Raw genomic sequence first — 108,692 nt, 5'->3', positions numbered from 1 at the left:
GGGTTGTGGAGTTTATTCAATATTTTCGATGAATTATTGAATGAAAATTAACCGTCAGGGGCAAGCAAAAGTATTAACTGAGCAGGAACTGCATGACCTATTCACCGTTGGCTTGCTCACTCCCCGTGATCGCCTTCTATTCGGGATCTGTCTTTACACTGGTTGCCGCATTGGGGAAGCCTGTTCTTTGGCTTGGGCTGATGTCACCAGCGATGCCATGACTTTCCGCATTGAAAAAACCAAGACTAAATCCAGTCGCACTGTGGCAATTTCCCCAGCATTACAAGTTTTGTTTGATCAGTACCGGCAACAACAATGCTTTAGGTTTTCATCTGCCTATGTTTTTCGGGGAAAACGGGTGGGGTCGCATCTACATCCTTCCATGGCCCACAAGATTTTGAAAGCGGCAACGGATAGGATTGGAGTGAGGGGAGTATCGACCCATTCTTTCCGTCGCACTGCGTTAACCATGATGTGTCGCAAGGGCATCAATCTACGGGTGATTCAGAAAATTAGTGGTCACAAGAATTTGAATGTGTTGTCCCATTATCTGGAGGTTTCTGAACAGGAGAAGGAGCAAGCTTTATCTACTATTTCATTCTGAGTCGGGGCTAGGGTTTTTCCTAGGGGTTAACGACGATAACTATGATTCATTTATTGGTTGGTATGGATGGGGAAGAAATTTATTTGCCGGAATCTCTCTATCAAGTGCTGAGACAGGTTACCCCCTTATTAGCTCAGGGAAAAGGGATTACACTCATTCCCCAGAAACATTATTTAACTACTCAAGAAGCGGCCAATTTACTGAATATTTCCCGTCCTTATCTCTACAAACTTTTAGATCAAGAAAAAATTCCTTTTACTAAAATTGGTTCCCATCGCAGAATCAAAGCGGAGGATATTCTTGATTATCGACAAAAACGAGACGGCGATCGCCAGATTGCTTTAACAGAATTAATTGCTACTAGCCAGGAACTCGGTTTTTATCAGGCTGAGAAAATTTAGGATTTTCAATGGTTCTTTTCCCAGTGGTGCTAGATTCTTGTGTACTGTACCCAATGTACCTGCGGGATACTCTGCTTTGTGCAGCTGAAGCAGGTTTGTATCAGGTGCGCTGGACTGACGAAATATTGGCTGGTGCTTTCCAAAATCTGGTTAAAGATGGTCGTATGAATAGGATTCAGGCAGATGGATTAAATCAGGTAATGAATCGGGCTTTTCCCAAAGCTTTGATCGATATGACGGATGATTTGCTTCCCTGCATGGACAATGATAAGGGCGATCGCCACCCGTATTTTGGCGGCGGCCTGGGGGTTTAGTTGGTTAAACCAGGACTGAAATGGACTAGAACCATTAACTGTGAGATATTCTTGGACATTCATTGTTCAAGATTGCTTAGTGACCTAAATGTTACCACAGAGTTAAAATTGAAGGCCTTTTTTCGTGAGCAAGTATGCTGTATCTATTTGCTCCACCAAAGAACAAAATTATTTTTTGCTGAATCCAGTTACGTTTTGTAAACCCCTGCTCCACTCCCACGGAGATATGTCTTAATAGTAGATATATCCCTGGTGACTATCATACCTACAGCCAAGAAGCTCACTCCCCGTGCGGAAGCCCAGTCGGAAACCACTAGCCCAGAGCGTCTGCGGGAACTGGCCCAAGACCCAAAGTTGGCCAAGCTAGTAGCGGCCAATTATATGGCGCCACCGGATTTGTTGGAGGAGCTGAGCCACACCAGCGATAAGCCCCTGCTCAAAGCTCTGGTCAGTAATCCCAATACGCCGACGGAGGTGTTACTGAAACTGGGTTCCCTGTTCCCGGAGCAATTGTTGGACAATCCGGTGTTCGATATTTTGTTGATCGAAAATCCCAATCTGTTGTCGGAGTTTCCCAAGTCTTCCCTCAATAGTTTGCTCAAGAGGGAAGTGGCTCCGGTTAGTTTTTTGCGTTGGGCGGCGGCCAATAGGGATGAGAAAACGTTGCAGTCGTTGTTGATTAATCCGAATGTGCCGGTGGATGTGTTGCAGGGGTTGAGCCAGCCTGGGGATTGGGATGTGGCTATGGCAGCGAAGCTCCATGTTAATAGTGGGGTGGAGGTCGAACCAATCTGGGAAGAGCAAGGGTTAAAGCGGCGGGTCCCGTGGCAAGAAAATGAACTGGTAACAGATTTTTTTAGGTATGTCTGGCCGAAATTAAAGGATTTAGCTTTGTTGGACCGGTGGGTACGCTTTAATGTAGCCTCAAATCCGAATTGTTCAGGATTCAGTACTAACTCAACTCGCTACTGATAAAGATGGGAATATACACTGTGCTGTAGCAGATAATCTCTATTGTCCACCGACAGATTTAATCGTGGATTCCTATTTAGAAAAGTTCACCAAAAGTTCTATCCCCACCTACCCTCGTCTCATTGCTTTCCGTTCCCCCCATTGTCCCACCGGTGCCCTTGCCAAAAACTACCGCAGTCGAGATTGGCTAGAATGGTGTGCGATCGCCGAACACCCCAAAACTTCCGATGCCACCCTGCACAAATTATTCGATGGTAATTGTCTCGTACGATAAAAAGCCAAAACTAACCTCAATCAACGCAAAGTTACTGCCCCAGAGGACTAAAATTATGGGAGAACTATTCAAATTTATGTTCTGGCTTATCTTTGGACTAATATTTGCCCTCATTTGGATTCTAGCCAAAATCCTCGGTGGCGCTTAGCCCTACTATCTGTTTAATAATTTAGTTTAATTTTAAGTACAATTTATTATGACAATTCAAGTTAACGAACACAACTTGCGCGGTATATTTTCCCCTAAAGACTATCAGTTCAAAATTCCAGAATACCAACGTCCTTACGCTTGGACAACTGACCAAGTGGGAGATCTTTGGAATGATCTTCTTAATGCATTAGACCAAAAAGATGAAGAAGAACCAGAATACTTTTTAGGTAGTATGGTTTTAGTGAAGCCAGAGCGTAAACCGGAAGCCGAGGTCGTTGATGGGCAACAAAGACTCACTACGCTAACAATATTATTTGCTGCTATTCGTCATCATCTTCCTCCTTTAAGTGTGCCTTCCTTGGAAATAGAAAAACTGTTTTTTGCCAAGGATATGCGTGGCAATAAAAAACCCAGTCTTACAATAAGAAAACAAGACAATAAATTTTTTAATGAGAGTATATATTCTTTAAATGGCATAGAGACCTTGATCAAGCAAGATTCAGGATTTGAGTCTGATAGTCAGATACGTATAAGAGATAATGCTCTGTTTTTAGACAAGCAGTTGAAAATAAAGTTTAAAGACAGTAATCAGAAGGAAAAAGATGAGTGGCTTACCGATTTTGTTGAAAAAATCCTCGAGCACTGCTATCTCGTAGTTGTAAGTACAAAGGATTTTGAAAAAGCATATCGTATATTTTCTACCATCAATAGTCGTGGATTAAACTTAACTCATAACGATATTCTTAAGGCAGAAATTATATCCAAGATGGATGATGGAGAAAAACGCAAAGAATATACGGAAATTTGGGATAGTATGGAGGCAGATTTAGGGCGGAGTCAATTTGAATCTCTTTTTGCATATATTTTTAGGATTGAATATCAAGAAAGGCCAAGCAAGAGTGTCTTAACCGAGTATAGGAAAAGAGTTTTGCCAAAATATGCGGCACAATATCCCAAAGACTATGTCTTTAAGTTCGTTGATGAGCTATTGCTTCCCTCCTCAAAAGTTTTAGAAATTATCAATGCTCAAAATTATGAATGCGAAGATCAAGAAGTACAAAACTTTATTAATGATTATCTACGCTGGCTTGACTTAATGGATAATGATGACTGGAAAGCTCCTTTAATATCATTCATGATCAGATACAAAAATGAATCTAGTAAACTTTTGCGGTTCCTGATAGAGCTAGAAAGATTCGCCGCCGCAATCATGCTTTTAAGATTCGATATCAATGCCCGTGCCCGTGCTTACCGACCCATTATTCTCGCAACTCAAAAGAGTTCAGCAGAGGCAATTGATACTATTTCTAAATCTCTAGGTGCGGAAGAACAAGACAAATTAATTCGAGAATATCTCGAAGGTGAAGTGTATAAAGATAAAACAAGAAGAAAGTACATCCTTTTGCGCTTAGATTCAGCCCTAGCAGAGAATGGTAAAAGTGAAAGTTTTAACAGTAAAACCCTGACTATAGAACACGTTTTACCTCAAACTTTAACTCCAGAATGGAAAGAACTAGGCTGGAATCAGGAAAATCACGAGCGCTGGGTCAACCGTCTAGGAAACTTGGCTTTACTCTCCCGCAAGAAAAACTCTTCTGGTAGTAACTACAGCTTTGAAAAAAAGAAAAATGAATATTTTCAAAAAGGAGGAAGTGTAACTTTTCCTATAACTACTAGGATTTTGAGCTTCCCAGCATGGACACCTTCAATAGTCGAAGATAATCATAACCTTTACATCAAAACCTTGAAAGAAATCTGGAGACTGAATCTAATGTAAAAATATCATAGATAAATATAAACATAGAGCCTACGAAGAATTAGCAGAAAAGCTAGGAATTAAAAAAGAAGCCCCAGCAATACCAAGCCTTTTAGCACTAGAGAAGGGACTGGAAAACCTTTTCCCCGACATTAACATCAGTCATCAATTCACACAATTACTTCCCTCCAAAAACAATGAATAACAACTCACCCAAATTTAATCCCCTCACCCTATTCGGCTTTGGCGGTGGGCTAGTAATTATGGTCGGAGGTCTCGTCACCGGCAACACAGCCCTCACAGCCCTTGGACTTTTAGGGGGAGGAAGCATGGGAGCCACTGGCATAGTGCTCCAAAACAAATCCCAAGAACAGACAACTACCCCTCTAGCACCCCTGAGTCAAGCTACCATTTCAGCACCACCTCCATCCCCACCGGTATCAATGCAACCAGACCCCATAGCAACAGACAAGGTTAAAGCACCAACCGCAACTCCACAACCAGCAGTGGTATCAAAGGAAAATGAGGCGGGGGAATTCTTTGATTACTTTTTGCCGCCCACCGATGATAAAGCTGAAATAATTAATCGGCTCAACATATTTTTTAGTAAACAAGACTTAATGGCCCAATTTTGGGACAGCTCTGACATATTTGAAGAGACAGTAACAGTTACTCTACCAGATGGAAAAAAGCGGTTAGTAGCCGATGTTGTGACGGAGTATAAAGGTCGTCCCAAACCACCATTATTCTTTGACTCTAACTACCGCATTAGATTCGTCAATAAACCCGGTAATATTGCTGCTGACTTCACCAGTCCCCTGATTTTAATGGTGGAAGGCATACTGCTCAAATTGCCCAACAAAGAAGAATTTCAATATTTTGATTGGGAAGGATTCCAGGATATTTATATGGTTCTTGATGGCGATACTCCTGTCATGGATTTTCATTTTTATCCAGATGAATCTAGTCCAGATGGAGCGCATCTTTGCATGGACATTGTGACTAACCAGGAAAATCATATCACAAGAGATGCCACATCTCTATTCTGTTATCTACTTGCCAGAAGATTTTGGGAAATAGAACTGAATTCACCAAAAGAATCCTTCGATATGGGAGGGAAAATAGTTACAGCAGTTCGTTTTGACGAGAACACATTTACAACAATTGATAAGCAGGAAATCGAAAAACTGATCGTATCAATTTTAGCTGATGATAGCCTTAATGAAGAAGCATTTGAAGAACTTATGAGTCAGATTGAGATCAAAGCTTCTCCCTTTGCTTTTGAACTTAAAACTGTTGCTTACCTAGAAAATGATCAGCCGATATACTTAGATATGATGACCTATTTTTCAGAGGACAAACAAACAAGAATAAATGCGATGAAATCTATGCATACGTTAACTAAAATGAGTCCGTTGCCAGAAGATGAAAAAATAGCTCTTTTTATTGATTCTTCTGATGAGTTTACTAAATCTGCTTTTGTATTAGTGCCCGAATCAGGTATATCTTCGGTAGCGAATATAATTGCAAATTATACTCAAAATAAATACGCTCCTTTTTATTATGATTCTCATTTCAAGATCTTTCTAAAAGAAGAAAGTAATAATATTCGGATTTTTAATAGCTTTGTCATTATGACTCTGGAATCATTAATTATTAATGATAATGGTAATATTAACATATTTTCGTGGCTCGAATTTGATAAACCAGAGATGACCCAAGAAAATGGTAGAGAAATAATAATTTTTAAGGCGCAAGATGGTTCATATCTGGGTTTGACTAATTTAATCGAAGAAGCTGATATTGAAGAATGCAAAATAAAAATATATTTTGTTTATTTTACATTAATTAAATTGTGGAAATTATTTGAAAATTGTAAAGAATTTCATTATGACATTACCGCAGTTTCTGATAGAATAAATCCTTGGTATAAAGAGAATTTGAGTGAATATTTGATAAATTTAGATAATTTTGTTATCGATAGTATGCTGCTTAACGATTCATTTTTTTCATCAGATTGTGAAAGTATAGAATACGTTCCTTTTCCTTTTTCCAGCGCCACTAGTGCGCCTAACAATTTAGATGAGTTAATCAAAACATTAGAGCTTAATGCCCAAAAACAAGATGGCCAATATATTCTCATTATCAGCACTGAAGACTATGTTGACCAGGATGGAGATCAAGAAATAATCATGGTTATTTCCCAGGATGTCAATGCAGAAGTGATTACCATTAATTGCCCCAGGTTATACACTGTCCCCGCCCACCAACAGGAGTTGTTTGCCCAAGCGGCCATGGCAGTCCAGTTCCGAACTAAGTTTCTACGCTATGAATTGGATGAAAGTGATGGTGAAGTGCGGGGATCTATAGAGTTACCCTACAGTGACGATCGCCCGGTAACCCCCCAGCAGTTAATGCGAGCCATAAGGGGTATAGTCGGTCTAATTGACCAATACGACAACTTCCTGCGCTCGGTGGTCAACGACAACGAAATTAACTACAACTATATTTTTACTGATTAAATCATCATGGAGATTAAGCACCATGGCTATGACCATTAGCAACATTACTAAAGCACTGGATCAGGAAAATTTACGCTATATCAAAAAGGATGATTCCTGTTTATTAATTTATGGCAGTGAACACTATTGTAATCCAGAAGGAAAAAAGGAGTTGGTTGTCTGTTGTGCCCTCGATGAAGATGGCGATCGCCTGGTTATTTTTATTCCTAAAGCCTTTTCTTTGCCAGAGGAAACTGCTATTCGGGGTCAGGTGCTCAAAACAATGATGGCTAGGCAATACAAAAAACGCTATGTGCGCTATGAGTTTGATCCCCGAGATGGAGAAGTAAGACTAGGCATTGATCTAATTTTGGAAGATAATAGTCTCTCTAGCAATGATCTACTCATGCACTTGAACATTGCGCTAGAGGAAACAGAGGCAATTTATCAACAAATTCAGCCCCTGTTGCACATTGAATCCCAGGTTAGTAAGTTAGAAGCTCTTTACCAACACGGTATAGACCATGAGCGGGAGATAAATCATGCGTTCGTTCCTAATGCTGGTCAGGAAAAGGGTCAAGATAAGGATGCCTCCTCTTCTAATCAATTCCAGGAAACTAAAGACGAACTACTAGAAGATTTTTTTGAGGCTAATCTTAAGCCTGAACAAAAGCAATTTTTAAGGCGTTTAACTGAAGCTGGTTTTAAGATTAAATATACTGGACCCAAGAAACAAACTATTCGTATTCGTAAAGATGGTTATGACTATGGCTACATCAACAAAAGCACCATAAGCAAAGGTTTCTTTGGCTATAAATTTAATATTTCTCCTCTTCTTAGTAATCGTAGGGCTTCGGATCATTGTCCCTCAAGTCTAGTGGGGGAAGGAAATGAAAAAAATCTAGAAGCCGCTTTAGAAAAATACTTTACTGAAAAATATGGCTTCTATGATGGTTGGTATCTTGATCAGAATAAAGGCACCGGCAAATTCTATGTCATCATCTCAGATCTTGAATCAGCGACAAGAATTTTTGACCTTGATGAGGTATAGATAAACTGTCATACTCAAAAGAGCTTGGCAATGGTCTGCATTGGCAAATATAACTTCATTGGCTCTTGCTGAAAAGTCATGAAACCATACTTAACGCAAAGGCTTTTAGCCTGTTCATGAAGTGCTTCTACAACGACAGCAAGGGATGCAACATTGACAGGACTTACGCAGAGAGGAAAGAGGTAAAGTGGTGAAATGAGATCTTTTAGTCGTTTGGATTACTGCCAGTATCTACTGAGCAGTCCAGTAAATTACACCCTAACGAATCTGGCAGAGCACCTTGAAGGTATCAGCCATGACCGGATTAAACGTTACTTGCAAGGGGTAAAACTCACCCCCCGTCTTCTGTGGCAACAAGTAAAATCAGAGCTGATTGAATCATCAAAAGGATATATAGTTTTCGACGATACGGTCCTCGACAAAAGTTATAACGAGAAAATCGAATCGAGCTACTGGCAGTACAGTGGTAACGCCGGCGGGTTAGTCAAGGGCATCGGCTTGGTCAGTTGTGTTTATGTAAACCCAGGAATAGGGCGATACTGGGTGATTGATTACCGTCTGTACGACAAAAAAGCAGATAGGAAAAGCAAACTAGACCACGTTAAAGAGATGCTCCAGCATGGAGTGGAGCAAAAACAACTGAGCTTCTCCACTGTCCTAATGGATAGCTAGTATGCCACGCAAAAGTTGATGGCTTTTATCGATGAGGAATTGAACAAGATTTATTATTGGGGTCACAACAGAAAAGGGAAAAAAACGTACGCTAAGCAATAAGAAAGCTTATAAATAGGGGATTTGAGCATTTAGCCACGCTTCTAAATATAGGGGTAGCAGACCTAGGCTAAGAAAGAGAAGAAGCTGGAATCCAACGATAGAAGGTAGGAATAGAGACCCCAAGATCCTTAGCAACATCCCTGGGAGGAAGACCAAGGGCGAGAAGAGCTTTGCCCGATTCAATCTTGCTATCAGTCATTTTACATTTACGTCCACTCTTATGACCCAATTGACGTGCAATGAGAAGACCGGCTCGAGTACGTTCAATCATCAAATCACGCTCCATTTCAGCCAGACTAGCCATAATACGGAAGAAAAAACGCCCAGAAGGAGAACTGGTATCAATAGAATCAGTCAGACTCTTAAAATGAATTCCTTGACCATCTAAAGTAGTAATCAAATCAATTAAATGCCGGGTACTGCGACCAAGACGATCTAAGAGCCCATTTATAAAGTGGTAGAAGTAGCAGAAAGACGACGCAACATAATGCGAGTCATCACGGCATAAATAGCCGCTTCGCTCATTTCTGGTAGATGCTCATAATCCTTACTCAAACGACGATACCAGTTCAACCAACCGAGCGTCCTCTCGATAATCCATCTTTTTGGTAAGACCTCAAAAGACTTCCCTGAACGACTAATCACCTGGACTTTGGCTTGAATTAAGAGCCAGATGGCTAACCCAAAGGTATCACCTCGATAACCCTGGTCTACTAACATGCTCTTGACAGACTCGAGGAGTTGAGTTCCTTCTTCAAGCAAACTCATCAGAGCATAAGCTGTGACGATGCGTTCACTTGCATTTGCTTCGGTCACTATCACTCTTAGAGCGTGTTTGAAAAGTAGGGTGAAGAATGGAAAATGGTGAAAAGAATAAAATTTTCACCATAATTAATGATAATCCGAGAATTTTACAGCACGGACATCACAGATAGCCAGTGGCAATTGGTAGAACCTCATTTACCCAAAGCAAAAACTGGGGGAAGAAAACGGAAAACTAGTCTGAGGGAGATACTCAATGCTATTTTTACATGCTCAGAACGGGGTGTGCCTGGCGACTTCTGCCCCATGATTTTCCTAAATGGCGAACGGTCTATGGTTATTTCCAGCAATGGCACGAAGATGGTACCTGGAAAAAATTAAACCGTATCTTCCGTGAGAAAGTTCGGCTCAAAGCTGGAAGAAATACTCACCCTAGTGCCGGTTGTTTAGATTCACAGTCACTTAAAAAGGCTGGAACTGGGCAAGAAACTGGCTATGACGGTGGAAAAAAGGTCAATGGTCGTAAACGCACAATCCTCGTGGATACCATGGGATTACTTCTCGATGTTGTCGTCCATGGTGCCCATCGCTCTGACCATCAGGGTCTGATTCTACTTGGCACCTGGTTTGCTCCCCTTTGGCAGTGTCTGCAAGTTATATGGACTGACAGCACCTTTGGCGGAAAGGATTTTATTTACTGGGTGGAGCATACTTTTGGTTGGACCTTGAATGTGGTCAGCAAAAAGCAGGGACAAAAAGGCTTTGAAGTCCTACCCCGCCGTTGGGTAGTCGAGCGCACTTTTGCTTGGTTTGGTCGCTATCGTCGTTTAAGCAAGGATTATGAATATTTACCTACCACCAGTGAGACAATGCTCTATGTTGCCATGGTTCATCTCATGCTTCAAAGGCTTGCTTAAAACTTTTCAAACACTTTCTTATATCTTGATAATCATAGCTACTCTTATCAAAATTCGGAAAAGCTTCGGAAACGTCACCATCTTGACAAAGTATTTTTAATTGCTCAATAGCAAACTCAGCAGTCAGGGGTTGAGCAGTCATTGTTATACCTCTAAGTGTTTATCAATTGAAGAAACGAACAAAAATAGTATGCTTTGTGGTTCCAAGGCCGTGTCGACAACAGTGATGTCAGCCTTGGTGATCGCCGTTTTCTGCCCAATTGCGATAATGCTATCCCAGTTTTTAAAATACGGATCAAGTTGGCGAACCCCTGTTAACATTTCGTAAAATTTGACTTTAAAATTTTTTTACTAAAGTTGATCTGGAAACGGCAAAGCCATTATAGGGACTCGTTATTAGATTAATAATTTCCCGATATTGAGTTAGTGACCATATTTTTAATAACGGAAAATTTAAGATAACTTGATTACTAATTTTATTGATGAACTGTAACTGTATCTCGACTCATTTCAATTAAAGAATAATCCTCAAATAATTTAGTTATTTTTTCTAAGTTTTTTATAAAAATGTCCTCCAATTCTTTATTTTTAATATTCCCTGTCGTAACCAATAAAAGTTTATAAGGTTGTTGTCGAATATAAAATGAATCCCAAAAATCTGAATCTTTGGTAATCACAATCCCTTGTTCAGAAATTGAAATCAGATTAATTTCTGTGTCTGGTGTAGCATTTCTTAAAGCTAACTCTTTTGTGTGAACTGAATCATAACCCATGGATTTAAGAAGATAAGATAAACGAACAGGCAATTGAGCATCAACAAGGAATTTCATACGATAACTTTATGGATGCTTTTTACTTGGGTCAACTTGGTGGCATAGGCTAACACTGCAAAAATATCATCCCGCTCTAAGTCTTCATAGTCTTCAAGAATTTCTTCAATGGTCATACCAGAACTGAGGAGTTCCAATATAGTTTCCACAGGATAACGGAGACCACGGATACAAGGTTTTCCATGGCATATAGCTGGGTCAATTGTGATACGCTGTAGCAACAGATTAGGTTTGTTCATTTTCGGTAATTAATATTTTAAAATTGCAAAAGAGACAAAAAACTTTAACTGACTGAAATAACTTAATCATAGCTTGACTACTTATTAGGAATAGCCCAGAGTACATCACCAAGCCACCACCCGTTGAAATGCCTCTTGGTAATACTGCAAAGTTGTCTTATCGGCACAAACAAAAGCCACCGAACCGATCGCCATATTGGAGAGAAGAAAATTACTAACGGTTTCAAGGGCAATGCGGGCCGCTATTTCCGAGGGAAAACCCATGGCTCCACAGGCGATCGCCGGAAAAGCCAGACTACGAATACCGTGGGACACCGCTAACTGCAAACAGTTTTGGTAACAACTGATTAATAGCTCTTCCTCACCGTGGTTCCCCCCTTTCCACTTTGGAGCCACAGTATGAATTACCCAATTGGCACGGAGATTAAAGCCAGGGGTTAATTTGGCTCCCCCCACGGTACAACCCTGTAAATCCCGGCAAGCCTGCAACAATTCGGGCCCCGCCCCCCGATGAATGACCCGGGATAAAGCACCACTATCGGACAAATTACGATCTGTGGAATTGACAATGGCTTCTACTTTTTCCTTGGTAATATCCCCCAGCCGGGGGACCTTTTGGAAAGCATAAAGTAAGTCAGAATGCCCCGCAGAGCGATTATAATTGCGTCGATAATTTTGGGCACTGGACATTTTGCGGTAGGACTTGAACTGCCGCTCATTCAACTTTTCTTCCAAATCTTCCAATGCCGCCGCTTCCGGGGCCGACATCGGCAAATTAGCCCCCATAATCTCCTGTCGGGCTGACTGTAACACCTGCCCAGCTCCACCATAATCGCCCCGATCAACCCTCTCCATGGCTTCCTTTTTGGCCCGGGTCGACATCATCAATGCCACCTGTTGTTGTACTTCTTGGTTAAGGGGTAGGGCTTCAAATTCCGCTTTAGTCAGCACCGGCAATTGGAAGCTAGCGGTTACAGTCTGTTCCTGCCTCTCTCCATTTATCCAACTAAGCACCACTGTCCCCAGGGGCTGTTCCTCTTTCAGAGCCGGGACTTTTAGCCGCACTACCACATCAATGGGGTTGCCATAAATGAGATTGGGAAGCTGGGAACGACCTTGGTTATCCAACTCAAAATCATTCAACAGATCCAACACCTGCACACCGGCCTGGGAAGTGGCCGCCAACGTCACCCTATTGCCATAGGTGGAAGCCAGACCCTGCAATTCCCGTTCAAAAATAGTCGGTAATTGTTCCGCATCAGCAACATAGTAATAATTGCCGTCCCCACTGCGGGCCATGGCTTCGAGCAAATCTTCGTTGTAGTCATCCCCCAATCCCAAGGTGGTGGTACTGGCTCCCCGTTGAGCTAAATCATGGGCATCGGTGGCAATGACATCAGGATTAGTTTCCCCTTGATTAGCTAAACCATCGGACAACAAAATAATCCGGTTCAATTCAGTATTGAGATTTTGGCTTACTTGGATACCTCCCTGGAGCCAACCACCATGCAAGTCAGTACAACCTCCAGGTCTCACCCCCTGCACTAGCTGTTTTAATTGGGCTTTATCCTTTGCTAGCGTACTAGGAATAAGGGTTTGCACCTGGTCATCAAAGATGGTCACACTCAGGCGATCGCCGGGGGAAAGTTGGTCAATGGCGTAGCACACTGCTTGGCGGGCATAGGTGATTTTATTATGACCTTCCATAGAACCAGAACGATCAATAACAAACCCCAAGTTCAAGCTTGGCCGGGGCTGATCCATTGCTGGTGGAGAAAGGGGAGTAATCCGAATAATTAAATCTAGGGTGACGGCCCGTTCAGAACAGACAGCATTTTTGAGGGGAATAAAAGTAACTTGGGGCGTATTCATTGGTTAAACCTTTTTTTCTTGATTGAGGAAAGACTTTGTAAAATCCGTTGCCAAAGATTCTGTTGCTCTTGATGGGTACTGGGTAACAAAAAATCATTGCGGACATGGACTTCTAAACCAGGCAGAATCACTAACCTTGTCCAAATGGAAGGGGTTGGCAATGCAGTTTTTTCTAAATTAGAATCATCAGCTTTCCCAACTTTCCTGGACTGGGATGGAGCAGGGGCAGATTTAGCCGACCTTTGTTGAATTTCTTGCAGGAAATTCAGGGCTGGATTAGCAGGGGTTAGGGTTAGTACCACCCCGCCCTGGAGTAATGCTTCTAGTTCTTGATTGGTTTTTGATTTGGCTAAATTGTCGATGGCACTAGCTCCGTAACCCTCCACCAATAAACGCCGCACCAATAGGGCTTGTAAAAGATGGCGGTAGAGGTAACGGGCTTCTCGGCCCTCCTTGAGAGGTTCATCCAACAATCCCATGCCGGTGTAATGCCTCACCAACCGGGAAGTCATCTCCTCCCGCACCCTGGTATGGGACTTTTCTTCCGGTAGAAATTGGGGCAATAATCCGTTGACTATTTCCACAAATTCGTCGAGGGACCAAGGTTTCGGGGCTTGGCTGAATTGTTGCAATGTGCTCATGGAACTATCCTAAACACACAGTCCAAAAATGTCAATGACAACTTTAATTGTCATTATTAGATTAGGCAAGAAAACTTCAACCTCAACTGCCCCGGTGTGACGTTCCCCTGTTGCCTGCGGTGATAGTGAAGATGACAGGGGGAGCAAAGAGCCTTCAAATTACTGGGGGAGTTATTACCTGGATCATAATCACAGTGATGCACTGCCATCATAAGCCTATACCCTTCTTCCTTGGACAATCCTTTCCCTCTCCAGGTTTGAGGCATTGCACCCCGCACCACTCACAGGTCCAATTAACAGATTGCTTTTTCTGTAGAGCCAACTGAGACCAGTCGGAGGGATAACGGTCATCTTTCATAGTGAACCCGTAGTAATTAAAGCTTGTCAATAAAGACTTAAGCAGTCTCGCAATTATTTGAAATGACTATAAGCCTCCATCCTGATGAAGTACAAGGATTAATAACTTAAGGAAATTTTCATCCCCTTTTACGACATTTAGAGCTTCCCTAGAATGCTCTCTGCAGTCATAGTCAGTGAAAATTGTTCAACCCTTTTATTAATGAGATTATTGTAGCTATTATCTGCGCGATACCACTCATCTAAGATATTCTGTACCTGTTCTATTCTAAGGCTTAATAGAAAATCTAATTGCTCTTGACTGAATCTTTTTCCTCGAACATTGAGGGTACGTTTTAAACTTAATCTGAGCATATTTCTTGCTTCTTCAGCACTCTCTGTAATCCGGTTTGACTGGTTTCCCGTGTAAGGAAATCTTAGGGAACGCGCAATGAAATAATTCAAGCCCGGACTAACATATCGTAGGTTACGAGGATCATTATTTTGTTGGTTTCCGTCCAGGTGATGGATTTCTACCTCTCCTTTACGTGCGTAGTAACCTCTACCATAAAGCTCATAGCCCGTGGCCAAGAATTTGCTAACTTGATGTTGATAAACACTATCCTTACTTATCTTGGTTTCGTGAAACTCGAAAAATCCACTATTTTCAAGCAGTTTAAACAATTCTGACCTCTTCCCAGGGGTTAGGAAGAGATAGCCATCTTTATTGATTTTCCAAGAAGTAAAGTCAAGGTATCCCAATGACTTTACCTTAGCAACACTTTCACGCAAGGCTTGCATTGAACCATGCCTAAAAATAGCTCTTGCTGTTTCGGCCACTAATCGGGGGATTTTGATTATGGGACCCCTTGCTCCCCATAAAAAGCAAAAACTTAGAAGGTGTGATAACAAAGATTAGTCGGGTTTCGATGGAAATATTGATGGGTCAGTGTGCTCTTTCCAAGTCGAGTACTTATCGTTACCTCAATAGCTCCATGTGGGTTACGCCATTAAGCATTAAGTAGCTACGATGGTTCGGGTGGTTTTTATCTTTTCGGAGGAACTTGGTGAAGATAGTCGTATTTAATGGCAAGGGAGGAGTTGGGAAAAGTACCATCGCCGCCAATTTAGCCGTCATTTCTGCCAGTCCCCTGCTTGATGCAGATCCCCAGGCAACTTGTTGTTACTGGGCCGATCGCCGTGGGTCTAATAATCCCGAAGTTGTGGATGTGTCTTTGGGCCGGGTGGCAATTCGGTTGAAAGCGCTAGAAAAAGCGATTGTTGATTTACCCGGTGCCTCTGTCCCCGGAGTACATGACGCATTGTCTGTTGCTGATGTGGTTTTGGTTCCAGTGGTGTATGACCAAGCAACGCTAGATGCTTTGCCAGCCACTTTGGAGTTAGTGCGCAATGCCCATCGACCTACAACAATGTTACTTAATCGACTTCATCCCCGTGCCCATGCAGGTGGAATTGTAACTTCCTTAGCTCCCTTAAATGTCTCCATTTGCTTGACCCCAGTGCGAGAACGAGCCAGTCATCGAGATTGGTGGTCCCAGGGGTTAGTGGCTGCTGATTTTCCCGACACCGACGCTGGGGGCGATATTCTGCAAATATGGCAGTGGTTGCAAACACAGAATTATGCCTAAAAAACTATCAGTTCCTGAAATTCGGGTTACGTCGGCAGAACAGCAAGGTCTGTTTGCCCAAGCGGCTGACCCTATCACTCCATTGAAAGAAATTGATATGAACGGCGCCACCCTAGTGGAGCTGGAGGATATTGTTAAAGCTGCTCACCAGTCTTTCCAATCCCATTTAGGGGATGCACTCCAAGCTGGCTTAATTGCCGGTAAAGCGTTGTTAACGGCGAAACAACAGTTTACTTATGATCGCCAAACTGGGGGCTTTCGAGGCTGGCTGGAACGGATTGAAGTAAGCAAATCCACCGCCTATCGATATATTGAACTTGCAACAAACGAACCAATTGTGTCCCAGGCTGGGACACTTTCGGAAGCGATGGAACGATTAGCCCAACATCGGGCAGAACAGCGGGCCCTGAAGGCAGGGCAAGAACAAGTAGAGGTCAGGAAACGTCGGGTAACTCTCAAGTTGAGTAATGAGCGGGATCAAAAGCTGGAAAGCATTGCCCAAAGTCGGGGGGTGGATGTGTCAGCTTTGATAAAGGAAATTGTTGAGCAATGGTTGGCTAATGAGCAGGATAGCTAAATTCCTCAGCATTTCTAAAAAGAACAGTTCCCATGGGCACCACCGCTAGATATACGGTCAGCATTGCTAGGTCTGGGCTCCGTCTGCGGGAGTCTCGTATTATTGCCGACTTACTCCTACAGAAAATTAGTGATGGGGATTGGCAAAGGAAAATTCTGGAGGAAAATGTTCTTCAAATTGGCAATGTTGAATCGATAAAAAGAATTGCAGGGCTACTCCGTTACCGCATAGAGGCCCTAGGGGAGTCATTATGGTTACTGATTCGGGATGGCGATCGCCAGCAAGCTACCCAAACAGTTTTTGCAGGAGCAGTTAAGGAGAGCCCACTTTTGGGGGACTTTATGGATGTAGTTATCCGTGAGCAGAGAGGTTTGTTTGCCCCTAAGCTCGAAAACTGGATGTGGAGTGAGTACATTGAAGTTTGTCGGGGCAGAGACCCATTTATGCCCTCTTGGGGGCCGTCAACGGTTAAACGGTTACGTTCCAGCGTTTTTCGTATTTTGTCCGAAGTAGGTTACCTCAAAGATAGTCGTAGCCTAATGTTGCAAAATGTATTTATTGATGATCAGCTACGGCACTATCTTAGAGAAAAAGACGAAAAATATGCTCTACGTTGTCTGGAGGCAATGGAGTGACTGCTGATCTAACTCACCGCTGGAATCAAATTCTCTCCCGCATCACCAGCCAAGAATTTTTGGCTAATCGAGGCATTGGTAATGAGATTGCCTGCTATGTGTTTGATTACGATGCTAGTGAAGAATTACACATGCGGGAATATCTAGGGTTAATGTTAGAAAGGCTTCACAATTACCATAGTCAGCTTCAGGTACTGCATTTAAATCTATTGGACCTGGTTGTGGCTTATCTCAACCAGCGGAGTTTGCTAGATAAGGCGATCGCGCTGGAGCAATCAAAGGGAGACGGGGGTTTACTCAAAGCTCTGAAGGGTCCGTTAACAGCGGAAAAAATTAGAGATTTTATTGGAGCAGAATATCAACCAGAGGAATATGACCTATTGCTAATATCCGGGGTGGGGAGTGTCTGGCCCCTATTGCGAGCCCATAGCTTACTGAACTGTCTCCATCCCATTCTGGGCCACACGCCATTGGTAATGTTCTATCCGGGGCGTTTTGATGGCAAAACCCTGCGCTTATTTGGCGGCATAGCTTCTGAGTCTGCCAAACCGGGAACCGAGCCTTATTACCGAGCTTTTTCTTTAGTGCCCAGGGAGACCTCAAAATGCTGATTCAAGACCTATTTGATCGCTCCATTGATCGCAATATCAATGGAGTAGTTAAAGCTGACCAACTGGATTCAGTCTCCGTTTGGCAAGAGTTAGAGGAGTTTGTGGTTACCCAGGAATTGAGAGGGCATTTTAGTGCTCTTATTGCTGTCCTGTTGGAGGCAATGGAATCGGGGGTAGGAGCGGCAGATAAAAATGGCATTTGGGTATCCGGCTTTTTTGGTTGCGGCAAATCTCACTTGATTAAAGTGCTGTCCTACCTGCTGGAAAATGCCGAGCATAGCGTCAATGGACAAACCCGTCGGGCAGTGGATTTTTTCACGGATAAGTTTGCGGACCCCATGCTATTTGCCGACCTGAAACGGGTCATGGCCATCCCCACTGATACTATTTTGTTCAATATTGATAGCAAAGCTGACCATGGCAAGGGAAGAGATACCCTGTTACAGGTATTTCTGCGGGTATTGAATGAGAAACAAGGTTATAGTGGCGACCATCCCCACATTGCCCACTTAGAAAGGCATTTGGACGAAAAAGGTAAGTTGGCTACTTTCCATCAAGCTTTTGAGCAAGCTGCCGGCAGTTCTTGGCTAGAAGAACGGGATGCCTGGGAATTTTACCGAGATCAAGTTGTCAGTGCGCTGACAGAGGCCCTGGGACAGAGCACAGAATCAGTAGAAAAATGGGTTGATCAAGGGGGGGATAACTTTAGTCTGACGGTGGAAAACTTTGCTCGCTGGGCAAAACGCTATTTGGATCGTCAGGGCTCCAACCACCGGCTCATGTTTTTGGTGGATGAGGTGGGGCAGTTTATTGGTAACGATACCCATCTAATGCTGAATCTTCAGACAATTACCGAACAACTAGGGACAATTTGCCAAGGCCGGGTTTGGGTGGTGGTAACTTCCCAGGAAGACTTGGATTCGGTACTCGGAGATTTGAAAAGCACTAAATCCCACGATTTTTCTAAGATTCAAGGACGATTTAAAACCCGTTTATCCCTCTCCAGTAACAACGTCGATGAAGTCATTCAGAAACGTCTCTTGCTAAAAAATTCAACGGCCCGATCGCCATTGAGTGAAGCCTATGAAGGCAAACAGGACATTTTGCGCAATCAGCTTTCCTTTGTGAATGCTGGAACAACCTTCAAAACCTATGCCGATGTTAATGAATTTATTGATTGCTATCCTTTTGCCGCCTACCAATTTATATTGGTACAAAAAGTGTTTGTGTCAATTCGTAAGGCGGGGGCTACGGGCTTACATCTTTCAGAGGGGGAACGCTCAACCCTAGATGCATTCCAAAGTGCGGCGAAGCAATTGGGGCGGGAACCCATTGGTAAGCTGGTGCCCTTCTATTCCTTTTATCCGGCAGTGGAAAGCTTCCTCGACACCACTGTTAAACGCACTATTGACCAGGCCGCTGAAAATTATGTCCTGCAACCCTTCGACATCAAAATTCTCCAGGTTCTGTTCTTAATTCGCTATGTGGAAGAGTTGCCGGGAACAGTGGACAACCTAGTAACTCTCTGTGTAGATGAAATTGATGCTGATCGCCTGTCGCTACGGAAAACCATTGAGAGATGTTTAGCCCGTTTGGAAGGACAAACCCTCATTGCCCGCAATGGGGACCTGTATTTCTTCCTGACCAATGAGGAACGGGACATTGGCCGGGAAATTAAGAACACCCCCATTGCCTCTGGCGCAGAAGAGCGGGAACTGGGAAACCTGTTATTTCTCGATATTTTGGGGGATGAGAATAAACATAAATATAAAAAGACGGGCAAGGATTTTAGCTTTAACCGTATTTGCGACGATCAAGTCATTGGTTCCCGCACAGAAGGCAGTTTAGAGGTGATTTTTGCTAGTCCCCTAGGGGAATCCTACGAAACCCTATCGGGCAATGAAGCCTGCCTAATGCAAACGAGCCATGAACGACACCAGGTCTTAATTCGCCTGCCTGACGATGTCAGCCTAGGGCGGGAGTTACGGACTTACATTCAAACCGAGTCCTATCTGAGAAGCAAACAGAGTGGTACTTTACCGGACACCACTAAGCGTATTTTGGGCGATCGCCATGGGGAAAATCGTGGGCGACGGGCCCGATTATTGGCAATTATCAAAACCATGTTGGAATCTGCTTGCTATTTTGCCAGCGGTTATCAGCTCGATATTCGCAGTTCTGATCCCAAATCAGCCCTGGGGGAAGCCTTGGAGTATGTCATTGTCAATGCTTATCCTAAAATGGGGCATATCCAACACCAGCATCCTAATCCTAAGCAGGAAATCCAAACGCTGTTGCGGGCGAATGACGTTGAGCAAACATCGTTAGGGCTAAATACGCCGGAGGCAAACCCCGAAGCGTTAAATGATTTGCGGGAGTATCTACAACTTGCCGCCTTGAAAAATCAGCAAGTAGTTGTCTATGACTTAATCAATAAACGTTTTGGCGATCGCCCCTATGGTTGGCCGGAGTTGGAGGTGGCCCTATTATTGGCCCGACTGATGGTACTCAAGGAAGTCGAACTGTTGGAGATCAGTAAAGTCCCCATCCCCCTAGAGCAGGCCTATGACTACCTCACCCTACCGGGAAAGCAACGAAAAGCTCTGCTCCAACGACGGGAAATTGCCGATGTCCAATTAATCAAGCAGGCCCAAACCCTCGGTAAGGAACTCTGGGGACAAATTTTCCCGGAGGAAGAGGATAAACTTTTTCAGACCCTCCAAGCTCAGTTACGGGATTGGGATGATGCTCTGAATGAGTTTGCCACCCTGGCCCATGCGGGCTATCCCGGCGCAGAAGAAATTGACCGTTGTCGTCAGACCCTGCGACCGTTGATGGGGGAAAACAATTCCCTCCGTTTCCTAAAGCGATTTCTAACCAGCAAAAACGATTTACTAGATTTGGAGGAGGATTACCAAGAGCTAAGCAATTTTTACACCCATCAGCGTCATAGTTGGGAGCAATTACGGGCCACCGTCCAAGAACTAAGCCAAAATCGCCTCCAATTGGAATCCCATACGGAAGCAGGGAAGGCCTTGGATCGAATGGAGAAAATTCTTCAGGAAAAACGCCCCTACGGTTTTCTTGCCCAAGCCTCAGCCTTAAAGGAGAAGGCCAGCACCTATAACAACCAGTTGGTCAGTGATGCCCGTCAGCAAGCAATGGTTACTCTTCAGTCCTACCTTGGCCAAATTGACACGGAGATTGGTAATTGTGGGGGAGATGCCGCTTTACTCTCTCAGGCGATCGCCCCTTTGGAGCGGTTAATTAAAGAGGTGGAGCATTCGGGCAGTATTGCCCATATTCGTCATGCCCAGGAAGAAGGGGAATCGGCTTTTGAGCAAGGAATGCGGTTAATTGAACAAGCAATCCTAGCATCACAAATAGAAATTTCGGGGGGAGGCAGTCCACCCCAGCCTAAGCTCAAACCTCGCCGGGTGTTAGAAGTGAAACGTCTTTGCCAGGATAGTTTTCTTGAAACCCAAGCGGATATTGATGATTTTTTAAGCCGCCTTCGTCAGGAACTCGAAAAGGCGATCGCCACTGGGGAACGGATACAAATTAAGTAGCTGATTTAGAAAATTATGATTGATCACGATCGCCTATTTAAGGAACTGCTAACCACCTTTTTTGTGGAATTCCTAGAGTTATTCTTCCCGCAGGTGTTGGACTATCTAGACCAAAATTCCCTAATTTTTCTCGACAAGGAAATTTTTACTGATGTCACCGCTGGGGAAAAATATGAAAGTGATCTGGTGGTACAAGCCAAATTTCAGGGGCAAGATGCCTATTTTTTAATCCATGTGGAAGCCCAAGCCAGTGCTAAGGGGAATTTCAACCAGCGGATGTTTCACTATTTTGCTCGCCTCCATGCCAAATTTGACCTGCCCGTGTATCCCATCGTCCTTTTTTCCTATGATCGCCCCCTGAAACCTGCCCTGCAGGGGTATTGCGTCAATTTTCCTGATTTTCCCGTCTTAACATTTAACTATCGAGTTATTCAACTCAACCAGCTTAATTGGCGCGATTTTTTAAGCCAACCTAATCCCATCGCATCGGCATTGATGGCTAAAATGCAGATAGCACCCACAGATCGTCCGAAAGTGAAAGCGGAATGCCTTCGGTTACTGGTTACCCTCAAGCTCGATCCCGCTAGAATGCAATTAATCTCAGGCTTTGTGGATACCTATCTGACCCTCAACCCAGAAGAAGAGTCGGTTTTTAGATCCACCATCGCCGAATTGGATTCCCCAGACCAGGAGCAAGTGATGCAATTAACTACCAGTTGGATGCGCCAAGGTATTGAACAAGGACAAAAATCTTTATTACACAAGTTGATCAAGCATCGTTTTGGGGAATTAGATGATGAAATTTTGGCAAAGGTTGAACAACTAACAGTGCCGCAGTTGGAGGAATTGGGGGAGGTACTATTGGATTGTGCTGATGTTACAGACTTGGAGCAATGGTTACAAAAATCTACTGAAAATTTGTAATCGGCGATCGCCACCGGGGAACGGGTACAAATTAAGTGATCTTTCAACTTACTAGTAGAGGTACATCATACTGGCTGAATTTACTGTCCTGGGAAATTAAAATTAACCCTTCTGTCTGGGCTTGAACAATGAGCATCCGATCAAAGGGATCTTTGTGATGTTTGGGTAAATCAGCGATTGCCAAACCATGTTCTGCGGCAATGCCTAATACCTGAAAGTTGTTTTCCTTGAGGACTATTAGTAAGTTGTCAGGGGTTGATAATTTCCCTAACGATTTTTTGATCGACATTTCCCAAATGCTAGCGGCGCTAACAAAGATTAAGTGTTCAGGATTGGTAATCACTGCTCGCTCATTAGAAGTTAGACGATTATCATTGCCGAGCCACCACAGCAAAATATGGGTATCTAGCAAAAATTTCATTCTTCATCCCCGTAAAACATAGCGTTGATCTCTGGGGATTCTTCGTTGAAGTCGTCCGCCATGATGATCTGTCCTTCCCAGGCTCCGGGTTGGCGAGGTTTGGAGACTCCTTCGTAGGGAACTAAGCGCACTAGGGGTTTTCCGGCCCTGCTAATGATGACATCTTCCCCGGCTAACACGGATTCTATGAGTTGGGATAGATGGGTCTTGGCTTCGTGAATATTGGCGTTACGCATAGTTATTAATATTAGCTAAGCTTAGTCTAGTTTATCCTGATCAAGATAAAAACCAACTCGGACAAGTTGCAGTACTGTTGAAAGTAAGTCCTCCAATGCTCCAAAAATGAATACCAGTCAACTAAAAAGCTATGCCCCAGCAGCCAGACAGGCCTTTATGGCGGCGGTAACAGCCCAGGCTAATCGGCTAGGCATTACTGCTAGTGGTTGTGAGGCGGCCACGGTGCAAGGGGATGTGTTGTTGATTAGTGGCCAACCCTTTCCAGCTAGTATTGCGGAAGCTAGGGATCGCTTGGTAAAGCGAGTCAAGGATCAGGGCTTTGAGGCGACCATGGAGGCCATGGCCTATACCTGGTTTAATCGGCTCATTGCCATTCGGTTTATGGAGATCCAGGGCTATTTGGATCATGGTTATCGGGTATTGAGCCATCCAGAGGGGCGGGCGTTACCGGAAATTTTGGACTATGCGGTGGAGATCGAGTTGCCGGGGTTGGATCGGGAGCAAGTAATCGCCCTCAAATTAGACGGGACAAAGGATGAGGAGTTGTATCGGTTGGTGTTGATTGCCCAATGTAATGCCCTCCATGGGGCGATGCCGTTTTTGTTTGAGCGCATTGGGGATGAGACGGAGTTGTTGTTGCCGGGCAATTTGCTGAATACGGATTCGTTGATCCGGCAGTTGGTGGAAAGCATTGACGAGTCAGCCTGGGCAGAGATTGAGGTGGTGGGCTGGCTCTATCAGTTTTATATTTCGGAGCGCAAGGATCAGGTCATTGGCAAGGTGGTGCAGTCGGCGGATATCCCAGCGGCCACCCAGTTGTTTACGCCCAATTGGATTGTGAAGTACATGGTGCAAAATTCTTTGGGGGCACAGTGGTTGGCGACGTACCCGGATTCTCCTTTGCGGGAGCAGATGGAGTTTTACATTACTCCGGCGGAACAGTCTCCAGAGGTGCAGGCCCAGTTACAGCAGATCACTCCTAGCAGTCTTGACCCGGAGCAGTTGACGTTGATTGATCCGGCCTGTGGGTCGGGGCATATTTTGGTGGAGGCCTATGATCTGTTGAAGGCGATCTATCTGGAGCGGGGTTATCGTCTGCGGGATGTGCCGAAGTTAATCCTAGAAAAAAATCTGTTTGGGTCGGATATTTGTCCCAGGGCGGGGCAGTTGGCGGGGTTTGCGTTGATGATGAAGGGTCGTGCCGATGATCGCCGGTTGTTTACTCGCCAGGTTAGGTTAAATGTGGTGGTGTTTGAGGATAGTACGGATTTTGATCCGAAAGTGTTGGTGCAGGGGTTAAGGTTGGCGGATTATGGGATGGAGCCGTTTGATTTGGCGGAGGTGAAGCGGTTATTTGAGTCTGCAACGACCTTTGGTTCTTTGATGCATATTCCAGCAAGTCTCATCAAGAAGTTACCTGCATTAAAACAGTTATGTGATACAGAAAATAAATTGCTCTCTTGGAAAGATCAGGACATTCTACGGTTATTGGTACGGCAGGCTGAGTTGTTGGCGGGGCAATATGATGTGGTGGTGGCGAATCCTCCTTATATGGGTAGTAAGTTTCACATTCCGATCATTAAGAAGTTTCTAAAAGAGAATTATGACGGCTACGAAAAGGATTCTTTCTCAGCTTTTATTGATCGTGATATAGCCTTTAGTAAGAGCCACGGTCATTTGGGTTTTATGACTCCATTCGTGTGGATGTTTATTTCTAGTTATGAAAATCTGCGAACTCGATTAATTAACAATGAAACAATAACTTCTCTGATCCAACTTGAATATTCTGGATTTGAAGGAGCAACAGTTCCGATCTGTACTTTTACTCTGCGAAAAGGTCATGTCAAAAGTGAAAAGGGTTGTTATATTCGCTTATCTGACTTTCGTGGTTCTGATAATCAAGCACCCAAGACCCTTGAAGCAATCCAAAATCGTAATTGTGGCTGGTTTTTTGAGGCTTCCCAAGATGAGTTTAAGAAGATTCCAGGGTCGGCGATCGGTTATTGGATGAACGCCAAATTACGAAATACTTTTGTCAAATACAGTAAATTTTCTGAATACTTTTTTAGTGATGGTTTAACAAAAACTGGCAATAATGAAAATTATATTAGATTTCACTGGGAAGTTTGTAGAGAATTTTCTTGTAATGAGGAGAAATATCGAATATGTGTAAAAGGAGGTGATGCGAGAAGTTATTTTGGCAATATTCACAACTTGGTTAATTGGAGCTTAGAAGCAAGGCAACATTACAAAAAAGATCTCGTTGCCCGTATTACGCCAGAATATTTATGGCAAAGTTCGGGTATTTCATGGACAAAAATAAGCTCTAAGGGAGCAACTTTTAGATGGTTTGGTGATGGAATGATTGCGGAAACAGGCGGGCCAGCAATTTTTTTAAAACCATCTATTCCAAAAGAAGCATTGTGGCAAGGCTTGGGTTTTTTATGTTCCAAAGTTTGCTGGCAAATTTTGACTATAATGAATCCTACACTAAATGTTCAAACTAATGATGTTTTAAATCTACCTTTAAGTGTAGATAATACTCAAAAAACATCAACAATAACTCAAGCTTTGGTTGAAATAACAAAATCTGATTGGAACTTCTACGAAACCTCCTGGGATTTTCAAACCTTTCCCCTCCTCGATTATCCTGCCCTCACCATTGAAACCAGTTATCAACAATGGATCGCCAAAAATCGGGAGACTATTGCTGAAATGAAGCGGTTAGAAGAAGAAAACAATCGCCTTTTCATCGAAGCCTACGGACTCCAAGACGAACTCACCCCCGACGTACCCATCCAGCAAATTACCCTCACCGTTAACCCCGCCTACCGCTACAGCAAAGCCCTCAACGATGATGAATGGTCAGTGGCCAATGGCTTTAGCGAAGACCTCGAAACCCGCTTTTGTCAGGACACCAGCAAAGAATTGATCTCCTACGCCCTGGGGTGCATGATGGGCCGCTATAGCCTGGATAAACCCGGTTTAATCTACGCCCACAGCGAAAACAAAGACTTTGACCCCAGCCAATATACCGCCTTTCCCGCCGATGAAGATGGCATCATTCCCCTCACCGATAGCGAATGGTTTACCGACGATGCCGTGAACCGCCTAGTCGAATTTGTGGCTACAGCCTGGGATAAAGACCACCTAGAAACTAACCTCAAATTTCTTGCTGAAAACCTCAGCTCCAAAAAAGGCGAAACTAGCCGGGAAACCCTGCGTCGCTACCTCTGCGATAGCTTTTATAAAGACCACCTGCAAACCTACAAAAAACGCCCCATCTATTGGCTCTTCAGCAGTGGCAAACAAAAAGCCTTTCAATGCTTAGTCTATTTGCACCGTTATAATCAAGGCACCCTCTCCCGAATGCGGACTGAATACGTTATTCCCCTGCAAGGTAAACTGGCCGCCCGCCTGGAAACCCTGCAAGGAGACATCCAAGCCGCCGATTCCACTGCCCACCGTAAACGCCTAGAAAAAGAACAGGCTAAACTGCAAAAACAAAACAGCGAGCTACTTGCTTTTGATGAAAAGCTGCGCTACCAAGCCGATTTGCGGATTAACCTCGACCTAGACGACGGTGTGAAGGTCAACTACGGCAAATTTGGCGATCTCCTGGCGGAAGTCAAGGCCATTTGCGGTAAAAAAGACGACTAAAAATCTATCCCCTGAATCACTAAACCTATGGAAACCATCACCATTCCCGTCTCCCCCGAAGTTGCCCAAGCCTATCAACAAGCAAATCCCGAACAACAAAGAGCTTTGCAAACTATGCTCAAGCTTTTTTTAGACGCCAACTTTATGGAGAAAAGTTTAAGTCAAGTCATGGAAGACATCGCCACTAAAGCCGAACAGCGGGGCCTAACCCCTGAAATCCTAGAAGCGATCTTGAATGATGATGCAGAATAAACGTTTTGTTGCTGACACAAATATTCTCGTCAGTGCGGGCTTAATTCGGCATTCTCTCCCGTGACAAGCCATCAACCAGATGGAGCAGATGGGAAAAATTCTCTATTCAGAAGCCACCCTATTAGAACTGAAAACCGTCCTTAATCGTAAGAAATTCGATAAATATTTAACCTTAGAAGAAAAACAACAATTTATCTTTAAATTTATCGAGAAAGCAGAGCTAGTTCACATCACAGAAACTATCACCGATTGCCGAGATCCAAAGGATAACAAGTTTCTTGAATTAGCTGTTAGTGGACAAGCAAACCTTCTCATCACAGGCGATCAAGACTTACTGATTCTCCATCCCTTCCGCACCTTGAAAATTATTACCGTTGCCGACTTCCTCAATCAAACCAATTGGCCAACGACAATCCCTCAAAACCCTGAAAATCTTTGATATTGCGTGTCACCAACGTTAGTCCATTAACAAAGGCGATCGCCGCAATCTGACTATCAACCCAAGAAGGTGTTTGACCCTTTGCCATAAGACTAGCCCGCATCTGCCCGTGCCAAATAGCTGCTTCCTGGTCATAATCGAAAACCGTGAGTCCGCCGTTTAGCAAACCATAGACATACCGCTCAATCAGTTCTCGTTTTCTTGAAAGAGGCAAACGTTGGTAGCCAAACACCAACTCATGAATAACCAGAGAAGCCGTTGCTACCTCCTCTCGATAGTTTTCCAGACAGGTTAAAACCCCCGGATTAGGCTGTAATTGCAGTGGCTCTGACAGAATATTAGTATCTAAAAGAAAACATAAAGTCATAACACCACATCACGTCCTGGTTGGCGATCTCGTAAATCGACCAAAAACGAATCATCTACCAATCCTTCCCCTGTTTCCTCAATCTCCGCCCGAATTACGCTTACGGTCTGCCACCATTCCGTCGGAAAATGAATCTTATCCCGATCACTCCCAAAAAGAGAAGGACGAGGGGGAGCACTCGACGAAGCAGGCTTAGACTTAAGGAACCTTGTAAAATCCAATACTTCCTGCTGTTTATCATCGGGAAGATCTTGGATTTCCTGAAGAATAGCTTGGGTTAAATTCATCGGATGAGAATCGAATGGAGAATGGTAACATGGTAACATTTAAGTTACTAAGCTGTGCTCGGCCATCAAGATTGAAGGAAGACAATAATGCTGACCAAAGAATTTTCAGAAACTGTCCAAGCATGTTTGCAAGACGATCAGGAATTCGCCATTGCCCTCTTCAACGAGGCGATCGCCGGACTGTTTAATGGTGAACCTGAATTGACTCGCCTTATCCTGCGTGACTTGGTTAACGCCACCATCGGTTTTGAAGCCCTGGCCACCCTCACGGATCGACCCAGTAAAAGCCTCCACCGGATGCTATCTCCTAGCGGCAATCCCACGATGGACAACCTCACCCTGATTCTAAGAACCCTGCAAGAAAAACTCAATATCCAAATTTCGATCCAAACCACCGTTCACCTTTAAAGCCTAAATGACTATTTCTTGAAAACTTGAACCGCCATGTCTCCGACCCTCCAACCTATCCTGTTCCAATTAAAACAGGCTCTACAAACCCTCTACGGCGATCGGCTCTGTTCCTTGACCCTATTTGGTTCTCAAGCCCGTGAAGACAGCCAACCCGAGTCAGATATTGATGTCTTGATTGTCTTGAACGGGCCGGTTAATCCTGGTGAAGAAATTAAAAGAACGGGCAAAATTGTGGCGGATCTATCCTTGGATTACGATGTGGTGATTAGCTGTCTTTTCATGGATGAAATCTATTACCAAACCCGTAATAATGCTTTACTGCGTAATGTCCGCCAAGAAGGAGTTTTGCTTTGACCGACGAACAAAGGGAACTTTTGTTCAAAGCCCAACAAAGCCTAGATGCCGCTAAACTTTTGCTGTCCAACGATTACCCCGATTTTGCCGCCTCCCGTGCCTATTACGCCATGTTTTATGTAGCCGAAGCCTTTTTAGAAGGGGAAGGCCTCACTTTCTCGAAACATTCTGCCGTTATTGCTGCCTTTGGACGAGAATTGGCCAAAACTCGGCGCGTTTCCTCCGACTTCCACCGCTTTTTAATTGAAGCTCAAGAACTCCGCACAACTGGTGATTATGGACAATTCAATGCTGTCACTGTTGATCAAGGGGCAGAGCAAATCCAGCGAGCCGAAGCCTTTTTAGCCCTTGCTGTTGAAAAAATTGGCCCATTATGAAAGCCGAACAGGTCGATCAAGCCCTCTATCAAAAATTTGTCACCGAACAAAAACGGCTAGTTTTTTGGCACGATCACCAGGGGGAATTTGCCGATTACATTGAGGCTGGACTGTCAGAAAGCCTTACCCAGGTGAATATCCTGCGGCCGGATCAGACAGGGGGTTTCTCCGCCAAACTTCAGCTAGAACGACACGACCCCACCGGGCAGTATTTAATCTATACCCAAGGGGAAAAGCCAGCGGTTGACCAGGATTTTTTATTGGACATCCGCCACTATAGCGCTGAATTCCATGCTGATATTGCCAGCATCTGGCTTCAGGAACTGGGATTGACCCATCTCTACCTACGGGAACACCTCAAAGCCCGGGCCACTTTTCTCAATGGCCAAGACCGCCGGCGCAAACTACAACGATTGGTCACTGCGACCGATGATGCTGTTAGTCTGGACCAGAAAATGATTGCTGTGGTGGTGAACGCCCCGGAAGCCACACCGTTTAATATTCTGCGATCGCTGTGCCATGGCCATCTGCAAGGGGAAAACTTCGACCTGACCAAGACCCCCGACAGTATCCAAACCCTGGAGAAGATGGACCTCGCAGAGGCTTTCTGGACAATGATGGAGTCTGAATTTGGCTATCAAAGCGATTCACCGAGCTTAGGAAATTTACTGCGCCGTCTGTTTATCTCGGAATTGTTAGAGCAACTACCAGCAGAAACCACGATCGCCGCTGTCTATCATTACGCCTTACCCCCATCTAACCGCCGCAATGCCAAAGTATTCCTGACCCAATGGCGGGATTCCCATAGTACGAATACTAGCTACAATGCCACCGCCCAGGCGATCGCCACAGAACTGGAGATCAAAGAACATTTACAGGATTTATCACTCACTACATTAGGGGATATTTTCACCTTTTGGGAGGTTGAGGCCCTGCTTCTATCCGGCTTAAAAGAACGCATATTACAGGCAAGACAAGCCATTGATGCCCAAGAATTAAGTGACCTGGCCCGCCGTCGTCAAACAGGTTACTGGTTAGCCAATGCCACTCCTGAACGCCCTAAGTCCTATGCCATAGCCCAAGCCTATGAAGCCCTCATCTGTGCGGTGGAATTGTTTACCCTGCCGGCTATCAATGCCATGGGCCTAACCTGGAACAGTCCCCAAGAGGCGATCGCCAGCTATTGTTCAGAGTTATACCGCTATGACCAGCTTTACCGACAATTTGTGACAGCGGCCCGCTATAGCCAAAACCAAGGCTGGGATTTGCTCAAATCCCTGGAAGCGGAGGTGGAAAATTTCTACAACTATGGTTTTATCCAACCCCTGGGCCTAGCCATGGACAACCTACTGGATGGAGGCTTTTTACAATGCTGGTCAATTCCTGGCTATCACTGCCAACAGGATTTTTACCGGCAGGTGATTGGCAAATATTTAGCCCAATCCGACCGCAAACGGGCTTTTGTCATTATCAGCGATGCTTTCCGCTACGAAGCGGCCCAAGAATTGGTAACCACACTGAATGGCAAATATCGCCTGGCGGCGGATCTGTCGTCACTGCTGGGAGTGTTACCTTCCTACACTAGCCTCGGCATGGCCAGTTTATTGCCCCACGATTCCCTAAGCTACGATGCCAACGGGGAAGTCCTAGCGGATGGCAAACCCACTAAAAGCACTGGCGATCGCCACGCTCAACTGCAAACGGTACAGGGAATGACCTGTCTGGCTAAAGACCTACGGCAGATGAAACAGGAGGAGGCCCGCCAATTTACCGAAGGAAAAAAGGTGATTTACATCTACCATGACGTGATTGATGATCGCCTCGATGGGGACAACAAAGAATCGGGCACGTTGGATGCGGTGACAGACTGTATCCGAGAATTGGCGGAGCTGGCCAAGTTCTGCGTCAATAAACTCAATGCCTCCAAGGTCTGGATCACCGCTGATCATGGTTTTTTGTTTCAGCAAAGCCAACCCGATGCCACCAGCAAAAGTAGCCTCAGCCAGAAACCTAGCGGCACCATTAAGACCAATAAACGATATTTACTGGGAACTAACCTAGGGGAAGTGCCGGAAGCACACCATGGCAGTACAGTACAAACGGCAGGCATGGCAGAAGGGCTAGAATTTTGGCTCCCTAGAGCGGCCAATCGTTTTCATTTTGTGGGCGGCTCTCGGTTTGTCCATGGTGGGGCCATGCCCCAGGAAATCGTTATTCCCCTAGTGACCGTCACCCAGTTAAGGGGCCAACAAGCGGCCCAGTCTAAAGTAGAAAAGGTTTCCCTCCAGGTTTTGGGCAATAGGTTTAAGGTAACTACCCCCAAATACCGTTTTGAGTTTATCCAAACTGAAGCTATTGGCGTGCGTCGTCAGCCCATTACCGTTAAAGTGGCTATTTACGAAGGGAATCAACCCGTCACCGCCATCGAAACCTTAATCTTTGATAGCTCCTCCGATAACATTGGCGATCGTACCCAGTCGGTTCTATTAACCCTAGGATCTGGGCCTTTCCATAAAAGTAACCCCTATCGTCTAGTTGTACGAGATACTGAAACCGATGGGGAAGTTTTAGGCGTGCCGGTAATCATCGACAGGAGCTTTGAGGATGACTTCTAACCCTTCAACGACGATGACCGGCGATCTTGATGCCCTGCTCAACCAACATTTTGCCGGGAAAGTGGTCCGTAAGGATCTGACCAAACTGGTTAAAGAGGGAGCAAACGTGCCTGTCTTTGTCCTGGAATATTTATTGGGAAATTACTGCTCTTCCCAAGATGAAGTCATTGTCAAAGAAGGCCTAGAAACGGTCAAACGAATCCTGGCAGACAATTTTGTCCGCCCAGACGAGGCAGAAAAGATCAAGTCCTATATCCGAGAAAAGGGCACCTACAAGATCATTGATAAAGTTAGCGTCAAGCTCAACGAGAAGCGCAATGTGTACGAAGCCGATCTGATCAATTTGGGCATTCGGGGCGTTGTTGTTCCCTCTAGCACTGTCAAACAATACGAAAAACTTCTGGTGGGAGGCATTTGGGCATTAGTCACCCTGGAATTCTTTTTTGAAGAGGGGCAGAAAGAATCTCCCTTTTCCGTCCGCCAATTAAAACCGGTCCAGATGCCCAATATGGATATGGAAGAGTTACGCCAGGGCCGACGACATTTCACCACCGAGCAATGGCAAGATGTCCTCCTGCGCTCCTGCGGCATGGAACCCACCACCTTGGATAAACGGGCAAAGTGGCATCTGTTAGCCCGCATAATTCCCTTCGTGGAAAACAACTATAACGTCTGTGAATTAGGACCACGAGGCACTGGCAAAAGCCACATTTATAAGGAAATCAGCCCCAATAGCATTCTCGTTTCTGGAGGACAATCCACCGTTGCCTCCCTATTTTACAACAAGGCTCGCCGGGAAGTAGGTCTAGTAGCAGTCTGGGATGTGGTGGCCTTTGACGAAGTAGCTGGTATCCGTTTTAAGGACCAAGATGGAGTCCAAATAATGAAGGACTATATGGCTTCTGGTTCCTTTTCCCGAGGAAGGGATGCCATCAATGCTTCTGCTTCCATGGTGTTCATTGGCAATATTGACAATATGCAAGCCCTGCTCAAAACCAGCCATCTCCTGGCCCCTTTTCCAGATGTGATGATTGACTCAGCCTTCTTTGATCGTTTCTATGCCTACATTCCCGGCTGGGAAATTCCGAAGATGCGGCCGGAGTTTTTCACCAACCAATACGGCTTCATTGTGGATTACTTGGCGGAATTCTGCCGGGAGATGCGGAAATATACCTTCAGTGATGCCATCAATAAGTATTTCCGCCTTGGGCGTGATCTCAACCAACGGGATACCATCGCCGTTAAACGTACCGTTTCTGGGCTTCTGAAATTACTCTATCCCCATGAGGAATACGATAAAGAGGGCATCAGGGAATGCCTGGAGTATGCCCTAGAAGTCAGACGTCGCATTAAGGAACAACTAAAACGCATCGGTGGCATGGAATTTTATGATGTCCACTTCAGTTACATCGACCTAGAAAGCAACGAAGAAAAATTTGTAGTGGTGAAAGAGCAAGGGGGCGGTAGTCTCATTCCGGAAGGACCCCTTAATGCGGGTTCCCTCCATACTGTTTGTCGCGGCAGTAGCGGTCATTTAGGGCTCTATCGCCTAGAAACCCAGGTCACCGCTGGCACAGGACAGCTTAAACTTTCTGGTTTTGGTTCCAATACTGCCGCCAAAGAATCAGTTAAAGTCGGCTTTGACTATTTCCGGGCCAACATCAATCAAATCCAAGCCTCCGCCAAACCTGGCGATCGCGATTTCCATATCCATGTGGTGGAAAGTCAAAACACTGGAGCCTCCACAGTATTAACTCTGGCTGGATTTATTGCTTTAGCTTCTGGACTGCTCAATAAACCACTAGAAGGACAATTAGTTGTGCTAGGCACAATGAGCCTAGGGGGAAACATTGTCCCAGTAGAAAACCTGGCAGAGTCCCTACAGGTAGCCGCAGATGCCGGAGCCAAACGGGTATTACTCCCCATGGCTAGTGTGACAGATATTCCTACTATCCCCGGCGAACTGTTTGCCAAATTCCAAACCAGCTTCTACTCAGATCCCAGGGATGCAGTTTTTAAGGCATTAGGCATTCATTGATACTGTCTAGCGTATTCAGTTTTTCAGGGTCATCTAAAGCATCAATCGAACATTGGAGTTTTTTCAAAATTTAGCAACTCGACGTGGCCTAATAATCAAGATCAGGTGGATTATCGATAAATTTCATTTTTCCACATGAGTCGTAACTATTAGTGCCCTTGACTGTATTTGCTAACCCTAATTTAATCAAAGTTAGTGAGTGACGAAAAACATTTCTAGGTACAGTTACTCCTTTATAAATATGAGCGATTTTCACCACATCAATGACAGAACGAGTGTAAAAGAAGTTCGTCTCTTTGTACAACTGACAAAGCCGTTTAAGGGGGTGTTTTTCGTGGGGAATAACTGAGCAGATTATATTGCTTTTTGCTCCATCAACATAAGCATATTTAAGTTCATTATCTCCTCCTTCATCTAGAGATTTAAATCGTATATATTTAATATGTTTGGAATTATCGTCTGAAACTACGGCTAATCCTTGCTTTGCTTTACCTTCAAATCTCTTGATTCTAACAAAGTGACAAGAACATCGATCTAAATAAAAAGATAAGTCGTAATATTCGTCTGCTATGCTTCTGTCTTGATGATATAAGTCAATGTATTTCATAAACTTGATTAACGCTAATTTTTTCTACAAATTAGGAGGACTATCCATAAACCTTATATCCCGACCTTGATTGACATACTTTGCTAATCCCAATGCGATCAGGGTTGAGGTATTATCGAAGGCACTGGCCATAATTGTTATTCCTTGGGAACAATGGGCTAATTCGACTAAATCATGAATGATTGAAACATAGGGAATGCCAGTCACTCTATGCAATTGTTTTAACCTTTTAACTGGATGATCCTTGTAACGGACAACGGAGGGAATAATTGTTTTTCCAGCAATTCTTAGATAACTAGAACAATAATCTCCTTCTTCTTCTGGTGTTTTTACTTCTATGCAACGTATATTATAAGGGTCATTTTGTAGTTGCAAGACCAATACTGTTTTTCTTCCATCATCAATAGTGCTTATGTCAGTGAAATAACATTCAGATAGTCCATCTAGATAATAGGCTACAGGTAAATAATTTTCTATCATTTACACTTCTTACGCATAGTATAATTACTATTATATCTTAAAGTCGACTTCAATTAGCGATCGCCTAGATAAAAAAGTTACTCAAATTGCTAGGGGAACCAACTCTATTTATCGGTATTATTCTGCTGTTAGCAGCCTGTCAGTGTGCTCCAGCTCAGATTTTATTAAGCAGTCGACGATTCTCGACAGATGTTGTAGTGGTAAACCTGATTTTGTCTGATAGAGCCTATGTAAATTTTTATAAATTAATCCTTACTTTCAATAAATTTAGCCATTACTATCACTTTCATAGCCGGAAACAAGGCTTTTACTATTATGGTTTCAGTATGTTAAGGTTTAACAACTTGTTTCCCCCGTCAGAGGACTGAAACTGTTTCAAGCAGTTCGATACCCTTTTCAACCCAAGGAGGTTGAGGTATTCCCACAAGGGGTAACCGAATTGCCTCTACAAGGTCGTCGACATCGTTCTCAAGCCCCCGTTCAATAGCTTCGGGTGTTGGGAAAGGGTTCTGAAGCGACTCATGGCCGCAGTGGCCAAAGTCAATCAGAAATGGCTTCCACATCCCTCCTCTTAACTCCAGGACAATATTGCCCCCATGGAGGTCATTGTGGATAAAGCCCGCATCATGGAGCAAAGCGGCGATTGCCTCATCTTCATTGCCGCCCATTTCCAGCACCAAAGCCGTTACCCCCAGCAAATGGCTGATGTAGGGCACTGGGGAACCCTTACGAAACTGTTGAGCATGTAAGTGGTTAGCTAATACTAGAGCATCGCCAAAGCGCGGGGTGAGGGGAGTGGGATGGGATAAATTCATAAAATTCGTTAACACTAACTTTGCTAATGGGAGTAAAGGGCCGCCATGGCCTGCACATCCGACGCCATCCGTTGCCGTAAATCCAGGGGAAATAGCACCTCTACATTGGGTCCCCAAGCTCGCAGACGCATAATGACGTTATTGTCTTGGTGGCGATAGTCCATGCGGAAATAACTATGGGTTGGTTCTTGTTCTCCTTGGACCTGCCATTGCTTAATTACCCGTTGTAACTGTTTTTTTTCGGCAGGCTGGAGCTGTTGTTGCCCCAGCCAAGTAGATAACTGCCGGACAGTGTCAAACTTTTTGAAGGTTTCATGGCGAAAACTTTCGTCAATATACCGTTCAGAAAAATCCTGATTAAAACGGAGCACCATGGTTTTAAGGGGTTTATAAAAATCAAAGCCAAAGCCCCGACTTAACTGGGTATCAATGTAATCAGCAGTAAACAAATTTTGTTGATGATATTGTTCCTGCAAAAGCAAAGGAATTTCTGGGTCAGACCAATCTAAATTGGCCATGACTTTAATGCGGTCAAGGCGATAGTTATACCAATCCAACTTATTTCTATCTTTGGGATCTTGGCCATAAGCACAAAGATATAAAGCCCGTTGGTAATAATAAATACAGACCGGATAGGTAATGCGTTTAACAAGGCGGTGTAAACTCACACTGTCATACTCTAGCCTAAGGATAGGAAACTCATTTTCCTGCCACAGTTGCTGAAAACGGTAGGGCCAATCATTATCTAGATCTCTTTTGGCTACCACATAATCAACGTGCATAAAAAACCGCTGTTTCTGACCCATAGTGGCCCGGAATAAATCCGGTACTTCACTGAGATCTTCTTGACGGATATAGGACAGATTAGGAAAATTAAAGTTAGCATCCACCAGCTTACTTTGGGCTAGAGAACTAAAATCAATTTCCTCTAGCTTGTGGAATTTATCACCTATTTTTTCTAAATAACCTAGTTTGACCAACTCCTTAAGGTTATTATTTATAGTCCTAGGAACACAGGCAAATAAACGATTTTTATCGTCATTAGATTTACTTTTTTCCCAGCTTAAGGTATCAAGAAAATCTTTAATATCAGCATCTCCCGCCAGATAACAAGTTTCCCGAAAATCTTCATACCACTGTTGTTGATCCGTTGCTAAATAGTCGGCAAATAACCATTGATGGATGGATTTATAGCAGGGACATTGGCTGTTGCTATGCTCCAAGCTATCTGTATTAAAATTTTGATGAAATAATTTCTGTTCTAAGAAAAATGCGTCACGCCACTCAGGGTAGGTAAAACTCTCGTTGAGATGGCAGTAAATGGGGTCAGATTCATGGCCATAGATGCAACGCAGAAGTACCCAAAGCCGTATTGCCTTGCCCAAATTAATCGGATTTTTCAAGCCCTTGCCTTGGAGCAGATGGGAAAGTAGGGGGACTGTGGGAGAATATTCAAACGTAGATTCCATGGGGCAAATTATCGTCGTTGCTGAATTAACCCTACTTTATAGGGTAATAGAAAACTAGTTTTCTATTATCGAGTATAGTAATTATTTCCTTTGCTAAGCAAAGATTTAGCTTCCCATGGTTAGTTATCATTTGCGCTTGAGGGAAAATACCCTCTACGTGGGCTTTAACCGAGAACAATCCGCCAGTGGCGATCGCCTGGTGCGGGATGCGGCCAGCCAAATTGATCAATTAATCCACCAGGGACAATTAACTGGGGGGGAACTGTTAAAGGTTGACGGGCCCCAGTCGGTTGCCATTGCCTATGTCCTGGCCCAAAGATTAACTCCCCTCTACGGGGCGATCGCCATCTTAGACCCCAAGGTTTGTCGGCCGGGCTATCGAGTTTACATTGTGGCCATCAGCCGTAATCCAGACTACCCATTAGGCAGTTTGATTGAAGTGGCTATTGGCGGCAGTGCGCTGCTGAAAGTAGCGGTGTGTGGCTTTCCGCAAACGGGGAAATCTTGCTTAATTGAAGGCATTCGCCAGGCCATCTGCGGCCAAATCGGCGCTCCCTATCCCTATGTGATCCGGGCCTGTCCCGACGGAGAAGGAGCGTGGTTGCATCAAACCCAAGTCAATAATCCTGCACTAGCAGAAAATCTCCGGGTCCAAAATAAGCGGGACTGGAATGCTACTTTTGCGGAAACGGCGGCGGATTGGGTGCGGTCTGCCAATGAAGCCATTAACCTCATTGATACCGGTGGTCTACCATCCCCAGAAAACCGTTTAATTATGGCCGAAGCTAGCCACGCCATTATTCTCTACAAAACTGTGGCAGAACGGGAGCAATGGTTAAACTTTTGCCAAGACCTGGGTTTACCCCCCTTGGCGATCGTTGAAAGTCGCCTGGGTAATGCCCCCGACGAGGTCAATCTTTCTGCCAAAGATCAACCTATTACTGGCGTGGTCTATGGTCTAAGCCGGGGTGAAGCTAATCTAAGGGATAAGTTAATGATCCAGGCGATCGCCCACCGTTTAATCGACCTGACTAGTTCTGAAAACTAAGTCAGCACATTGTACCTAATTTTAAGATAGAAAACGGGTTTTTCATAGTAATGTTCAATGGTAGTTGACTCTTAAGAAAAATTTGTTCTTATCCCCCTCTGGAGATTTGCCCCCATGGTCAGCATTCACATCACCCGCTATGCCATCCAACAACTGCGGAAACTGCGATCGGCGATGAATAATCGGGTTATTCCAGACATTTTTGACCAATTGTCCCTGGGGGGTATTGGTGGGACTCATATTCTGAGGCATAGTCGATGTACCGAGTATTGCAAGAGAAGACTTGAGGGAGGAGGCTACCTACGCCTATTTTTTGATGACCACAGTCCTAGTCACTGTACAGTTATTGCCGCTGTCCTAAGGGATGATGACACCTATGACCAGGATTTCGATGCCCTGCCCCGGAATCCCTGTTACGCATGGAATGGAGAAACAGGTTGGGAATGGGATTGGTACATTAACGAAGGTTATCTCTATTCAGCTCAGCCCAGTGATCAACAAATTAGAGATACCGATGAAGCCGTTAAAACCGATAATTACCGCCCCAATAATGGCAATAACCATCCCGACTACCATCGCGTTCCTTACTATTCCACCATTCATCAATCAGCCCCAGGCACAGGCAAAACCCTAAATGCTGCTGAGAAAGCCTGTGAATTGGCCTATCTAGGGCAAAATGTTGTCTTCCTTTTGCCGGAAGCATTAATCGACCAGCAGATAACCGAATACCGCTGTATTCGTCAAATTCTTCAGGAACCCGCCGGGGAAAATTTATTCATTGGCACCTTCCACCAGTGGTTAGCAGAAGCTTTTCCCCAATTGCCATTCCAGGCAGCCTCCCCGACGAAAGAACTAGCAATCCTGCAACAAATAGCCCAACAACATAGACATTGGCAAACCAGCGGCCGAGACCCCATCACTTACCGAGACATTTTGCTTTACCAGCTTTATGTCATTAATGAAAATTGCAGAGAGGATGATGTTTTTGGAGACAACAAGTCTCGAATTCAAGAACTGAGAGACATTCGACCTCAATGGTGGCAAGAGGCATGGACCGGGGAAGAACTCTGCCGCCGGGACTATACGCTGAAAGTTTTACAGTATTTTCAGCAAAATCCCCCTGCTACTCCTACTCCTAATTGGGGCACTAGCATCATCATTGATGAAGCCCAGGACTACCTGGTGGAGGAAATTGAAATTATCAAGCACCTTTGTCACCATTGGCAAACGGAAGCAAAACATCCAGTAAATCTCTGGCTCTTGGGGGACATCAACCAACGCATTGCCCCTGTTGACTTTACCTGGGGAGGATTACATCTTAATAAAACCAGAGAGTTGAAATGGGACAACTACCGCACCACCGAGTCCATCCTAACCCTAGCTAATCGCTTTCAAGCTAGGGCAAATGCATCTAAGCCAGAGGGTGCAAAATGGCTACCAAAACCAACAGATCCTAAATTCTGCTTTGAAAAACCTGGGGATACAGTTAAGCTCCTGGTTTATCCTGACTTGACCACAGCGGAAACCTTTTTGGATCCCCTGGTGGCCGCCATTTCCCAGCAAATTAGTGAATGGCAGGAAAAACACTCTCTGCAATGGCGTTTAGCGGCCCGGGCCAGACTGTTTTGCAGTGACCATTACCATGTCAGCCCAGACCGGGTGAAATTTCTGGAATTTATGCCGGTTTCCCAAGCTAAAGGGCGGGAATTTGACTCCTGTATTGCCTTTTGCTTATTCGATTTACCCCAAAATGGCGGTCAAATGGAGGCTTATACCAAATGGTACACCCAACTTACCCGAGCCCGTTCCCGTTTGCTCATTGTCACCACTGAGGCACAGTTAGCGCAGATGGGAGAAGAAATTTTTGAGAACTTAACCATTACTAAAGGTGAGAAAACCGTTAATGCTATTGAGCGACTAAATTACCAAAATCCACAAGAGGTTACCGATGCCCTCGGCTGGATTACGGAATTAACCAGCAGTTTGGACACGTCAGCCACAGGGCGACAAGGACTCAGGGAAATTATCCTGGAAAGCGCTTTGCAAAGCGATCCAATACTTTACTATGACTTATATTATGTACTGAAAAGCTATGACATTAGCAGTCAAGAAACAATGGCGATCGAAGCCGATATTGTCAACCTTTTATTTAACAATGCAGAATTACAAGCTCCTTTGAAGGTGTATTTTCAACAACCGGAAGTAGAGGAAGTACCCCGACTGCAAACATTAATTTACCGTTGTCTTGGCCAATCTTGGCAGGCAGCAGAAATAGCCCAGTCCCTAAAACAATCTGACCCTGGCACTTACCAAGAAGTGATGACTGGCATTCAGCAAGATTTACATCACCGTAATCTGCCTTTAGAAGCCGATCGCCTGGCAAGGTTTTATGGGCTAGAAACCTCTGCTAATGAGTTTGATAATGCTTCCTGGTTTAAGACATCAGATAAGCTCATTCCCCTGCTGAAAAACTTGACAGAAGAACGACTTAAGATTAGTTAAAATTTATTTTTCAAATCTGTCTCAATTATTAATTTCAATCTGGTAAAGCCATGACAAGTCAAAATTTTATTTCTGATCAAGACACCATTACTGCCCTGCAACAATTAACCGATTTAATTCACCAGGGATTACAGCAAGCTTGGGATCCTAATATTATTACCCAAGCCAAAGCTGAGATTAATCAAACAGCAGAGCAATGCAAGAGACAATTCCATACTATCCATCAAGATGTAGAAGATTTACAAGGCTCGCTCTCAGAAATTGACCAAAGAAGTGGACAGTTAACAGACAGTATTGTCACAGCAGAAAAAGTCACAGAAGTGATCACAAAAATGGGCGGCCCCGACCAACTGCGTCAAGACTTTGACCGCTTGGAACAGTTACGCTCCATCACTGGACAAATTGGCGAAGCCCAAGCTATGGCCCAACAATTGCAACAGCAAACGGAACAGCTACGCACCGACGGCGATCGCCTGGGGCAAACCCTAACCCAACTTGGGGGAGCGGACGCTTTGTTGGCCCAATTAGCCCAGTTAGAAGAAATTGCTTCCCAGTTAGCAGGATTAGATAGCCACATTGATCAAGTAACAACGGCGGTAATTGACCGTTATTTGCCTAATTTTGAAGCGGGCAAAGAACAAATCGCCCAATGGCGATCAGAGGTTAAGGATCAGTTAACTTCAACCTTGGCTAGCCTGGAACAGCAAAAACAGGAGATAAATGGATTAATTAAAGATTTAACCACAAAAAGTGGTCAAATTGGCTCCCAATTAACAGATTTAGAGCAACAACGGCTCAAACTAGAACCCCTACTAACGGCGATCGCCAAATTGGCAGAACAACTAGGGGGACAGGATTTACTGCAAAAGGTAGCGACAGATTTAGGGCTTTTAGATGAAACCATTGCCCAACAACAGCGAGAATTAGTTAGTCTAAAAACAGATTTACGGGTTGAGTTCCAACGGATATTTGATCAGGAGTTAGAGCAGTTTAAAAATGAACAACTACAAGTTAATCAGCGTTTACTTTCCGAAAATCGCCAGCTCAAGGAAGAAATTACTAAAATGTCCCAGGAATTAAATTACAACGCTGACCAGCTACGTCGCCTCCAAGCAATCAAATGCGATCGCCCAGTCTGGACGTTGAGCAACCTACGTCGTCCCACTCCCCCTTATTTACCATAGGGTTTCCAGTCACTTCCTGTAAAAATAATAAAAACATTCTTCATTAGTTTAGCTCAAAGGAAAAATTTGAATTGCACCAGTCAAAGACTGTAAATAATCTGAACGAGGAGATGCAGTAGCACCAAAAACGGTAACTACTTGGTAATCCCCCACATCTGCAATCCAGACCGGAGAGGGTTTAACCCCACCACGCACTTTGCCACAAAGATTGCCATCATAATTTAGCTCATCACGGTATTGAATCTTAAATTTATCACTATGTAATTGAGATAGGGCATAGGATTTACTATTACGACCTTGACCAGAGGTAACCACAATGCGACAATTTTGATCCGCTATTTCTTGCCAATTTTCCCTATTAACTTGCCCTACATTTCTTAGATTATTTAAGTTAATATTTTGCCCTGTCATTCCACTTAAAGCATCATAAAAGCTCCGCAAACGGCGTTTTAATAGCTTGGCAAAATCCTTCATAGAAAGCTCATCAAGATCATTCCAAGGATCAGGATCGGATTCAATAAATAAAGTTGAGCCTCGCCACCAAGGGGCATATTGACGATTTTGGCGAGAGTAGCAGGGTCTTCTTGCTCCTTGCCCAAGCCCACCTAAGTTAAACATTAACCAAGTCAAGTTCTTTAGTAAAGCTTGTAAGTCTTGGTTTGCTTCGGGTGCTTCAGGAGAAAAACTTAGGATCAAAGTTCCAGCCATTTCACCGGATTTATCATTGTTTCTTTGGGCTTCTTTTCGAGTAATAGAACTATTAATAATATTCACTCGCAAAAAGCCATGGGACTGAGTGGGAGTAATTGCCCCAAAAATCTTTCCTTCCCATTCTTGAACATCTCCAACAGACATTACACCCAAAGCAAAAACTCGGAACCAATACCGTAACATTGACTTAAACGCTGTCGGTCGCACTTCTGCTTCATTTTTACCCCGCATTTGCCAGTCTCCATGGTTATTTTGTTGCCACTGAGTAAACTTTTGATAACCGTGAATGAGCTGTCCTTCTAAAGCAAACTCTACCTCTAAAAATGGTTTATTCAGTAATTTCTTAGAATCTTCTAACAATTGTCCATAACCAGTATTTACCTGGGAACCTACCCCCGCCGCTAAGCCAGCAATCAGCCATTTTTTGACCTGGGTTAAAATTTGCTCGTCTGAACAGTTAGAAATTAAACGTAATCCAATTAAAAATGTTGGCTCTTTCAGCGAGAGGAACGGATTGGGATTAGGAGAATAGTCGAGATGATTTCCTTCCCAACTCCAGATATTGTTCGCCATATCCACCGCCAAACACTTGCCAGAGGTAGGATAGGCATCCAAAAAGACAACTTTGCCCGCCTGGTCTGCCTTATCCGCATCCAAAGCCCCAAAGTGTTTAACAATCAAGGAATCTTTTTCTGCATCTTTCCAGTTTTTGCCTGTGTTTTGCATCACCTCACGGATCGCCTGGGTTCGGGCCACTCCCCGTAAAGTTGCCGAGGGGATATAGGGCATTCCCAACGCATCAAACGCTGGTAGCAAAATGCTTTCTGGCCCCCGGTGTCCCCCCACTCGAATGCGCCATGGGCAAGTTACTTCAAAGGTTTCTTTGGCGATCGCCTTTGTTCGCTGATTGCAAACACTTAGACGGGCATCATAATTTTTGGCATTGTCCATTGCCATCTGAAGAATTTGCACTTTTGTTGTGGGGTCTGTTGGATCTTTCCCGTTTTGACCAGGATTACAGTTAATTTGCCGCATCCAGCGGAGATATTCGACAAAAGAAGCTGTTTTATGGGGACTAGGATCAGGTTCATTTTCACGTTGTAGCCAAGGAGAAGGAGGTTGATTTTGACCATGGCCTCCACCACTATGACCACCGCTTCCACCCCCTTTTTTGCCCCCACCATCACCGCCAGTGATAGGTGTTGTAATAACTTTCTTTTTAGGTAAATTTTTCTGAGTGGCTTTTCCCCCTGAATTTGTTGCCATGGAGGAGTGTGTGCTTTTCGGTTTTGGTTTTTCTATTGGATTAGACATGATGATTTAAAACTAAGAGTTTTTAAGAATTGTAAAATGCTAATTATTGTGCGCCGGTGATGTCGTGATAAACAGCATTAGCCCAAAAACCAAATTCATTAGCTAGTTCAATGGCTAAACCTGTTAAGCCGAGATACTCATTAGCGGAAAGTTTAACAAAGTTTTTTAAATCATCGTCTCCTGCTAAATCATTTCGTTCAGCAAGCTCCTGTAAATATTTAAAAAATGACTTGACAACTTTTCGACGTTCGTCTTGCTCTTTACTGATTGCCTTTTCTTCAGCTTTCAGTCGCATCAGCCCCCAAGTTGAAAGGTAGGTATAAATTTCCATTGCCTGATTTTTTTGGTCTTTGAGACCTTTTTTAGCTTTCTCAAAATCAGGAACTAATTTTTGATGTTCTTTGCGTAGGTTTGTCAAAGCCTCAAACGCACATTTGTTTAAAGTTCGTGGATCGAAGTTAGGCATGATTTTCTCCTATTTTTGCTGTTCTAAATAAAATCTAAAAACACTCAACAAAACCCCTTCCCAAGCTTTCTTGTCCCCCAATTTGCATAATTGCATTGACAGTTAATAAGTCTTGAAACTGTTCGCCCGCCTCCTGATTGCCCTTAGCTTGGGCAGTAATACCCCAGGGGAAATACATCAATGTATCAGGGGGAATTGCTTCTTCGTAGCGAAAGCCACCATCAACAGTTTTATGTTGATCTAACTTGATCTTGACCTGTCGCCAAAGTCCCATTTGGATTACCGTTGCACAATGCTGATCTGGCAATACTAATGCTCTTTCAATAGCTACGTTAGACTGATGAGGAGTAAATTTTTTAGCTTGCCCTTTATCCCAATTAATTAATTCACTACTATCAAAAATAGCATCCTTTAAATAAACTTTTTCGTTAGCTTGATGGAAATTGTACAAGTAAGGGACGATCGCCGTTTGGGAAGTGACTTTAGCAACCCTGGCATAGCGATTGAGCAATAGGGGACAACTAATCCAAATCACGCCATGGCTAAGGGAAGGTACAGGAAGCCAAAGCAAAGAACCATCCCCAACCCAAACACTGCCCTGGGTTAAATTACCATTGTCACTGTTTAGATCATTGCCAAATAAAGCGTCCCGTTTATTGTCATCCACAGCGGCCCGCAAACGACCCCGAATGGTACTAGAAGGAATGTAGGGAAAATTAGTGTGGGACTCCCGGGCAATGCCCAATAAATTGCCTTCCTGGGTGGTGCCGCCGGTATGGAGGGGGGAGAGGAGATATAGATGTTGAATGTTCATGAAAATGGGGAATAGAAGAACAGTCAATCTATTAGTTGCTCCCTGGGGAGCGTTGCCATAAAAGCCGAGGAATAATGAGGAAAGTTAGTGATGGGTTTAGTTTTTACCGAGATTCCAGTAAGTTAACCCAAAGCAAATGGGAATAACCTAATTTTCTGGTTTGTTGTAAATGTTTGGGGGCATTATCCTGATCGGCAAATAAACCCTGGGGTTGGTTCAGGTAATAAACAGTGCCTGGTGGGGCGGCAAACACCTGGGGGGCAGGGATGCTATGGCCTGGATTGCGCTGACGATCCCGAATGCGGGGGCTAATGGACACAGCCCGATCCGTCGCCATGGAGATAAAGGAACCTTGATTGTGAGTTAGTTTCCACTCCCAGGGATAGGGACGACAGGTGGAAACCCCATCCCGGCCCCGCTCAAAAATGCCTGGGGTCATTAAATAGGCGATCGCCTTTTGCCGTTGTTGATAGTTCTGGTCGGACAATATTTGCAGGCGTTGCCATTGTTGGTCTAAGGCCGGCTGATGGGCCAGGGTGACTCGATGGCCTTCTCCCCCCAGTCGCATGGAAAGGGGTTGGGGAAAACTCTGCAATTGTTGATGGGTTGTCTGGTCAACGGCGATCGCCAACGACCAATTTTCCTTTAAGCGAATGCCATTTTCCACAAAGTAACCATCGCTGTCCTTAACCTGACGAGTGCCAGCTTCAATGGAATTGTGGGGGCGACTTTCCATGGTCCAAGGTTGACTATCTTCGTCCTCCGGTCGGGCCCAATCCTCCGGTTTAATGGTCCCGGTTTGCAAGTAACCCATCATCACATCTAAGGGCAACCAAGTACGGGCTTCTTTTTCGTCCCGTTTTATATCTTTCTGAGAAACAGTTTCCAGCGGTGCTAAGGGGGCCGGCTGGGTTTTATCCCACAACATCTGACTTTGTAAGGGACTGGTGGCATCGTGCCAAGGCAAAGGTAACAGGGGGGTTTTGCCGACAAAGCCCAACGGTCGAGGAAAATAAAGGGTTTCCTTATGACACAACAATGGCCCTATTAAGCTGATGGTTTGATTCTGGGGCAACAAACTCCGGACTGCTCCCGCTAAGGTATGACCATTGGGGGGAAAAATACTGCCAGCCCAGGCCCGATCGCCAGGGGTGAAGGGTTTAGCATCCCGGAGTAGGAGAATATCGAGGGGAGTGAGGCTATACCAATACATAATTAGGAATGGGGAAATTTAATGTGACGGTTCCGTTTCATAAATGCGGCAACTTTAAGCCAATTTTTGGCTTCTTTTTCCCGATCATTGGGGTTAGTGGTTTGCCAAAGTTTGATCAAAAAGCAAGCTAAATGGGATCTCAAAGTTGCTTGTTGATCTTTGTGCAAATTACTGCGGCGCTCCACTAATACATTGACCCAGGGCATAATTGCTTCCCGGACAGGAATGGAATGCTGGTCTAAAACTGTAGCGGCGGTTTCATAGGTGGAAGCATCCAAATCGTCAATGGCCACTAACTCTTGCCATGCCCTAAACGTGTCAAATTTGCTGGTGGCTTTCAAGCTGTTGCCGTTGCCGTAGATGATACGAACCTGTACTGCATCCTTAGATTTTTTACTCCCTTCTTCTTCGTACTCATGTTCCTTGGCTTCCTCTTCTGCTTCCCAAAGATGCTCCAAGGCGATCGCCAGGGGGACAGAATGATGGGCAATGGTAATGCCAAAGCTAATGGTGGCCCCATCCCCCATGGTAAACAAGGGCCGTTGGGGCAAGTTTTTGCGGGCAGTTTTTGAGCGCCAATAATGCCCCGTGCTGTCAAATTCGTTGTGTTCATCGTGATCGCCGCGAAAGGCTTGGCGAATATCCCACAACCATTGATCCCATTCCCACAGATTGGTGTAGGCCAGTACGTCATCTCCACCGCTATAAATTAATCTGCCTGCATATCTTTGTTCAGTGAGATAGGGCACCAATTGGTTAGAAAAATCCAGCAGGGCTCGGCTAAGGGCGTTATGGGTAGCGGGACCCATCCGTTTAGGCTGTTTGCTAAAGGGTTCAAAAGTTGGCTTTAGGTCTTCCAGCACAGTTAAAACTTGGGGAAAGTAATCGCCGTAGGTTCTCATTTTGGTGCCCTTGAGCCATTCACTCATGCCATCCCCGTCCCCCGCGGCTAAAACATACCAACTAGTGGGATTATTCTGGGGATAAAATTTTTCTATTTCTGTTTGCAATGCTTGGCGATAACTGGGCAACTCTATTTGGTCGAGATCTTCCAATTCTTCCACTAACCAACCCGAATTTAATAGCCGGGGATGATATTTTTTCTCCATGTTTTCTTCGACCCAGGGAATCCCCCAATCTTGGGTAACAGAATCGGCCACTTTATGGCGATCGCCAAGGATTTTTTGGGAGATGGCGGAGCAGGCCTGCTGAAAAATGGGTAAACCATCCGGTTGGGTTTTTAAATATCCCGCTATGCCCACCGTGAGGTCTGGGTAATAGGTTTTTAATTCCTTGGCTCCCCGTCCCAATAATGCAGGCAAAACTTTTTCCAAACCCCGCTTCACTGTTTCCGTGGCATTTAACTGTTCACTGCCATCAAATAACCCTGCCTGTCGTTGCCAATATTTTTGCGTATCTCCCTCTGTAACCCAATCTCGTTGGTGACTAGGGGCTTGGGGATGGACCACTGGCCCAAGGCCGGAAATGGTGGATCGGGGGCCAAAGGCAGTGGGAATTTTCCAGTTGCGGGCATTTTTAACCGCACTAAGGGTAAATCTGGTTTGGCCAAAGATATCTGCCCACCAGGAACCCACATTTAAGCTACCCGCATAGTTACGGTTCCGTTGCTGGATAAACAAATCCGTAGATTTTTCGATAAAGTCCAATTCTTCCTGGGCAAATAAACTGGCGGAAAATGCTTCATTTTGTTCCCTAACCCATTGGTCTCGCTGGGCTTTACTTTCAGGCGTTTGGGTGGGAATGCCCACACTTTTTAAGGTTTTTCCCTCCGCCCCGATCGCCATGGCACTCCAATAGGTCTGCCACTGGGCATCAAGCCAATGCTTCCAAGTGGGATCGGTTTGGTTTAAGTTTTTTTGCCAATGTCGTTGTTGCAATTGTGCAAAGACTAAATGGGCAATATTTCGCCAAGCGTTTAGTAGATGATTTTTGGCCGATTGCATGGCGGCGCTGACTTTTTCCTTGGGCAGTACCAACATAATTACGTTGGGAAATCCCGCTGTTAATAATTGGCGATCGCCTGGCTGGGGCACCCACTGACTAAAGCCTTGCCCACCATATTTTTCTAGCAACCAATGGTCGATCAAGGGTTGACTGTACAGGCTGGGGTACAGGAAACAATCGGGGCCATACTGCTGGGCCAATTCCCAACAAACTTTGGCGGACAAGTAGTGCAATATCCAAGACCCGGCCCAAAAGTCTTTGATTTTACGGCTGGCTTTAATTAGTTCTTGAATGGGGCTAAAGGTGAATACGGCCAGATAAGCTTGGGATTTGGGCGTATTTCTCGCTCCTTTGGCAATGTCTTCAATGTTGGTGTCATAGCCCGCCAATGCTCCGGCTAAGGCGGCGGTCATACTGCCATGGCTCCAGATGGAAGCGTCGGGTAAACGGGTTTCCGCTGGCATTAACAGGCTCTCTGCACCAAATTGTTGGGCCACTACTTCGGGCAAACATCGCCATAACCACCAAAAGCATTCCTGGGCTTTGTCTGTACCCTGGAGAAATTCCGCTGGCATTTGCTGGATCAGCTCTAATTCTTTTTGATCTAGGTAAGTACGTCGATTACCTTGGCCAATAATTTCGCTATGATTTGCTAGTTTTAATGGCAGCTTAGCCCCGGATAGGAGATGGGAAAGTTCGAGCCCGTTGCCGTCATAGTCTATGGGCGTACCAATATAATGAATGGCTCCCCGATCGCTGGCGGAGGCTATTAGATCGGACAAACCAATATGATCAAGCCAACTATTGCTCAGTTCACCGTCTTTTTTTTCTGTGCTGGATTTAGGTGATACCCAATTTTGCATACAGCCCAAGGACTGCCAAGCTCCCTCTCCTCCTCTTCCAGAGTTGTTATGCAGGGCTTTGAGGGCGGGGTCGTGGAGTAGCCCCCAAATTTTTGCTTGCCAGTAAACTTCAGACACAGGCTGATTTCCTTTTGGTCTTGGAATTGCAGATTTCAGTTCAAAGCCATTAAGCAACTTTGATTCCGTTAGCCTAGCGGACTTCCCAAGGAAAAGAACAAATTTTAGCTTTTCTTAATACTTGTGTTTAAAAAACTTCATACTATTTTTGTGGTTAGGGGAGTTAAAATTTCGGCAACTTTCCTCACTGTGTCCCGTAGCATGTATTCCCCTTCCCGACTTCTCTTTGCCCGCAATCTTGTCCTGGCTATTGCCAATGGTCTGATCACTTTGGTGATTTTGCTTATTGCCCCTTTGGGTTTGGCGGCGGTGATTATCAATACCCTGTTGGTGGCCTGTTCGACTTTCATGCTCAGTGTTTTTGGTGATGTTGTGGTGCGGTGGTTGCTCCAGGGGACTAATCCCCATGGTCTACCCACTAATGCTAATCCAAATGTCGGTATTACTCCTCAAACTTCCCATCAACCTATCCAAAGGCGGGACCGCTGGTGAAAACTCTCTATGTTTCCCAATCTGACTGTTATGTTTCCCTAAGAAAGGAGTTTCTGTTGGTGAAGCGTCAGGATCGGATTTTGGCGGAGGTGCAACTGCTTTTTTTGGAACAGGTATTGATTTTTGGCAAGGCCCAGGTCACTACCCAGGCGATCCACGCTTGCCTGAGTCGCAATATTCCTATTCTGTATCTTTCCCGCATGGGTTTTTGCTACGGCCGTATTATTGCGATTGAACGGGGTTATCGTCATCTGAGCCGATACCAGCAGGAGCTTGGCTGGCAACAACGGTTGATTACCGCCCGTACCATTGTGACGGCGAAAATAAAAAATGCTCGAGTTTTTCTCCAACGCCAACACCGCAAGCACCCCACCCCTTCTCTTCAATTGGCGATCGATGGGCTAAAGCACTTTGTTGAGTTAACAATAAAAGCTGAGAGGCTAGAACAACTGTTGGGCTATGAAGGCACAGCGGCTAATCTTTATTTTCAAACTTGGGCAGATTGCATCAAAAATTCTAACTTTATCTTTTTTGGTCGTTCCCGTCGTCCCCCTGGTAATCCGGTTAATGCCATGCTTAGTTTTGGCTATCAGGTGCTTTGGAATCATTTACTAACTTTGATTGAATTGCAGGGGTTAGACCCCTATCAGGCTTGTCTACATCAAGGTTCGGAACGCCATGCGGCCTTGGCTTCGGATCTAATTGAGGAGTTTCGAGTCCCTATAGTGGATTCTTTGGTTTTGTATATGATCAATCGTCGTTTGATCGATGTAGGGGAGGATTTTGTCTTCCAAAATGGTGGTTGTTTTCTCAATAGCTCCGGTAGAAGAAAATGGCTGGGAGCTTTTGTGGGCAGAATGGAGAAAGTTTTGTCTTTTGACCAGGGTGATTTTCCCCGCTGGCATTGTCTAATCGATCAAGTAAAAAAATATAAGGCTTTTATTTATTCCCCTTCTAACAGTTATTCTCCTTTTTTAATTCGCTAATTGATGTTTCTCTATGTTATTGCCTACGATATTCCTGATGATCGCCGTCGTAAAAAGATGGCCGATTTATTGGAAGGTTATGGCCAAAGGGTGCAATATTCTGTATTTGAATGTACGTTATCTAAGTCTAAGTTTAATGAATTGCAAAAGCGTCTCCGCAAAATTTATCAATCGGAGGAAGATAGTTTGCGTTTTTATCCTTTGTCTGGGCATACCCTCACCCAGGTTGATATTTGGGGAGAACCTCCATTAACTAAGCCCCCCGGTTCAGTCATTGTCTAAAATCTATGCTGATTATTGGTGTACCATTGCGAGGCTGTTGGAAAATCGCTGTAATGTCCGTTTTTCGCTGCGAGCCTCGATGGTTTGGTGTATAAGGGTTTCAGCCGCTATTTTTACATTGAGCTTTTCCGATTATAGTCAGTTTTTGCTGAGCCTCGCAAATGAGGATTGGATGCCTTGTCCCGTAAGGCTTTAAAATGGAGACAGTCTCCACTCGTAGGAGAAATTAATTGATTGGAAACTACCGACCGGGCGGGCAGTGCAAGCGCTGTTTTTAGCACGGGTCTCCACTCGTAGGAGAAATTAATTGATTGGAAACCGCAAAAAGGTTGTAAGGAGCAGCATGGATGCCAAACATGTCTCCACTCGTAGGAGAAATTAATTGATTGGAAACCAGGAAATAGATAACTTCCTTGCCGTTGGGCTGATACAGCCCGCTGTGTCTCCACTCGTAGGAGAAATTAATTGATTGGAAACAAAGGTTGTTCTTGAGGCGATTCCAGCCACACAACCAATGTCTCCACTCGTAGGAGAAATTAATTGATTGGAAACATGTGCCGCCAGCCAGTCGATCTGTTCGCTGCAATGCAGTCTCCACTCGTAGGAGAAATTAATTGATTGGAAACTAAACAAACAGAAGATTGAGGAAGTCCATGTTGTTGTCTCCACTCGTAGGAGAAATTAATTGATTGGAAACTAAACAAACAGAAGATTGAGGAAGTCCATGTTGTTGTCTCCACTCGTAGGAGAAATTAATTGATTGGAAACTTGCGTAGTTCTTTTATTGATTTTTTGTCTAAAGAAGGTCTCCACTCGTAGGAGAAATTAATTGATTGGAAACGATAAACGCCGGTGACAATTTAGTTATAAAGAAGGAGTCTCCACTCGTAGGAGAAATTAATTGATTGGAAACCTGATGAAGTCTTGGGGAGTAAATGATCCCAACTCGTCTCCACTCGTAGGAGAAATTAATTGATTGGAAACGTAGTCGCCCACGGCACTACTATGTTCACATTCCGTAGTCTCCACTCGTAGGAGAAATTAATTGATTGGAAACCCGTCTTCTAGGAATATTCGATCTTTCTTTTTTACTTTGAGTCTCCACTCGTAGGAGAAATTAATTGATTGGAAACTAGAGATTGAACAAAGGTTAATGTAGTCATGATTCGTCTCCACTCGTAGGAGAAATTAATTGATTGGAAACAGTTCTTAATACTTTTTTTAGAATTCCAGCTTCAGTGTCTCGACTCGTAGGAGAAATTAACTGATTTAAAACTCGCTACGGTAATAATTGCCAGCAAGACTCCCTTGGATCACCAGGAGTATACGGTGTTTTTAAAATTCGTACTGAATAAAAAATCAAGAAAAGGGGTTGTCTAATGCCATGCTAAAAAGCAGATGCTGAGTTAAGTCATCCACCATGCAACTAAAACACTGGCAGTCTCAAAAACAGGAGCAAAAAAAGAGTGCAGGGGCTCCCAAAAAGGTGCGGCGACAAAAAGCCCGCCTCCAAGCCCTGCGGAAAAAGCTCCATTCTTCCCGTGCTCGGAACCAGCCGTAGTAATCCATTCACCAGAACTCGCAATTTTTCACGGAGAAGCAGACAGACATGAATAGTATTTTCACCATTAACCCCTATTGGACCGGAAGCACCTGGGCGTTTGATGCAGCCGAAGTGGGTCTATTGGGGGAACCCTTTGTTTCCGGGGCTGACGCCATTTTGAGCGCCATTGTCCAGAGGGAATTGACATTGGAGACAGAACAAGGCAGTCAATTCGAGCTAATCTTCAGTGCCGAGGGATTTCCAAGTTATCACGCCTGTTTCGAGCGGCAAGAGGCAGAATATGAAGGTTACTGGTACAAAGTAGTGGACGCTGGCAATGATTATCAAAACCTTGACTTTGGCGATCGGGGTTGGTTATGCCCTGCTACCCTGCACTTTTTCCCGGGCGGTCATCCTGAAAAACTCTACATTCAAGTGCGGGCTATCGATCAATAACAAAGCAATGCCGCAATAATGACATCTGTTTTTCATGTTTTAATCGGTTGTCCGGCCAGTGGGAAATCCACCCTGGCGGCCCATCTCCATCAAGCCATACCCCAAAGCCAGATAATTTCCACTGACCAAATTAGGAAGGATTTATTTGGAGATGCCGCAACCCAGGGAGATTGGGCATTAATCAATAGGGAGATTTCTACTCAAATTGCCCAGGCGATCGCCGCTGGAAAAGAGATTATTTATGATGCCACTAATGCCGAAAAAGCTTGGCGCTCAGAATTATTGGACAGCTTAAAAAAATTGGATGACTTGAAGATTATTGGCTGGTATTTACAAACGCCATTGGAAGTTTGCTGCCAAAGGAATAAAAATAGACTGCGACAGGTTCCCGAAGATGTGATTGAGATTTATGCCATGGCCCTAGAAAAATCCCCTCCTAGTAAAGATGAAGGATTTACTGAATTCCACCATATTCCCTATGACCAGCTAGAAAACATTGATTTTTCACAGTTATAGCTGATTTAATTGAAAGTAAGACACTGACCGGAGCTAAAAGCCTCTTTGGTAAAGACCTTAGCCGTCTCAACCTTACTTTGATTGACTATAAACAGTTAAGAAGTCAGTGGAAAAACTGATTTCTAGCAGTGAGATATAAAAATAATTGCCGAATCAATAGAATTAGAAAAGACAAAATGACTACTTGCATCAACAACAGTTTATTCACCATTGAACCCTACTGGCTCGGTCGCACTTGGGCCTTTGATGCTCCTAATTTGGGAGTCATGGCAGAACCCTTTGTGGCGGGCACAAATATTGTTTTAACCCAATTAGCTAAGACACGCTTGGGTATTGAACCTAATGACGGAGCTAAGTTTCAGTTGATTTTTAGTGCCCAGAAATTTCCAGGTTTGCACTTGAGCTTTCGCCGCCAGGAACCCGAATTTGACGGTTACTGGTATATCAGTGAAAGCCAAGATTGGGCTTGGTTTTCCTCCACTATGACGAGCTTTTTTAGTAATGGACACCCCGAAGAACTGTATCTCCAGGTTTTGAGGTAACAAAAGTATGGGCTTCTCTGATAACTTACGGATTGATGGAGCTTTTGGAAAAGGCTTTTTCTATTGCAGTGATAACTTAAAGTTGTGGCGACGAGGGTAAAAGATTTTGATTAAACAACTCAGCCTTTTTGATATTTATCCCAATAGCTCTCCCGAAGAAATCATTATCCCCGATGGCCATTTACAACTTTATCACTCTATCTTCAGTGATGTTGAAGCTTCTCGTTACTATGATCGACTAGAAAAAGAAATTTGTTGGCAACAAGATTCAATTATTCTCTTCGGCAAGTCCCAACCCTTGCCCCGCTTGACTGCTTGGTATGGTGACCCAGAACGAAGTTACACCTACTCTGGCATTGCCATGGAACCAACACCATGGATACCCCTATTGCAAGCAATCAAGACCAAAGCAGAGACCCTAGCAAAGGCAACTTTTAATTCTGTACTATTGAATTTTTATCGCACTGGAGCAGATGGAGTCAGTTGGCACGCTGACGATGAACCAGAACTTAAAAAAGACTATCCCATTGCTTCGGTTAGTTTTGGAGGCACCCGTCGCTTTCTCCTCAAACACAAGACAGATCCCACCGTTGAAAAGGTCGAGTTGATATTAACTTCTGGCTCAATATTGCTGATGTTGGACACCACTCAAGAATATTGGCTTCACCAAATCCCTAAAACAAAGAAATTTGTTGAGCCTCGCATTAATTTAACCTTCCGCTTTATTCAATAATTCTCCACTGATTTAAAAATAAATATGTACGATGCACTATTGCCTATAGTGATGGATTCCTATGGCCAAAATTTCCGCTGCATGCCTAGTTTTTTATCTGGATTACAACCAGCCGTTAAAGAACTTCGCCAGCGCTACCGCACCAATAACGTTCAGGTTGACTATGGACAGCCCCAGATTCAAGCAGCTTACTTGCTCACCTATTACCCCTACTATGTTCAACAAACCCATCACAACTTGTCCTTAGCAAGTCAGCACCATTACGTTGCTCATTTACTCCGCCAACGCAATTTACAAGTCACATTATTGGGTTCTGGGCCCATGCCGGAAGCAGCCGCTTTAGCAACCTATCGTCAAAAATTACGATTTGCTTCTTCTTTAAAAGCAATTTCCTATGACCTTAATGTTCATCAATGGCGCTCCGCGTGTCAAATAACTGCAAGGCTAATGGCGGATCTAGCTCCTAATATTACTTACAAATATGAAGGTCATCCTTTAAACTTAGCTCAACGCCATGCCCTTTTCCCAGCTGAATGGAATATTCAAAATAGCCAACTTATTATTATTCAAAACTGTCTGAATGAGATTTATAGAGCTAATTTAGGCGCGTTTAAGCAGAACATGCAGTTTTTGATGAACAATATGGCTCCAGGGAGTACGTTATTGCTTTCTGACCTTGATTACCCCCAAACTTCTCGGTGTTTACAGCTCCTCAAGCAGCTTGCTGATGCCACTCCGGGTATTACTACGGTCTTTGACCATGGCGATCGCCTACTGAAATATGAAAATAGATTTTCTTTGCCATTTTCCATACGGAGGCATCTTCTTACTGGTCAAAATGGTTTGATTCCCAAAAAATGGATTCGGCAATTTTCCCTCTGCTTGCTCAAGCAATAAATCCATAAGGGGAGAGGGAGCTATCCATTTCCCCTTCTGTAGAAAAACTATTTTCTACCCAATTGCTTTAATGCAAAGGTGGTAAGTAAGCAAATAAACAGACACTATGACTGATTTCAAAGCATTAATTGAATCTAAGCTTTCTAGTATCCTTGGTAAAAAAATCAAGGTAACAGATAAAGCCAAAGAATGCCTACAGCGATTAGCAGAAAGCGAGCAGAATTTTTACTCTTGGCATCTGAAACTATTAAGTATTATTTTTGATGTATCTCCAGAAATTTGGGACATTCTTAAAGAAGTAGATGAGGGTTTCAATAATTTTAATTTTGCAGTGCTTGATGCCCAGGTGAGGGATTATTTTGTTAAAAATGAATCGACCCCCACGGTTATTTGTGATCAAATCAGCGATTTTGATGATTTCCTAGCTACCCTATTTTTTAAGGCAGCAAATACCGGTGGCTTGGGCGTTGTTTACACTTCTCCTCCCCCTAGTAAAGCGGAAATAATTGAAGATACTGTAACCATTGACCATTTGGTGGGGATGCTATTTTATGTGCTTTACGCCGGCTACTATGAAAGCGATTTGGCCGTGGCTCTGTTAATTATGAATAATTTTGGCATTGCCTTCGGACGGAATAATCGCCGCTATTTAGATGAGCTAGAACATATTATGACAAAAACTAAATTACGGTCTTAAAGCTAATATCAAAGGGAAATTATCTTTCTTGCTCTGGAATATCTTTTCCCTGCAGTTATCTGAATTGAATAATCGTATTATTCCCTTTTTTTCCATGTGGACATCCCCCTAATTTGGGGCTTGGGGGGACTGACATAGACCATGTGACAATTTTATATTTGTCCCCATTGCAGGTGGAGTCACCGCACCGATTGAATCCCCGAGACTTTATTGGTAACTTAACTCTACATTTATATGACCATCAACACGGATGCCATTCTGATCACTGACGGCGATCGCCAGCAGGTGCGGGACTTGATCCAATGGCTGAAAACGAACCGCCCTGATTTAGTGGAGAAAGCTCGTAATCCTGATATTTTGCAGCAGGAGCAGAACCACGCCCAGACTTTCCGAGGCAAAATTGAGCAGTTGCAGAAGCTAGTGCCAGGCTTTACCTATGTTCATCCCGATTCCCTCCATGGGCATTACCATGTCACTCCTGATTTGAAAAAGTCAGCCAAAGCTACTGCAGTGGTAATGACCACTAGCAACTGGATTGATACGGTGGGTAACCTGCCGGTTTTCTTCTTTGCCTTTAAATCTCTCTTCTTTTTACCCGCCCTGGGCATGGCAGTTCTCCTCTCCATACCAGTTCTTGCCTCCAGTAATGCTTTATCCACCGCTGTGGCCCATGGTCATAAAGGTCGCTGGAAATTGGCGATCGCCGCCCTGGTCTTTGGTCTCATTCCCCTGAACATATTGCAAACGGTTACCACAGGCATTGGCATGGAGGTGATTAACAACCAATCAGCTTTGGCCCAGATAGCGGCTGGTGATGCATTGGATAATATTGTGGGGGCTAAACAAAAAAATTTGCAGTTTGCAGAGACCAATCTTCACCCGGATATTGCCAAGTGTGAAGAGGGACGGCAGGAATTGGAAGCTATGCCTCGCAGCAATGCGATGGAGGAAAAGGGTTTCCAGTCTCGTTACGTTCGTTTGTATGGTACTTTCAGCAGCCAATCCCAGCCCATGACAGTGCCAATAGAACAGTTACCCCTTTGTATCAGGGCGAATCGCATCCAGGCGGAGCAGCAAGACCAACTCCAACAATTAGGGCAACAACTGCAGGACTTTAAACTGGAGCGTCAAACTCTGGGCAACGACCTGATGTTCCTTAAGCAAGTGGCCCCGCAACAATATGGCAAAACATTTGTGGAAGTTCGTCCCTTTTGGCGGCTTGGGGGCGGTGAACCGACAGTGGAAGTCCGCAATGGTCTGGAACTAGTTAGTTTGGGAGTCAACAGTTTTCAGACTAAGTTTGCCACGGGTCAATGGGATCAATTAGGCATTAGTCTCTTTTTTGTGGGCATTTCTGCCATCACCAGTGCCGCCTCTGTAGCTATGGGCATATCATTCCCCCTGGGGAAAGACACCCAACGCTCCTACGACGAAAGCCATAAGGAGAAAGTCAATCGCTTTTTCCAACGGGCCCGCATGACCCTGACCCAAATGCACGACGAGCAACAGCAGGAGCTGCTGGAACCCGGCGCTGATGATGATAATTTGCTGGAGGATGACTATGAGTTTGGCCGATATAACTGATTTCAGTGAAGCCTTAGCTCTGTTAGGGTTATATGAGCGGGAGGTGATGACCACGGGCGTTATGGAGTATGTGGTTCCTCCGAAGGTGCTAGCAAAACCAGCGCAAGTACCTGAGTCAGTAGCTAATCCCCCTAACGAACAAGCATCTTCACCCCCCCCGGCAAATATTCCGCAGGATACACCGGCTCTTCCAGAAGCAACCCCAGCTTCAAGCCCAGTAAACAATACCACCATCAATGAGGGCATCATCATTGTCAATGGCGTTCATGATTCAGAAGATGGCAATGAACCACCATCTCAGATTCAAAGGGTCGATGCTTCGCAAGAAACATTACCATTACCAACTCCTGGACCTTCGGAATTGGAGCTATTGCTGGAAGAACAGCAGGTGGAAAAGCTTTTGTTCTATCTTTTTGTTGAGGAGATAGAACAAACTGGTGATTTAGGAAAATTACCGGTGGCTTTGCAACCAAACGGCAAGAGCTAATTCAGTTATGGCCATGGCCGTATCCCATTTGAGAAAGCCCCATGTTTTCCTTAGAGTTCCCTGAACTATGTCAAGTCGTGTAATCTATCCCGTTATGGCGATCGCCTAGATGAAAAAATTACTCGAATCGCTCAAATGGCCGGCTTTATTTGTCGGCATTGTCCTGCTACTGGCGGTCTGTCACCGTGCCCCGACTCGGACTGCTAAAGAAACGGACAAGATGAAAGGGGTGTGGCTTACCGATGTGGGCACCATGGGGTTAACCTACAGCACCCTACTGGATGAAACCCTGCATCACATTTCCAAATCAGGCTACGACCGAGTTTATTTCAGCGTTTATGGCTTACGGGGGCAACTTTATCCCACACGACAACGGGGGGATTTAATTCCCAAATTGCCATTTCCCAATGCCGTTGGTTCCATGGCTAGGGAATCCCGCCGTCAGGGTTTAAAACCCTATGCTTGGTTTGAATACGGGTTAATGTTGCCCCAATTTGATTCTGTTGCCAAAAACAATCCAGATTGGTTGTTAACTATGCCCAATGGTGAGCAGGTTATAGAAAATCATGGCATTCCCATGGTTTGGTTGGATCCCAGTCACCCGGAAGTGGAAGCCTACATTCTTGGCCACATAGATGACATTCTTAAGGAAAAATCCCTAGCCGGTATTCAACTCGATGACCACTGGGCTGTGCCCAGGCAATTTGGGGATTATCGCCGTAGTTTAACTGCCCTCACCACTAAAGTGCATGAACATATTAAGACTAAAAATCCAGAGTTTGAACTAAGTCTTTCCCCTAATCCCTATCAATTTTCCTTGAGAGAATATAACCAAGATTGGCTAAGGTGGGTTAAACAAGGAATAGTTGACGAAGTAGTTGTGCAGATTTATCGTTCTAGCCCGGCTGAAGTACAGCAAGCAGTTAATAATTCCGGCATTTATACTGCCTCCCATTATGTACCGGTAGGAGTCGGCATTTACACTGGCAGGAAAATTAAACCCTTTAATTTACAATCTATTAAAGACCAGGTTAATGCGGTGGAAAAACAAAATCTGGGTCATTCACTATTCGTTTGGGAATTTATGGTTTTGAGGGTAATTAATATTCATCTCAATATTCTTTAACGGTATCTGAAAAAGCTCAACCAGTCCCACAGTCCTCATAAAGAAAGTGTAAATCGCTGTTGACCTATAGTTGGTTGATTAGCATTGTTATAATTACCAATATTATGAAGAAATGGCTAATCTATCCGCAAGCCTAGTATAGCGATAACGCTCTTTTTGTTGTCGGACAGCATAACCGATCACCTTTTGAGCACCGATCACCACAGCCAACTGCTTCGCACGGGTTAGACCAGTGTAGAAAAGATTACGGCTTAGTAACAGAAAATGTTGCATATACAACGGCAAAATCACCACTGGATACTCGGAACCCTGGCTTTTATGAATGCTAATAGCCCAAGCCAAATCAATTTCATTTAAGTCAGCAAAATCGTAATCTACAGGACGGTCATCATAAGTAATAGTCAATATTTGTTCTTCCCGATCAATGGCAGTGATAGTACCCTGGTCACCATTAAAAACTTCTCGATGATAATCATTTTTTAGTTGCATAACCCGATCGCCAAGGCGGAAAATAGTGCTTCCCCGTTGCAGTTGGGGTTTGTTATCCTGGGACGGATTCAAGATAGATTGCACCACCGCATTCAAATTGCAAGCACCAATTATTCCCCGTTGCATAGGACACAATACCTGGACATCCTGAAGGAGATTAAAACCTTGTTTCAGAATAAAATCCGTTAACAATTCCCCAATTAATTGCACCCCATGGTCTGGTTCTGTGCCGCCATTGTGCCAAAGACAATCTGATTGGGGCCGATCAGAAATGGCTTCCATTGGCGGATATTGACCCCGGTTAATTTGATGAGCATGGCGAATGATGGCAATAGCCGCCGCCTGACGAAAAACTTGGTTTAACCTGATCATGGTTATCTGCTCTGAAGCAATCAAATCCCCCAACACACTACCGGGCCCCACAGAAGGTAACTGGTCAATATCCCCCACCAATAGCAATTGGGTATTGGGAGAAATAGCTTTGAGGAGGGAATGGGATAGGAATAAATCCAACATAGAGGACTCATCCACAATCACCGCATCAAAGGGTAAAGGATTATTTTCATTACGCTTAAAGCCCATGGTATTAGGATCAAATTCCAGCAAACGATGCAATGTTTTTGCTTCTAATCCCGTCATTTCCCCTAATCTTTGAGCCGCCCTACCTGTGGGAGCCGCTAAGCCAATCTTTTTACCCATCGCTCTCCAAAGGGCAACAATGGTGCGGGTAGTAAAGGTTTTGCCCGTCCCAGGGCCACCCGTGAGAATCATTACTCCCGTCGTAGCCGCCAATAAGACAGCGGTATATTGTTGTTTAGATAATTCCAGTTCATTTTTGTCTGTATAACGGTTAATCCAGGTTTTTACCCTATCTATGTCAATAATTTGGCCATTGACTAACTTTTGCTTCACATAACCGGCCAATTTGCATTCCGTATGATAGAAAGTGGGGTTGAATAGCAATATTTCCTCCTCACTTAATATTTCTCGTATCAAATCCTGCACTGCCACCATTTCCTCAATTACCGCTAGTAATGCCTCTGCCGTTGCTTCATATTCCTCCGTACTCAACTTGGCGATCGCCGCTTTGATCAATTCTGGTTGGGGGAGATAACAATGGCCCTGTTCCGCCCCTTCCCCAAGGGTATGGAGAATTCCTTCCCGATAACGAAACTTGGACGTGGGGGCAATGCCTACCTGTTGGGCAATTTTATCCGCCGTTAGAAAACCAATACCAAAAATATCGTCCGCCAATTGGTAGGGGTTATGGGTCACAACCCGGATTGCATCATCCCCATATTCTTTATAAATTTTGACTGCGTAGGTAGTGGATACCCCATGGCCCTGGAGGAAAAGCATCACTTCTTTAATCGCTTTCTGTTCCGCCCATGCCCTTTGAATCATCCTGACCCGTTTCTTGCCAATGCCTGGTACTTCTATCAGTCGCTCTGTTTGCTCTTCAATAATTTCCAGGGTTTCCAAGCCAAAATGGGCCACAATCCTTTTCGCTGTCACCGGCCCCACCCCTTTGATCAAGCCACTGCCCAGGTATTTTTCAATGCCCGTCAACGTAGCTGGCTTGGTTTCGTGGTAATTATTGACCTGGAACTGAGAACCATATTTAGGATGTTCTTTCCAAATGCCTTCTAATTTCAGGGTTTGTCCCGCCTGGATATTGGCAAAATTCCCCACCACCGTCGTTAATTCCTTAGCCCTAGGCATTTGTAGACGAGCCACAGTGTACCCAGTTTCCTCGGAATGGAACGTAATACGCTCAATTACACCTGTCAGATAATCTGTTGATTTCTCCATTAGTGTTATTTTTTGCCCTATAGCCTATCTTTTAACATTTCCGGCAATCATCAACATAGATGAATAACCTTTGGCAGTTATCTAATCTTCTACCGGATCAGGAGTAATTTAAACGTAATTTTAGAGCGCATTATTTCCACTGAGTAAATAACTCCAGAGGGAGAATGGTATGATCAACTCTACCTAGAATCAATATTATTATGGCAAAAAAAATCCCAAATCAGCTATGATAACGGCGAAATAATTATTCCTACTCAAAAATCAATAGGCATTGCTACTCTAAAACCAGATTCAAGAAAATTTGTATCCAATTGATTGCCAGAGGGTAGAATTCCATTTCTAGAAATTACTTACATTGATGAGAATTTAAGAATTCGGCGGAGGAGCGAAGGAATTATATTTGTAGCAACCCGCAATCATCGGGTTAGGACCACATTATCTGCAACTATAAATTTTACCAACCATCAGTTGATATTGTTGCTCCAGCAGTCAGTATTTGGTCATTGGTTCATATACGGACCTAGCCAATCGACATGGGTTTAGTTAACAAACTCATTGAGGGGAAGTATATCTTAATTTTGATAAATTTAGTGAGTTAATTGGCTGACAGGATAAAGGTTTGCAGTTGAATTTTAATTGCCATAATTAGAGTAAAGAAAAGGAACCTTTTCTTTACTTCCTTTCGACTCTCGATAGTTCCATTTAATTTGGTCCCACACTGATGATTCCGGGTCGCTACAGATAACTATGCCCCCAGTATGAAAAGGCTTTTTTCAACACCTCAATAAATTGAGCCATACCCAAAGCAGTGGGCCAAACTACCAATACCGATGAACGTTTCAGAAAAAGTCCTCACTAGTGGGCTGGCCCTAATTTGGTAGGTTTAACCCCTATCAACATTTTGCCAATTTTGCAATTTTCCAGACTGTGGCAACGGACATCGGAGTAGAAAGCATTAACAATGCCCCAGAGCCTAAATTAATTTTTCAAGATTGAAATTATCACAATACTCTCAAAGCAATCTACAATGTGAGGTTAATTCCGCAGCGTCACTAATGTCATGGCTCCCCACCACTGCACCAATAAGCCTAGGTATGCAGGGGAGTATGGTTTCGTTGAGAACATTAACCATCCAGTATTTAGAGGTTTGAAATGACTCAGCGGCAAGGTCAGCCGCATCCTGTAGTTCCCCAAAACAACCAAAGACCCAAATTCCCTCTTGCTTGCCGGCGACGGGAATCCAGGTCTGATGCAGTTGTCCTAAGAAAGGATGCGTATCTAGAAATAGTCGGTTCTTGTGCTCTTTTTGGGAGAGCAAGAAGCAACCAAAGGGAAGGAAGCTTCAGAAATGGAGTATGCCCAAGACACACGCATGAAGTATTAGGAGGCTCCACGCATGAGTTATTCTAAGACTCCATTCATTGGATATTCTAGCGCATTCTCCCCCCTTCTGGTCAATAGCTCCAACCATTCCAGCTTTGGGCAAAGTAATTTTCAACCCACCAGCCGCCACAATCCTTGCCCAGTCTGCGCTAAAACCAATGGCAATTGCCGCCTGATTGCCGATGGTGGGGTGCTGTGCATGACTTTCCCCGACGGGGATGGGGCCCCCAATTACCGTTATGTCAAGACAACCAGTGATGGGCAATGGGGTGTTTATTTCCCTCGCCAAGATCATGATTTTGACCGGCAAGCCTGGGAAAAGAGGAAAGCGGAACGGGAAGCCAGAAATCAGGAGATTGAGCGGCAAATCCGAGAAAAATGTCTCAGCCCAGAGCAACGGGATAGGGGCTATAAAGCCATCCTTGACCAATTGACTTTGACTGATGAAGATCGCTCCTATCTAGAAGGGCGCGGGATATTACCAGAGGTTATTGCCCGATGTCGTAGCGTGAAAAAGTGGCAGAAATTAAGCCATACAGCCCATGTAAACTTGCCTGGGGTCAATCGCTATGGCAACGGGTTAAACAACCCAGCCGATGGGATTCTAATTGCTATTCCCGGCATTGGAGGATACCTAACCAATCTCCGACTAAATGTCCCCCTCGACCTCAACCGAAAATACTCAGCCATATCTAGTGCTAATCGTGGGCTCAAGCCCAATCTAGAAGATGGGGGCACTCCCTTTGGGATATTTTTCCCCGAGAACTGGACAGACTTTACCCATATCGGCATTTGTGAAGGACCGGAGTACAAAGCTCCGTCCGCCGCTCAGAGATTGAACTTTCCCGTAGTTGGGTTTGAGGGGGCGGCGGGAATGACTACAATCAAACGTTATCCAGCCCGATTAAAACAAATTGAGGATTATGTCAAAGAGCAATTATGCAAACTTACGAAGAACGAGTATTTAAAGCTTTCCAGTGTATGGCAAAGCACTATGATGAGCTTTGCGACTTTTTTGACTGGGCAAACTACAAAGGATACACAGACGGAGTACTCATTTCCAGTACAGATATCAGCCCAGTTTGCTTTCAAGATGCTTGGTATCTGTTTGTTTCCCACCATGAATGGGCAAAAGATTGGGACTATCTTCACGGAAAGCAAGAAACTATTAACGGAGTGGAGTACGCCGTCGAGCTTTGGAACAAAAGAGCCTACCCCGACGGAGCCGTCGGATACCTTACCCCCGTCGAACTCGAGGAAATTCTCTAGTCCATTTAGGTTTTGCTTAATCCCTGATGCAGGGATGGAAAAGAATTCTTCGGTGATGGGATTTTATACAAAAACCCTAAAAGCTATAGAGTCCCAGGGTTACCTAGTAGATGTGGCGGATTGGGGCCAGGGCCACAACAAATCCGTGGGGGACATTGACGAAATCAGCCCGGAACAAATTGCCAACATCCGACTGATTTCCCCGGAGGAAGCCTTTGCCGATGTGCCTGGGCTAAAATCCGCCGTTGCAGAGTTCAAGGATTGGATTACTAAACAAGTCAAACGGCTTAAACCCCAGGGCTTTGGTGCCCCTGTTATTGATGGGGAGCTGTTCACCGGAGACCGGGTCAATGCCTTAGTTAAACAACTGGAAAAAAATCGCTACGTTCTGGATGCTTCCTGGACGGGGGATGGTAAGTCCCATGCCATTGTGCCCCTGGCTAAGGCCCTTTTACATCGACTGGAAAAATTGAATCCAGAGCGGGAAATCAAAATTTATCTGGCTTCCCATTCCTACCGTGACCCCAAGGTGGAAGCTTTAAGCACCATTCAAGCTATGCCGACCCGCCACGGGGACAGGTATTTTCCCCATGGGGAACTAGAGGAAGCGGCCAACTGTATTCGTTCTAGGCAGTTTAACCAGGTAGCGGAAAAGGGCTATAACCCCCACCAGGGCGGTAAACATAATCCCATTTGTCACTCCTGCCCAGCTTTTAGCTACTGTGGCACTGACCCCGGTATGTTCCGCCAGCAGCGACGCTTAGCTTTACAAAGTCAAATTATCCGTTGTCACCCCAGCCAGATACCTCCCCAAGAAGAAAATGAACTCACGGTGGTTATTTGGGATGAACCGGCGGAGGAACAACCCACCAAAGCTATCAACACCGATATTAGGGGGCTGGATCAGGAAATTGCCTACCACCGTCGCCATTCCCACTTATCGGATGCCCAGAAAAATATTCTCGATGAAATAACTACTCTGCTAGAAAAGTTAATGGCTGACGCTCCCAAGTTGGGCATGGATACCGCTGAGGTTCTGGACAATGCTGGCCATCTTGACCAAGACCTATTGGGGGAACTAATTGCCCTGTTGGAGCAAAGGGAACGGGATTTATTTGATGTCTTTAAAACCCCAGCCTTGGCTACGTTCAAGGATAATCAGAAAGCTTTTGAGGGTTTAACGGCTAAGGAAACTGCCAAACTCAAGGGCCAGTTCCGCCGCAGTAATCAATATGCGCTATCAGAGGCTTTTGCTATTACGGAGGAAAAACTGAGGGAATTGCCCAGTAATGGCTTAATCCATTTGCTCCATTGCCTCCATGGCCAAGCCTCAGCCCAGATCCAACTTTTCCCCCATAACCTTATTCTCACCATCGATCGCCGTCAGGAGCTGGCCCCCATTCGGGAGGCTGATTATGTGATTGCCCTCGATGCCACCAACAATGGGACGGATTTTGCCTGCTTGCTCAAAGTACCAACGGAGGAAGTTAAGGTGATTAAGCGCAAAACGGAAAAGCCCTTTAAGAATCTCAAGGTTGTGCAGATTGTTCTGCCGGGGTGGGGTAACTCTCAGCCCAGTGACCAGGCGATAGAAAAAGCCCTGGTGGTTAAAAAGGCGTTATGCCAGGCCTATGGCCCTATGCCTCTGCTCACCTACAAATCCCAATTGGAGAAACTATTGGCGGAGGGGCAATGGTATCGAGATAGTCGGGGCAGCAACCAGTTTGAGGGGCAATCCCAAATGCTCACCGCTGGCTTACCTCTGCCGAACCTAGGGGCCATCAAAGCCGAATTCCTCGCCCTGGGGGGACAACCCGCAGATTTTGAGGAATATTACCACCGCCGCTCCCAGAAAGAAGTTCTGCAAAACTTGGGGCGACAACGGGCTAACCGTTACCCCCACCAGCAATTTACCCATTTCGTCATCACCGGTGACCCCAATAGAAACGCCATCCATGATCTAGGCTGGGTGAAAGAGTTTGGTGCAGACTATGTTTGCCTCCACGGGTTTGAAATTACCCCCCAAGCTGGCGATCGTTCCCAGGTGGCCCGCTGGAATATTGTCGAGGCAATCCGCTCTGGATTAACCACGGGCAAAGCCATTGCGGAAAAGTTGGGTTGCTCCCGCCGTAATGTTACCGATGTCCTCACCAATGCCGGGGCTACCCTCACTCAAGTCACTAAGGCATTACTGCATACAAGTGAACTGAGAACCTTCTCTTATAAGTCTCCTATAAGGCTCAGTTCCCACCTGGATGGTTTGCCACCGGAAGTCATTCAAATCTTGGGTATTCACCTTCCAGAGGCGATCGCCGAAGTGGTGGAAATTATCCAAGCCGTGGGTTGGCAATCCTTTGCCGAGGACTATTTGCCCACTTTGCCCCAGCGTTTACGCTCCACCATCCTGGCAACCTTCTGCTCTTTCCTTGATACCGGGCCCCCGGTTCCTGTTTGACCTGTTTTTTTAACTAAACTGCAAACCTCAATATGAAAAGGAGTTTTACTCATGGAAAACTTCGACACCTCGATCTCTTTGCCGGATGTGGCGGATTCACCCTGGCCGCAGAACAAACCGGAGGAAAAATACAAACAACTCAGTTTGTTGAAATCGACCCCGACTGTCATACCGTCCTCCAAGACCACTGGCCCCATATCCCCATCCACGCCGACATCAGGGACTACCACCCAAGCCCAGGGCAATTTGACCTTGTTACCGCCGGTTTCCCCTGCACCGGCACCAGTAGCGCAGGAACCAAAACAGGCCTCCACCATCCTGAATCAGCCCTCTTTCGGGAAGTGTTACGCATCGTTGCCCAGTGCCATCCCCCATTTGTCGTCATTGAGCAACCCCTGGGAGTTATCCATCGAGGCCTTAGAGCAATCTTTGGCGGACTCCGAATGGCTGGTTATCAGGGCGAAGTTGAAATTGTCTCGGCGGCGGAGCTGGGAGCGGGCCACCGCAGGGAAAGATTGTTTGTTGTTTCCTACCCCCACTGCCTGTTTGGGCACCTACTGTCAAGCTGGGTCGAACAAATTGGAGCAATGGTTCAGGAGCAACGGGCTAATACCCAATGGCTCACAGTTAAGCGCAACAGCCTATGCCCTGATTCAGGGTTATCCTTCCCACTGGTTTCAGGCCTTAGCCCCCAGTCCTGTACTGTCCCCACCAATACCCCCGGCAGAATTAAAGCCCGAAAACTGGCTGGCAGAACCGTTACCCCAGGACAAGCCAGTATTGCCCTTAAGCGAGTCCTCTATCTCTATTCCCTTATTTCCGACCCCCAGGGTGAAAATAAAATTCAAACGGCGCACCAGGGGCCAAGGTAGTGGTTACATCCAATTGCACTATTGCGAAAAACAGACCTCAAGGGGCAAAAAATCCTATGAGCAGTACTATTACCACTATGAGCTGGAGATAAAGGGAAAACGGGTTAAACGCTCTGCCTATATCCCCAAGGATAAGCTTGATGTGGTGCAGGAATGGGATAGGAAAAAACTGGATGTAACCGTCATTCTGCAATACCTTGGTAAGTCTGTGTAATGTACTGATCCTGACAACGGCGATCAGTTAACTATCTTCGCCGAACTGGTGCAGATTGCTTTGCACCTAAACCCCTAGTAATTTTTGGAGACTGTTAGCCGATCTTTGTTGGATAAACTGAACTTTCGCCTAGTTGAATTTGTAGCTTGATTCGTATGCGAATTACTGAGTATTTGGGTAAAAGCCCTGTTTACAATGACTTTGATTATTTCTTGAGTCTGCTTATTTGCGTACTTGAACTTTTGGATGTTTAGTCAGTTGCCATAAATGGTTTCTGATTACATTGAAAGAATCCCTTTTATTCTCGAAACCCCTAGTAATTTTTTTGAGATTGTTGGGTAGCTTGAAAGTGCAGTAGAGTCACCGATAGATAATCATGGGATTTTGCCAATGGTTGATATTTGTTGGGAGCGGTTACATCGATCTGCCATTGAGGTGAGACGAAATGCCTATGCCCCCTATTCCCGATTTTCGGTTGGGGCCGCAGGGCTAGTGAATGATGGACGAATTGTTGTTGGTTGTAATGTCGAAAATGCTTCCTATGGTTTAACTCTTTGCGCCGAGTGTAGTTTGGTCTCTCATTTGATCGGTACTGGAGGAGGCCGTTTAGTGGCAGTGGTCTGTGTTGATAGTGACGATAACTGTCTTGCTCCCTGTGGCCGTTGCCGTCAGGTTTTGCTAGAGCATGGGGGCAAGGAACTGCAAATTATGACCCCCACTGGGCCCCTATCAATGACTGAACTATTGCCCTGGTCATTTGGCCCAGAGGATTTGCACCGGATTAGTGGAGTTAACACAAACCCCTAGCAAAATAACCTGCTTTTTTGCGTATGCAAGTAATCGAGTAATTGATGCTTTGCGTAAAGTCTATTCAGTCAAGACTTTAGGGATTATGTTTATTCGGTAACTTGCGTACTCGCTTCACTGATTACTTAACCATTCAGATAACAGAGCTTCAACTAGATCGGAGAAGTCTCGTTTTTCTGCTTCTTGGAGCAGGGCAATTTTGACATTCCTATAGGTTTCCCTGCGGATATAGGCAGAGACTTGTTCATAGTCTGGATCACTACGCTTGCCTTTTGTTTTCGATTTAGCGGGGGCTTCTGCTTGACTAGGTTTTTTATGGCTATCTAAAATTCCTTTAAATTTGCTCATATCAAAATTTCCTCAATAATTTCTTTGCCAACGGCTTTGTAGTCTGACCAAGCAATGCCGGCCTTGGAATCAGTTACTTCAGAAACAACGACACCGTTTAGGGATGCTTTCTGAAAGGCGGAATAGCGTTTAATCCCTCTTTTAAATAGGGGTAATCCCGCAGTAGTTAGTAACTGTCGAGCTTCATCACCATCTTTCGATGGGTAGGGGGGAATGATGGTTAGCAAAATCCGAAAGCAATTATTTCCCAGTTTTTGCAATGTCTCAATCGTTAGCATCAGGGCATCGAGGGCGAGGGCATCTGGCGTGGAAGGGATGACCAACAGATCACAGCCATCAGCAAGGGCTTCCAGATCTTCATCCGTCGGCCTAGCTTGGGTATCAATCACGATGTTGGAATACTTGGGTGCATACTTGGCGGCTTGCCTTTCATCAACCACCTTGAATGGAAGTGAGCCACGTTTGCTCCAGCCGGTTGCACTCCGATTTGGGTCGCCGTCTATCAACAAGGTGTCTCCCTGGAGTGCTAAGTAGGCCGAGAGATGAACTGCTGTGGTTGTTTTTCCTACCCCGCCTTTAAAACTGGCAACGGTAATAATCATGCTTGATTGTTTGAAAGTTTGAATAATTAACGATTCAGCAGTTTGATAAGCTGGTTGTGTGAGTACGCACTTTGAGACCTGATTTTACATGGGTTTTGTTCCATGATGATTTGCGTATGCAGTTCACTGACAATTTGTCATGGCAACCGGCTCCATTTTAGGCTCAAATTTTTTACTAAGGGTTAAGGGCAAGTGTTAAAAAATTACTAGGGGCTTGGAATGAAAGATAGCCGTTATCCCCCCAATTGGAGTCAGATCGCCCTCGACAAAAAGCAGTCCGTTAGTTGGGTCTGTGAACGGTGTGGGGCGCAATGTCTCAAGCCTTGGGAGGGGAAGGGTCTGCTGAAGGAAGAACGGTATAGGCTCAGGATGGCGGTGCATCACTGCGATTATGATCCAAGTAATAACTCCCCTAGCAATTTGATGGCCCTATGCTCTCCCTGCCATCTTCACTACCACCGCAGGCAACGGGTAAAACATTTCCACCCCCGATTTGGTGAAACAGTCCAGAAACCAACCGGCGAAGTAACCGATATTCAGGGCATGGACGATTACTAAGGGAATAACCGGCATGGCAAACCAAAGACCATAGGTGACTGTTGCTAAGGTGATGGAAGCTAACAGGGAATGGGTGGCACTGCGGTGGGAAAACCTTTGCTCCAGGGGTCTGCTGATAAACGGGAGAACACGACCAGCGGGACTGGTGCTGATGTCGATGTCTGGTAACAGGCTGGCGATCGCCCCAATCAGAATGGGCACGGGGTTAGTGGTTTGGGCCGCCATGCCAACGGAAGCCGCCCCTACTAATAAATGGGTAATGGTAAGCATCAGTTGCTAATCCTCCGTGATTCCTTGGGCAAGTAATAGGAAAGTCGGGCTACCCCAAGGAAAATCGCTCCCCCAATGCCCGCCAAGATATAGAGGGATTGATTACCAGTGCCCAAACCAATGAAGCGATAGCAGATAAAGACAATGCCCACCAGGAGCAGTAAGGGGGTGATGTCAAAGTATCTGCCATGATCCCCAGCTTCGTTTTGGATGCCCAAAAAACCCTCCTCGATGGCCCGCTTAGCCAACATGGGATTACCCCCAGCTCGGCTCTGGAGTTTGGCAATTTGGTGGGGCCTTAAATCTGACCCCAGGGCAATGGCTTCTTTTTCCATCAAGTCCCGGATCTGGTATTCCGCTAGGGGTTTGAGTTCAATGCGGGGGACATAGATAAACAGGTCAGTCCTAGGAGGATTGGTGGCGGCCAACAGAATGGGAACCCCCACATCCTTGAGCTTCTTGAGCCAAAGCCGAAACTTCACTTCCAGGTAATGGGCATCGTCAAAGATCAACACCGCCCGATTAACGCTGAACCACTGGATTAACTCTTGCTTAAGCACTTCCACCGTTTTGCTCCGTCCTTCCAGATTTTTGATATCGACCCCGGCCATGTCGGCGATCTCCGTTAGTAAGGTCTTGGGAGTTGCCGGTTCAAAGTAAGCGCAGGTCACCCCATCCGCTAACAACCGTTCCCACACCTGGCGCACCAAGTAGGTTTTGCCCATGCCTTCCCCCGATGTCACTAACACCGACCGAGCGGAATAAAGGGAATGGAGCAGACCTTCCATCTCCGGTTGCCGATAACAGGCTTCCCCGGCCGGTGGGGCCAGCTCCTGTTCATCCCACTCGTCCCCATCCCCTAGGCCGCCAGTTGGCCATGATTCTGGTTGCTCTGATAAGCCTTCGCCTTCGTAATCCATTGGGAAGCCACCACTAGCGGATTCTGGGGCTTTGGGGCAATGGCCACCTTGGACTGCTCCACCTGGGCTTGGAGATCCGCCGGTAAATGTTGGGGATTTTTGAGGATTTCAGCGGTTAGTAAATTCTGGGCAATTAAGATGCCCGCCGCTTGATTTTGGGCCGCCCGGATCAGCTCAGCATGACCCAGTTCCTCGTCCCCTTCTAGGGCATCAAAATTAATCACTTCCGCAAACTGTTCTAGTTCCCCTTCATCAGTGACCATGGCCAATTGACCTGGTTTGGGATAATCGGCCATTCTGCCCCCATCACTTATCCAGCGGTGGAGGTTATCAAGTTCAGCCATTTGTTCATCGGACAAACTGAACAAATCATCAACTTTGTCCAACGAATAGCCTAAATATTTCAGCCGATTGAACACTGTTGTCCGGGCTACCCCGTAGGATTTTTCCAGTTGTTGTACAACGTCACGTTTGGACTTTCCAGCGATGGACATTTTTTAAATCTCCCAAATATTTTTTTGTGGAACTTGTCGTTTAGGGGATTCTATATGACAATTTTTTTCTGTCAAGTCCAACGCTGGACTAAATTTGTCCAACGTAAAGGAGTAAAAATCCAGCGGCAATCCGCCGGACAAATTGCCCTTTGCCATTGGACAAAATCTTATTTTCGCTGGACAAACGTTGCAAATGTCTAGTGATTTGTCTAACGCTCTTATTGCACAAACTGGACAATTCTTCCTTGGTCTTTGGACTGTCCAACGCATCCAGTATTAGTTGGCGGACAACTTCACCTTGTTTATGGGTAGGCCAGTCGTGGGAGTTAAATTCCATAGTGAACTCCTTAAAATTAATAATTTATATTGTCCAATAGCTAAAGAGAAATGACTACAAAGATTAGAAAATTTAACTTTCTTTAAAGTTTCCTTAATTTGTCCACTAACGCTCTGACAACCCTGTTTAACTGCTGAGTTGATTATTGGGGATGCTATTAAGTGGGGGCTAAAATGTAACGATATTTATCAATCTCAGTAGGAAATTTTAGCTAGATAAATCGACCCCAATAATTTTTACTAGGGGTTTTAAAGTTGGCGATCTCCACAAACACCAGTTACGGTTAGGGGGCTAAAACTGTGTTTATAATGCTGTACCTCCACCAGTTTCGACATCAACAATGATTAACCTAGCCATTGAATTAGCCCAACGATTTGGGAATTATTTAACCCAGGCTGATTACGACACTGCTTACACTTTGTTAGTCCCGGAACTTCAGCAGCAATATTCATCCCAAACCTTACGGCAAACGGTAGAAGAAATGATTAGCTATGGTTCTGGTCTTATTAACAGAGCAGTTGTTATGCAGGACTGTCTCTTAACCGAGTGGCAATACCCACCGATGGAAACCAATGATGTAGTTTGGCTCTACGTTTCCCTGGAAGGGGAAGATTTTGCCGAAGCTGTGTCGGTGATTGTTCAACACCGGGAGGGAAAATTAGCAATCCGCTGGCTTGAGTGGGGCAGGCCCTAATCCGTTTACTCTGAGATCAGAAAGGGAACACTTCCCAAAGGGCGATCGCCATTAAATAGATGATTGAATTATTTTTGGTGTTGGCCAAAACCCCACCGGCCCAATGCCATCCCAGTTACCCTGACCTTTGCTTACCCATTGGCCGGGACATTGATTGCTCTGATATTCCCGACAACAAAAAGCCAGTCAGGATTACTGGCAAAGATGACCACCGCCTTGATAGGGATAAAGATGGTTGGGGTTGTGAGCTTAAGGACGGCGATCGCCAATAACCGACATGATTTATCGAGCCACCCTAAAATAGTACAAATTACACCATTGAGAATCGCCTGTAACCCTTGCATTTGGCTTTTCAGGTTAACTACATCATTTTCTTCAGCAAAGACCCAAATCAGACAATTTAGGGCATGGTGGTAATTTTCAGAATTTATCAACTGAGAATTATTAGCAATAAGTTATGTTGAGCGATGGAGATTTGAAAAAATTCCACGGTAGAATTAGGCTTGTGGCAGCTATTCAATATTTTCCACCAATTATTGAATGAAAATTAACCGTCAGGGGCAAGCAAAAGTATTAACTGAGCAGGAACTGCATGACCTGTTCACTATTGGGTTGCTCACTCCCCGCGATCGCCTGTTGTTTGGCATTTGTCTTTACACTGGTTGCCGTATTGGGGAAGCCTGCTCCCTGGCTTGGGATGATATCACCACCGATGCCATGACTTTCCGCATTGAAAAAACTAAAACCAAGTCCAGTCGGACTGTGGCCATTTCCCCAGCATTGCAAGCTCTTTTTGATCAGTACCGGGAACAACAATGCTTTAGATTTCCCTCTGCCTATGTTTTTCGCGGCAAACGGGTGGGGTCACATCTACATCCTTCCATGGCCCACAAGATTTTGAAGGCGGCAACGGATAGGATTGGAGTGAAGGGAGTTTCTACCCATTCTTTCCGCAGGACTGCGTTAACCATGATGTGTCGCAAGGGCATTAACTTGCGGGTGATTCAAAAAATCAGTGGTCATAAAAATTTGAATGTGTTGTCCCACTATTTGGAGGTTTCTGAGCAGGAGAAGGAGCAGGCCCTATCTACAATCTCATTTTGATATGGACTATCATTTCAGTACATTTGACACCATGGAGAATACCTTGTAACTCTGGTCTTTTGAAGTTTTAGTATAAGACTCTGCATAAAGACGGTCAGGGCTAATATAGTCTGAGTTCTTCGGCGATCGCCTAGTTATGGGGTTAGCCGTTTGCGTTCTGCGATACGTTCTGAGGTGTTGAGTTGCAGAAGTTTGACCGTTGTGCGTCCTTCGGGGGTTAGTCCTTCAATGTGATAGTGACTGGGGCTAAAGTGCTCACTCCAGGACTGGGTACGAGGGTTGAAGAGAAAACAAAATTCGTTGGTGTGAGGATCGAAGGAGCCTAAGTCGCTTCCTTTGTGACGATTACAACGCCAACAGGTTAGAGCAAGATTCTCGGAAATGGTTTGTCCTCCGTGTTTTTCCGCGATGATGTGATCAAGTTCATGGGGGAAAAAGGAAAGGTTTGCTGGGAGGCGACAGTATTCACATTGGTCATTTGCTCGTTCTGTGACTAGGCGGCGCAGGGCAAGAGAGATATAGGTTTTGCTCACAGTTAGCCGACTAAGTTTTTAAGGTTGCCTGCTTTGAGCATAACGACAAGATGTTCGATTCGTTCATACTCCTCAAGTTCGGCCTGTTCTGAGGGGGTCAGGTTTTCTTCCCGATTCAAGAGGTTTCTTAAGCGTTCCTGCATTTCTGGGGTGGGTCTGAAGTCTGAGATTTGTTGGGGAGTAGGATTGCTAGCGATGAAGTTCAGAATGTGGCGATAGAGGTGGGCAGGTAAGGGGGGAACCGGTTTGAGAATGTCGGGTAGGCGATGGCGTAACCACTCTGAGGGGTTTTCTCCTGCTTGTACTATTTGCTCTAGGAGTTCGTCGGGGAGGTCTAGGGTGATTTGGGCCATGTTTGCAGGTTGGAGTGGGGAAAGGGACGATCTCGTAGAGATGGGCAGGGCACTCATTAACATTATTTTAACTTTGCCTGCGGAGCTGCGCGGGGACTAGATTATGCTGGCGATCGCCTAATGCTCCGTGAGAGAATACCAACCATGAGGTTCACGGCTAAGGAATGTCAGGAAAGACCGGGGGAAGTGGTGAGTGAGGTTTTGGGGATTATTGGGTAAAGAAAAAATCCCATCAATAATTATTAATGGGACTGAACATTTCATTTTTTCAGGTTAGGACTCAGCAAGAAGCATTGAGAGTAAGTTACCTTTACCAAATAACCTACCTCGTGAATCACGAGTCTCGTTTGTCTTAGGATTGTAGGTTCCTTTAAAACGATTAGCAGAGTCTCTAATTTCTAGCTTTCCATTGCCAAGCTGCTTAACTTTTCCAATTGAGCGATTGCGTTTATCTCTAAGATATTGAATGGTCACGGAATTTACCTCCATTAATTTAGTAAACTATACTAATTTATTATAATGATAGATGCATAAAACGACAATTTTAGCAAGATTTATTTTTGGGGCTATTTGTGGAAACGTATTACGCTAGGTGTCTGTAATTCGTAAACTCTTGCTACCGCTCCAAACAATGAACCGACACTTCTCAGCAACTGCTGATTGAGCCTTAAGTAGTCTTTGAGTCTCATCCACTTTCTGGGAAATATCGAGGTGTTTGACAGGAATAAAATCATGGACTGCACCAGCCAATTTGCTGATTGTGTCGTTTAGCTCACGTTCCTCTTGCACACATGGATCTAGCAATAACTGGGCATGATGTGTATGTTTTAAAACGTTCGTGTAATTAAAATTCTCTGACTGTGGATCAGAAACCTCTAGGAGTCCTGCTACGGCATCAAGTAAACGCTCCCGACGGCGTTCTCGCGCTCTGATGATTTCATCACCACGTCTTTGTTCAGCTAAGTTCTGTCGTTGAGTTTGACTATTGATAATCTGACCGAGTATCACTCCTCCCAAACCAATTAGTGCTGTCTGAATAGCATAATTCATAAAATCTTTAATTTCCGTTAGTTATAGGCGAGGTATTCCTGGAATTTGTCGAGTAGATTAGGTTGTGGCGATCGGGTCATATTTTTCTGAGATTTAGGGGTGTCAGGAAAGTCCGGGAAAGGTGAGTAAAGTTTTGGTGGTTTTACAAGCCAAATTGTTTGAGTGATTCCTTAATTAGCAACGCTTTCAAAATTTCAATAGGAATACCGCTTCCTTTTTCTTTAATAGTTAACATAACTTTTTTCCAAATCGTGGGATTTTTAGTTGCTTCTAAAAATTCATGCCCCTCCCAAGTTAGACACGTTGGAAAATATGATGGCACGGTTCCCATGACTGAGATAGGTTGATTGGTAAAAATTTCTATAAACCCAGCTTCACGTAAAAGCTTAACATGATACATATAGTCGATAATCTCATAACCATCCACTGAAGTCTGAATAGGCTCATTAAAATTTGGTGATACTTCAATGTGTAATAAAATTTTTTTGATTAACTCCATATCTCTTTTCACGGTCAATCTCCTAAAAATTATCAATTAAGCGCTCAATTTTAGCCAACTTACATTTCAAATCACTTGTATCTAATTTGATGTTGCATCCACAGGAGCACTTAAAGGTATGATTTAATTTTATCCATTTAATACTTTTCTTTGTTTTACGTCCGCAGTTATTACAGGGAAGTTCTATTTTTGCCTGATCAAACAATTTTGACACGATATTTCCCTCAGCTTATTAATAACATAATCATACTAGCATCAAAAAATAATGTCTAGAGAATTTTGGAAAGCTCCTAGGTGGTAATTACCGAACACAATTTTTTATTAGCTAAATCCTCACTAAAATTGCTTCAACAGCAACTGTCAAATTTGTTGGCTTAGTCGTTTCATAATCTAACAAGGCAAGTTTTCCAGTTTCATTGACAAGCTCCTTGATGAAATCATTATTACTCAGTTTACTTTTTTCGCCATCGGTCAAACTCCTAAGTAATAGTTGAACAGCTTTTTTAGTCTTATGCTGTTGAAGTATTTTGAGTGTAGCCCTAACCATCTGGCCAGTGATCTCCTCTGGTACAGATTCAATAGTCTGTAACCGTCGATTAATTTTAGCTAAACGTTCAGATGTCAGGGAAATATTTTCAAGGGTTTCTGGTTGCTCTAATTCGGCCTGTCGTTGTTCCTTTAAGTTTACTAACTGTTGATAGGTTGTTTCTGCAAGAGATAGCAGGGGTTGAGTAGAAACCACATCGCTTAACTCTGGGGTTTTGAAGCCGGCGGCGATCGCCTGACCATGACCATCAACTTCCCCGGTGGCATTATTCCAGAAAATTGTTTCGGTTTTGTCTTCAATCGGTTCACCGTTGGGGCCAAAATACTTGAGCTTCAGAGCAGTCACTACTTTTAGATTTGTATCGTCCCCTGTGCCAATAGCGATCGGGTTAGGTTGGTAGCCCTCTGGCATGGCGTTCATTAATCGTTTCAAATCTTCGTTGTAGAGAATTTCATTGTGGGTGTAAACTTCCTGAGCACCTTCTTGTTTTTGATAGGCATTTTCCTGTAGATTGTCTTGCTCAAATCGACGGGCTTGCACAAGGCTTTTAATGAAGTCAATATAGCCTGGTAAAATCTCATCATCAAAAAGGGTATCTCCATAAACAGAAGGCCCTAGCTGTTCCATATTTTGGATGCGGGGAATATTGCCCTGGTCATCTATCAGATCCCCCACCATTTTCTTGTGGAGATTATTCAGTCGGGTAGCCTGCCGCAATAGTTGACTTTCGCTGTTGGCATAGTAAATAGTGATAAACTCGACGGGATGCTTTTTCGGGCGATCAATACGACCTATCCGTTGCTCTAGTACCATCGGATTCCAAGGAAGGTCAATGCAGATTAGGTAATTAGCATCTTGTAGATTTTGACCCACTGACAAGGTTTCAGACCCGACTAAGACGTTAATCTCTTCATCTCGTTTAGGATAGTCTGCGGGATTTTCGCAAGTTGCACCAGGAGCAAAACATCGAAAAAGTTCCCTTCGCTTGATTCCCCGTAAATCTTTGCCATTTTTGTGAATACCATGGGGAGTAAAACCAATAGCCTTACCATCCTTGAGATAATGTTTGGAAGCTCCCATCGCCATCCCAATGCCCTGAAGAGAAATCACTGGATCGGCTTTCATATATTGGTAATAGTCCATGACCGTATCAGCAAAAACGGAAATCAATAGAACTTTATGACCCCGGCTTACCAATTCCCGAACCTTTTTGGTGACTTCTTCCCGCTTATGGTCTGTGACAAATTCAGTTTCCAGTAATCCTTGAATGTTGGCTAAGCGTTCTAAGTCTGAATCACAGTCTTCTAGGATGCGCTCATAAATTGCAGCCGCCCGTTCTGGGTCATCCTTCAAAGCATCAGTCGCAATCTCAATGGATCGCCTGAGTTGTTGCCGCTGTTCTTCTTGCTCACCATCTTCGTCCTCTTCATCCTCAAACTCATCCGCTTCATCTTCTTCCATACCCCAGTCAATCTCTGCCTGATTTCCATGCTCACTTTCAAACTTGTAGTGAATCATCAAAAAACGTAGTAAGCCTTCTGCATCAGGGGTTAGCTCAGATAATCTATCTTTGACTTGCTGAATCCGTTGGCTAAAATTCCGAATCGTTAGCTTAAGAGCATACATACTAGATTCTGCCCGCTGTAGAAACATTCGCCGCTGGTTAGATAGTAATGACCGTTGCCCCACATCCTGATCATTCAAATAACGAATAGGGTCTGATGAAGGGATAAATAAACTATGCTCAAAATGTCCAAAAATTTGGTCTAGAGCTTGTTCAGTTTCGGATTCAAAGTTGACCACTAACCATTCTGCTTGTCGTTTAGCGTAAAGCCTTAGATCAGGACTTGCATCCATTAACTGCTTACGAGTACGTTGCAAAAATAGCTCTTTGTAGAGTTGCCGAAAAATCCTGGTATCATCGGTTAGATTCTCTACCCCAATATCTCGCTGGTTTAACCAATCTCCTATCACTTCAGGTAAACCATATTGACTAAATCCATCGGTTTTAGTGACAAAGGGTGAAAGGATATTGTAAATGTCTTCCCTGCGGTTATTCCAAGGCGTTGCCGTTAGTAAAAGATAGTGACGTTCCCGTCCTTCTTCCCGATCCCTTGCCCGGATCTGTAAACAAGTGCGGTGAATGCGATTGTTATAGTTACGGATACCTTCGTGGGCTTCGTCAATCAAAATAAGGTCTGGGCCACCAAAGCGGTTAAAGTCATCAATAAAGCTTCCCTTGCGGCTCATCAGGTTTTTGTTATAAAGCTCATAATCATTTCTGCCAAACCCTAATACCTTCATTTCCTTACGCCAGTTGTCGTGCAATTTTCGGGCGGCAATGATGGCTATTTTGGCTTGGCCATTTTCTTCTCGGTATAGTTTCCCCACTGCGGCCCCCAAGCGACTTTTTCCTAAACCTACTGCGTCGGCACATACCGCTACGCCAAAGTCTTTCATGACCCGATAAGAGTGTTGTGCGCCAGATTTCTGATGCTCAAAGAGGATTCCTTCATTGACCCATTGATCCAAAGCACCGCTACTTTGAATCTGCCAAAGTTTAGGGTTTTGCAATCCCAGCCAGTAAAGGAAATCATTGGGGGTTCCATAGTTACCGGCCAAGATAGTTTTGATCGCCGCTTTAAAACCTTCAATTTCAGAAAATTCTGGAACAGTGAGCTTATTGGTGACGGTTAACTCCTGGGCTGGCTCAACTTGGTAAGTATGCTTGGAGGTGGCAACAACAAGACTTTTGATGGATTGGGGTGGATAATTTGGGGCAACGATCGCCTGGGCAGTGAGTTGATCGGAAGTAGTTTCTTCAATGGTCAAACGAATTTGATCCGTATCTTCTACGGCGATCGCCTGAATATCTTGGAGGTTATGGCCTGTAATTTTAACAGTGGTAGTTTCCCCAGCCTCTAAGGTTGAAGGGTCGCAATCAGTGATGCGGGGTTGGTTAGCTTCATACCGTCGTTGGCTTTCCCGCCGCACCTGGGTCAAAAATTCATTGGTGAGGTCAAAGGCATGAACACTATTCCACTCTTCATCAAATTCTTCAATGGAGTCGGCGATCGCCCCATTATCAATAGCGTCACTCCAATAAAGAACCGTAATGCTCTCAGAATTAAGGTTATGGGCACTGTAAGTAAAATTATCGGAACCGTCATGGAGAATGCTATTCCCCAAAGAATCGGTGAGAATCCCGGTCTTTTTGTGAAATATTCCTTTCCCTCCTTCCATTTTGATCAGCTTAATGCGGAGAAATTCCAGTCGCACCAATTCTGCTAACAGTTGGGTGCTAGTGAAAGCTTTTGTTTCCAATGCCTGCAAGAATTCTTCTAAAGTTCGTTGAATGTAGTGGGACCGATAAAGGGGGTCATTTAATTTTCGTAGTTCTTCCACATCCCGCTGATTGGTGAAGCCCTGTAAATCCATTAAGAGACGAATTTCCCCCCCCATAACCAACATTTGTTGTAGGGGTTCTTCATAAAGTTTAAGAACACCACTATTGAAAAAGGCTGTGGAGCGGCGATAGAGTGTGGTCTTGGCAAGGTAAGCACCAATAAATTTTTGATAATTATCAACATCTTTCGGCAAGCTAAAGCGTCTTCTTTTTTTGATATTAATATCCAGAAAACTATTAATTAATAAAGCTTTTTCAGTTTTAGCATCAACGCATTCTAGAAAGGCTTCTAACCTAGAAATTTTATTTGTTCTAAGTAAAATTAGAGAGGGAATGTTATCAGGTTTCTTGGGAATATATTCATAAACACTGGCATCATTAAGGTTAATGCGTATTAATTTATGGGTCTTTGGCTTTTCCCCAATACCGAATAAGCGCAAACTAAAGAACTCTTTGAATTTATTGCCTGCGTCCCGATGTTTAAAAACTAGCCAATATTGATTATCAACACCTTTAATGGCATCGCCTTCAAGATTATAGTAAGGCAACTGGCGACGTTTAATTTCATTGATAACTTGGTCTAACATAAAAGTTTTTAATTATATTAATTCTTTTAAAGCAGAGTATAATCCAGGTAAATCAGTTTGGATCGTTTCCCAAATAATTTCCAGATCAACTTGGAAATATTCATGCACTGCAATGTTTCGCATTCCTCTCATTTGTCGCCATGGAATTTGCGGATATAATTTAGCGACTTCTGGCAATAAATTAGCGGAAGCTTCTCCAATAACAGCCAAACCATAGAGACTCGCTTTAATAGTGCGGCGATCTTGGCAAAAATCCTCAAAGCTTAGCTCCTTGACCATCCCTTGAATCTCCTCAATTTCAATCAAAATATCTTGTAAGCGTTCTCTAAATCCTCTAGAAGGCACGCATAGCCTCCTTTAATACAATATCCTTTAATGCTGGACGTAAAGACTGGGGAGTACCCAAATCTACAGAACAACCAAGAATTTCTTCTAAATAGTCTTTTAACCCAATAAATGTCAGTAAACCTACTGGTTTTTCAAATTCTACTAAAAGATCGACATCACTCTTATCATGGGCTTCATTTCTGGCTACTGAACCAAAAAGAAGAAGCGTTTTTACGGCAAATCCCTGAATCTGCTCTCGATGATCTGACAAAGTTTGTATGACATTGTGCTGATTAAGCATATCATTTTATTTCCTTAAGATTGAGAAAGCTGAAAAGCATTTTTAAAAATTATTTCCAATATGGGGTATAAAAATTATTCAATGGGCCAACTGGGAATTGCTTCGTCAATCAACTGCATCAATTTGATGGTTTCTTGCAGGGCAACGACAATTTTTTGATAGTGAAGAATATCTTCATCACTCAGAACTCGTCCTTTGCGGTCTTTGAGCCATTTCTGGCAGACTTGATAACCTCCGACATAAAAGTTCCAAACTTCTTCAGGGACTCCCACAAAGCCATCCCCTTGTTTATTGATGTTGACTTTGCCATCACTATATTTAGGATGCCCAGGGGCTACGGTTCTGTCTCCTATTTCCGTAAATTCAGTGATAACCTTATCCAATGTTGGGGAAGTCATCAGGTGTAAGCCCACTAACTGCTCTCCATAGTCTGCTAGTTGCCTAAATAGGCGATCGTCACTGGTGAGGGGAACACGGGGAAAGTCTATTTTAAGAAATTCAGCGTAGCGGGTGCGGTAGGTGGGGGAGTAGAAGATACCGTAGATATAGTAAAAGATGGCTTCTGGTGTAGGGAGATAGCTTAGTTTTGATTCTATAATTTTAGGAAAATTTAGTGAAAAATTAGGACGTTTTTCTTCTTGAAGTTCTGAGGGACGATTCGGATCTGGATAGAGATAGAGAGGAAAATAGCTTATTTTACCTTTTTTGCTATAAAAAGCTCTATTATTAGGAATTATTTGCGAAGCAAAAACATGAGTAAATTCTCCATGTATTGATACTTGCCTCATAACTAATAAGCTTATATTTTTTCCATATATTAAATGCTTCCCTGCACTAAAACTGTTTGTTTTTAGTAAATTTTTTTGATAAAAAGTTTTGCGGATATCAAAAGGAGTAAAAAGGAAATCTATAAATTTACTTTGAAAGTTGTTATTCTCTACGATTAAATTGCGTTTTTCTACAAGTTCTAATCCCCATCCACTTACAATGTTAAATTTATCAGTGACTTCCTGAATACTTTTTTGAACAAAAAATATTATTTTATTTTCTAAGCTTTCCTTTAAAAAATCTGTCAATATCTCATCTTTACCAGATTCAAATCCTGTTGAGTTTACTTTAAATATATCTTTGATATAAGAGATTTTTGAATATTCATCAAATAATCTTTCATCTAGTAACTTAAAAAAATACTTGGGTTTAATATATTTTATTTTTTTCCATTTTATTTGACTAATACTTTTTGATTCCAAAAAATTATATTTTTCTATTCTTGTTCCCAAAATATCATAGCATTCTAAATCTACTTTTGTTTTCAATTGAGATTTGCTATTTTTAATCATAATGGATATTGCAACCCCCTGCTTAATATCAAAAACATTTTTGTCGGGATCACCTTTCAAGTCTAGTTCTCGTTTATCAGTATCACCATGTAAATCTAAAATTTTAATAGAATTAAATTCATCTAAGAGACTGCTTCTTAACCCCCTTAAAGTGATAGAGTCTAAAAAACTATTATTAGTAATAAAGGCTAGAATTGCATTGTGTAATTTCCCAATAATCTTTTGAGAGAAGGCAAAAAACTTTACATAATCCTCTTGAATATTTTTTTCAAATTGCAAAGCACTCTTTTCTATTATTTTTTCGCCATCTACGTAGCGATATGGTTCGACAATTTTTCTTACTTTCTCTCCCAAATTGGCAGATTTAGCAGAATAAGGAGGATTACCTAACACCACTGAAATTGGCTTTGTTTTTTTAATTTCAGCCGCTTCACTAGATTCATTTGCAATAAACTCATCAAATAGAAATTCAGATTTGCTAATAGAATCATCAAGGCTGTTTGTTAAATACACTCCTAACCGTTGACCACTCTCAAACCGATAACCCGACTCCTCCAAAAATAACCCCAACTTAAGGTGACAAATGGCATAGGGAGCCATCAACAACTCAAAACCAAAAATACGGGGTAATAAACAATGATCAACATAATCATTCCAGTCTGAATACTCAAACGCTTCAGGATTGGCTTGATGGCGCTCATGAATCAACTTGAAAATCCATAAAAGGAAAGTCCCCGTTCCACAAGCAGGATCAAGAATCATCACCTCTGGATCAGCAATGCCCAACGGTTTATCAAACTTATCCTTAATCAACTCATCTACTGACCGCACCATGTAGGACACCACCGGCTCAGGGGTGTAGTAAACCCCCCGACGTTCCCGCATTGTCGGTTTATAGGCCGCTAGGAAATCCTCATAAAAGCGAATAACAATATCTTCCCGGTTCATCTTGCTACGGAAGTCCGCCAAAATTGCATCCATTTCCGCCGCCCGAAGAATGGCGATCGCCTCACCGATGGCATCTACCAATTCATCACCTAAATTCTCCGGTGACTGTTCACTAATATCCTTAAATAATTGCCGTAGGAACGGGTTGGTTTCGGGTAACTGTGACCATGCCCCATCCCGACTGAAATCAGCCTTGGGATTTTTGACAAAACTGAAGACCCTTGCGGTAAATAATCCATAGGCAATAGTTTGGGCGTAAATATCCGCAAAACTATAATCCTTATCGTTATCCGCCTTGAGTTTGAGGTTAGCGATCAACTCCTTCCGAAAACTTTTTAATAAATTGTGGAGATAACCATCCTCCCCTTCCGCTTCATAAACATCTGGCATAGCCTGTTCAATCCGTCGGGCCACAGCGGCCAACAATTGAGCCAATTCTTTCGCGGTTGCCGCTGGTTTGAAAAATATCCAGTCAACCTGGGGGACAAACCCTGTGATCTTTTCTGTAACCTTCTGGGCTAATGACTCCCAACTCAGCCGATGCAAACGGGCTTGTAAATCTTTAGCAGTCCAGTCAAAAACTTGAATGCTCCGTTGTCTTAGTCGGCTTTCAGTTGGCAACACCAAAGCCACATTGCCCTGACTATTTCCCTCCGGCAACAAAATATACATAACAGGCTGTTCCGTCGCAATCCGACCCGTATAATGCCCTCGAATTTGCTTATCCTGGTCATCCTCTGTTAGCCACTGCTCAATCTCTCTCTTAGCTCCCTGATTCAATTCCTTAAAAAATCCAACGGCGATCGGGCAAGTATTTTCTGCTTCTAACTCATCGCTTCCGGGACGTAAATACCAAAATCGAGAACCCTCTGAGTCCTTCTCTTTGACAGGATAATCAAGTAATTGTCGCAGTGCCTCCACTCGCTGTTCTTCACTACCAATCATTACCGCTTGAAACTTAGCTTGAGCAAATCCCATCTAACCCTTCCCTTCCAAAATTGCCAACCTTTTCTCCAACCGACTAACCCTCTCAACCAGAGGCAACCTGTCGTTATCGCCCACATAAGAGGCGATCGCGGCCAAAACCCCCTCGGTCACTGTCAAGCCCTGGTGGTCAAGGTAGGACTCTAACCGAGCAAGTAAAGGGTCTGGAACCCGGATAGATAAACGGCGACTTTCCATAACTGACGATAGTTTTTTACTGTCTGACAGAATACTAGCGCAAAAGTAGTTCAGCCGTTGCAAAGTCTTAACAAATCGTGATAGTTAAACAAGAGGTTATTTATAGAGTCTTGGCTAAAACTGGCATCGGTCACAGTCAGGAGTTCTGGGCATTCTAAACCCCTAGTAAAATTCCAACGATAATTGCCCCAGTGAAACATTTCGCCGTTGCCTGAGGTGATAGTGAAGATGGCAAGGGGAGCATAGGGCCATTAAGTTTTCCGGTGCATTATTCCCTGGATCATAATCGCAGTGATGCACCGCCATCCTAAGCCTATACCGTTCTTCCTTTAGCAGACCCTTCCCCTCCCCAGGCTTGAGACATTGCGCCCCACACCGTTCACAGACCCAACCAACGGACTGCTTTTTGTCGAGGGCGATCGCCTTCCAATCGGGGGGATAGCGGTTATCTTTCATTTCAAACCCCTAGTAAAAAATTCAACTACCACTCTTAACCCTTAGTAATTTTTTTAAACACCCTGGCAACATTTTACAATCCTAAACGTCTCCCCTTTTAGACATTCAAAAGTTTATACAGTTAAACGTCTAAACTTTTAAACATTTAACTATCCAATGATTATCACCGTTACTGCCTTTAAAGGTGGGGTAGGTAAAACCACAAGCTCTATTCACTTGGCGGCCTACCTCAATAACAAAGCTCCAACAATCCTAATTGATGGGGACTTAAACCGTTCGGCATTGCTGTGGGCATCCCACGAAAAGCTAGATTTCCCTGTTGTCGATGAGCGGGAAGGATTAAAAGCGGCCCGTAATTATGAACATATCGTTGTTGATACCCCAGCTAGGCCAGAGATTGAAGAAATTCGCTCCCTTGCTAGGGGATGCGACCTCATGATCTTGCCAACCTCCCCCGATGCCCTTTCCATGGGGGCATTACAGGCAAACATCCAGACGTTTAAACAGCTAAACATTCCAAACTTTCGGATATTGATGACCATTGTTCCACCAAAACCTTCCACAGCAGGAACCGAGGCCAAAGAATATCTCCAAAGCTTAGGATTGCCTGTTTTTAAACGCATGATCACTCGATATGCTGCTTTTCCCAAAGCCGCCTTAGAGGGTTGTGTTGTTCGCGATGTCAAAGGCGATCGATATGCGGGGGCCGGTTGGAATGATTACAAAACCGTAGGAGGTGAAATTTATGGCTAAGGAAAAAAATCGCTTTGCAGGCTTTGAGAATTTTGCTCAGGCGGAATCAACTACTTCAGAGAAAAAACCAGAAGCAGCAATCGCCAAAAGCAAAGATCCCAATTTCAAAAAAACAACCCTCTACCTTTCCAAAGCCACCCACCTAAGATTACGCACCCATACCTTAAGCACTGAGCAAGATATGTCCGAATTGGTGGAGGAGCTGTTAGTCGATTATTTCAAACGTCTAGACAGTTAAACAGGGAAACGCTCACTTGACTTTAACCTTAAGTGTTTAAACGGCTAACAATACAGACAGATAAGCGTCTAACCATTTAGACAGCCATTATAATTGGTTAGTTCAAAATCCCTCAAAAAGTGAGCTGTCGCCGGCGGGCGTTAGGAGGGCTTCATAGATTAGTACAATCTTTGCCAAGGTATTGCAGAATGACGGTTACATCGAGTTTTTTTCTATCCCATTCCTGCACCACATCAAACTTATCCTTGGGGATATAGGCAGAGCGTTTCACCCGTTTTCCCTTTATCTCCAGCTCATAGTGATAATAGTACTGCTCATAGGATTTTTTGCCGGAGCGGGTCTGTTTTTCGCAATAGTGCAATTGGATGTAACCGCTACCTTGACCCCTTGTGCGCCGACGACGGACTTCTGGTAAGGGCCATTGAAGTTTTATTTTCACCCTGGGGCCAGTGGTCTTGGAGGACGGTATGGCAGTCGGGGTCGATTTCAACAAACTGAGTTGTTTGTATTTTTCCTCCGGTTTGTTCTGCGGCCAGGGTGAATCCCCCACATCCGGCAAAGAGGTCGAGGTGTTTAAGGGTTCCATGGCTAGAACTCCTCGCAGTGGATAATTTGGTCAGTTTCGGAGCAGTATTTGTAACTTGGCGATCGCCGAGCATAGTGAATTGCTTCCTCCCGTAGGATGGGGTCGTAGAGCCATTGATTGAGTCGTTCCAGTTCGGACTGGGGCTTGGGGCAAACTTCCCGCTTACCACCAAAACCCTTGAGCAAACCCTGCACCATTTGCTTGAATACCTTGGCTTGTTCTGGGGCTACAGGCTCGGATTTTTGCTGGCGTTGGAAAACTTTTAAGCGAGTGCCGTCGGGAAGGATGGTGTATTCAGAGGCCGGGGAAGAATTTTCAGGAGGGGCAGATTCAGTTTGAGAATTTTTACTGGGGGTTTCAACACTCACCGCTGACACAGACCCATCCCCAGTCAGTTCTTGGGGTTCCTCGGTGGGGCTTTCACTTTCCCAGGGAGAAGGTTCACACTCAGGGGCAACAATCAGGGAAGGGATTTCCGTGGGGGCCAGCTCGGCTTCTTCAAGATCTTTACCAGGGGATAATTCCGCCACAGGTTCAACAACTTCCAAACCCCTAGTAACTTCCTCTATCTTTGGGGGAAGCACAGGCGAAGGAGTAGCCACCACAGCCACCGGATTCATTTCTGGGGGCAGAACCGCCGTCACAGCCCGTTGATGGGTGATTAGGTTCCGTTGCTGGTCTTCAGGGATTTGACAGCCATTAGCAAGGCGCATTTGGGTATTCTCTACCCGATGAACAAACTCTTTCTGGTACTGCTCCCAGCGAATAGGCAAATTAGCCGGGTCTTTCCTGAAATGGGCCAACACATCCGCCTGCTTGTCGTGGAAGTCTCCGCCATAACGCTTCTGCCAGTTCTTCGCCAACCAATTCCGGAAATTGGGGTCGAGCTTGCCCTCAATACTCCAGGGGCCATCAGGAAGCCAATCAAAGCCTTGGTTCTTCTTCGTGCGCTTTTTAGTACGGCGGGCGGCGGAATATTTTTCCTCTCCTTGACTTGTCGCTATGACAAATGAATTTTGTTTTATTTCTGCCGTAGTCAGTTTTTCCTGGGTTTTTGACTCAGCTCCATTAACTTGTCCATTTGTATTTATTGACCGATCTGGAATTTTTTCTTTTTCTTCGCTCTGGCCGTCTGGAGAGTATGAGAAAGTCTGTAAGTCTGTATATATAGTGGAGTCCCATTTTTGGGACTCGATTTCTATTTCTGGGACTGGATTCCCATTTTTGGGACTAATCCAAAACCCAAAAACCCGCTCAGAAACTAGTAAGCCTGCATTAGTCAACTGGGCTAGGGCGCGGTAAAAAGTTGTTCTACTGATTCCTATGGCTTCTTTGGCTATTTCCCAGGTGATTCTTACCCGGCGATCGCCAAAAGGATCGAGGGTAGTTGCCCATGTCCATAACTCCCAACTGGAACGAGGTAGTTTAGCGGCTAGGAGTTCTCCGGCAGTATCCGTCGTTAGCTTGTAGAATTGAGTCATAGTATTTTGAATTTTTTGGCGGTGGGTGGTTCAGACCCCTCGCCTTTTTTATTTTGGTAAGGTGGATAAAGGGTAAAACTGTGAGAGTAAGTTCCTGAATTGCAATTTGGTTTATGGACTGTCTATGGTTTTGTTGGCCCTGCCCCAAATTGCCCACTCCTCTGACATGGCGATCGCTGTAAAGCTTGTTATTTTGTACAACCTCAGACCTCGGCAAGATGACTCATTCATTGATAGTTCTGCTGTTGCGGGCCTTGTCAGTTCATCGAAAAATGCCATAATAACCGTAGCCTCAGTAATTGTAGAAAGGTCATTGGGGCTATTGCTTCCCCTAAAATGTGTTAAATTGGGTACAGCCATAAAAAAGCGGCTATTGCTGTGTTACATGTTATCTTAGGTTGGCTAAAAAAATGAATAGAGATTTTTTAGAAGTTTTTCAGGGCAAGCTTAAAAGCCACAGAATCCAAACCAAGGTTCTTGCTTTAGAAGCTGGCCGTAATGCTTCTTATCTCTCTGAAGTCTTTACTGGTAAGAAAAGCCCCACCCTTGAAATGTTTAAGGGTCTAGTGGAGGCCGCAGATCGCCTCTCGCCAGGGTTTGCCGATGAGTATTATCTATCTCTTGCCGGTGGTGTTGATATGGGTAGTTTTATTAGATCCCTTGGTAGCTCAGAGCTTTCCACTTTGTTGATTCTTACTGGCCAGAGATTGGGAGAGCTGTCACCGAGTCGTCAAAAAATAGCGGCCTAATTTTCCCGCTTTTATAATCGTAGTCATTTAGGCTTTTTCCGCTTTTCTCTTGAGCCATTCTTCCCGTGAGATAGTGCCAGGGGCCAAAACTGTCTGTTTCTTTGATTCTTGCCGTTCTCCCATCTTGAGGGGCTGGGGTTTTTCTCTTCTCCACAGGTCACGGCCCAGACCAAACTTGGCGCAACATCTTCTCAGGACCATGGCTTTTCGCACCCATGGCCATCCTCAATTCCCCACAATGCAAGGGCTCCAGATTGGCGGCGTAAATTATCGCACCCAAAACAAAACCTCGGCACTGGGCCAGGGTTGTCAGTGTTGATGCCGATCGCCGCTATGAGTTTGGGAAAAATGCAAACTTGCCTAATAGTCCTAGCAATCCACCAACCAGGGCAAATAGGATGCCAACAATCCAGTTGGTCAGGCCGCCTACCCTAGATTGAATAACATCAAGTCGTTTATCTATGCCTGCTAATTGAGCCTCCATTCTGGCCTGGCTCACCTTGACCTCAATGATTAGGTCTTTCAATTCCTTCAAATCTGACTCAGTGACGGCGGACATGGTGCTACACTCCAATTAGATTTTGTGCAATAGATGGGGAGAGTTAGCGGCTCTCCCTTTCTACTTTCAGGGTAATGGATTGGCGGCGATCGCCATTAACCGGGTCGTTTCCTTTTCTAATGGCTTTGCCCATCAGCTGGCATCTTCCTCCAACAAGGTAGCTACTCCTCTAAATAAAGGGGTTGACATCCTCCCTAGGCTAAAGGCGAAGGATTCCTACGAAGCAAACAGATTTAACTGAATAGCTTTTCGGTGAATTCGACTGCCTCAGTCATACTAGAAACGACTATATCTTTACAGAACCCTTTGGCCGCCTCCCCTTTTTGCCATTTTCACGAGTGGTTAGGGTATTCACATCATTTTCCCTATGGCGATCGCCATTAAACCCCTAGTAATTTTTGTCGTAGTTCTTGACCATCAGAGCGACCCTAAACGATGAAAACCTCTCGTGATCGGTGAGAGTTTTTAGTTTATCTAACTTAACGGTGAAGTTTTGCGGTGGTAGATAACATTGAACTCCCACAGATAGCTTTTTTGCCGTCCGCACCAACGTATAGTCGTTTTTAGTAAGACTGAGGCAGTCAAATTCACCAAAAACCTTGTCAATAAAGACTTAAGCAGTCTCGAAATTATTTGAAATGACTATAGTCTTAGGAAGTTAGCAACTGGCAACTCATTTAATACTGGCAGAAACTAATCGCCAGTGTCATAAATTTAAGCTTTCTTAACTACTATTTAAGTATATGTACTCATTATGCGTTGCAGATGACCTGTAGTGTATCAACAACTCTACTTATAAACAACACGAAACCGCTCGCAAACTAAAAGCATTTCTGGTGTTGGTTTCTTACCAATTTTAGGCAATACTCGCGAGAAGTACTGCCAATGCTCCTTCCGCCAAGACTCTAGGGAACGTTCATTTTCACCTTCTTCATAGGCAAATTGTGCATCCACTTCATTAAATGAGCAGATCATAATTTCTGTTGTTTCAATAATACAATTTGGATTTCCATTTCCATCCAACACAATTGTTTTTGTACCTATTTTAGGTAGTTGAATTCCCTCTGCCTCCCATTCCCATAAAGCTGAACAAGTTGCAGTTTTAATCCCCTTCAGAATTAAGCTACTCAGTTCATCTGCCAAAGTAGAAGAGTCCCCAAATTGATGTGCCTCATAGCTCTCGTCACTTAATGTAGTATCTGGAAGCCCTGCTATGTACGTCTGCCAATACTGCCCTAAATTCTCATTTTTCATCGGATTTTATTGAGGAGAGTAACCAATCTTTCTGATTTAATTCAAAGGTTTGCTCAACACACCATTCACCCTTGAATTCTACTTCAACTGAATTCGATAACCTCATCCCCAATCTTTTGAGAAGGCGAATAGAGGATTCATTCTGGGAGTCGGTGATGGCAACAATTTTGTTGATACTTCCAAGCTTAAACAAAGAATTTATTAAGGTAGATACCGCTTCTCGTGCATATCCCTTGCTTTGCCACTGCTGATTCAAAGTAAAACCAACTTCCACAGTTGTTAGATTTCCCGTGTAAACTTTTATCCCTATGTCGCCGATGAGCAAGTTGGATTGTTTGTGCGCGATAGCAATTTGAAACCATTCGCCTGGTATCCCAATCTCTGCTGTGTGCATTTCGCTGATAAAGGAACGAGCTTCATCATAGGAAGGTATTGACCAACTTTGGAATCGAGCTACCTGAGGATCTCGACGGTAACAAAGAAACAAATCCAGATCTGGATCAATAAACCGACGTAGAATCAGCCGTTCAGTTATTTGGGGAAGAAAACTCTCTAAAAACAAGCGAACCCTGCTCCTTGTTACTTAACTAAGGCTCAACATCTGCTGGCTAACATAGTACCAGCGAATTTTGTCCTGCCGCTGCATTTGATTTGTTATGCGGCATCCTCAATCACGTTGTATTGGCTTTGCACCAAGCCGTTTTCAAACTGTCTTGTCTCAAGATGATGTAATCTGACATCGTGAGGAAGCGAACCAAAAAGTGGGATTCCTGAGCCTATTAGGATTGGCACTTTAGTGATAATTAATTGCTGAATCAAGCCTTCACTGAGAAACCCTTGAATTGTCTTTCCGCCATCAATGTATAAATGCTGAAATCCACGCTCTGATAGACGATAAACTACTTCGCTTGGAGGCGCGCACATATACTCGACTGTTTTGGCAATTTCGTCAGGAATGTCAATTTTCCGACTACTTAGAACAAATACTGGCTTTTCACCATAGGGCCATGAATCGAATGACAGTGCCAACTCATAAGTATTTCGCCCCATGACAAGGGCATCCACTGAATCAATGAATTCTTGATACCCGTAGTCTTCGCCGCCATCGGTGTCTCCTCCACTAGGCAGCCAATCAATACCACCATTGTTCCGTGCGATGAAGCCATCAACACTTGTTGCAATATATACAGTAGTTTTCATACCCTTCCAAATTATGTTGTTGCCCCAGGATTATTGATTATACGGAAACTTAACGATAAAGACCTCTGGCGATCGCCATTAGTTTGTGGCATGGAACCATAAAAAAAGGGACGTCGAAGCCCCCCAGGGAAAACTAGGCAAGAACCGGGACTGAACCCGCATTAAAATTGAGGGAAGTGGCGACTGTGCTGGTACAGATTGAGGATAATCGAGTTAGGGCAAATCTAATGGCGGCAACCTCAGTTTTTGGAGGAATTCTGCTGGCCCCTGAGTTTATTAGAACAATTTTAAGGAGTGAAATTATGAAGGAATCCGCTGTCTATCAAGAAATCTTACGGGAAGGGGAACAACGAGGCTTACTAAAAGGCAAACTAGAAGGAAAACTTGAAACTATTCCTCTGCCGAAAAAACTAGGCTTGACTATTACTGAAATTGCCAAGGAGTTAGATATTGACGTTGAACTGGTTAATAAATTCGTTGCTAACCAAAAAATTTAAGGGTTGAAATGGTCGTTGCCCGGAATATGGCTTGGTAGTATAACATCCTTGTTCACCCGCCTTAGACAGTTGTTTTAGCTTAACTGACTAAGACCAAGCTTCTCGATGGAGAGGGATTGTTATTTGGTGTATTTTTGCAGCCAATTGATTACTTCATCGGCACTTTTATCCGGTGGAAAAACTGGATAGAAAATTTTTATAATTTTGCCTTCTTCAATAATCAGTGTAACTCGCTTGATGAAATGTTTACCCTCTACTTTAAATATTGGTAACTTTAACATATTGGTAAAGTTCAATGCATGATCACTTAAAAGTTCAAAAGGTAAGTGTAGCCGTATCTTTGCCTCTAATTGATGGTTAGTGCTTTGGGTGCTAAGACCAAATACACTTGCACCTAATTTATTTAGCTCTTGATAATGATCTCGAAAATTACAGGACTGTGGCGTACATCCTCTTGCTCCAGGTATCGTGTCCCATTCGTCAGGAAGAGGGATTCCAGGTTGCCCTGTCATGGGATAGCAATAAACCACAACGCGACCTAAGAACATTGATAAATCAACATATTCACCTTGGGTTGAAGGTAAAGAGATCGACGGCAAATGTATTCCCAGTAAATGACTACAAGCACCATCATCGACTGGAATGGGAAGATCTGGGGGCAATTCTATCAACTTATCCATATAGGTTTTTATATCAACAACTTTAGGCGATCGCCGGTAAAATTTGGGTATGTTTGACAATCTCTGCAAATTTGTCGCTGAATCCTTTTTTGAAGACTATGCCGCCTGGTTGTTAGGACGACCAATCAAATTGACCAAGCTTAGTCCGACGGAACTATCCTTAGAGCCAATTCGGGCTGATTCCCTGATTTTGGAACAATCCCCGGAAGTATTTCTAAAAAGTCCAGGGTTATTACACCTAGCAGTATTGACCCAAACTCCTGGCCCTACATTAAAACAAGGGTTGTTATATGGCGGTCTTATACCCTCCGTATACTGCAAAATTGAAGTATTTCCAAACGATATCGACTTCTGTGAAACCCATATTTCTTAACCAATCTAACTGACTCATAAGCTTGGAAGGATGATCCTCATCATAATGTTGAGGTATCCACTTTTGCTCAATTTCTTCTACTGAAACTTGTAGACTCATATACTCATGCCATTTCTCCATATAACGCTTTTGAAGATGGGGACAAGAAGCTAGAATTACATCCGCGTTGTAAAAAACACCCCCTGGACTTAGGCAAGTATAAATCTTTTTATAGAATTTAATTTTGTCATCGTCACTAACTAGATGATGCAAGGCAAGTGAGGAAACTGCTACATCATAGATTGAATCAAAATCGTAATCTTCAAAGTTTGCAAGTTGATAACGTATATCTTCACCATTACCAAGTTTTTTCTGTGCTATTTGCAACATTTTGTCTGCAATGTCAACACAGGTAATCTTAGCTTGAGGATAAACATCTTTAATCCGTCTTGCAATTGTACCTGTCCCACATCCCAAATCAATTACACGAATAGCCTGAGACTGGCTAAACGGTAAAGCAATGACGAGTGCATCAAGCATTTGCTCATAGTAAGGAATAAGACGACGAATAATAGCGTCAAACTCTTGGGCTTCCTCTTCAAAGTGCTGCTTAACTTTTTCCATTGTTCCTTTTTGGTAACGTAATTCTGGGTTTACGCCAATAATTTTGTGGATATCTTAATCATAGATTTTCTATTCCATTCCTGCCAAGGACTGAACGGCATAACTTTGCCAATCATCAGCTGATCGAAATCGATGCTTCACAACTAGGCGACTCTCGGCGGTCGGAGCAAATGGGTATTGTTATGCTGTCAAGTTTAACGAATAGTGATAGAACACTTCATCCTTGGTGTATCCACGTAATTCATAAAGTGCCTGCGCTGCAACATTTGAAATTTGTGTTTCTAAAATGATTCGGATAGCACCTGTTTCTCTCGCAAAATTTTCTGCGGTACTCATCAGTAATTTTGCAATGCCGTTTCCTCGATAAACTTCTTCTACGAATAAATCATTTAAGATCCAAACTCGCTTCATCGAGACTGAGGAAAAACTAGGATAAAGCTGGGTAAATCCAACTATACGTTCTTCGTTGATTGCTATAAATATAATCGAGTCGCCCTTTTGCAAACGTTCTTCGAGAAATTTCTTGGCAGTTTTAAGATCTGATAATGCATTGTAGAAAACTCGATATTGATCAAACAACTGCGACACTTCTTCAAGATGCTCAAGACGAGCTTGAAAGACTTCCATCTATTACCCTCACAAATTTTGTTCTAATGGAACATTACCGTAGCTTTTATTACAATGTCAATGCGATCGCCGCTTAAATTTTCTGGTCCATTTCTTCCACTAAGGCAATGGCTTCTTTACACCAATTTGCCCAATCCGCCTCAAAGCGAATGCCCCGCCGTAATGTTAAATAGTGAAATTTTTGCTCGATTGTCATTGAAGCAAGGTCGGGAAATTCTTGGTCTTCGATCGCCTTAATGACTTCTAAATTGGTTAGATGAATTTGTTGACGACGCTTTAACTCTTCGATAATGGCGGGTCGTGGCACCAAAAAACCGACCTGGGTTTTAATCATTAAATCTTCCCGAATAGTTGTCGGTTCACTGGGGATTAACACCCAATGGGCCAATTTTTCTTTGCCGAGGGACGTAATACTATAAATATTTTTGTTCGGACGAGTGGTCTGGGTAATCATTTCCGAACTAACCCAACCCTGGGACTCCAATTCCCGCAGAGTCTTGTAAACCTGTTGATGGGAAGCCATCCAATAGCAGCTAATTTTTTCATCGAACCGCTTCACCATGTCGTAGCCACTACAGGGGCCGTCCACCAACAGGCTCGCTAGTAGGGCGTGGGGTAAAGCCATAAAAATTCCTCCTTGACATATGCAATTTGTTTAATATACATTACGGTCATGCCAAATTTATATTCACTTTTTTGCATAATCATCATCCGACAGTATTCTCGACCCCCTGAGTAGGTGCAAATTTTATGCAAACCGTCGAACCATCAAAGTCTTCTCCAGGTCGGTTTTTATCCAAAGTTTCCCGCAGAAACCTAGGGATTTTTGGTATTCTCACGGCGATCGCCGCTGGGGGAGCCATTATCTACCAAAGCACCCAGGCAAAGGAAGCAGAGTCAACGGCAAAAACAGTTTTAGTTCAACCGATTTTGTCTAAATCTGTGGTGGCATTGGGGCGCTTGGAACCCCAGGGAGAAGTGATCAAAATTGCGGCTTCGGGAAATAATAATCGCATTGCCCAATTACTGGTCAAATCCGGAGATATAGTCGAAAAAGGGCAAATTATCGCTGTGCTCGATAGTCGTGATCGCCTAGAAGCAGAATTAAAACAAGCTAAGGAACAAGTGCAAGTCCATCAGGCGAAATTAGCCCAAGTCAAAGCAGGGGCTAAGACGGGAGAAATTGGGGCGCAACGGTCTACCATTCAACGGTTACAGGCCCAATGGCAAGGGGATAAAGCTACCCAACAGGCCATCTTGATTCGCTTAGAAGAACAGTTAGCGGGGGATATTTCTGCCCAAAAAGCCAGCATTCTTAAGCTAGAAGCAGAATTAAACAATGCTAAAGCAGAATATCAGCGTTATCGCCAATTAAACGAAGAAGGGGCAGTTTCCGCTTCTATTTATGACAGTAAAGGTTTGTTGTTGGAAACCAGCCGCCAACAGTTGGCCGAAGCAGTTGCTAATTTGGCCCGAACCCAGGCCACAGGTCAGCAACAAATTCAGGAAGCAAAGGCAGCTTTAGAACGAATTGAACGCACAGGTCAACAGCAAATTAATGAGGCCAGTTCTACTTTAGACAAGGTGGCAGAGGTTCGTACCGTTGATGTGCAGACAGCCCAAGCAGAAGTCAATTCAGCCCTAGCGGCAGTGAAAAAAGCCCAGGCGGATTTAGACCTAGCCTATGTGCGATCGCCCCAGGATGGTCAGGTGCTGAAAGTACATACCTGGGAAGGGGAAATTGTTGGTAATGAAGGAATTATTGAGCTCGGTCAAACGGCCCAAATGGTAGCGGTGGCTGAAGTCTATGAAAGTGATGTTAAACGCCTAAAACTTGGTCAAACGGCAACTGTTACCAGTGATGCTTTTTCAGGGGAAGCAGTCGGCCAAGTCAAAGAAATTGGCTTACAGATTTACAAAAATAACGTTTTAAATACCGATCCCACAGCGGCAACGGATGCACGCATTGTGGAAGTTAAAGTCTTACTAGATCCTGCCAGTAGTTCCAAGGTTCAAGCCTTGACCAATTTAGAAGTTACAGTTGCCATTAACACCCAGTAAAGAATGGAAAAGAAATAAACCATGACAATAAAATTCATCCCCCAAAATATTCCCCTGGCTTGGTTACAACTCAAACGGGAAAAAGGTCGCTTAATGGTTGCAATGGCCGGCATTGCCTTTGCCGATATGTTGATGTTTATTCAACTGGGCTTTCAAAATGCTCTTTATGACAGCAATACCCAACTTCATCAAACAATTAATGCTGATTTAGTTTTAATTAGTCCCCAGGGAAGAAATATCGTTAGTTTAGATACCTTTCCTCGACGACGCTTATATCAAGCCTTGAGTTTTGACGGTGTGACTAGCGCTGAACCCATTTATGCCGATTTTATAGACTGGAAAAATCCCCAAACTAATCTTAAAACTTCGGTTTTAGTCCTGGGCTTTGATCCCCAAAAACCAGCTTTTCTAATTCCCGAAGTTGAACAAAATCTAGAAAAGTTAAAAATGCCTGATGTTCTACTATTTGATCGTGGTTCCCGGGGCAATTACACAACGACGATCACCGATTTAAAACAAGGTAAAACCGTTACAACAGAAGCAAGAGAACGCAAATTAAATATAAAAGGACTATTTTTGTCCGGAGCTTCCTTTGCTGCCGATGGCAATGTTATCACCAGTGATCTCAATTTTCATCGTATTATCACCAGTCGCAATCTTTCCCAGGTTAGTGCCGGTTTCATTCAGCTCAAACCAGGCATTGATCCCCAACAAATGGCAGAAGCCTTGCGGCAAAATTTACCCAATGATGTCAAAATTTTAACTAAAGCAGAATTTATTGATTTTGAAAAAACCTATTGGTCAGAAAATACATCCATTGGTTTTATTTTCACAATGGGAACGGCGATCGGTTTTGTGGTTGGCGTGGTCATTGTCTATCAAATTTTATCGGGAGATGTGGCAGAACATACCGCTGAATATGCCACCCTCAAAGCAATGGGTTATCGAAATTCCTATTTATTGGTTGTTGTTTTTCAAGAGGCCTTAATTCTTGCCATCTTAGGTTTTCTACCTGGAACGGCCATCGCCTTTGGTTTATATTCCTTAACCCGTAATGCGACCAATTTACCACTATTTATGACCCTTAGTCGAGCCACTACAGTTTTAATTTTAACGATTTTTATGTGTATCATTTCTGGCGGTATTGCCACCCGTAAATTACGCCAAGCTGACCCTGCTGATATTTTTTAATTTTTATCATTACCTAAAATCCTATGGAAACCCTAACCGCTCTATCTCCATCACAAAATATAAAAACTAATCCCGTCATTTCCGTTAGAAATCTAAATCACTATTTTGGTAAAGACTCCCTTAAAAAACAGGTTCTTTTTGATATTAATCTTGATATTTATCCAGGAGAAGTGGTGTTAATGACGGGGCCATCAGGGTCGGGAAAAACCACTCTTTTAACCCTCGTTTGTGGATTACGTTCTGCCCAACAAGGTAGCCTTAAATTACTCGGAAAAGAATTACTCGGTGCAACGGAAGAAGACCTAATTCAAGCCCGCCGCAATATTGGCTATATTTTCCAGGCTCATAATTTACTGAAAAGCTTAACTGCTCTGCAAAACGTACAAATGTCTTTGCAATTGCATTCTCATTTTTCACCCTCAGAACGGCAGAAAAAAGCAATAGAAATGCTAGAAGAAGTAGGATTAGGTAAACGTATTCATTATTATCCCAATGACCTTTCGGGAGGGCAAAAACAACGGGTGGCGATCGCCCGTGCCTTGGTCAGTCATCCGAGGGTTGTATTAGCCGATGAACCAACTGCTGCATTAGATAGTCAGTCGGGGCGGGACGTAGTAACATTAATGCAAAAACTGGCGAAGGAACAGGGTTGTACGATTTTGATGGTGACCCATGATAATCGTATTTTGGATGTCGCTGATCGTATTATTTATATGGAAGATGGAGTTTTGGTTCGCCATTGAAAATTGTCGATACGATTTAGAAACGACTTTACTGACCCTGACTGAAAAAAATTGTCTAACGTTCGTTAAACATTTCTTATTTAAAGGTTGATTCATAGCTGATCGCCATCAAAAAAGATAATTCCCACACATCTTTCTGACATAAATTACATACCAAGTTCCCATACGATTTTAACGTTTTGTGAAGAATTGTGAATCCTTGTTTTTTACCGTTAGACACTTGATATTATTCAAAAAAATTAGGGTTTAAATTTTTCCCCTTGAGCAGATTAATCTGGCAATCGTCATAATTTGGAGTGATTGTAAAAAAATCTTACGACTATTTCATTGGGGGGCGATATACAAAAATTTTGACTATAATTCCTAGGTTAAGCGAAATATGGCTTGGTATTCTTATACTATTGCGTTTGCTATCTCAGATGATCAAGCTCAAGTTGGTGCTGATCCGCGACAAATACTCGATGGACACAAGGGAGATTTTGAAGACTTTGTGTATGCTCCGTCACGAAACGGCTGTCTACTGTGGAGGTTAGGCTGTATATGTGAGCAGGCGTCGAATGGCAAAAACCTATATTTGCTTGAAGATATCTGTCTACTTCAGCATGAAGCAATGAATCATTCTGCAACGCAGCTAGAGGCTCTCATTAATGAAATTAAGTTGAATCCAGCTCTCGTTGTTGAGGCAACAAAAGATCCATATCAGCCAACCATAACACTCTGCACAGAAGGCTTTGGGCCATTACCGGCTCAACTCGTTTACCCAAGCGACGTAATTATCAAGGATGGTTGGGTTTACAACTATACGGAGCAACAAGTACGACACATCTTGGATCAATCTTGTGCCTCTCAAACTCCATGCCCAGAAGGTGACGACGATGGGGAATCTTTATCATACGTCTTCAATTTTCTGAAGTCCCATTTGTCATTACTCCACGTTGCTTTGCATTCAGGGAAAATTGTCGTGTATGGGGAAACCAACCATTGAAATATGCCCAATACTCTTGCAAGCGCCAACACATGGCTGTCGGTAAACTCTGGTGTTAGATTTGATCGCCGTTCAACCCCGAGTAATTTTTGTCGTAGCAAGGAACCATAAAAAAAGGGAGGCCGAAGCTCCCCAGGGAAGACTAGGCAAGAACCGGGACTGAAACTGCCCAGTCAGCGGAAATCAATGCCCCAGAGCCTTTATGTTGGCGATCGCCATGCCAGAAAGATTGGAAAGAAAGCGGTAGCTGTCGAGGTCGCTGTATTTCACTTTGTAACGACATCTTTACCTGTTGATTGCTTATCTTATGCTCTAGCTATATAATTCGCTTTTTGAGTGACAATGACAATCAAAAATCTATTAAACACCACAATTCTGCTAGGGTTTAGTCTATTCTCAATAGGCAACCTACCTTCAGTTGCTTACCAAGACCACCTTAGTGTTTCAACTGATAGCACTAGTATTATAGGTCTCAAAGAGACCCTATTCGGCCAAGCAGATTTAAGCAATACCAGAATTCAGGATATGAGCTTCATCGTCGCCGAAGGGCCTCTGAAACCGAATGGATGCCCATATGATTCGCGAAGCGGTGGAGCTAGCAAGGCCCCGGGCGCAGGATCCGTAGAGCTCATAAATCAAGCAGGGTATACCGTGAAATATTCGTTTGCTTACATGCCGGCATCACCCCGAGAAATAGTGTTGGGAGGAGTAAAAGTTCCGGTGCCGGAGGCAACTAATGGAACTCTAGTTGGTGCCAATGCAATATGGAGCAGAAAGACTTTTGGCATACCGGAAGAAACAGCCAACAATATTGTTATCAAGGTGATTCCTGTTGGCAAGACTGAACCAGTCATCGACTTGAGCTTTCATCCTTGTGACCGCGTTTGCTTATATACCCATGGGACAATATTCAATCCAAGCTACACCCGAAAGCCCGCTAAGCACACCAATACGGGCAGATCGATGGCGTATACATGTGAGTAACTTGACCTAGTTTTGTGTAAGTTTTGAAGTAGTCTTGACTTGCCCTCTGAAATTTCAGTCCCTTGGCCGGAGGGTAAAGAGGGTATCGAACATATAATCACAGCATTCCCAGGGATGCTGCGGAGGATCTTGTCTCAGAATCTCTATTCCTACCCTCTATCACTGGATTCCAACTTCTTCTCTTTCTTAGCCTAGCTTTGCGACTCTTATATTTGGAAGCGTGGCTAAATCCTAAAACTGCTTATTTATAAGCTTTCTTATTGCTGATTTTTGCTTAGCGTACGCTTTTTGCTTTTCTGTTGCGACCCCATCGCCGTAAACCCTCAGTAAAATTTGGCGATCGCCTATCAACTTTTTCAATTATGGGCTTGGCCCAGGTTCGGGAAATGCTATGCTTCATCAGTTTCTTAAACGATCAATTTTGCCCCTCGTCTGTCTTTCTGGCTTTTTTTATATTCAGGCAGGCTTAGCTGATCAACCTTCAACGGCGATCGTTCAAAGTCTGACGGCTGGAGATAGGGCTTGTTATGTTGAGTTAATAGACAACAAGGGCAATATTTCGACCGAATATGCTGATTTTGACATTTGTGAACAGGATTTGGTGGGCAAGCGGGTCAAATTAACCTACGAGGCCGGCAATATCCAAGCCGCATCCTGCCAAGGCAATCCAGAATGTACTGCTAGTGAAAGAGTGATGCTAATTATTAAAGCCAAAGTGATGGATTAATTTGTGGATATGGCGATCGCCGGTAGAATTTGGCTATGTTTGACAATCTCTGCAAATTCCTGGCTGAATCATTTTCTGAAGACTATGCCGCCTGGTTGCTGGGACGACCAATCAAATTGACCAAGCTTAGTCCGACGGAACTTTCCCTAGAGCCAATTCGGGCAGATTCCCTGATTTTGGAGCAATCGGAGGATTTGGTGTTGCATCTGGAATTCCAAACGGAACCCGACCCAACCATGGGTTTTCGGATGTTGGACTATCGGGTGAGGGTATACCGCCGTTTTCCCCAGAAGACAATGCACCAATTTGTCATCTACTTGAAACCCAGTAGTAATGACTTGGTTTATCAGGACAGTTTTCGGGTCGGGGAGACTGTGCACCGTTATCAAGCGATTCGGCTTTGGGAGCAACCCTCGGACGCATTTCTCCAAAGTCCAGGGTTGTTGCCTCTAGCAGTATTGACGCAGACCTCTGACCCCGCATTAAAATTAAGGGAAGTGGCGACTGCGTTGGAACAGATTGAGGATAATCGAGTTAAGGCAAATCTCATGGCAGCAACCTCAGTTTTTGGAGGAATTCTGCTGGCCCCTGAGCTGATCAAGACAATTTTAAGGAGTGAAATCATGAAGGAATCCGCTGTCTATCAAGAAATTTTAGAGGAAGGTAAAATTGCCGGGAAACTGGAGGGTCGCCTAGAGGGCAAACTAGAAGGTCGGCTGGAGGCGAAACTGGAAACCATACCCCTGCTGAAAAAATTAGGTCTTACAATTGCCGAAATTGCCAAGGAGTTAGACATTGACGTTGAACTGGTTAATAAATTCGTTGCTAACCAGAGCAATTAAAATAGGTTAGATGGGTTAACTTAAACCTTTTTATCTTCCATAAGATTTTGCTTTTCAAGTACTAGATTTCAAGGGTTATTTCCCTCAGCTAAGGCGACAATCTTTCTTAATGTTGATAAATTACTACTTTGATTAGGAGCCAGGATGATAGCTAACACTGATTCACAATCTCTCTTGTTAGCTCCCGCAATGACTACTGCCGAAGCATTGTTTTTTTATGATTCTTTGGAATCTGTAGATCTCGATTTTATGATGGGACGTTGGCAGGGCAAGGGAATTATGACCAATCATCCTATGGATGGCATATTGGAAATGATTTCTTGGTATGGCAAGGAGTTTATTGATTTGGAAACCGTTCATCCTTTGCTGTTTCAAGATGATCGGGGAGAAATTTTCAAGCTAAAACCAAACCCAACGGTAATGGCACTCTGCTTAGATTTTGATATTATTCGTTATTCATGGATAGCCCCGGGTCTGCGTTGGTTTAATCGTTTTTTTAAAACTGAAGTTAGTCAAGCACGTTTGCGAATGTTAGAAAGTCGTGGTGTAGTTACTGCCACTATGATTTACGATTATTTACCAATTAATGATTCTTTTAAGAAAATTGATGATAATTCTGTGTTCGGCTTGATGGATTATAAGCTTATCTCCCAGCCTTTTTTCTTTTTGTTACAACGGTGTACTCCTTAAAGCTAATAAAATTCGCCCATGTCTCATTGGCGATCGTTCTGAATAAGAAAGATTAAATTATCTCTGCCAAGTCTAGCGAACCTCCCAATTATTCGGAAAGTCCATAGCTGACAGTGACTGAGGTCAAGTTTTTATAAGGTCAAATAACTTTTTTCCCCATTCGTGATTGGGAGCAATCTTATCCATGAGATAAACAAGAATTACTAAGCTGTTGTAGATTTTTTTTGAGTTGGTAACAATCTCATTATGGAGAGGATGGCCAAGACTACGAATGTTTTTGGGGCTGACGATAATTTCCTTATTCCATAGCCTTGAATGATGGGCACAAGTATTTCTGACGATAGTAAGATGATGTAACCACGATGCCAAAACCTCGTGATCAAGTTGATAGTGAATAGCTATTTTTTGTCTAATCTGTCTAGGCTTAAGGATGCTAAACTAAGATGAGAGAGTGCGTAAAGACATCACTTCAACAGCAACCCATACAGGCGGTAAAGCTTCTGAGTATGTCTGCTTGAAATGTCTGATGAAATCTTCTTTCGAGCGTTCTACTTCACGGTGAAGATTAGCCAAATTTTTCACCCATTGCTTCTCATCAAACAATGTTCGATCTAAATGGGCATGGGGATTATAAGCATGGGCAAGTTCATAAGCCCAAATACTACGCATGGAGACTTCAATTCGTTCAATGGCATCTAACAGATGCAATCGAAGTTCTCGGTCAAAAATATAGAGGTCAAGAATATTTTCAAAGGTTGTCCCAGTTATAAAGCTATGGGTCTGGGAATTTTGTTCAAAGGGAAGGCAGTAAGCGCGAAAGCGATAGTAATTAATGCGAGCCAGGTAAAATTCTGCTTTTGCTTTATCTGAAATGACTAGACCACGAGATTCCAGTAGATTGATTTGGTCATTTAACGTCAGCGCAGGTTTAGAAAAAGGACGTGTCATTACCAATAGACGCGGAACAACCCGCCACTTTGAGGATGCTTTCGCACTAGCCTGGGCGGGTTTTGTTACTTAGATCTTAGCCTTTTAGGTTTTGATCGTCAAATAAAATATCAGGGGCGATCGCCGATTAAACCCTTACCTATTTCGTTTCCGCCAATCCCAAGGCCGTTCCGCATTGCCATTAGACCAAAACTCTGACCGATTGATGATCGCCTATGCTTGAGCAATTTTAATTTGGATGTCCCCAATGGCGATCGCCCGTTGTTGCTGGGAGTCGTTGCCAGCGTATTGTGACCAGTTGAATAAAGAACCCAAGCCCTGGCCCAGAAAGGCGGCTGCTACATTACCAAGGATGAGGCGGAAAGGATTATTCACCGGAGGCTCCACCCCATTGCTGACGGGCCCGAGGGTGGAATAGAGAAAGACCTGGAGGAAAGGGGAAAAATTAGAGATGGCAATGGAGTCCAGATTCTTTTGCTGGGCCTCTTCCACAGCGGCGATGCTCTCATCAATTTTGTCCTGGAGGTCTGCCAAGGGGCGGGAATTTTGGATGGCAGTATTTTGCAGTTGGTTAACACAGGATTCCGTCGCCACACTACAGGACAAGTCCCTCAACATTTGTGACCAAACATCTTCGCTGATTTTTTTATCCACCAAATAGTCCAGTGCCGGGCCAAGGAAAGCCCTAGATCCAGATTAAATTTGAGGATGATTAATGGAAGTCTTTCAACCTAGCTCTGAGCATCTTAAGGAAGTATCAAAACTGTTTGACTAGTATCGAGTGTTTTACAACTTATCTTCAGACTATGAGGCCGCTAGAGAGTTTCTCAAAGAGCGGTTTGAAAAGGGGGATTCAACCATATTTGCGGCAAGTTTAGATAGGCATATAGTTGGATTTACTCAGCTTTATCTCCCTATCCATGAATAATAAAAGCAAGCAAGTGGGCGGAAACATGGGCAACTATTGCTGCCTCCAGACCATAACTCCAGAATAGGTAGCCGGCAACTAAGCCAAAGAGAGCGTTGCCGATGGTTATGTAAGCTACTACAGATAGTAATAACTCAGGCAACAACTGTGCCACTGAAGGTACATGCGATAGACCAAAGACCAGCGAACTCAGTACAATTGCCGCCACCATAACGCTTTGAGTAGGTCTTGGCAGCTTCCTTTGCAGGACTTTCCAACCGATCCAAGCAATTAGGGTCATTAACCCCCACCTAACTAGCACCTCCTCGGTGATTCCACCGTAGAGAACCCGAACCACCAATGGCAAGGGTGCTTCAAGTTGAACAGACCGAAGAGATTCTGGCAACAGCGCGTAGAAGCATACAATTATTGCTGCCCCGATGCATCCGCCGATCAATCCAGGTAACAGTTGCGGTCGCAATGCCTCGAACACTTTGCCTCCACTTGCCAACGCAGAAATTGTAGGTGTCGATAGGCCAACCTTTTGCGCAACGGTTGCACCTATCAAGGCAGCCACCGTGACGAGAACTGTACTTTGAACGGCCGTTGCAATCTGTAGGATCTCCAACGGAACCGTAATCTTTGAGACATCGACGAGCAGCGGCAAGGCAAGCCAAGAGGTAGCGACAACGCCTGGAAGAGCAATTAATACTAGCAGCGCAGTGACTTTCCACTTCATCGATGATGCTCACTGTTACATAGGGGTATAAGTAAGGATTATATGGAAATTTTCTGTCGTTCCCATACCTGGCGCACCAAATAGGTTTTGCCCATGCCCTCCCCCGATGTCACTAAAACCGACCGAGCGGAATAAAGGGAATGGAGTAGCCCTTCCATCTCCGGTTGCCGGTAACAGCTTTCCCCGGCCCCTAGGCCGCCAGTTGACCATGATTCTGGTTGCTCTGATAAGCCTTCGCCTTCGTAATCCATTGGGAAGCCACCACTAACGGATTCTGGGGCTTTGGGGCGCGCCGCGTAGCGGATCTCTGCGAGATCGCCACCTTGGACTGTTCCACCTGGGCTTGGAGATCCGCCGGTAAATGTTGGGGATTTTTCAGGATTTCAGCAGTTAGTAAATTCTGGGCAATTAAGATGCCCGCCGCTTGATTTTGGGCCGCCCGGATCAGCTCAGCGTGACCCAGTTCCTCGTCCCCTTCTAGGGCATCAAAATTGATTGTTTCCCCATACTGTTCTAGTTCCCCTTCATCAGTGACCATGGCCAATTGACCTGGTTTGGGATAATCAGCCATTCTGCCCCCATCACTTATCCAGCGGTGGAGGTTATCAAGTTCAGCCATTTGTTCATCGGACAAACTGAACAAATCATCAACTTTGTCCAACGAATAGCCTAAATATTTCAGCCGATTGAACACTGTTGTCCGGGCTACCCCGTAGGATTTTTCCAGTTGTTGTACAACGTCACCTTTGGACTTTCCAGCGATGGACATTTTTTAAATCTCCCAAATATTTTTTTGTGGAACTTGTCGTTTAAGGGATTCTATATGACAATTTTTTTCTGTCAAGTCCAACGCTGGACTAAATTTGTCCAACATAAAGGAGTAAAAATCCAGCGGCAATCCGCCGGACAAATTGCCCTTTGCCATTGGACAAAATCTTGTTTTCGCTGGACAAACGTTGTAAATGTCTAGTGATTTGTCTAACGCTCTTGTTGCACAAATTGGACAATTCTTCCTTGGTCTTTGGACTGTCCAACGCATCCAGTATTAGTTGACGGACATGTTCACCTTGTTTATGGGTAGGCCAATCATTGGGGTTAAATTCCATAATGAACTCCTTAAAATTAATAATTTATATTGTCCAATAGCTAAAGAGAAATGACCACAAAGATTGAAAAATTTAACTTTCTTTAATTTGTCGACTAACGCTCTCATAACTCTGTTTAACTGCTGAGCTGATTGTTGGGGATGCCGTTTAAATAAATTCTTAAATATAGGAATATTTACCAATGAAAGCAAACAAATTTAACCATGGGAGTTGACCCCAATAATTTTTACTAGGGGTTTCAAAGTTGACGATCTTTCCCCCATCCTGACCAATATGGAGGTTAACTTTTTGCTGTTTCTGGTGTCATTGGCGATCGCCGATTATTGATCACCAGTGAAAGGATTTAGCAAACAAACTCCTGTGTCAGCAAAATCCTTAACATTGCGAGTAACAAGGGTCAGTCCGTAACTGAGGGCAGTGGCGGCAATTTGTTTATCTAGGGCGTTATGGGGATTCGGGACTCGTAGTTTTCCCCAAACCTGAGCCTCAAAGATGGTGAAATCTAGGATCTGGTCAGCGTAATCTGCAATTACAATTTCCAACCACTCCTCCAGTAAATTGGCTTGTTGATTATCTCCTCGATGCCTGATTAATTCCACACCCCGCCGTAATTCTCCAATGGTAATCACACTCAAATAGAAATTCTGAGCTTGCTGAAAAAATGCTAGTACGCCGGGGTCAGCCCTATCTTGCTTCCGTAGCTCACTAATAACGTTGGTATCAATCAAATATTTGACTGGCTCTGTCATCCTGTATCCGCTCAAAGTCTGAGTCATTGCCCACATCGGGAATCTGGCGGAGCACCTCCGCAAAGGGCTTTCGAGGAAGTTGTAATAGGGCCTGCTCTAGAATTCTGCGATGCTCTGCTTCGGCACTGATGCCATGTTGCCCCGCCCGCTTTTTCAGGGCCACCACCACCGCTTCATCAATATTGCGGACAATTAAATTAGCCATCCACTACCTTCAGCTCACAACAAACTCTTGCTCTTGGTTATGACTCCAATGATAGCATTGATAGCGCTTGCTCATTTACCTACTTTACCTGTGCATGGATGAATCCAATAAGTAAATAAAATTAAGAATGATACAGTACAAAATACACTACTGAGAATCGCCTATAACCCTGACATTTGACTTTTCAGGTTAACTACATCATTTTCTCAAGCAAAAAGGCATATAAGACGATTTAGGACATACTGGTAATTTCCAGAATTTATCAACTGAGAATAATTAGCAATAATTTATATTGAGCGATGGAGAGTTGGAAAAATTCCACGATAGAATTA

The 108,692-nt window shown here is 44.1% G+C and carries 111 protein-coding genes, 10 pseudogenes and 1 CRISPR repeat array; of the genes and pseudogenes, 63 read left to right on the top strand and 58 right to left on the bottom strand.

Annotation, left to right across the window (positions count from 1 at the left end; all coding sequences use genetic code 11):
• Positions 1-40: 40 nt before the first annotated feature.
• From D082_RS16490 to D082_RS16450, 9 genes and pseudogenes are all read left to right on the top strand, one after another.
• Positions 41-604: a site-specific integrase gene (locus D082_RS16490; RefSeq protein WP_028946570.1), complete on the top strand. Its 564-nt coding sequence runs from the start codon at positions 41-43 to the stop codon at positions 602-604.
• Positions 605-645: 41 nt separating this feature from the next.
• Entirely contained in the window at positions 646-1,005 is a 360-nt protein-coding gene (locus D082_RS16485) for a helix-turn-helix domain-containing protein (RefSeq protein ID WP_081857710.1), read from the top strand.
• A 53-nt stretch (positions 1,006-1,058) separates the two neighbouring features.
• Positions 1,059-1,319, top strand: a complete 261-nt coding sequence (locus D082_RS16480; RefSeq protein ID WP_144428766.1) for a hypothetical protein — start codon at positions 1,059-1,061, stop codon at positions 1,317-1,319.
• 252 nt (positions 1,320-1,571) lie between these two features.
• Entirely contained in the window at positions 1,572-2,291 is a 720-nt protein-coding gene (locus tag D082_RS16475; RefSeq protein WP_028946569.1) for a hypothetical protein, read from the top strand.
• Positions 2,292-2,355: 64 nt separating this feature from the next.
• On the top strand, positions 2,356-2,565 hold the full coding sequence (locus D082_RS19205) for a hypothetical protein (RefSeq protein WP_028946568.1): 210 nt from the start codon (positions 2,356-2,358) through the stop codon (positions 2,563-2,565).
• Positions 2,566-2,761: 196 nt separating this feature from the next.
• Positions 2,762-4,492, top strand: coding sequence for a DUF262 domain-containing protein (locus D082_RS16465; protein ID WP_028946567.1), 1,731 nt, complete (start codon positions 2,762-2,764; stop codon positions 4,490-4,492).
• Positions 4,493-4,668: 176 nt separating this feature from the next.
• Positions 4,669-6,993 (top strand): hypothetical protein, encoded by a 2,325-nt coding sequence (locus D082_RS16460; RefSeq protein ID WP_028946566.1) that lies wholly within the window; start codon positions 4,669-4,671, stop codon positions 6,991-6,993.
• 22 nt (positions 6,994-7,015) lie between these two features.
• The gene (locus tag D082_RS16455; RefSeq protein WP_028946565.1) at positions 7,016-8,023 is read left to right on the top strand and encodes a hypothetical protein; all 1,008 of its coding nucleotides are present in this window, start codon (positions 7,016-7,018) and stop codon (positions 8,021-8,023) included.
• Between the two features lie 195 nt (positions 8,024-8,218).
• Positions 8,219-8,692 (top strand): annotated as a pseudogene (locus D082_RS16450) (hypothetical protein); the annotation flags it as partial.
• 172 nt (positions 8,693-8,864) lie between these two features.
• On the opposite strand, the pseudogene D082_RS16445 reads toward D082_RS16450, so the two are convergent.
• Positions 8,865-9,236, bottom strand: a pseudogene (locus tag D082_RS16445) (recombinase family protein); the annotation flags it as partial.
• An 8-nt stretch (positions 9,237-9,244) separates the two neighbouring features.
• Positions 9,245-9,625, bottom strand: a pseudogene (locus D082_RS16440) (transposase); the annotation flags it as partial.
• A 66-nt stretch (positions 9,626-9,691) separates the two neighbouring features.
• Here D082_RS16440 and D082_RS19485 point away from each other — a divergent pair.
• Together D082_RS19485 and D082_RS16435 are read left to right on the top strand one after the other, a co-directional pair.
• Positions 9,692-9,879 (top strand): annotated as a pseudogene (locus D082_RS19485) (transposase); the annotation flags it as partial.
• Positions 9,859-10,476: an IS5 family transposase gene (locus D082_RS16435; protein ID WP_369796152.1), complete on the top strand. Its 618-nt coding sequence runs from the start codon at positions 9,859-9,861 to the stop codon at positions 10,474-10,476. The pseudogene D082_RS19485 and the gene D082_RS16435, both read left to right, overlap by 21 nt.
• Here the strand turns inward: D082_RS16435 and D082_RS18660 are convergent.
• The 7 genes and pseudogenes from D082_RS18660 to D082_RS16410 form a co-directional block, all read right to left on the bottom strand.
• On the bottom strand, positions 10,454-10,618 hold the full coding sequence (locus D082_RS18660) for a hypothetical protein (RefSeq protein WP_158506528.1): 165 nt from the start codon (positions 10,616-10,618) through the stop codon (positions 10,454-10,456). The two genes, D082_RS16435 and D082_RS18660, sit on opposite strands and share 23 nt — an antisense overlap.
• A gap of 334 nt (positions 10,619-10,952) precedes the next feature.
• Positions 10,953-11,306 (bottom strand): DUF5615 family PIN-like protein, encoded by a 354-nt coding sequence (locus tag D082_RS16430; RefSeq protein WP_028946561.1) that lies wholly within the window; start codon positions 11,304-11,306, stop codon positions 10,953-10,955.
• Positions 11,303-11,545, bottom strand: a complete 243-nt coding sequence (locus D082_RS16425) for a DUF433 domain-containing protein (RefSeq protein WP_028946560.1) — start codon at positions 11,543-11,545, stop codon at positions 11,303-11,305. The genes D082_RS16430 and D082_RS16425 overlap by 4 nt, the downstream gene beginning before the upstream one ends.
• Before the next feature lie 105 nt (positions 11,546-11,650).
• Entirely contained in the window at positions 11,651-13,417 is a 1,767-nt protein-coding gene (locus D082_RS16420) for a macro domain-containing protein (protein WP_028946559.1), read from the bottom strand.
• Positions 13,414-14,058, bottom strand: a complete 645-nt coding sequence (locus D082_RS16415) for a MerR family transcriptional regulator (RefSeq protein ID WP_028946558.1) — start codon at positions 14,056-14,058, stop codon at positions 13,414-13,416. The genes D082_RS16420 and D082_RS16415 overlap by 4 nt, the downstream gene beginning before the upstream one ends.
• Before the next feature lie 56 nt (positions 14,059-14,114).
• A pseudogene (locus tag D082_RS19200) lies at positions 14,115-14,416 on the bottom strand (HNH endonuclease).
• 137 nt (positions 14,417-14,553) lie between these two features.
• Complete coding sequence (locus D082_RS16410) at positions 14,554-15,234, bottom strand: HNH endonuclease (RefSeq protein ID WP_028946557.1); 681 nt, start codon at positions 15,232-15,234, stop codon at positions 14,554-14,556.
• Between the two features lie 227 nt (positions 15,235-15,461).
• On the opposite strand from D082_RS16410, the gene D082_RS16405 reads away from it, so the two are divergent.
• The 6 genes from D082_RS16405 to D082_RS16380 are packed head-to-tail and all read left to right on the top strand — an operon-like array spanning position 15,462 to position 22,359.
• Positions 15,462-16,043, top strand: coding sequence for an ArsA-related P-loop ATPase (locus D082_RS16405; protein WP_028946556.1), 582 nt, complete (start codon positions 15,462-15,464; stop codon positions 16,041-16,043).
• The gene (locus D082_RS16400; protein ID WP_028946555.1) at positions 16,036-16,620 is read left to right on the top strand and encodes a CopG family transcriptional regulator; all 585 of its coding nucleotides are present in this window, start codon (positions 16,036-16,038) and stop codon (positions 16,618-16,620) included. The genes D082_RS16405 and D082_RS16400 overlap by 8 nt, the downstream gene beginning before the upstream one ends.
• Positions 16,621-16,652: 32 nt before the next feature.
• Positions 16,653-17,255: a DUF1819 family protein gene (locus D082_RS17915; RefSeq protein ID WP_071880933.1), complete on the top strand. Its 603-nt coding sequence runs from the start codon at positions 16,653-16,655 to the stop codon at positions 17,253-17,255.
• On the top strand, positions 17,252-17,866 hold the full coding sequence (locus D082_RS16390) for a DUF1788 domain-containing protein (RefSeq protein ID WP_028946554.1): 615 nt from the start codon (positions 17,252-17,254) through the stop codon (positions 17,864-17,866). Before D082_RS17915 ends, D082_RS16390 begins: the two co-directional genes overlap by 4 nt.
• Positions 17,860-21,435, top strand: a complete 3,576-nt coding sequence (gene brxC / locus D082_RS16385) for a BREX system P-loop protein BrxC (RefSeq protein ID WP_028946553.1) — start codon at positions 17,860-17,862, stop codon at positions 21,433-21,435. Before D082_RS16390 ends, brxC begins: the two co-directional genes overlap by 7 nt.
• A gap of 15 nt (positions 21,436-21,450) precedes the next feature.
• Complete coding sequence (locus tag D082_RS16380) at positions 21,451-22,359, top strand: DUF4351 domain-containing protein (protein WP_028946552.1); 909 nt, start codon at positions 21,451-21,453, stop codon at positions 22,357-22,359.
• A 43-nt stretch (positions 22,360-22,402) separates the two neighbouring features.
• Here the strand turns inward: D082_RS16380 and D082_RS16375 are convergent, their stop codons facing one another.
• On the bottom strand, positions 22,403-22,780 hold the full coding sequence (locus D082_RS16375) for a type II toxin-antitoxin system VapC family toxin (protein ID WP_028946551.1): 378 nt from the start codon (positions 22,778-22,780) through the stop codon (positions 22,403-22,405).
• Positions 22,777-23,016, bottom strand: coding sequence for a type II toxin-antitoxin system Phd/YefM family antitoxin (locus D082_RS16370; RefSeq protein ID WP_028946550.1), 240 nt, complete (start codon positions 23,014-23,016; stop codon positions 22,777-22,779). Before D082_RS16370 ends, D082_RS16375 begins: the two co-directional genes overlap by 4 nt.
• Before the next feature lie 106 nt (positions 23,017-23,122).
• Here D082_RS16370 and pglX point away from each other — a divergent pair, with 106 nt between their 5' ends.
• From pglX to D082_RS16355, 3 genes are all read left to right on the top strand, one after another.
• Positions 23,123-26,677 carry a BREX-1 system adenine-specific DNA-methyltransferase PglX gene (gene pglX, locus D082_RS16365; RefSeq protein ID WP_028946549.1) on the top strand — a complete coding sequence of 1,185 codons (3,555 nt, stop codon included), beginning with the start codon at positions 23,123-23,125 and terminating at the stop codon, positions 26,675-26,677.
• Between the two features lie 27 nt (positions 26,678-26,704).
• On the top strand, positions 26,705-26,929 hold the full coding sequence (locus D082_RS16360) for a hypothetical protein (RefSeq protein WP_028946548.1): 225 nt from the start codon (positions 26,705-26,707) through the stop codon (positions 26,927-26,929).
• 88 nt (positions 26,930-27,017) lie between these two features.
• A complete protein-coding gene (locus tag D082_RS16355) occupies positions 27,018-27,368 on the top strand; it encodes a putative toxin-antitoxin system toxin component, PIN family (RefSeq protein ID WP_369796150.1) in 351 nt (116 codons plus the stop codon).
• Here the strand turns inward: D082_RS16355 and D082_RS16350 are convergent.
• Positions 27,316-27,735 carry a type II toxin-antitoxin system VapC family toxin gene (locus tag D082_RS16350; protein WP_028946547.1) on the bottom strand — a complete coding sequence of 140 codons (420 nt, stop codon included), beginning with the start codon at positions 27,733-27,735 and terminating at the stop codon, positions 27,316-27,318. The two genes, D082_RS16355 and D082_RS16350, sit on opposite strands and share 53 nt — an antisense overlap.
• A complete protein-coding gene (locus D082_RS16345; RefSeq protein ID WP_040122982.1) occupies positions 27,732-28,022 on the bottom strand; it encodes a DUF2281 domain-containing protein in 291 nt (96 codons plus the stop codon). Before D082_RS16345 ends, D082_RS16350 begins: the two co-directional genes overlap by 4 nt.
• Before the next feature lie 84 nt (positions 28,023-28,106).
• Here D082_RS16345 and D082_RS16340 point away from each other — a divergent pair, with 84 nt between their 5' ends.
• Genes D082_RS16340 through brxL form a run of 5 tightly spaced genes read left to right on the top strand, consistent with a single transcriptional unit; the run spans position 28,107 to position 33,817 of the window.
• Entirely contained in the window at positions 28,107-28,430 is a 324-nt protein-coding gene (locus D082_RS16340) for a DNA-binding protein (protein ID WP_028946546.1), read from the top strand.
• A 36-nt stretch (positions 28,431-28,466) separates the two neighbouring features.
• The gene (locus D082_RS16335) at positions 28,467-28,787 is read left to right on the top strand and encodes a nucleotidyltransferase domain-containing protein (RefSeq protein WP_028946545.1); all 321 of its coding nucleotides are present in this window, start codon (positions 28,467-28,469) and stop codon (positions 28,785-28,787) included.
• A complete protein-coding gene (locus tag D082_RS16330; protein WP_028946544.1) occupies positions 28,784-29,164 on the top strand; it encodes a HEPN domain-containing protein in 381 nt (126 codons plus the stop codon). The genes D082_RS16335 and D082_RS16330 overlap by 4 nt, the downstream gene beginning before the upstream one ends.
• The gene (pglZ, locus tag D082_RS16325; RefSeq protein WP_028946543.1) at positions 29,161-31,779 is read left to right on the top strand and encodes a BREX-1 system phosphatase PglZ type A; all 2,619 of its coding nucleotides are present in this window, start codon (positions 29,161-29,163) and stop codon (positions 31,777-31,779) included. Before D082_RS16330 ends, pglZ begins: the two co-directional genes overlap by 4 nt.
• Positions 31,769-33,817 carry a protease Lon-related BREX system protein BrxL gene (gene brxL / locus D082_RS16320; protein ID WP_238546911.1) on the top strand — a complete coding sequence of 683 codons (2,049 nt, stop codon included), beginning with the start codon at positions 31,769-31,771 and terminating at the stop codon, positions 33,815-33,817. The genes pglZ and brxL overlap by 11 nt, the downstream gene beginning before the upstream one ends.
• Positions 33,818-33,905: 88 nt before the next feature.
• Here the strand turns inward: brxL and D082_RS16315 are convergent, their stop codons facing one another.
• From D082_RS16315 to D082_RS19190, 4 genes are all read right to left on the bottom strand, one after another.
• Positions 33,906-34,424 carry a hypothetical protein gene (locus D082_RS16315; RefSeq protein ID WP_028946541.1) on the bottom strand — a complete coding sequence of 173 codons (519 nt, stop codon included), beginning with the start codon at positions 34,422-34,424 and terminating at the stop codon, positions 33,906-33,908.
• A gap of 24 nt (positions 34,425-34,448) precedes the next feature.
• Entirely contained in the window at positions 34,449-34,904 is a 456-nt protein-coding gene (locus tag D082_RS16310) for a hypothetical protein (protein WP_028946540.1), read from the bottom strand.
• A 356-nt stretch (positions 34,905-35,260) separates the two neighbouring features.
• Positions 35,261-35,719, bottom strand: a complete 459-nt coding sequence (locus tag D082_RS19195; RefSeq protein WP_028946539.1) for an HD domain-containing protein — start codon at positions 35,717-35,719, stop codon at positions 35,261-35,263.
• Between the two features lie 23 nt (positions 35,720-35,742).
• Positions 35,743-37,188 (bottom strand): TIGR03985 family CRISPR-associated protein, encoded by a 1,446-nt coding sequence (locus D082_RS19190; RefSeq protein WP_028946538.1) that lies wholly within the window; start codon positions 37,186-37,188, stop codon positions 35,743-35,745.
• Positions 37,189-37,303: 115 nt separating this feature from the next.
• On the opposite strand from D082_RS19190, the gene D082_RS16295 reads away from it, so the two are divergent.
• The 3 genes from D082_RS16295 to D082_RS16280 all read left to right on the top strand — a co-directional run bounded on the left by D082_RS16295 (position 37,304) and on the right by D082_RS16280 (position 41,922).
• Positions 37,304-38,236 (top strand): hypothetical protein, encoded by a 933-nt coding sequence (locus D082_RS16295; RefSeq protein WP_028946537.1) that lies wholly within the window; start codon positions 37,304-37,306, stop codon positions 38,234-38,236.
• A gap of 114 nt (positions 38,237-38,350) precedes the next feature.
• Positions 38,351-40,738, top strand: coding sequence for a hypothetical protein (locus D082_RS19185; RefSeq protein WP_238546910.1), 2,388 nt, complete (start codon positions 38,351-38,353; stop codon positions 40,736-40,738).
• A 50-nt stretch (positions 40,739-40,788) separates the two neighbouring features.
• The gene (locus D082_RS16280) at positions 40,789-41,922 is read left to right on the top strand and encodes a hypothetical protein (protein ID WP_028946536.1); all 1,134 of its coding nucleotides are present in this window, start codon (positions 40,789-40,791) and stop codon (positions 41,920-41,922) included.
• A gap of 48 nt (positions 41,923-41,970) precedes the next feature.
• On the opposite strand, the gene D082_RS16275 is transcribed toward D082_RS16280, so the two are convergent.
• From D082_RS16275 to cas10, 5 genes are all read right to left on the bottom strand, one after another.
• Entirely contained in the window at positions 41,971-43,899 is a 1,929-nt protein-coding gene (locus D082_RS16275; RefSeq protein ID WP_081857712.1) for an RAMP superfamily CRISPR-associated protein, read from the bottom strand.
• A 91-nt stretch (positions 43,900-43,990) separates the two neighbouring features.
• Positions 43,991-44,413, bottom strand: a complete 423-nt coding sequence (locus D082_RS16270; protein ID WP_028946534.1) for a hypothetical protein — start codon at positions 44,411-44,413, stop codon at positions 43,991-43,993.
• A 34-nt stretch (positions 44,414-44,447) separates the two neighbouring features.
• Positions 44,448-45,227: a type III-B CRISPR module RAMP protein Cmr4 gene (gene cmr4, locus D082_RS16265; RefSeq protein ID WP_028946533.1), complete on the bottom strand. Its 780-nt coding sequence runs from the start codon at positions 45,225-45,227 to the stop codon at positions 44,448-44,450.
• A 103-nt stretch (positions 45,228-45,330) separates the two neighbouring features.
• Positions 45,331-46,440, bottom strand: a complete 1,110-nt coding sequence (locus D082_RS16260) for a type III-B CRISPR module-associated protein Cmr3 (RefSeq protein WP_028946532.1) — start codon at positions 46,438-46,440, stop codon at positions 45,331-45,333.
• A 2-nt stretch (positions 46,441-46,442) separates the two neighbouring features.
• Positions 46,443-49,385, bottom strand: a complete 2,943-nt coding sequence (gene cas10 / locus D082_RS16255; RefSeq protein ID WP_028946531.1) for a type III-B CRISPR-associated protein Cas10/Cmr2 — start codon at positions 49,383-49,385, stop codon at positions 46,443-46,445.
• 123 nt (positions 49,386-49,508) lie between these two features.
• Here cas10 and csx18 point away from each other — a divergent pair, with 123 nt between their 5' ends.
• From csx18 to D082_RS16195, 13 genes are all read left to right on the top strand, one after another.
• Positions 49,509-49,877, top strand: a complete 369-nt coding sequence (csx18, locus tag D082_RS16250) for a CRISPR-associated protein Csx18 (RefSeq protein ID WP_051738958.1) — start codon at positions 49,509-49,511, stop codon at positions 49,875-49,877.
• Positions 49,874-50,863, top strand: coding sequence for a CRISPR-associated endonuclease Cas1 (gene cas1, locus D082_RS16245; RefSeq protein ID WP_028946529.1), 990 nt, complete (start codon positions 49,874-49,876; stop codon positions 50,861-50,863). Before csx18 ends, cas1 begins: the two co-directional genes overlap by 4 nt.
• A 3-nt stretch (positions 50,864-50,866) precedes the next feature.
• Complete coding sequence (cas2, locus tag D082_RS16240) at positions 50,867-51,145, top strand: CRISPR-associated endonuclease Cas2 (protein ID WP_011153761.1); 279 nt, start codon at positions 50,867-50,869, stop codon at positions 51,143-51,145.
• A gap of 206 nt (positions 51,146-51,351) precedes the next feature.
• A CRISPR array of direct repeats spans positions 51,352-52,421; the repeat unit is 36 nt; unit sequence GTCTCCACTCGTAGGAGAAATTAATTGATTGGAAAC.
• Positions 52,422-52,565: 144 nt separating this feature from the next.
• Positions 52,566-52,706: a hypothetical protein gene (locus D082_RS18655; protein WP_158506527.1), complete on the top strand. Its 141-nt coding sequence runs from the start codon at positions 52,566-52,568 to the stop codon at positions 52,704-52,706.
• 48 nt (positions 52,707-52,754) lie between these two features.
• The gene (locus D082_RS16235) at positions 52,755-53,144 is read left to right on the top strand and encodes a DUF6717 family protein (RefSeq protein ID WP_028946528.1); all 390 of its coding nucleotides are present in this window, start codon (positions 52,755-52,757) and stop codon (positions 53,142-53,144) included.
• Between the two features lie 18 nt (positions 53,145-53,162).
• Entirely contained in the window at positions 53,163-53,660 is a 498-nt protein-coding gene (locus tag D082_RS16230) for an AAA family ATPase (protein ID WP_028946527.1), read from the top strand.
• A gap of 176 nt (positions 53,661-53,836) precedes the next feature.
• Positions 53,837-54,202, top strand: a complete 366-nt coding sequence (locus D082_RS16225) for a hypothetical protein (protein ID WP_238546909.1) — start codon at positions 53,837-53,839, stop codon at positions 54,200-54,202.
• 106 nt (positions 54,203-54,308) lie between these two features.
• Positions 54,309-54,935 carry an alpha-ketoglutarate-dependent dioxygenase AlkB gene (locus D082_RS16220; protein ID WP_028946525.1) on the top strand — a complete coding sequence of 209 codons (627 nt, stop codon included), beginning with the start codon at positions 54,309-54,311 and terminating at the stop codon, positions 54,933-54,935.
• An 81-nt stretch (positions 54,936-55,016) separates the two neighbouring features.
• The gene (locus D082_RS16215) at positions 55,017-55,832 is read left to right on the top strand and encodes a hypothetical protein (RefSeq protein ID WP_238546920.1); all 816 of its coding nucleotides are present in this window, start codon (positions 55,017-55,019) and stop codon (positions 55,830-55,832) included.
• A 106-nt stretch (positions 55,833-55,938) separates the two neighbouring features.
• On the top strand, positions 55,939-56,529 hold the full coding sequence (locus D082_RS16210) for a hypothetical protein (protein ID WP_028946523.1): 591 nt from the start codon (positions 55,939-55,941) through the stop codon (positions 56,527-56,529).
• A gap of 234 nt (positions 56,530-56,763) precedes the next feature.
• Positions 56,764-58,113: a hypothetical protein gene (locus D082_RS16205; RefSeq protein ID WP_028946522.1), complete on the top strand. Its 1,350-nt coding sequence runs from the start codon at positions 56,764-56,766 to the stop codon at positions 58,111-58,113.
• Positions 58,091-58,600, top strand: coding sequence for a hypothetical protein (locus D082_RS16200; protein WP_238546919.1), 510 nt, complete (start codon positions 58,091-58,093; stop codon positions 58,598-58,600). Before D082_RS16205 ends, D082_RS16200 begins: the two co-directional genes overlap by 23 nt.
• Positions 58,601-58,709: 109 nt before the next feature.
• Positions 58,710-59,726 (top strand): glycoside hydrolase family 10 protein, encoded by a 1,017-nt coding sequence (locus D082_RS16195; protein WP_028946520.1) that lies wholly within the window; start codon positions 58,710-58,712, stop codon positions 59,724-59,726.
• Between the two features lie 102 nt (positions 59,727-59,828).
• On the opposite strand, the gene D082_RS16190 is transcribed toward D082_RS16195, so the two are convergent.
• On the bottom strand, positions 59,829-62,027 hold the full coding sequence (locus tag D082_RS16190; RefSeq protein WP_040122981.1) for an ATP-dependent RecD-like DNA helicase: 2,199 nt from the start codon (positions 62,025-62,027) through the stop codon (positions 59,829-59,831).
• Between the two features lie 315 nt (positions 62,028-62,342).
• Here D082_RS16190 and D082_RS19350 point away from each other — a divergent pair, with 315 nt between their 5' ends.
• The 5 genes from D082_RS19350 to D082_RS16170 all read left to right on the top strand — a co-directional run bounded on the left by D082_RS19350 (position 62,343) and on the right by D082_RS16170 (position 69,027).
• Entirely contained in the window at positions 62,343-62,570 is a 228-nt protein-coding gene (locus D082_RS19350; RefSeq protein WP_144428765.1) for a PAP/fibrillin family protein, read from the top strand.
• Between the two features lie 853 nt (positions 62,571-63,423).
• Positions 63,424-67,134 (top strand): hypothetical protein, encoded by a 3,711-nt coding sequence (locus D082_RS16180; protein WP_028946517.1) that lies wholly within the window; start codon positions 63,424-63,426, stop codon positions 67,132-67,134.
• 32 nt (positions 67,135-67,166) lie between these two features.
• Entirely contained in the window at positions 67,167-68,006 is an 840-nt protein-coding gene (locus tag D082_RS16175) for a DNA cytosine methyltransferase (RefSeq protein WP_028946516.1), read from the top strand.
• Positions 67,966-68,220 carry a hypothetical protein gene (locus tag D082_RS19480; protein WP_369796151.1) on the top strand — a complete coding sequence of 85 codons (255 nt, stop codon included), beginning with the start codon at positions 67,966-67,968 and terminating at the stop codon, positions 68,218-68,220. Before D082_RS16175 ends, D082_RS19480 begins: the two co-directional genes overlap by 41 nt.
• Positions 68,221-68,610: 390 nt before the next feature.
• The gene (locus D082_RS16170) at positions 68,611-69,027 is read left to right on the top strand and encodes a cytidine deaminase (RefSeq protein WP_028946579.1); all 417 of its coding nucleotides are present in this window, start codon (positions 68,611-68,613) and stop codon (positions 69,025-69,027) included.
• Between the two features lie 114 nt (positions 69,028-69,141).
• Here D082_RS16170 and D082_RS16165 read toward each other — a convergent pair whose 3' ends face one another.
• The gene (locus D082_RS16165; protein WP_028946578.1) at positions 69,142-69,375 is read right to left on the bottom strand and encodes a hypothetical protein; all 234 of its coding nucleotides are present in this window, start codon (positions 69,373-69,375) and stop codon (positions 69,142-69,144) included.
• A complete protein-coding gene (locus D082_RS16160; RefSeq protein WP_028946577.1) occupies positions 69,372-69,977 on the bottom strand; it encodes a ParA family protein in 606 nt (201 codons plus the stop codon). Before D082_RS16160 ends, D082_RS16165 begins: the two co-directional genes overlap by 4 nt.
• Positions 69,978-70,196: 219 nt before the next feature.
• On the opposite strand from D082_RS16160, the gene D082_RS19180 reads away from it, so the two are divergent.
• Entirely contained in the window at positions 70,197-70,535 is a 339-nt protein-coding gene (locus D082_RS19180; RefSeq protein ID WP_238546917.1) for an HNH endonuclease, read from the top strand.
• Here the strand turns inward: D082_RS19180 and D082_RS16155 are convergent.
• From D082_RS16155 to D082_RS16140, 4 genes and pseudogenes are all read right to left on the bottom strand, one after another.
• Positions 70,500-70,760, bottom strand: a pseudogene (locus tag D082_RS16155) (metal-dependent hydrolase); the annotation flags it as partial. The gene D082_RS19180 and the pseudogene D082_RS16155 overlap by 36 nt on opposite strands.
• A 44-nt stretch (positions 70,761-70,804) precedes the next feature.
• The gene (locus D082_RS16150) at positions 70,805-71,725 is read right to left on the bottom strand and encodes an ATP-binding protein (RefSeq protein WP_238546916.1); all 921 of its coding nucleotides are present in this window, start codon (positions 71,723-71,725) and stop codon (positions 70,805-70,807) included.
• Positions 71,665-72,219 (bottom strand): hypothetical protein, encoded by a 555-nt coding sequence (locus D082_RS16145; RefSeq protein ID WP_040122980.1) that lies wholly within the window; start codon positions 72,217-72,219, stop codon positions 71,665-71,667. Before D082_RS16145 ends, D082_RS16150 begins: the two co-directional genes overlap by 61 nt.
• A gap of 88 nt (positions 72,220-72,307) precedes the next feature.
• The gene (locus D082_RS16140) at positions 72,308-72,556 is read right to left on the bottom strand and encodes a hypothetical protein (protein ID WP_028949119.1); all 249 of its coding nucleotides are present in this window, start codon (positions 72,554-72,556) and stop codon (positions 72,308-72,310) included.
• Positions 72,557-72,896: 340 nt separating this feature from the next.
• Between D082_RS16140 and D082_RS16135 the strand changes: the two genes are divergently transcribed.
• From D082_RS16135 to D082_RS16125, 3 genes are all read left to right on the top strand, one after another.
• Positions 72,897-73,250 (top strand): hypothetical protein, encoded by a 354-nt coding sequence (locus D082_RS16135; RefSeq protein ID WP_028946614.1) that lies wholly within the window; start codon positions 72,897-72,899, stop codon positions 73,248-73,250.
• A gap of 59 nt (positions 73,251-73,309) precedes the next feature.
• Positions 73,310-73,522 carry an excalibur calcium-binding domain-containing protein gene (locus D082_RS16130; protein WP_051738957.1) on the top strand — a complete coding sequence of 71 codons (213 nt, stop codon included), beginning with the start codon at positions 73,310-73,312 and terminating at the stop codon, positions 73,520-73,522.
• 268 nt (positions 73,523-73,790) lie between these two features.
• Positions 73,791-74,354, top strand: a complete 564-nt coding sequence (locus tag D082_RS16125) for a site-specific integrase (protein ID WP_028946615.1) — start codon at positions 73,791-73,793, stop codon at positions 74,352-74,354.
• Positions 74,355-74,488: 134 nt separating this feature from the next.
• Here D082_RS16125 and D082_RS17905 read toward each other — a convergent pair whose 3' ends face one another.
• From D082_RS17905 to D082_RS16075, 11 genes are all read right to left on the bottom strand, one after another.
• Complete coding sequence (locus tag D082_RS17905) at positions 74,489-74,887, bottom strand: HNH endonuclease (protein ID WP_071880932.1); 399 nt, start codon at positions 74,885-74,887, stop codon at positions 74,489-74,491.
• A 2-nt stretch (positions 74,888-74,889) separates the two neighbouring features.
• The gene (locus D082_RS16120) at positions 74,890-75,240 is read right to left on the bottom strand and encodes a hypothetical protein (protein ID WP_028946495.1); all 351 of its coding nucleotides are present in this window, start codon (positions 75,238-75,240) and stop codon (positions 74,890-74,892) included.
• Positions 75,241-75,513: 273 nt separating this feature from the next.
• Positions 75,514-75,714, bottom strand: coding sequence for a hypothetical protein (locus D082_RS16115; RefSeq protein WP_028946616.1), 201 nt, complete (start codon positions 75,712-75,714; stop codon positions 75,514-75,516).
• A 114-nt stretch (positions 75,715-75,828) separates the two neighbouring features.
• Complete coding sequence (locus D082_RS16110; protein ID WP_028946617.1) at positions 75,829-76,290, bottom strand: hypothetical protein; 462 nt, start codon at positions 76,288-76,290, stop codon at positions 75,829-75,831.
• 142 nt (positions 76,291-76,432) lie between these two features.
• Positions 76,433-76,801 carry a DUF2513 domain-containing protein gene (locus tag D082_RS16105; protein ID WP_028946618.1) on the bottom strand — a complete coding sequence of 123 codons (369 nt, stop codon included), beginning with the start codon at positions 76,799-76,801 and terminating at the stop codon, positions 76,433-76,435.
• A 313-nt stretch (positions 76,802-77,114) separates the two neighbouring features.
• Positions 77,115-81,329: a helicase-related protein gene (locus D082_RS16100; RefSeq protein ID WP_028946619.1), complete on the bottom strand. Its 4,215-nt coding sequence runs from the start codon at positions 81,327-81,329 to the stop codon at positions 77,115-77,117.
• Between the two features lie 12 nt (positions 81,330-81,341).
• Entirely contained in the window at positions 81,342-81,674 is a 333-nt protein-coding gene (locus tag D082_RS16095; protein WP_028946620.1) for a DUF86 domain-containing protein, read from the bottom strand.
• Positions 81,664-81,957, bottom strand: a complete 294-nt coding sequence (locus D082_RS16090; RefSeq protein WP_040122979.1) for a nucleotidyltransferase family protein — start codon at positions 81,955-81,957, stop codon at positions 81,664-81,666. The genes D082_RS16095 and D082_RS16090 overlap by 11 nt, the downstream gene beginning before the upstream one ends.
• A 74-nt stretch (positions 81,958-82,031) precedes the next feature.
• Complete coding sequence (locus D082_RS16085; protein WP_028946622.1) at positions 82,032-85,223, bottom strand: type ISP restriction/modification enzyme; 3,192 nt, start codon at positions 85,221-85,223, stop codon at positions 82,032-82,034.
• Complete coding sequence (locus tag D082_RS16080; RefSeq protein WP_028946623.1) at positions 85,224-85,427, bottom strand: hypothetical protein; 204 nt, start codon at positions 85,425-85,427, stop codon at positions 85,224-85,226.
• Positions 85,428-85,589: 162 nt separating this feature from the next.
• Positions 85,590-85,883 carry an HNH endonuclease gene (locus D082_RS16075; RefSeq protein WP_028946624.1) on the bottom strand — a complete coding sequence of 98 codons (294 nt, stop codon included), beginning with the start codon at positions 85,881-85,883 and terminating at the stop codon, positions 85,590-85,592.
• Positions 85,884-86,039: 156 nt separating this feature from the next.
• Between D082_RS16075 and D082_RS16070 the strand changes: the two genes are divergently transcribed.
• Together D082_RS16070 and D082_RS16065 are read left to right on the top strand one after the other, a co-directional pair.
• Positions 86,040-86,636 (top strand): ParA family protein, encoded by a 597-nt coding sequence (locus D082_RS16070; RefSeq protein ID WP_011153887.1) that lies wholly within the window; start codon positions 86,040-86,042, stop codon positions 86,634-86,636.
• Complete coding sequence (locus D082_RS16065; protein WP_238546915.1) at positions 86,629-86,874, top strand: hypothetical protein; 246 nt, start codon at positions 86,629-86,631, stop codon at positions 86,872-86,874. Before D082_RS16070 ends, D082_RS16065 begins: the two co-directional genes overlap by 8 nt.
• 151 nt (positions 86,875-87,025) lie before the next feature.
• On the opposite strand, the gene D082_RS18405 is transcribed toward D082_RS16065, so the two are convergent.
• The 3 genes and pseudogenes from D082_RS18405 to D082_RS16055 form a co-directional block, all read right to left on the bottom strand.
• Positions 87,026-87,424, bottom strand: coding sequence for a hypothetical protein (locus tag D082_RS18405; protein ID WP_238546914.1), 399 nt, complete (start codon positions 87,422-87,424; stop codon positions 87,026-87,028).
• Positions 87,375-87,533: pseudogene (locus tag D082_RS19175) on the bottom strand (hypothetical protein); the annotation flags it as partial. The gene D082_RS18405 and the pseudogene D082_RS19175, both read right to left, overlap by 50 nt.
• The gene (locus tag D082_RS16055) at positions 87,463-88,941 is read right to left on the bottom strand and encodes a hypothetical protein (RefSeq protein WP_040122978.1); all 1,479 of its coding nucleotides are present in this window, start codon (positions 88,939-88,941) and stop codon (positions 87,463-87,465) included. The gene D082_RS16055 and the pseudogene D082_RS19175, both read right to left, overlap by 71 nt.
• A 398-nt stretch (positions 88,942-89,339) precedes the next feature.
• Between D082_RS16055 and D082_RS16045 the strand changes: the two genes are divergently transcribed.
• Entirely contained in the window at positions 89,340-89,690 is a 351-nt protein-coding gene (locus tag D082_RS16045) for a hypothetical protein (protein WP_051738956.1), read from the top strand.
• Positions 89,691-90,021: 331 nt separating this feature from the next.
• On the opposite strand, the gene D082_RS16035 is transcribed toward D082_RS16045, so the two are convergent.
• The 4 genes from D082_RS16035 to D082_RS16020 form a co-directional block, all read right to left on the bottom strand.
• Entirely contained in the window at positions 90,022-90,249 is a 228-nt protein-coding gene (locus D082_RS16035; RefSeq protein WP_028948650.1) for a hypothetical protein, read from the bottom strand.
• 789 nt (positions 90,250-91,038) lie between these two features.
• Positions 91,039-91,503: an ASCH domain-containing protein gene (locus D082_RS16030; RefSeq protein ID WP_028948649.1), complete on the bottom strand. Its 465-nt coding sequence runs from the start codon at positions 91,501-91,503 to the stop codon at positions 91,039-91,041.
• Complete coding sequence (locus tag D082_RS16025; RefSeq protein ID WP_028948648.1) at positions 91,493-92,065, bottom strand: GNAT family N-acetyltransferase; 573 nt, start codon at positions 92,063-92,065, stop codon at positions 91,493-91,495. The genes D082_RS16030 and D082_RS16025 overlap by 11 nt, the downstream gene beginning before the upstream one ends.
• Positions 92,066-92,157: 92 nt before the next feature.
• Entirely contained in the window at positions 92,158-92,703 is a 546-nt protein-coding gene (locus D082_RS16020; protein WP_040122974.1) for a dihydrofolate reductase family protein, read from the bottom strand.
• Positions 92,704-92,852: 149 nt separating this feature from the next.
• Here D082_RS16020 and D082_RS16015 point away from each other — a divergent pair.
• A pseudogene (locus D082_RS16015) lies at positions 92,853-93,200 on the top strand (Rpn family recombination-promoting nuclease/putative transposase); the annotation flags it as partial.
• 119 nt (positions 93,201-93,319) lie between these two features.
• Here the strand turns inward: D082_RS16015 and D082_RS16010 are convergent.
• The gene (locus D082_RS16010) at positions 93,320-93,880 is read right to left on the bottom strand and encodes a peroxiredoxin (RefSeq protein WP_028946476.1); all 561 of its coding nucleotides are present in this window, start codon (positions 93,878-93,880) and stop codon (positions 93,320-93,322) included.
• A gap of 49 nt (positions 93,881-93,929) precedes the next feature.
• On the opposite strand from D082_RS16010, the pseudogene D082_RS19170 reads away from it, so the two are divergent.
• Positions 93,930-94,154, top strand: a pseudogene (locus D082_RS19170) (flagellar assembly protein H); the annotation flags it as partial.
• 12 nt (positions 94,155-94,166) lie between these two features.
• Here the strand turns inward: D082_RS19170 and D082_RS16005 are convergent.
• From D082_RS16005 to D082_RS15995, 3 genes are all read right to left on the bottom strand, one after another.
• Entirely contained in the window at positions 94,167-94,856 is a 690-nt protein-coding gene (locus tag D082_RS16005; protein ID WP_028946475.1) for a class I SAM-dependent methyltransferase, read from the bottom strand.
• A gap of 180 nt (positions 94,857-95,036) precedes the next feature.
• Positions 95,037-95,483 carry a GNAT family N-acetyltransferase gene (locus D082_RS16000; protein ID WP_028946474.1) on the bottom strand — a complete coding sequence of 149 codons (447 nt, stop codon included), beginning with the start codon at positions 95,481-95,483 and terminating at the stop codon, positions 95,037-95,039.
• A 73-nt stretch (positions 95,484-95,556) separates the two neighbouring features.
• Positions 95,557-96,108 carry a PadR family transcriptional regulator gene (locus D082_RS15995; RefSeq protein ID WP_028946473.1) on the bottom strand — a complete coding sequence of 184 codons (552 nt, stop codon included), beginning with the start codon at positions 96,106-96,108 and terminating at the stop codon, positions 95,557-95,559.
• A 125-nt stretch (positions 96,109-96,233) separates the two neighbouring features.
• Here D082_RS15995 and D082_RS15990 point away from each other — a divergent pair, with 125 nt between their 5' ends.
• The 8 genes from D082_RS15990 (at position 96,234) to D082_RS15955 (ending at position 103,706) form a co-directional block, all read left to right on the top strand.
• Entirely contained in the window at positions 96,234-97,544 is a 1,311-nt protein-coding gene (locus D082_RS15990; protein WP_051738955.1) for an ABC exporter membrane fusion protein, read from the top strand.
• Positions 97,545-97,565: 21 nt separating this feature from the next.
• A complete protein-coding gene (gene devC / locus D082_RS15985) occupies positions 97,566-98,735 on the top strand; it encodes an ABC transporter permease DevC (RefSeq protein ID WP_040122973.1) in 1,170 nt (389 codons plus the stop codon).
• A 23-nt stretch (positions 98,736-98,758) separates the two neighbouring features.
• Positions 98,759-99,478: a DevA family ABC transporter ATP-binding protein gene (locus D082_RS15980; protein ID WP_051738954.1), complete on the top strand. Its 720-nt coding sequence runs from the start codon at positions 98,759-98,761 to the stop codon at positions 99,476-99,478.
• 379 nt (positions 99,479-99,857) lie between these two features.
• Entirely contained in the window at positions 99,858-100,463 is a 606-nt protein-coding gene (locus tag D082_RS15975; RefSeq protein WP_028946470.1) for a hypothetical protein, read from the top strand.
• A gap of 342 nt (positions 100,464-100,805) precedes the next feature.
• Complete coding sequence (locus D082_RS15970; RefSeq protein ID WP_028946469.1) at positions 100,806-101,447, top strand: hypothetical protein; 642 nt, start codon at positions 100,806-100,808, stop codon at positions 101,445-101,447.
• Positions 101,448-101,838: 391 nt separating this feature from the next.
• A complete protein-coding gene (locus D082_RS15965; RefSeq protein ID WP_028946468.1) occupies positions 101,839-102,174 on the top strand; it encodes a hypothetical protein in 336 nt (111 codons plus the stop codon).
• Between the two features lie 35 nt (positions 102,175-102,209).
• Complete coding sequence (locus D082_RS15960) at positions 102,210-103,016, top strand: Rpn family recombination-promoting nuclease/putative transposase (RefSeq protein ID WP_028946467.1); 807 nt, start codon at positions 102,210-102,212, stop codon at positions 103,014-103,016.
• Positions 103,017-103,160: 144 nt separating this feature from the next.
• Complete coding sequence (locus D082_RS15955; RefSeq protein ID WP_040122972.1) at positions 103,161-103,706, top strand: DUF4334 domain-containing protein; 546 nt, start codon at positions 103,161-103,163, stop codon at positions 103,704-103,706.
• Positions 103,707-103,829: 123 nt separating this feature from the next.
• On the opposite strand, the pseudogene D082_RS19165 reads toward D082_RS15955, so the two are convergent.
• From D082_RS19165 to D082_RS15920, 7 genes and pseudogenes are all read right to left on the bottom strand, one after another.
• Positions 103,830-104,654: pseudogene (locus tag D082_RS19165) on the bottom strand (Abi family protein).
• A gap of 213 nt (positions 104,655-104,867) precedes the next feature.
• Positions 104,868-105,308 carry a hypothetical protein gene (locus D082_RS15945; protein ID WP_238546913.1) on the bottom strand — a complete coding sequence of 147 codons (441 nt, stop codon included), beginning with the start codon at positions 105,306-105,308 and terminating at the stop codon, positions 104,868-104,870.
• 260 nt (positions 105,309-105,568) lie between these two features.
• Positions 105,569-106,300, bottom strand: coding sequence for a CPBP family intramembrane glutamic endopeptidase (locus D082_RS15940; protein ID WP_028946465.1), 732 nt, complete (start codon positions 106,298-106,300; stop codon positions 105,569-105,571).
• Between the two features lie 190 nt (positions 106,301-106,490).
• The gene (locus D082_RS15935; protein ID WP_040122971.1) at positions 106,491-107,069 is read right to left on the bottom strand and encodes a hypothetical protein; all 579 of its coding nucleotides are present in this window, start codon (positions 107,067-107,069) and stop codon (positions 106,491-106,493) included.
• 88 nt (positions 107,070-107,157) lie between these two features.
• On the bottom strand, positions 107,158-107,406 hold the full coding sequence (locus tag D082_RS15930) for a hypothetical protein (RefSeq protein WP_028946573.1): 249 nt from the start codon (positions 107,404-107,406) through the stop codon (positions 107,158-107,160).
• A gap of 320 nt (positions 107,407-107,726) precedes the next feature.
• Positions 107,727-108,155 (bottom strand): type II toxin-antitoxin system VapC family toxin, encoded by a 429-nt coding sequence (locus D082_RS15925; RefSeq protein WP_028946572.1) that lies wholly within the window; start codon positions 108,153-108,155, stop codon positions 107,727-107,729.
• The gene (locus D082_RS15920) at positions 108,127-108,360 is read right to left on the bottom strand and encodes a hypothetical protein (RefSeq protein WP_028946571.1); all 234 of its coding nucleotides are present in this window, start codon (positions 108,358-108,360) and stop codon (positions 108,127-108,129) included. The genes D082_RS15925 and D082_RS15920 overlap by 29 nt, the downstream gene beginning before the upstream one ends.
• Positions 108,361-108,692 lie beyond the last annotated feature (332 nt).

Origin of the sequence: Synechocystis sp. PCC 6714 (genome assembly GCF_000478825.2) — a bacterium.
Classification (GTDB): domain Bacteria; phylum Cyanobacteriota; class Cyanobacteriia; order Cyanobacteriales; family Microcystaceae; genus Synechocystis.
This window is presented reverse-complemented; position numbering and strand designations above follow the sequence as displayed.

Coding starts and splice junctions, on each gene's coding strand:
- D082_RS16490 (WP_028946570.1), top strand. CDS start 41: ATGAAAATTAACCGTCAGGGGCAAGCAAAAGTATTAACTGAGCAGGAA.
- D082_RS16485 (WP_081857710.1), top strand. CDS start 646: ATGATTCATTTATTGGTTGGTATGGATGGGGAAGAAATTTATTTGCCG.
- D082_RS16480 (WP_144428766.1), top strand. CDS start 1,059: ATGTACCTGCGGGATACTCTGCTTTGTGCAGCTGAAGCAGGTTTGTAT.
- D082_RS16465 (WP_028946567.1), top strand. CDS start 2,762: ATGACAATTCAAGTTAACGAACACAACTTGCGCGGTATATTTTCCCCT.
- D082_RS16460 (WP_028946566.1), top strand. CDS start 4,669: ATGAATAACAACTCACCCAAATTTAATCCCCTCACCCTATTCGGCTTT.
- D082_RS16455 (WP_028946565.1), top strand. CDS start 7,016: ATGGCTATGACCATTAGCAACATTACTAAAGCACTGGATCAGGAAAAT.
- D082_RS18660 (WP_158506528.1), bottom strand. CDS start 10,618: ATGACTGCTCAACCCCTGACTGCTGAGTTTGCTATTGAGCAATTAAAA.
- D082_RS16430 (WP_028946561.1), bottom strand. CDS start 11,306: ATGAAATTCCTTGTTGATGCTCAATTGCCTGTTCGTTTATCTTATCTT.
- D082_RS16425 (WP_028946560.1), bottom strand. CDS start 11,545: ATGAACAAACCTAATCTGTTGCTACAGCGTATCACAATTGACCCAGCT.
- D082_RS16420 (WP_028946559.1), bottom strand. CDS start 13,417: ATGAATACGCCCCAAGTTACTTTTATTCCCCTCAAAAATGCTGTCTGT.
- D082_RS16415 (WP_028946558.1), bottom strand. CDS start 14,058: ATGAGCACATTGCAACAATTCAGCCAAGCCCCGAAACCTTGGTCCCTC.
- D082_RS16400 (WP_028946555.1), top strand. CDS start 16,036: ATGCCTAAAAAACTATCAGTTCCTGAAATTCGGGTTACGTCGGCAGAA.
- D082_RS17915 (WP_071880933.1), top strand. CDS start 16,653: ATGGGCACCACCGCTAGATATACGGTCAGCATTGCTAGGTCTGGGCTC.
- brxC (WP_028946553.1), top strand. CDS start 17,860: ATGCTGATTCAAGACCTATTTGATCGCTCCATTGATCGCAATATCAAT.
- D082_RS16380 (WP_028946552.1), top strand. CDS start 21,451: ATGATTGATCACGATCGCCTATTTAAGGAACTGCTAACCACCTTTTTT.
- D082_RS16375 (WP_028946551.1), bottom strand. CDS start 22,780: ATGAAATTTTTGCTAGATACCCATATTTTGCTGTGGTGGCTCGGCAAT.
- D082_RS16370 (WP_028946550.1), bottom strand. CDS start 23,016: ATGCGTAACGCCAATATTCACGAAGCCAAGACCCATCTATCCCAACTC.
- pglX (WP_028946549.1), top strand. CDS start 23,123: ATGAATACCAGTCAACTAAAAAGCTATGCCCCAGCAGCCAGACAGGCC.
- D082_RS16360 (WP_028946548.1), top strand. CDS start 26,705: ATGGAAACCATCACCATTCCCGTCTCCCCCGAAGTTGCCCAAGCCTAT.
- D082_RS16355 (WP_369796150.1), top strand. CDS start 27,018: ATGGGAAAAATTCTCTATTCAGAAGCCACCCTATTAGAACTGAAAACC.
- D082_RS16350 (WP_028946547.1), bottom strand. CDS start 27,735: ATGACTTTATGTTTTCTTTTAGATACTAATATTCTGTCAGAGCCACTG.
- D082_RS16345 (WP_040122982.1), bottom strand. CDS start 28,022: ATGAATTTAACCCAAGCTATTCTTCAGGAAATCCAAGATCTTCCCGAT.
- D082_RS16335 (WP_028946545.1), top strand. CDS start 28,467: ATGTCTCCGACCCTCCAACCTATCCTGTTCCAATTAAAACAGGCTCTA.
- pglZ (WP_028946543.1), top strand. CDS start 29,161: ATGAAAGCCGAACAGGTCGATCAAGCCCTCTATCAAAAATTTGTCACC.
- brxL (WP_238546911.1), top strand. CDS start 31,769: ATGACTTCTAACCCTTCAACGACGATGACCGGCGATCTTGATGCCCTG.
- D082_RS16315 (WP_028946541.1), bottom strand. CDS start 34,424: ATGAAATACATTGACTTATATCATCAAGACAGAAGCATAGCAGACGAA.
- D082_RS16310 (WP_028946540.1), bottom strand. CDS start 34,904: ATGATAGAAAATTATTTACCTGTAGCCTATTATCTAGATGGACTATCT.
- D082_RS19195 (WP_028946539.1), bottom strand. CDS start 35,719: ATGAATTTATCCCATCCCACTCCCCTCACCCCGCGCTTTGGCGATGCT.
- D082_RS19190 (WP_028946538.1), bottom strand. CDS start 37,188: ATGGAATCTACGTTTGAATATTCTCCCACAGTCCCCCTACTTTCCCAT.
- D082_RS16295 (WP_028946537.1), top strand. CDS start 37,304: ATGGTTAGTTATCATTTGCGCTTGAGGGAAAATACCCTCTACGTGGGC.
- D082_RS19185 (WP_238546910.1), top strand. CDS start 38,351: ATGGTCAGCATTCACATCACCCGCTATGCCATCCAACAACTGCGGAAA.
- D082_RS16280 (WP_028946536.1), top strand. CDS start 40,789: ATGACAAGTCAAAATTTTATTTCTGATCAAGACACCATTACTGCCCTG.
- D082_RS16275 (WP_081857712.1), bottom strand. CDS start 43,899: ATGGCAACAAATTCAGGGGGAAAAGCCACTCAGAAAAATTTACCTAAA.
- D082_RS16270 (WP_028946534.1), bottom strand. CDS start 44,413: ATGCCTAACTTCGATCCACGAACTTTAAACAAATGTGCGTTTGAGGCT.
- cmr4 (WP_028946533.1), bottom strand. CDS start 45,227: ATGAACATTCAACATCTATATCTCCTCTCCCCCCTCCATACCGGCGGC.
- D082_RS16260 (WP_028946532.1), bottom strand. CDS start 46,440: ATGTATTGGTATAGCCTCACTCCCCTCGATATTCTCCTACTCCGGGAT.
- cas2 (WP_011153761.1), top strand. CDS start 50,867: ATGTTTCTCTATGTTATTGCCTACGATATTCCTGATGATCGCCGTCGT.
- D082_RS18655 (WP_158506527.1), top strand. CDS start 52,566: ATGCAACTAAAACACTGGCAGTCTCAAAAACAGGAGCAAAAAAAGAGT.
- D082_RS16235 (WP_028946528.1), top strand. CDS start 52,755: ATGAATAGTATTTTCACCATTAACCCCTATTGGACCGGAAGCACCTGG.
- D082_RS16230 (WP_028946527.1), top strand. CDS start 53,163: ATGACATCTGTTTTTCATGTTTTAATCGGTTGTCCGGCCAGTGGGAAA.
- D082_RS16225 (WP_238546909.1), top strand. CDS start 53,837: ATGACTACTTGCATCAACAACAGTTTATTCACCATTGAACCCTACTGG.
- D082_RS16215 (WP_238546920.1), top strand. CDS start 55,017: ATGCCTAGTTTTTTATCTGGATTACAACCAGCCGTTAAAGAACTTCGC.
- D082_RS16210 (WP_028946523.1), top strand. CDS start 55,939: ATGACTGATTTCAAAGCATTAATTGAATCTAAGCTTTCTAGTATCCTT.
- D082_RS16205 (WP_028946522.1), top strand. CDS start 56,764: ATGACCATCAACACGGATGCCATTCTGATCACTGACGGCGATCGCCAG.
- D082_RS16200 (WP_238546919.1), top strand. CDS start 58,091: ATGAGTTTGGCCGATATAACTGATTTCAGTGAAGCCTTAGCTCTGTTA.
- D082_RS16195 (WP_028946520.1), top strand. CDS start 58,710: ATGAAAAAATTACTCGAATCGCTCAAATGGCCGGCTTTATTTGTCGGC.
- D082_RS16190 (WP_040122981.1), bottom strand. CDS start 62,027: ATGGAGAAATCAACAGATTATCTGACAGGTGTAATTGAGCGTATTACG.
- D082_RS16180 (WP_028946517.1), top strand. CDS start 63,424: ATGAGTTATTCTAAGACTCCATTCATTGGATATTCTAGCGCATTCTCC.
- D082_RS16175 (WP_028946516.1), top strand. CDS start 67,167: ATGAAAAGGAGTTTTACTCATGGAAAACTTCGACACCTCGATCTCTTT.
- D082_RS16170 (WP_028946579.1), top strand. CDS start 68,611: ATGGTTGATATTTGTTGGGAGCGGTTACATCGATCTGCCATTGAGGTG.
- D082_RS16165 (WP_028946578.1), bottom strand. CDS start 69,375: ATGAGCAAATTTAAAGGAATTTTAGATAGCCATAAAAAACCTAGTCAA.
- D082_RS16160 (WP_028946577.1), bottom strand. CDS start 69,977: ATGATTATTACCGTTGCCAGTTTTAAAGGCGGGGTAGGAAAAACAACC.
- D082_RS19180 (WP_238546917.1), top strand. CDS start 70,197: ATGAAAGATAGCCGTTATCCCCCCAATTGGAGTCAGATCGCCCTCGAC.
- D082_RS16150 (WP_238546916.1), bottom strand. CDS start 71,725: ATGGATTACGAAGGCGAAGGCTTATCAGAGCAACCAGAATCATGGCCA.
- D082_RS16145 (WP_040122980.1), bottom strand. CDS start 72,219: ATGTCCATCGCTGGAAAGTCCAAACGTGACGTTGTACAACAACTGGAA.
- D082_RS16140 (WP_028949119.1), bottom strand. CDS start 72,556: ATGGAATTTAACTCCCACGACTGGCCTACCCATAAACAAGGTGAAGTT.
- D082_RS16135 (WP_028946614.1), top strand. CDS start 72,897: ATGATTAACCTAGCCATTGAATTAGCCCAACGATTTGGGAATTATTTA.
- D082_RS16130 (WP_051738957.1), top strand. CDS start 73,310: ATGATTGAATTATTTTTGGTGTTGGCCAAAACCCCACCGGCCCAATGC.
- D082_RS16125 (WP_028946615.1), top strand. CDS start 73,791: ATGAAAATTAACCGTCAGGGGCAAGCAAAAGTATTAACTGAGCAGGAA.
- D082_RS16120 (WP_028946495.1), bottom strand. CDS start 75,240: ATGGCCCAAATCACCCTAGACCTCCCCGACGAACTCCTAGAGCAAATA.
- D082_RS16110 (WP_028946617.1), bottom strand. CDS start 76,290: ATGAATTATGCTATTCAGACAGCACTAATTGGTTTGGGAGGAGTGATA.
- D082_RS16100 (WP_028946619.1), bottom strand. CDS start 81,329: ATGTTAGACCAAGTTATCAATGAAATTAAACGTCGCCAGTTGCCTTAC.
- D082_RS16090 (WP_040122979.1), bottom strand. CDS start 81,957: ATGCTTAATCAGCACAATGTCATACAAACTTTGTCAGATCATCGAGAG.
- D082_RS16085 (WP_028946622.1), bottom strand. CDS start 85,223: ATGGGATTTGCTCAAGCTAAGTTTCAAGCGGTAATGATTGGTAGTGAA.
- D082_RS16080 (WP_028946623.1), bottom strand. CDS start 85,427: ATGGAAAGTCGCCGTTTATCTATCCGGGTTCCAGACCCTTTACTTGCT.
- D082_RS16075 (WP_028946624.1), bottom strand. CDS start 85,883: ATGAAAGATAACCGCTATCCCCCCGATTGGAAGGCGATCGCCCTCGAC.
- D082_RS16070 (WP_011153887.1), top strand. CDS start 86,040: ATGATTATCACCGTTACTGCCTTTAAAGGTGGGGTAGGTAAAACCACA.
- D082_RS16065 (WP_238546915.1), top strand. CDS start 86,629: ATGGCTAAGGAAAAAAATCGCTTTGCAGGCTTTGAGAATTTTGCTCAG.
- D082_RS16055 (WP_040122978.1), bottom strand. CDS start 88,941: ATGACTCAATTCTACAAGCTAACGACGGATACTGCCGGAGAACTCCTA.
- D082_RS16035 (WP_028948650.1), bottom strand. CDS start 90,249: ATGTCCGCCGTCACTGAGTCAGATTTGAAGGAATTGAAAGACCTAATC.
- D082_RS16030 (WP_028948649.1), bottom strand. CDS start 91,503: ATGAAAAATGAGAATTTAGGGCAGTATTGGCAGACGTACATAGCAGGG.
- D082_RS16020 (WP_040122974.1), bottom strand. CDS start 92,703: ATGAAAACTACTGTATATATTGCAACAAGTGTTGATGGCTTCATCGCA.
- D082_RS16010 (WP_028946476.1), bottom strand. CDS start 93,880: ATGGATAAGTTGATAGAATTGCCCCCAGATCTTCCCATTCCAGTCGAT.
- D082_RS16005 (WP_028946475.1), bottom strand. CDS start 94,856: ATGGAAAAAGTTAAGCAGCACTTTGAAGAGGAAGCCCAAGAGTTTGAC.
- D082_RS16000 (WP_028946474.1), bottom strand. CDS start 95,483: ATGGAAGTCTTTCAAGCTCGTCTTGAGCATCTTGAAGAAGTGTCGCAG.
- D082_RS15995 (WP_028946473.1), bottom strand. CDS start 96,108: ATGGCTTTACCCCACGCCCTACTAGCGAGCCTGTTGGTGGACGGCCCC.
- D082_RS15990 (WP_051738955.1), top strand. CDS start 96,234: ATGCAAACCGTCGAACCATCAAAGTCTTCTCCAGGTCGGTTTTTATCC.
- devC (WP_040122973.1), top strand. CDS start 97,566: ATGACAATAAAATTCATCCCCCAAAATATTCCCCTGGCTTGGTTACAA.
- D082_RS15980 (WP_051738954.1), top strand. CDS start 98,759: ATGGAAACCCTAACCGCTCTATCTCCATCACAAAATATAAAAACTAAT.
- D082_RS15975 (WP_028946470.1), top strand. CDS start 99,858: ATGGCTTGGTATTCTTATACTATTGCGTTTGCTATCTCAGATGATCAA.
- D082_RS15970 (WP_028946469.1), top strand. CDS start 100,806: ATGACAATCAAAAATCTATTAAACACCACAATTCTGCTAGGGTTTAGT.
- D082_RS15965 (WP_028946468.1), top strand. CDS start 101,839: ATGCTTCATCAGTTTCTTAAACGATCAATTTTGCCCCTCGTCTGTCTT.
- D082_RS15960 (WP_028946467.1), top strand. CDS start 102,210: ATGTTTGACAATCTCTGCAAATTCCTGGCTGAATCATTTTCTGAAGAC.
- D082_RS15955 (WP_040122972.1), top strand. CDS start 103,161: ATGATAGCTAACACTGATTCACAATCTCTCTTGTTAGCTCCCGCAATG.
- D082_RS15940 (WP_028946465.1), bottom strand. CDS start 106,300: ATGAAGTGGAAAGTCACTGCGCTGCTAGTATTAATTGCTCTTCCAGGC.
- D082_RS15935 (WP_040122971.1), bottom strand. CDS start 107,069: ATGTCCATCGCTGGAAAGTCCAAAGGTGACGTTGTACAACAACTGGAA.
- D082_RS15930 (WP_028946573.1), bottom strand. CDS start 107,406: ATGGAATTTAACCCCAATGATTGGCCTACCCATAAACAAGGTGAACAT.
- D082_RS15925 (WP_028946572.1), bottom strand. CDS start 108,155: ATGACAGAGCCAGTCAAATATTTGATTGATACCAACGTTATTAGTGAG.
- D082_RS15920 (WP_028946571.1), bottom strand. CDS start 108,360: ATGGCTAATTTAATTGTCCGCAATATTGATGAAGCGGTGGTGGTGGCC.